The 115,343-nt window shown below is 65.1% G+C and carries 84 protein-coding genes and 2 pseudogenes (2 of these 86 running past the window's edge); 46 read left to right on the top strand and 40 right to left on the bottom strand.

Annotated elements, in window-relative coordinates:
* Positions 1 to 278: the 5' portion of a hypothetical protein gene (locus PDM29_RS17945; RefSeq protein WP_311191401.1), read on the bottom strand. The gene continues 13 nt to the left of window position 1, outside the view; the window shows 278 of its 291 coding nt (coding positions 1-278); the start codon lies at positions 276 to 278; the stop codon falls past the left edge of the window.
* Between the two features lie 119 nt (positions 279 to 397).
* The gene (locus PDM29_RS17950) at positions 398 to 1,081 is read right to left on the bottom strand and encodes a hypothetical protein (protein WP_311191402.1); all 684 of its coding nucleotides are present in this window, start codon (positions 1,079 to 1,081) and stop codon (positions 398 to 400) included.
* Positions 1,082 to 1,217: 136 nt separating this feature from the next.
* Here PDM29_RS17950 and PDM29_RS17955 point away from each other — a divergent pair.
* The 4 genes and pseudogenes from PDM29_RS17955 to PDM29_RS17970 all read left to right on the top strand — a co-directional run bounded on the left by PDM29_RS17955 (position 1,218) and on the right by PDM29_RS17970 (position 3,630).
* A pseudogene (locus tag PDM29_RS17955) lies at positions 1,218 to 1,570 on the top strand (YeeE/YedE family protein).
* Positions 1,567 to 1,989 (top strand): DUF6691 family protein, encoded by a 423-nt coding sequence (locus PDM29_RS17960; RefSeq protein ID WP_311191403.1) that lies wholly within the window; start codon positions 1,567 to 1,569, stop codon positions 1,987 to 1,989. The pseudogene PDM29_RS17955 and the gene PDM29_RS17960 overlap by 4 nt, the downstream one beginning before the upstream one ends.
* 328 nt (positions 1,990 to 2,317) lie before the next feature.
* Positions 2,318 to 3,082 carry a hypothetical protein gene (locus tag PDM29_RS17965; protein WP_311191404.1) on the top strand — a complete coding sequence of 255 codons (765 nt, stop codon included), beginning with the start codon at positions 2,318 to 2,320 and terminating at the stop codon, positions 3,080 to 3,082.
* A complete protein-coding gene (locus PDM29_RS17970; protein WP_311191405.1) occupies positions 3,079 to 3,630 on the top strand; it encodes a DUF2878 domain-containing protein in 552 nt (183 codons plus the stop codon). Before PDM29_RS17965 ends, PDM29_RS17970 begins: the two co-directional genes overlap by 4 nt.
* Before the next feature lie 11 nt (positions 3,631 to 3,641).
* Here the strand turns inward: PDM29_RS17970 and PDM29_RS17975 are convergent, their stop codons facing one another.
* Both PDM29_RS17975 and PDM29_RS17980 read right to left on the bottom strand, forming a co-directional pair.
* Positions 3,642 to 4,097: a DUF4275 family protein gene (locus tag PDM29_RS17975; protein ID WP_311191406.1), complete on the bottom strand. Its 456-nt coding sequence runs from the start codon at positions 4,095 to 4,097 to the stop codon at positions 3,642 to 3,644.
* A 42-nt stretch (positions 4,098 to 4,139) separates the two neighbouring features.
* Positions 4,140 to 4,529, bottom strand: coding sequence for a DUF4124 domain-containing protein (locus PDM29_RS17980; RefSeq protein ID WP_311191407.1), 390 nt, complete (start codon positions 4,527 to 4,529; stop codon positions 4,140 to 4,142).
* Between the two features lie 100 nt (positions 4,530 to 4,629).
* Here PDM29_RS17980 and PDM29_RS17985 point away from each other — a divergent pair, with 100 nt between their 5' ends.
* Complete coding sequence (locus PDM29_RS17985; protein WP_311191408.1) at positions 4,630 to 5,397, top strand: hypothetical protein; 768 nt, start codon at positions 4,630 to 4,632, stop codon at positions 5,395 to 5,397.
* Here the strand turns inward: PDM29_RS17985 and PDM29_RS17990 are convergent, their stop codons facing one another.
* Both PDM29_RS17990 and PDM29_RS17995 read right to left on the bottom strand, forming a co-directional pair.
* The gene (locus PDM29_RS17990) at positions 5,398 to 6,117 is read right to left on the bottom strand and encodes a CPBP family intramembrane glutamic endopeptidase (protein ID WP_311191409.1); all 720 of its coding nucleotides are present in this window, start codon (positions 6,115 to 6,117) and stop codon (positions 5,398 to 5,400) included. It abuts the gene before it with no gap.
* A 70-nt stretch (positions 6,118 to 6,187) separates the two neighbouring features.
* Complete coding sequence (locus tag PDM29_RS17995; protein ID WP_311191410.1) at positions 6,188 to 8,269, bottom strand: S9 family peptidase; 2,082 nt, start codon at positions 8,267 to 8,269, stop codon at positions 6,188 to 6,190.
* 208 nt (positions 8,270 to 8,477) lie between these two features.
* Here PDM29_RS17995 and PDM29_RS18000 point away from each other — a divergent pair, with 208 nt between their 5' ends.
* Positions 8,478 to 10,154: an ATP-binding protein gene (locus PDM29_RS18000; RefSeq protein ID WP_311191411.1), complete on the top strand. Its 1,677-nt coding sequence runs from the start codon at positions 8,478 to 8,480 to the stop codon at positions 10,152 to 10,154.
* Between the two features lie 51 nt (positions 10,155 to 10,205).
* Here PDM29_RS18000 and PDM29_RS18005 read toward each other — a convergent pair whose 3' ends face one another.
* Together PDM29_RS18005 and PDM29_RS18010 are read right to left on the bottom strand one after the other, a co-directional pair.
* Positions 10,206 to 10,496: a putative quinol monooxygenase gene (locus PDM29_RS18005; protein ID WP_311191412.1), complete on the bottom strand. Its 291-nt coding sequence runs from the start codon at positions 10,494 to 10,496 to the stop codon at positions 10,206 to 10,208.
* A gap of 61 nt (positions 10,497 to 10,557) precedes the next feature.
* Entirely contained in the window at positions 10,558 to 11,838 is a 1,281-nt protein-coding gene (locus tag PDM29_RS18010) for a S41 family peptidase (RefSeq protein ID WP_311191413.1), read from the bottom strand.
* Positions 11,839 to 12,103: 265 nt separating this feature from the next.
* Between PDM29_RS18010 and PDM29_RS18015 the strand changes: the two genes are divergently transcribed.
* The gene (locus PDM29_RS18015) at positions 12,104 to 15,481 is read left to right on the top strand and encodes an autotransporter family protein (protein ID WP_311191414.1); all 3,378 of its coding nucleotides are present in this window, start codon (positions 12,104 to 12,106) and stop codon (positions 15,479 to 15,481) included.
* Positions 15,482 to 15,546: 65 nt separating this feature from the next.
* On the opposite strand, the gene PDM29_RS18020 is transcribed toward PDM29_RS18015, so the two are convergent.
* The gene (locus PDM29_RS18020; protein ID WP_311191415.1) at positions 15,547 to 16,464 is read right to left on the bottom strand and encodes a LysR family transcriptional regulator; all 918 of its coding nucleotides are present in this window, start codon (positions 16,462 to 16,464) and stop codon (positions 15,547 to 15,549) included.
* A gap of 188 nt (positions 16,465 to 16,652) precedes the next feature.
* Here PDM29_RS18020 and PDM29_RS18025 point away from each other — a divergent pair, with 188 nt between their 5' ends.
* From PDM29_RS18025 to PDM29_RS18040, 4 genes are all read left to right on the top strand, one after another.
* Complete coding sequence (locus tag PDM29_RS18025; protein WP_311191416.1) at positions 16,653 to 17,378, top strand: gluconate 2-dehydrogenase subunit 3 family protein; 726 nt, start codon at positions 16,653 to 16,655, stop codon at positions 17,376 to 17,378.
* Between the two features lie 5 nt (positions 17,379 to 17,383).
* A complete protein-coding gene (locus PDM29_RS18030; protein WP_311191417.1) occupies positions 17,384 to 19,159 on the top strand; it encodes a GMC family oxidoreductase in 1,776 nt (591 codons plus the stop codon).
* Positions 19,160 to 19,169: 10 nt separating this feature from the next.
* Positions 19,170 to 20,552: a cytochrome c gene (locus PDM29_RS18035; RefSeq protein WP_311191418.1), complete on the top strand. Its 1,383-nt coding sequence runs from the start codon at positions 19,170 to 19,172 to the stop codon at positions 20,550 to 20,552.
* 119 nt (positions 20,553 to 20,671) lie between these two features.
* Positions 20,672 to 21,166, top strand: coding sequence for a hypothetical protein (locus PDM29_RS18040; RefSeq protein ID WP_311191419.1), 495 nt, complete (start codon positions 20,672 to 20,674; stop codon positions 21,164 to 21,166).
* Between the two features lie 186 nt (positions 21,167 to 21,352).
* On the opposite strand, the gene PDM29_RS18045 is transcribed toward PDM29_RS18040, so the two are convergent.
* From PDM29_RS18045 to PDM29_RS18055, 3 genes are all read right to left on the bottom strand, one after another.
* Positions 21,353 to 21,895, bottom strand: coding sequence for a TetR/AcrR family transcriptional regulator (locus PDM29_RS18045; protein ID WP_311191420.1), 543 nt, complete (start codon positions 21,893 to 21,895; stop codon positions 21,353 to 21,355).
* 4 nt (positions 21,896 to 21,899) lie between these two features.
* Positions 21,900 to 23,396, bottom strand: coding sequence for an MFS transporter (locus PDM29_RS18050; protein WP_425508689.1), 1,497 nt, complete (start codon positions 23,394 to 23,396; stop codon positions 21,900 to 21,902).
* A 131-nt stretch (positions 23,397 to 23,527) separates the two neighbouring features.
* Positions 23,528 to 24,835: a chloride channel protein gene (locus PDM29_RS18055; protein WP_311191422.1), complete on the bottom strand. Its 1,308-nt coding sequence runs from the start codon at positions 24,833 to 24,835 to the stop codon at positions 23,528 to 23,530.
* Between the two features lie 159 nt (positions 24,836 to 24,994).
* Here PDM29_RS18055 and PDM29_RS18060 point away from each other — a divergent pair, with 159 nt between their 5' ends.
* Both PDM29_RS18060 and PDM29_RS18065 read left to right on the top strand, forming a co-directional pair.
* Positions 24,995 to 26,098, top strand: a complete 1,104-nt coding sequence (locus PDM29_RS18060) for a hypothetical protein (RefSeq protein WP_311191423.1) — start codon at positions 24,995 to 24,997, stop codon at positions 26,096 to 26,098.
* Positions 26,099 to 26,145: 47 nt separating this feature from the next.
* Entirely contained in the window at positions 26,146 to 28,122 is a 1,977-nt protein-coding gene (locus PDM29_RS18065; protein WP_311191424.1) for a BCCT family transporter, read from the top strand.
* Between the two features lie 84 nt (positions 28,123 to 28,206).
* Here PDM29_RS18065 and PDM29_RS18070 read toward each other — a convergent pair whose 3' ends face one another.
* From PDM29_RS18070 to PDM29_RS18105, 8 genes are all read right to left on the bottom strand, one after another.
* Positions 28,207 to 30,054, bottom strand: coding sequence for an XVIPCD domain-containing protein (locus tag PDM29_RS18070; protein ID WP_311191425.1), 1,848 nt, complete (start codon positions 30,052 to 30,054; stop codon positions 28,207 to 28,209).
* A 177-nt stretch (positions 30,055 to 30,231) separates the two neighbouring features.
* Positions 30,232 to 31,479 carry an OprD family outer membrane porin gene (locus PDM29_RS18075; protein ID WP_311191426.1) on the bottom strand — a complete coding sequence of 416 codons (1,248 nt, stop codon included), beginning with the start codon at positions 31,477 to 31,479 and terminating at the stop codon, positions 30,232 to 30,234.
* Between the two features lie 11 nt (positions 31,480 to 31,490).
* Positions 31,491 to 32,831 carry a GntP family permease gene (locus PDM29_RS18080; protein ID WP_311191427.1) on the bottom strand — a complete coding sequence of 447 codons (1,341 nt, stop codon included), beginning with the start codon at positions 32,829 to 32,831 and terminating at the stop codon, positions 31,491 to 31,493.
* Positions 32,832 to 32,901: 70 nt separating this feature from the next.
* Positions 32,902 to 33,834 (bottom strand): hydroxymethylglutaryl-CoA lyase, encoded by a 933-nt coding sequence (locus PDM29_RS18085; RefSeq protein WP_311191428.1) that lies wholly within the window; start codon positions 33,832 to 33,834, stop codon positions 32,902 to 32,904.
* A 2-nt stretch (positions 33,835 to 33,836) separates the two neighbouring features.
* A complete protein-coding gene (locus PDM29_RS18090; protein WP_311191429.1) occupies positions 33,837 to 35,024 on the bottom strand; it encodes a CaiB/BaiF CoA transferase family protein in 1,188 nt (395 codons plus the stop codon).
* Between the two features lie 98 nt (positions 35,025 to 35,122).
* On the bottom strand, positions 35,123 to 36,031 hold the full coding sequence (locus PDM29_RS18095; protein ID WP_311191430.1) for a LysR family transcriptional regulator: 909 nt from the start codon (positions 36,029 to 36,031) through the stop codon (positions 35,123 to 35,125).
* A gap of 49 nt (positions 36,032 to 36,080) precedes the next feature.
* Positions 36,081 to 38,447 (bottom strand): arylsulfatase, encoded by a 2,367-nt coding sequence (locus PDM29_RS18100; protein ID WP_311191431.1) that lies wholly within the window; start codon positions 38,445 to 38,447, stop codon positions 36,081 to 36,083.
* Between the two features lie 99 nt (positions 38,448 to 38,546).
* Complete coding sequence (locus PDM29_RS18105; protein WP_311191432.1) at positions 38,547 to 38,933, bottom strand: hypothetical protein; 387 nt, start codon at positions 38,931 to 38,933, stop codon at positions 38,547 to 38,549.
* A 242-nt stretch (positions 38,934 to 39,175) separates the two neighbouring features.
* Between PDM29_RS18105 and PDM29_RS18110 the strand changes: the two genes are divergently transcribed.
* The 11 genes from PDM29_RS18110 to PDM29_RS18160 all read left to right on the top strand — a co-directional run bounded on the left by PDM29_RS18110 (position 39,176) and on the right by PDM29_RS18160 (position 50,595).
* Positions 39,176 to 39,454, top strand: a complete 279-nt coding sequence (locus PDM29_RS18110; protein ID WP_311191433.1) for a hypothetical protein — start codon at positions 39,176 to 39,178, stop codon at positions 39,452 to 39,454.
* A gap of 67 nt (positions 39,455 to 39,521) precedes the next feature.
* Positions 39,522 to 40,670 (top strand): SPFH domain-containing protein, encoded by a 1,149-nt coding sequence (locus tag PDM29_RS18115; protein WP_311191434.1) that lies wholly within the window; start codon positions 39,522 to 39,524, stop codon positions 40,668 to 40,670.
* A 15-nt stretch (positions 40,671 to 40,685) separates the two neighbouring features.
* Positions 40,686 to 42,026 (top strand): TFIIB-type zinc ribbon-containing protein, encoded by a 1,341-nt coding sequence (locus PDM29_RS18120; RefSeq protein ID WP_311191435.1) that lies wholly within the window; start codon positions 40,686 to 40,688, stop codon positions 42,024 to 42,026.
* On the top strand, positions 42,023 to 42,271 hold the full coding sequence (locus tag PDM29_RS18125) for a hypothetical protein (protein ID WP_311191436.1): 249 nt from the start codon (positions 42,023 to 42,025) through the stop codon (positions 42,269 to 42,271). The genes PDM29_RS18120 and PDM29_RS18125 overlap by 4 nt, the downstream gene beginning before the upstream one ends.
* A gap of 207 nt (positions 42,272 to 42,478) precedes the next feature.
* Positions 42,479 to 43,246 carry a type 1 glutamine amidotransferase domain-containing protein gene (locus PDM29_RS18130; protein ID WP_311191437.1) on the top strand — a complete coding sequence of 256 codons (768 nt, stop codon included), beginning with the start codon at positions 42,479 to 42,481 and terminating at the stop codon, positions 43,244 to 43,246.
* Positions 43,247 to 43,256: 10 nt separating this feature from the next.
* Positions 43,257 to 43,592, top strand: coding sequence for a hypothetical protein (locus PDM29_RS18135; protein WP_311191438.1), 336 nt, complete (start codon positions 43,257 to 43,259; stop codon positions 43,590 to 43,592).
* Between the two features lie 4 nt (positions 43,593 to 43,596).
* Positions 43,597 to 44,286, top strand: a complete 690-nt coding sequence (locus PDM29_RS18140) for a response regulator transcription factor (protein WP_425508690.1) — start codon at positions 43,597 to 43,599, stop codon at positions 44,284 to 44,286.
* Entirely contained in the window at positions 44,283 to 45,551 is a 1,269-nt protein-coding gene (locus tag PDM29_RS18145) for a sensor histidine kinase (protein ID WP_311191439.1), read from the top strand. Before PDM29_RS18140 ends, PDM29_RS18145 begins: the two co-directional genes overlap by 4 nt.
* A 125-nt stretch (positions 45,552 to 45,676) precedes the next feature.
* Positions 45,677 to 46,810 (top strand): two-component system sensor histidine kinase NtrB, encoded by a 1,134-nt coding sequence (locus tag PDM29_RS18150; protein ID WP_311191440.1) that lies wholly within the window; start codon positions 45,677 to 45,679, stop codon positions 46,808 to 46,810.
* A 72-nt stretch (positions 46,811 to 46,882) separates the two neighbouring features.
* A complete protein-coding gene (locus tag PDM29_RS18155) occupies positions 46,883 to 48,079 on the top strand; it encodes a molybdopterin molybdotransferase MoeA (RefSeq protein WP_311191441.1) in 1,197 nt (398 codons plus the stop codon).
* 113 nt (positions 48,080 to 48,192) lie between these two features.
* Positions 48,193 to 50,595, top strand: a complete 2,403-nt coding sequence (locus PDM29_RS18160) for a PAS domain-containing hybrid sensor histidine kinase/response regulator (protein WP_311191442.1) — start codon at positions 48,193 to 48,195, stop codon at positions 50,593 to 50,595.
* 144 nt (positions 50,596 to 50,739) lie between these two features.
* Here the strand turns inward: PDM29_RS18160 and PDM29_RS18165 are convergent, their stop codons facing one another.
* Together PDM29_RS18165 and PDM29_RS18170 are read right to left on the bottom strand one after the other, a co-directional pair.
* Positions 50,740 to 51,423, bottom strand: a complete 684-nt coding sequence (locus PDM29_RS18165; protein WP_311191443.1) for a ChrR family anti-sigma-E factor — start codon at positions 51,421 to 51,423, stop codon at positions 50,740 to 50,742.
* The gene (locus PDM29_RS18170; RefSeq protein WP_311191444.1) at positions 51,423 to 52,043 is read right to left on the bottom strand and encodes a sigma-70 family RNA polymerase sigma factor; all 621 of its coding nucleotides are present in this window, start codon (positions 52,041 to 52,043) and stop codon (positions 51,423 to 51,425) included. Before PDM29_RS18170 ends, PDM29_RS18165 begins: the two co-directional genes overlap by 1 nt.
* 138 nt (positions 52,044 to 52,181) lie before the next feature.
* Between PDM29_RS18170 and PDM29_RS18175 the strand changes: the two genes are divergently transcribed.
* Genes PDM29_RS18175 through PDM29_RS18205 form a run of 7 tightly spaced genes read left to right on the top strand, consistent with a single transcriptional unit; the run spans position 52,182 to position 58,829 of the window.
* Entirely contained in the window at positions 52,182 to 53,132 is a 951-nt protein-coding gene (locus PDM29_RS18175; RefSeq protein ID WP_311191445.1) for an acyl-CoA desaturase, read from the top strand.
* A 2-nt stretch (positions 53,133 to 53,134) separates the two neighbouring features.
* Positions 53,135 to 54,412, top strand: a complete 1,278-nt coding sequence (locus PDM29_RS18180; protein WP_311193830.1) for an NAD(P)/FAD-dependent oxidoreductase — start codon at positions 53,135 to 53,137, stop codon at positions 54,410 to 54,412.
* On the top strand, positions 54,409 to 55,176 hold the full coding sequence (locus PDM29_RS18185; RefSeq protein ID WP_311191446.1) for a DUF1365 domain-containing protein: 768 nt from the start codon (positions 54,409 to 54,411) through the stop codon (positions 55,174 to 55,176). Before PDM29_RS18180 ends, PDM29_RS18185 begins: the two co-directional genes overlap by 4 nt.
* Entirely contained in the window at positions 55,173 to 56,435 is a 1,263-nt protein-coding gene (locus tag PDM29_RS18190; protein WP_311191447.1) for a class I SAM-dependent methyltransferase, read from the top strand. Before PDM29_RS18185 ends, PDM29_RS18190 begins: the two co-directional genes overlap by 4 nt.
* The gene (locus tag PDM29_RS18195; RefSeq protein ID WP_311191448.1) at positions 56,432 to 57,217 is read left to right on the top strand and encodes a DUF1295 domain-containing protein; all 786 of its coding nucleotides are present in this window, start codon (positions 56,432 to 56,434) and stop codon (positions 57,215 to 57,217) included. Before PDM29_RS18190 ends, PDM29_RS18195 begins: the two co-directional genes overlap by 4 nt.
* The gene (locus tag PDM29_RS18200; protein WP_311191449.1) at positions 57,214 to 58,284 is read left to right on the top strand and encodes an SAM-dependent methyltransferase; all 1,071 of its coding nucleotides are present in this window, start codon (positions 57,214 to 57,216) and stop codon (positions 58,282 to 58,284) included. The genes PDM29_RS18195 and PDM29_RS18200 overlap by 4 nt, the downstream gene beginning before the upstream one ends.
* Positions 58,285 to 58,295: 11 nt before the next feature.
* Positions 58,296 to 58,829: a lipocalin family protein gene (locus PDM29_RS18205; protein WP_311191450.1), complete on the top strand. Its 534-nt coding sequence runs from the start codon at positions 58,296 to 58,298 to the stop codon at positions 58,827 to 58,829.
* A 287-nt stretch (positions 58,830 to 59,116) separates the two neighbouring features.
* Here the strand turns inward: PDM29_RS18205 and PDM29_RS18210 are convergent, their stop codons facing one another.
* The 3 genes from PDM29_RS18210 to PDM29_RS18220 all read right to left on the bottom strand — a co-directional run bounded on the left by PDM29_RS18210 (position 59,117) and on the right by PDM29_RS18220 (position 60,867).
* Entirely contained in the window at positions 59,117 to 59,359 is a 243-nt protein-coding gene (locus PDM29_RS18210; RefSeq protein ID WP_311191451.1) for a hypothetical protein, read from the bottom strand.
* Positions 59,360 to 59,372: 13 nt separating this feature from the next.
* Positions 59,373 to 59,702 carry a hypothetical protein gene (locus tag PDM29_RS18215; RefSeq protein WP_311191452.1) on the bottom strand — a complete coding sequence of 110 codons (330 nt, stop codon included), beginning with the start codon at positions 59,700 to 59,702 and terminating at the stop codon, positions 59,373 to 59,375.
* Between the two features lie 565 nt (positions 59,703 to 60,267).
* Complete coding sequence (locus tag PDM29_RS18220) at positions 60,268 to 60,867, bottom strand: hypothetical protein (RefSeq protein ID WP_311191453.1); 600 nt, start codon at positions 60,865 to 60,867, stop codon at positions 60,268 to 60,270.
* Between the two features lie 374 nt (positions 60,868 to 61,241).
* Between PDM29_RS18220 and PDM29_RS18225 the strand changes: the two genes are divergently transcribed.
* Complete coding sequence (locus PDM29_RS18225; RefSeq protein WP_311191454.1) at positions 61,242 to 63,569, top strand: arylsulfatase; 2,328 nt, start codon at positions 61,242 to 61,244, stop codon at positions 63,567 to 63,569.
* Between the two features lie 121 nt (positions 63,570 to 63,690).
* Positions 63,691 to 63,993, top strand: coding sequence for a hypothetical protein (locus tag PDM29_RS18230; RefSeq protein WP_311191455.1), 303 nt, complete (start codon positions 63,691 to 63,693; stop codon positions 63,991 to 63,993).
* Positions 63,994 to 64,083: 90 nt separating this feature from the next.
* On the opposite strand, the gene PDM29_RS18235 is transcribed toward PDM29_RS18230, so the two are convergent.
* Positions 64,084 to 65,115, bottom strand: coding sequence for an NAD(P)-dependent alcohol dehydrogenase (locus tag PDM29_RS18235; RefSeq protein ID WP_311191456.1), 1,032 nt, complete (start codon positions 65,113 to 65,115; stop codon positions 64,084 to 64,086).
* A 218-nt stretch (positions 65,116 to 65,333) separates the two neighbouring features.
* Between PDM29_RS18235 and PDM29_RS18240 the strand changes: the two genes are divergently transcribed.
* Positions 65,334 to 66,398, top strand: a complete 1,065-nt coding sequence (locus PDM29_RS18240) for a hypothetical protein (RefSeq protein ID WP_311191457.1) — start codon at positions 65,334 to 65,336, stop codon at positions 66,396 to 66,398.
* A gap of 59 nt (positions 66,399 to 66,457) precedes the next feature.
* Here the strand turns inward: PDM29_RS18240 and PDM29_RS18245 are convergent, their stop codons facing one another.
* From PDM29_RS18245 to PDM29_RS18275, 7 genes are all read right to left on the bottom strand, one after another.
* Positions 66,458 to 68,815: a winged helix-turn-helix domain-containing protein gene (locus PDM29_RS18245; RefSeq protein WP_311191458.1), complete on the bottom strand. Its 2,358-nt coding sequence runs from the start codon at positions 68,813 to 68,815 to the stop codon at positions 66,458 to 66,460.
* Between the two features lie 63 nt (positions 68,816 to 68,878).
* Positions 68,879 to 69,265 carry a hypothetical protein gene (locus PDM29_RS18250; protein ID WP_311191459.1) on the bottom strand — a complete coding sequence of 129 codons (387 nt, stop codon included), beginning with the start codon at positions 69,263 to 69,265 and terminating at the stop codon, positions 68,879 to 68,881.
* Positions 69,266 to 71,038: a S8 family peptidase gene (locus PDM29_RS18255; protein ID WP_311191460.1), complete on the bottom strand. Its 1,773-nt coding sequence runs from the start codon at positions 71,036 to 71,038 to the stop codon at positions 69,266 to 69,268.
* A gap of 77 nt (positions 71,039 to 71,115) precedes the next feature.
* Positions 71,116 to 74,229, bottom strand: a complete 3,114-nt coding sequence (locus PDM29_RS18260) for a YadA-like family protein (protein ID WP_311191461.1) — start codon at positions 74,227 to 74,229, stop codon at positions 71,116 to 71,118.
* Between the two features lie 338 nt (positions 74,230 to 74,567).
* The gene (locus PDM29_RS18265) at positions 74,568 to 75,314 is read right to left on the bottom strand and encodes a prealbumin-like fold domain-containing protein (protein WP_311191462.1); all 747 of its coding nucleotides are present in this window, start codon (positions 75,312 to 75,314) and stop codon (positions 74,568 to 74,570) included.
* A 9-nt stretch (positions 75,315 to 75,323) separates the two neighbouring features.
* A complete protein-coding gene (locus PDM29_RS18270; RefSeq protein WP_311191463.1) occupies positions 75,324 to 78,995 on the bottom strand; it encodes an LPS-assembly protein LptD in 3,672 nt (1,223 codons plus the stop codon).
* A complete protein-coding gene (locus tag PDM29_RS18275; RefSeq protein ID WP_311191464.1) occupies positions 78,992 to 90,235 on the bottom strand; it encodes a DUF7507 domain-containing protein in 11,244 nt (3,747 codons plus the stop codon). The genes PDM29_RS18270 and PDM29_RS18275 overlap by 4 nt, the downstream gene beginning before the upstream one ends.
* 320 nt (positions 90,236 to 90,555) lie before the next feature.
* Between PDM29_RS18275 and PDM29_RS18280 the strand changes: the two genes are divergently transcribed.
* From PDM29_RS18280 to PDM29_RS18295, 4 genes are all read left to right on the top strand, one after another.
* A complete protein-coding gene (locus tag PDM29_RS18280) occupies positions 90,556 to 90,999 on the top strand; it encodes a hypothetical protein (protein WP_311191465.1) in 444 nt (147 codons plus the stop codon).
* Positions 91,000 to 91,206: 207 nt separating this feature from the next.
* Positions 91,207 to 91,482 (top strand): DUF6229 family protein, encoded by a 276-nt coding sequence (locus PDM29_RS18285; RefSeq protein WP_311191466.1) that lies wholly within the window; start codon positions 91,207 to 91,209, stop codon positions 91,480 to 91,482.
* A 95-nt stretch (positions 91,483 to 91,577) separates the two neighbouring features.
* Positions 91,578 to 94,472, top strand: coding sequence for a type 2 lanthipeptide synthetase LanM family protein (locus PDM29_RS18290; protein ID WP_311191467.1), 2,895 nt, complete (start codon positions 91,578 to 91,580; stop codon positions 94,470 to 94,472).
* A 165-nt stretch (positions 94,473 to 94,637) separates the two neighbouring features.
* On the top strand, positions 94,638 to 95,357 hold the full coding sequence (locus tag PDM29_RS18295; RefSeq protein WP_311191468.1) for a GNAT family N-acetyltransferase: 720 nt from the start codon (positions 94,638 to 94,640) through the stop codon (positions 95,355 to 95,357).
* Between the two features lie 82 nt (positions 95,358 to 95,439).
* Here the strand turns inward: PDM29_RS18295 and PDM29_RS18300 are convergent.
* Positions 95,440 to 96,279, bottom strand: a pseudogene (locus PDM29_RS18300) (PQQ-dependent sugar dehydrogenase); the annotation flags it as partial.
* A gap of 141 nt (positions 96,280 to 96,420) precedes the next feature.
* Between PDM29_RS18300 and PDM29_RS18305 the strand changes: the two are divergent.
* The 5 genes from PDM29_RS18305 to PDM29_RS18325 all read left to right on the top strand — a co-directional run bounded on the left by PDM29_RS18305 (position 96,421) and on the right by PDM29_RS18325 (position 104,375).
* Complete coding sequence (locus PDM29_RS18305) at positions 96,421 to 96,951, top strand: hypothetical protein (RefSeq protein WP_311191469.1); 531 nt, start codon at positions 96,421 to 96,423, stop codon at positions 96,949 to 96,951.
* Between the two features lie 504 nt (positions 96,952 to 97,455).
* On the top strand, positions 97,456 to 100,338 hold the full coding sequence (locus tag PDM29_RS18310) for a wall associated protein (protein WP_311191470.1): 2,883 nt from the start codon (positions 97,456 to 97,458) through the stop codon (positions 100,336 to 100,338).
* An 11-nt stretch (positions 100,339 to 100,349) separates the two neighbouring features.
* Positions 100,350 to 103,427, top strand: coding sequence for an RHS repeat-associated core domain-containing protein (locus tag PDM29_RS18315; protein ID WP_311191471.1), 3,078 nt, complete (start codon positions 100,350 to 100,352; stop codon positions 103,425 to 103,427).
* An 8-nt stretch (positions 103,428 to 103,435) separates the two neighbouring features.
* Positions 103,436 to 103,864, top strand: coding sequence for a hypothetical protein (locus tag PDM29_RS18320; RefSeq protein ID WP_311191472.1), 429 nt, complete (start codon positions 103,436 to 103,438; stop codon positions 103,862 to 103,864).
* A gap of 151 nt (positions 103,865 to 104,015) precedes the next feature.
* The gene (locus PDM29_RS18325; protein WP_311191473.1) at positions 104,016 to 104,375 is read left to right on the top strand and encodes a hypothetical protein; all 360 of its coding nucleotides are present in this window, start codon (positions 104,016 to 104,018) and stop codon (positions 104,373 to 104,375) included.
* 515 nt (positions 104,376 to 104,890) lie between these two features.
* On the opposite strand, the gene PDM29_RS18330 is transcribed toward PDM29_RS18325, so the two are convergent.
* Positions 104,891 to 106,237: a PQQ-dependent sugar dehydrogenase gene (locus PDM29_RS18330; RefSeq protein ID WP_311191474.1), complete on the bottom strand. Its 1,347-nt coding sequence runs from the start codon at positions 106,235 to 106,237 to the stop codon at positions 104,891 to 104,893.
* The gene (locus tag PDM29_RS18335; RefSeq protein ID WP_311191475.1) at positions 106,234 to 106,653 is read right to left on the bottom strand and encodes a DUF2231 domain-containing protein; all 420 of its coding nucleotides are present in this window, start codon (positions 106,651 to 106,653) and stop codon (positions 106,234 to 106,236) included. The genes PDM29_RS18330 and PDM29_RS18335 overlap by 4 nt, the downstream gene beginning before the upstream one ends.
* A gap of 159 nt (positions 106,654 to 106,812) precedes the next feature.
* Here PDM29_RS18335 and PDM29_RS18340 point away from each other — a divergent pair, with 159 nt between their 5' ends.
* Positions 106,813 to 108,036 carry an MFS transporter gene (locus PDM29_RS18340; RefSeq protein ID WP_311191476.1) on the top strand — a complete coding sequence of 408 codons (1,224 nt, stop codon included), beginning with the start codon at positions 106,813 to 106,815 and terminating at the stop codon, positions 108,034 to 108,036.
* A gap of 191 nt (positions 108,037 to 108,227) precedes the next feature.
* Here the strand turns inward: PDM29_RS18340 and PDM29_RS18345 are convergent, their stop codons facing one another.
* The 4 genes from PDM29_RS18345 to PDM29_RS18360 form a co-directional block, all read right to left on the bottom strand.
* Positions 108,228 to 110,519, bottom strand: a complete 2,292-nt coding sequence (locus PDM29_RS18345) for a GH92 family glycosyl hydrolase (RefSeq protein ID WP_311191477.1) — start codon at positions 110,517 to 110,519, stop codon at positions 108,228 to 108,230.
* Positions 110,520 to 110,652: 133 nt separating this feature from the next.
* On the bottom strand, positions 110,653 to 112,140 hold the full coding sequence (proP, locus tag PDM29_RS18350) for a glycine betaine/L-proline transporter ProP (protein WP_311191478.1): 1,488 nt from the start codon (positions 112,138 to 112,140) through the stop codon (positions 110,653 to 110,655).
* A 257-nt stretch (positions 112,141 to 112,397) separates the two neighbouring features.
* On the bottom strand, positions 112,398 to 112,739 hold the full coding sequence (locus tag PDM29_RS18355) for a thioredoxin family protein (RefSeq protein ID WP_311191479.1): 342 nt from the start codon (positions 112,737 to 112,739) through the stop codon (positions 112,398 to 112,400).
* Between the two features lie 3 nt (positions 112,740 to 112,742).
* Complete coding sequence (locus PDM29_RS18360) at positions 112,743 to 113,156, bottom strand: host attachment family protein (protein ID WP_311191480.1); 414 nt, start codon at positions 113,154 to 113,156, stop codon at positions 112,743 to 112,745.
* A 675-nt stretch (positions 113,157 to 113,831) separates the two neighbouring features.
* On the opposite strand from PDM29_RS18360, the gene PDM29_RS18365 reads away from it, so the two are divergent.
* Both PDM29_RS18365 and PDM29_RS18370 read left to right on the top strand, forming a co-directional pair.
* Positions 113,832 to 114,512 (top strand): DUF3348 family protein, encoded by a 681-nt coding sequence (locus tag PDM29_RS18365; RefSeq protein WP_311193831.1) that lies wholly within the window; start codon positions 113,832 to 113,834, stop codon positions 114,510 to 114,512.
* 13 nt (positions 114,513 to 114,525) lie between these two features.
* Positions 114,526 to 115,343, top strand: partial view of a DUF802 domain-containing protein gene (locus tag PDM29_RS18370; protein WP_311191481.1) — the 5' end (the start) only. 1,432 nt of this gene lie beyond the right edge of the window; the window shows 818 of its 2,250 coding nt (coding positions 1-818); its start codon is at positions 114,526 to 114,528; the stop codon falls past the right edge of the window.

The following is a 115,343-nucleotide window of genomic DNA, read 5'->3' on the forward strand; positions in this document are numbered from 1 at the left end:
AGGCTGTGCGAAAGCATGTCCCGGAAACGAGGCATGCTGAATACCCACCCGTTTCTTACAACGTCGGCTGGATCGAGCTTCTGGTCAGGATGCAACGCAAAATAACGCTCGCTTGCCTGCATCAACGAAACTGACTCCCCAGGAAAGCGCGAGCGCAGTACCATTGCCGCCAATCGGAAGACGTTGGCTTCGCGCTGATCCTGCGCCGACGGAGCCAGCCCAGTGGCAACGGCGGAACAACGCGCGAGCATTGCTGACTCGAGATCTCTGGCAGTCATAACCCCGCCCTCCTGCGCACACGGGATATTCGGTTCCGAACTCTGACCAGTCTAACCCGAAACACTGCGGGTGCCTCCGCCCGTCCCCTTACCCACGGCGTGGGCGTCTCGACATACCGTCACGGCATTGCCAATTCGGGCGCAAGGGTATGGATGACCTTCCCTTGCGCATCCAGAAACTCAATCGCACCGTAGCCCTCTTCAGTGACCGTCAGCCGCAGCCGTGGCCTGTCCACCTTGTCATTCAAGGCAATCGCCGGCGTCCCATCCGCGCCCACCACCATCTGGATGCGGGTGGGTGCCTGCACCCCCGGTATCAACCGGTCACCCAGCTTGGGCTCGCGCACCAACGGCGGTGCCTGGTTGATCGAGAAGCGGGTCTCGCCATCCGGCGACACGCGCCAGCCGATGGCATCCATGGCCGGGTGGTCCAGCGCCAGCACCGCCATGCCGCCGTTGACGTCGGCCGTACCAAAGCCACCGCGCTCGCTGCCTTTGTCGTCGTAAAGCACCATCCCGGCCACGTTGAAGGCACGCTTGTACTGCAGGCCGTCGATGATCGGGGCCGGCGTCTGGCCTGAAAGCGTCATGCGGATCACGCCTTTTTCGTCGACGATGTCGATGCGTCGGGCAGTAATGCGTTCCTGGTCGGGCTTTTCCACGCGGGTCTGCGGCGAGTCGCTGACGATGAGCTTCTGCAACTGCTCAACCGAAGGTCGCTTTGGGCTGCCTGCTTCGGCAGCGTGGACGTTCCAGGCGCAGGCGGCAAGCAGGGCTAAGGCAACAGGGACGGCATGCTTCATTTGGCTTCCATGAGGTTGAAGTGGAGCCATGATGGCAGCGCACCCGACACCCGGCACGTCGCGGTGCAGCGCGCCAGGACTGGGTATCCTCTCCGCCGTACCCCGAGCACCGGGGCTGTCTGAACGGAGAATCCAGATGAGTCTCGCATCCTTGGTCTGGCCACTGGCCGGCGGTCTGTTGATCGGAATGGCCGCGGCCGTGTTCCTGCTCTGGGAAGGCCGCGTGGCCGGCGTGTCCGGCCTGGTGGCTGAGGCTTCGGGTATCAGCAAGGCGTCGGGGCGACGGTGGACAGGCCCTGGGCGCTGGTGATCGTGGCCGGGCTGCTGGTGGGGTATGGCACACGGCTGGGTTCGGGCTGTACCAGCGGACATGGCATTTGCGGGCTGGCCAGGTTGTCTCGTCGCTCGCTGGTGGCCACGCTGCTGTTCATGGCGACGGGCGCGCTGACGGTGTACCTGATGCGTCACGTCGTCGGAGTTTCCGCATGAAGCACCTGTCGCCACTGATTGCCGGCCTGCTTTTCGGTGCCGGCCTGGTCGTGTCCGGCATGACCGATCCCAATCGGGTGCTGGCCTTTCTTGATGTTGCAGGTGCCTGGGACCCTTCGCTTGCGCTGGTCATGCTGGGAGCCTTGTTGCCTGCTGGCGCGGCCTACCAGTGGATGCGCGGACGCAACCGGACCTTGACCGGGTTGCCCGTGCAGTTGCCCGTTCGTACCCAGATCGACCTCCCGCTGGCGGCTGGTGCAGTGCTGTTTGGTACGGGCTGGGGCCTGCTGGGGCTGTGCCCGGGGCCGGCGGTGGCGATGCTGAGCACCGGGCAACCCACGGTGCTGATGTTCCTGGCTGCCATGCTGCTCGGAATGGGGCTGTATCAGGCGCGGCCTCCACGACGCATCAGCCGGTGATGGCGCGCTGGCGCAAGCGCCAGCAGCCACGCCACCACAACGCCCAATAGCGGCAGCATCAACCATGCCCGCGACAGCGAAGGCCAAAGCGCCGGAACCAGGATGATGCAGGAGATGCAGAACAGGGCCAGGTAACGGCAGGCCCCCATCTTGCGCCGGTACTCCTTGTGCATTCAGATGTCACCTCGATAAGACAAGAACATCGTAGGCACCCTGCGCGCATCCGATCCATTTCCCCCAGGCGTCATGGCATAAATTCCGCGTATTGATGCATCCATTTCGGCGGGGCGAACGTAGGAAGGACAGTCGCCTTGTCGAGGAGTGCAACGTGCGCTGCCTGCTTCTGTGCTGCCTGCCGCTGACGGCAGTTGGAGCTCCCCTGCTCCGCTTCGAGGGCGTCGCGGCCACTGCGGACGGGGCGGTGGCCTACCGTGAGGTGCATTGGCAGCAGGGCTCCGGTGAAGGGGCGCAGCGCTTGGTGCAGTACCTTTGTCCTGATGGGCAGCCGTTTGCCCGCAAGGAGATGCCCGCTACCCCGCGGCCACTGGCGCGGGGCTACACCCTGCAGGACCGTCGCAGCGGGCAATTGGCGCAGGTGCGAGTCAGCAGTGACATGGTCGGCATCGACTGGAAGGAAGATGCGCAGGCCCGCGCTCAGCTTCATCGCATCGCCCTACCCGCCGATGCGGTCGTCGATGCCGGTTTCGATGCCGCTGTGCGGGCCCATTGGCAGAGCCTGCTGCAGGGCACGCCGCTGCGCCTGCCGTTTCTGGTGCCGGGACGCGGGCGGTTTTACCCGGTAACGGTGGTGCATCGGGGCCCGGTGCGCTGGCAGGGCCAAACGGCCCAGACGTTCGAAGTGCGCTTGGACACCTGGTACGGCGGACTGGCACCGCGTCTGTCGCTGGTGTACTCCGGCGCTGACCGCCGCTTGTTGGAGTTTCGAGGCACCAGCAACCTTCGGGATGCAGCAGGCAAATATTCGTCGGTAGTGGTGCGCTTCAATGAGCCGGCGCGGGCACAGCCCATGGAACGCTGGGATGCCGTGCTGAGGCAGCCGCTGGTGGCCAACTGTCCGGCGGACGCGCCGTGACCAAAGACGATCCAGCTCCGCATTGGCGCTTCTGGGTCAATCTGCTCGGCAACCAAGGGGTGTGGTTGTGCGCGGTGGCAGGCGCTGGCCAAGGGCTCCAATGGCCCGCACTGCTCTCCGCCAGCGTATACATTGCCAGCCAGTTGCTGATCTCGCGTAACCCACGCGGGGATGTTTGCCTGGTCCTGCTGGCGCTGGCATGTGCGTTCGGCGTTGATGGGAGCGCGGCCGCAAGTGGAACCGTTCTCTACTCGGCCGCGCCATGGGGGTGGATCCCGCCACCATGGATTCTGGCACTTTGGGCGTCATTCGCGATGACGCTGACGACATCAATGGCGTTTCTGCAACGGCATTGGCTGCTCCCCCTGGTGTTCGGCTTGCTGTTGGCACCCCTCGCCTACATCTCCGCATCTCGAGGGTTCTCGGCGGTGCAGTTTTCAGCACCTGCGTGGCATGGAATTACGCTTCTGGGCGCAACCTGGGCAACTGCACTGTCACTGCTATGCCGAGTAGCGCGACGAGCGCCGTTGCAGCCAGCAGGGCGCTGACCCTGATCCCATCAATCGCACCATCCGCTGTTTCGGGCCGTCTCCCGCTCGCGTAGCTTCCTCAGCTTGAGCTCATTGGCTTCATTGAGCCGAACGTAGTCCGGATGCCGGGCGAAGTACGGTCCCAGCCACCCATCTTCGTGGGTTAACGCCATGGTCCAGGCGAGGTTGGGCGGGAAGACGTAATAGTCCGACCAGTAGGCCTGCGCGTCGGGCAGACTGTCGGTCAACACAGCGCGCTTTCGGTCGTTGGAAAGAACAACCAACTCGACGCCGGACTGCCTTGCATAGGCCTCCATCGCCTGCACCCCACTCAGGCAGGGAAAGCGCTCAAAGCTGAAAACGTGCCACATGTAGCGCTTGATGTTCGCACCCTGGTGGTTGCGGCCAAATACAGACAGCCACGCATCTGCCCACTCGCGCGCTTCCGCCTCTGTGTACGTTTGCAGAACATGGAGCGCATCCAAATCGCCCCGCTCCGGATGGTTCCTCACCGTTTCCTCGCTTTCTTATTTGCAGGCATCGAACACCCGATCGTCCATCCGCCGGGTGAGTTCAAACGTTCTTCGCGACCCGGCGGCTTCGAACGCGGCGGCACGCTGGGCCTTGGCGGTCGCGCAGGCTTGCGGGTCACGGTACTGGCTGATGGCAGCACCCGATACGGTACTTTGCGGTGGTCGAACCCGCGCATCTGAACGCCTGCGCGAATCCAGTTCGCGCTGAATCGCGTCCAGCCGCGCCTGCCCTTGTGCATTCGGCGCGTCCGGCACCGCGTCCCATCGCTTCACCGCCTGTCCCGTTGTACATGGATCGGACTGGTAGACGGTACTTCCGCCGTCCACACACTTGTACACCTGCTGGGCTGCGGCCGGGCACGCCCAGCACAGCGCCAGCAGCACAAACGCTCTTACCTCCATGTTGCCCCCTGTTCGCCGCCTGACCCTGGCGGCAGCCGGCCTAGTCTATAGTGCGGACAACCCCTCCAAGAAGGCAGCACGGATGCGAACCCACCTCACCCGCACAGTACTGGCCGCCGCCCTGCTTTCTGGCGCGCTACCCGCCTTGGCGGAATCGACCCAGGTGGATGTCCGCGTGCTCGCACGTGGGGCCAAGTTCATCGGCGGCTACAGTGATTCGGCACGGGTGGTGCTGACCGATGCGGACACCGGCGAAGTGCTTGCGCGCGGCCTCACCCAAGGCACCACGGGGGATACCCAGCGCATCCTGGCGGGAGGTGTCGATGGAGACAAGCGCCTTTCGACGCCGGACTCGGCGGTGTACCGCGCCACCCTGGATCTGGCCAAACCGCGCCGCGTTACCGCAACTGTCACCGGTCCGCTCAGCCAGCCTCAGGCGGCGACCACGGTCACCAGTACCCAATGGCTGTTACCAGGGCGCAACGTGACCCAGGGCGATGGCTGGGTGCTGGAACTTCCGGGGCTGGTGGTGGACCTGGTTGAGCCGGCGGCATTCCAGCCCACCAAGGTGGGTACCGACCTGCCGCTGCAGGTCGCGGTGACCATGATGTGCGGTTGTGCGCTTTCGGAAGATGGCCCATGGAAGGCCGGGGCCGTCGAGGTGGACTACCAGGTCTCCGTAAATGGAAAGGCGCAGCCCCTGCAGCGGATGCGCTTCGAAGCTGCAACCAGCCGCTACAACGCAACGATCGTGCCGCGCGAAGCCGGCATCCATGAGATTGAAGTGCGCGCATGGGACGCGGCCGGCGGCAATGCGGGCGTGGCCCGCACCACCGTGTTCGTTCGCTGATCAGGCCGCCAGTCCACCGACCACGTGGAAGGCCAGATTGGCCAATCCATGGCCCAGCACCGGCACCAGCAGGCTGCCGGTGCGGAACCGCAGCCAGCCACCGGCCAGACTGCCGATGAAGGGAAACAGCCCGCTCATGGGATCGATGTTCCAGGTTCCCTTGCTGTATCCAAGGCTGTGCCACAAACCGAACGCAATGGCCGTTCCGATGATCACCGGCCAATAGCCGCGCTCAGGCAGTGCCCTGCCCCAGACCGCGCCCAACAACACTGTCGGCACGACACCGCGATACACCAGCTCTTCCGCCAGCCCGGGCATGGTGACCTGGAACGCGAGCGTTTCCGCATCCGCCGAGCCGGGCTGGAACACCCACCCCAACACGGAACCCCACACGATGAACCCCAGCACAGCGGCCACGGACAGCCACGGCGTGCGCTGCTTGAAGGTGAGTCCGACCGCGTGGCGGTCCAGCTTCAGCGCCAGAATGACCAGCACGGAGAGGACGAGACTGTAGACCTTGCCCGACCAGTTCCAGCCGCCACCGAACACCGCCAGCGCAGGAACGGTGGACGCCAGCCCGGTGACCAGATCATCCAGGCCCAGCAGCAGCGCGCCGAGCAGCGCCATGCTCACAGGGATGCGCTGATCGAACAGGCGAACCAGCAGGAACAGCGCTGCGCAAATCAATGTGAAGCTGACGGCGAAGATCACGGCGTCCATGTGGATACACTCCAGAAGTGAAATGAAGCGGGGCGCGACCTCACGATCGCGCCCCGTCAGCACGTGCTGCTTACTTCTTTACGTTCGCGGAGTGTCCCTTCAGCGCTTCCGCCAACCCGGGCACACCGTCCGCCCCAGTAGGCACGGTGATGCTGGAACCGGTGAAGTCCTTGCCAATGGGTTCGGCGCGGCCACCCAGGCACTGCGACAGGAAGCCCTCGGTGACCGCGTTGAATGCCTTGCTGTTCTCAGGCCGTGCGAAGCCATGGCCCTCATCCGGGAACAGCGCGTACGTCACCGGAATCCCCTTGGCCTGCATGGCCTTGACGATCTGGTCGCTTTCCGGCTGCTTCACGCGCGGGTCGTTGGCACCCTGCCCGATCAGCAGCGGCTTGCTGATCTTGTCGACGTGGCTCAGCGGAGAACGCTCTTCCAACAGCTTCTTGCCTTCCGGCGTACGCGGGTCGCCCACGCGTTTGGCGAACTGCTCGAAGAACGACGCCCAGTACGGCGGAATGGTGGACAGCAGCGTGTTGAGGTTCGACGGCCCGACCAGGTCCACGCCGCACTTGAAAGTGTCCGGGGTGAAGGTCAGGCCCACCAGTGTGGCGTAGCCGCCATAGCTGCCGCCGAAGATCGCCACCTGGTCCTTGGTGGTGACCTTGTTGTCGAACGCCCATTGCACTGCGTCCAGCAGGTCATCGTGCATCTTGCCGGCCCACTCGCCATTACCGGCGTTGGTGAACGTTTTGCCGAAGCCGGTGGAGCCGCGGTAGTTCACCTGCAGCACCGCATAGCCACGGTTGGCCAGCCACTGGCCGTACCCGCTGTAGCCGTAACTATCCCGCGCCCAAGGGCCACCATGCACCATCAGCACCAGCGGCACCGGCTTGTCGGCCTTGCCGTCGGCATCCGCATCGGCCACCTTGGGCAGGGTCAGGTAGCTCACCAAATTCAGGCCGTCGCGCGCCTTGATCTCCTGCGGCCACTGTTTCACCAGCGGCTTGCCGTCCAGCGCGGGGCGCGCGCCGAACAGTTTGGTCAGCTTGCCGCCATCGGCACGGTCATAGCGGTAGTACAGCACCGGCTGCTCGGCCGCTGAGTACGCCACGATCCAGGTCTTGTCGTCCAGCGTACGTGAGTTGACCGAGATGTCGCCCGGGCCGATTTCTTTCAGCTTCTTCAGGTCAGCGCCAATGGTGTCATCCAGTGGCTTCCACTCTTCCCGCAGGTAATCCACCGCCACCGCCTGCACCTTGCCGGTACTCGGGTCGGACAGGCTGTCGCTGATGTCGGCGCGGGCGTCTTCGGCCACCAGCGTGCGCTGGCCACTGGCGGTATCCATGGCAAACAGCGCGGAAGTGTCACGATTACGCGAGTCGAACAGATACAACGTGCTGCCGTCGGTGGTCATGCCCGCCGGCCCGGTGGTGAGACCGTCTTCAAACGGGATCTCATCGATCTTGCTCCAGCCGCCCTTGCCATCCGGCTTCAGGATATCGCTGCCGCCGTCATCGCGCGACCGCGTGGCGTAGCGCACCTGGTAGTTGGCATCGGCCACGTAGCTGGACAGGTCATGGGTGTTCTTCACCACTTCCGTGCGCTTGCCGGTGGCCAGGTCGACGCTGTAAAGGTCATGCCACTTCGGGTCGCGGTCGTTCATCGACACCAGCACCGCGTCTGGCTTGAGATGGCTCAAGCCCACTACCTCGGCGCGGGTCTTGGGGAACGGCGAAAGGTCTTTTTCCGCGCCGCTGTTCACGTCGACAGCGAAGGCGTGGAAGTCTTCATCACCGCCGGTATCGCGCAGATACACCAGGGTGCCGGGACGGTAGCTCCAGAAGTGATTGCGGATGCCGCGCGAGGCGTCCTTGGTCACCGCCTTGGCCGCGTTGATGTCGTTAGCCGGGGCAACCCACACATTCAGCACGCCGTTCACCGGCGCGATCCAGCTGATGTACTGGCCGTCCGGGCTGAGCTGCACCGAAACGCGCTCGGGGTTGCCGAACAGCGCGTCACGCGAAATGAGTTCGGGTTCGGCAACCGGAGCCGTACTGGCAGCGGGTGCCGATGCAGACGGGGCGGATTCGTTGGCGGGCTTGCAGCCTGCCAGGGCCAACAGTACGGCAGAAACCAACAACGTAGTGCGCATGACCTGCTCCTTTGGATGCGACGCTGGGGAGTTGAACTGCATGTGCCGGGGCGGCGCGACGGCCTGTGCGCACACCTGGGTTACGGATTGAGTCTGCGACGCCATGGGGGCGTGGAACAATATGCCCCAAGTCACGGACCGTAATGACCCGAAACCCCGACGCACATGAATTGGGCTAACCTGCGCACTCACAACCCGATGTCCCCGTATGCCCCGCACCACCCTGCCCGTATCCAATCCCGACCAGTTGGCCTATCGCCTGCTGATGGACAGCGACTGGGCCGAAGCGGGCGGCCTGGCAACAGCCCCCGCCGAGCTGCGCATCCTGTTGACCACGCTGTTCGATTCACCCGAGCCGCTATGGCTGGCCTGGGGCGCGCAGGACAAGCACTTCTTCTTCAATGACGCCTACCTGCCGCTGCTGGGCGGCAAGCTGCATGGGGCCATGGGGCGCGGCCTCCAAGAGGTGTGGAGCGACGTATGGACCGACGTGAGCGCGGCCATCGACGATGCATTCGCGGGTCGCCACCGCAGTTTCCGCAACCTGCCCCTGCAGATGGATCGCGACGGCTCCATGAAGGAAACCTTCTGGACCTTCTCCTACTCCCCGCTTCGTCTGTTGACCGGCGAGGTGGCTGGCATCTTCTGCGTGGTCAGCGAACAGACCGAACAGATCCAGCAGAAGAACCTGCACACCCGCCAGGTCGCCGCCATCACCGAACAGGCCCGCGACGCCCACCTGGAACTGGTGCGCGCCCGCGAGCAGCTGCGCCAGGCACAAAAGCTGGAAACCATGGGCCAGCTCACCGGCGGCGTCGCACATGACTTCAACAACCTGCTGCAGGTCATTGGCGGTTCGGTGGACATGCTGCAGCACACCCTGCCACCCGACGCCCCGCAGCTGCGCTACGTCTCCGCCATCGGCTCGGCTGTGGATCGTGCCGGCAAGCTGACCTCGCATCTGCTGGCATTTTCGCGCAGACAGAGCCTCACTCCCGAGGTGTTCGACATCCGCGAAAGCGTGCGGGCCCTTTCAGACATCGTGAGCACGGTACTGGGTGCCCGCATCCGCGTGGATGTGCTTCTGCCGGAAGCTCCTCTGCACGTACTGCTGGATCGCAATCAGCTTGATACCTCACTGATCAACATCGCAGTCAATGCGCGCGACGCCATCGTCGGCCAGGGGACCGTCACGATTTCCGTCTCCAAGGTCAGCACCATTCCCTCCGTACGCCAGTCCGCCCCGCTGCTGGGTGACTATGCCGCCATCAGCGTGAGCGACAGCGGACAGGGCATTGCGCCAGAGGTGCTGAGCCGTATCTTCGAACCGTTCTTCACCACCAAAGGCGTGGGGGCCGGCACCGGGCTCGGGCTGAGCCAGGTGTTCGGCTTCGTCAAACAATCGGAAGGCGAAGTCGACGTGCGAAGCACGGTTGGCGAAGGCACCACCTTTACCCTGTACCTGCCGATGACCCTGGCCGCCGCCAGCAACGCGGCCGTACCTTCACCTCACCGCCTGGCCAGTGGCACCGGACTCACCGTGCTGGTGGTGGAAGACAACGTGGACGTAGCCGCCTTCGCGACAAGCGCCCTGGCAGAGCTGGATTTCAACGTGGTACTCGCCCGCAATGCCACTGAAGCGCTGGCCGAACTGGAGCGCGACGCCGGTCGCTTCCAGGTCGTGTTCTCGGATGTGGTCATGCCCGGGGTCAACGGCCTGGAGCTGGCCCGGCGCATCCGTGCCACCTATCCGGGTTTGCCGGTCATTCTGACCAGCGGCTACAGCGAGCTGTTGGCCAGCGACCCGAACCACGGCTTCACGCTGCTGCGCAAACCCTATTCACTCAAGCAGCTGGCCAGCGCACTGGCACAGGCCACGCGATAACACCGGCCGACGATCTAGCGTAGAGCCGGGCTTGCCCGGCTGCCCTTCACGCTACACCCCAAAACCCCCAACCGGCTCCGTCTCAAACCGCTCACCAAACCCAGTGATGTGCGGCCTGGCCCGCGCAATCGCGTCCTGCACACCCGGCAACGCCAACGATGCCCGGTGCAGCTCCGCACTGTCCCACACCTCGGTAATCCAGACCGCATCGGGATCAGTCGGGTCACGCGCCACGACATAGCTGCGACACCCGGGCATGCCATCGGTCCCCTCCAGCAGAATCGCGATCACCGCGTCACGCTGGCCGGGCGCGGTCTTCATCTTGCCAATCAGTCCGTACATGGAATGCCTGCCTCAAGTGCGAAACCCGATGATGCGCCGCCGGGCGGTAGCGATCAATCCACTAGCGTTGCTGACGCAGCCACTCGATCGCGGATTGCCGGGTACGGTCACCCACGCCCAGCTCGCGCACGGTTTCATCCGGCACCAGTGGCTTGCCATCCCCGCTCCCGTTCCGGTCCACGAACAGCGCTCCAGTCAGCTGCAGCATCGTGCCATCGGCGAGCCGGTGACCGGCGTTGGCAGTAGCCACGCCGAAGGTCGGCGCACCAAAGCTGCGGGTGTTGGGCCGGCCCCGGAAGGCAACCACCATGGCCTCCCCCGAGCTGCCGGTGCGTCCCGACGTCAGCACTGCCACGGGTACCTTTCCGAGATCGGGCGCGCCCGCCGACGCCGCCGTCGTGTTGTTCGGCCATGCGTCGCGGCTACCGTCAGGACGCTGAAAGTAGCCCGGTGTCTGCCCGCGCAGCAGCGGCTCCAGGCCGGCAAGCATGGGCCACATGGTGCCGCCGCCGTTATCGCGCAGATCCACCACCCAGCCGCGCACGCCCTGCGCGCTGCCGGCCCGAAGTGCATCCAAGACCGCGTCACGGTAACGGACCCGTAGTGCATCATTTCCTGCGCGTGTGCCCGGTATCACGAGGTATCCGATGCCGGGCTCCAGTACCTCCGACTGTGGGGCCACGAAACTCGCCCGCGCAATGCGCGGCTCGTTTGCCTGGCGTGCGGGATCCATCAGAAAGCTGTGCCCATCGCCAAGCGCCTTCAGTACCCGTTTGATCGCGCTGCGCGCTTCGCCGGGTGTTGCATTCGCGGCCGGCCGCCAGTGCTCACGGAAGTCTGCCGGCAGTTCCCGCGCGTAGTAGGCATTGTCGGCGATGACCTGCATGGCCTCTTCATAGAGCGCGATACCGCTGACGCCCATATACGCCGAACTGGCGTGCGGTACTAGACGCACGCCCTCGATGGAGAACCGGGCACCTTGGTGGCCGCCGAAACTCAATTCGATTAAGCGCGCGGACGCCGGCACATCCAGTGGCAGCCTCAGGCCCGAAAGGTCTGCTGGGGCCTGGAAACGTCGCTGGTCCCGATCAAGCTTCCGTTGTCCGTCGTAGGCGATCACCGAAATCTGCATTTCACCGGCGTCAAGCGTGCCCTTCTCAACCTCAAGCGTGTAATGAGCAACGGTGCCGGCTTCGCGCTGCACGGCAAAGCGATACCCGCATCCCTTCGGGCGAGCGTCCACGGTGATCGTCGCGCCATGTGTCGTTACCGGCGAGGCGGCGAATGAGCGGGTGCAATCCCCCCCGATGTCCTGGATGCCCTCGCGCCAGGGCTTGTCCATGTTGACAACCATCCAGCCGGCAGCGCATGCCACGGCAACGACCACTCCACCGGCCGTCGAGATCAGTGCCGTCTTGAGGTACCCCTTCCACCCAACGCTCATTCGCACCATCGTCCATCCCTGGAGTTCATTGAAGCAGTCACTGCATTTGTGAAACAGGTATACCAGACTGGTAATTTTACTGCCTCGCGCCACGTAGAAGGACGGTTGTCGCGAGGGCATCTGCTGCGCACAGTCAAAGTACTGTCCCGTCAGGATGACCCCGATGAAGGCACGTATGCGGTTGCTTCCCGCAGCGCTGACTGTCGTACTGGCACAGCTCGCCGCTTCCCTTGCCGTGCACGCCCAGACGGTGGTTGGCCCAGGAACGTTGACCACCACTGTTACCGGCAGCAGCGGTGAGACCACGGTCGTAAGCAACACCACCATCAGCACAGGAACCGCCGATGCCGTGCGCGCCAACGGCGGCAACGTCACGCTGGACACGCGGCTACCTTCGCCGAATGGCCCCATCACCCTGCAGACCACCAGCGGAATGGCGCTGCACGCAACCAACGGCTCCCTGCTGGTTCCGGCAGGGATCGATATAGCGATCAATGGCCGGGGCCAGGCCGCCTTTGCCGATGGTGGAAACATCAATGTGACCGGGGGAAACATCTCCATACTCGGGATTGGCAAGCTTGCCGGTGCCACCGCGGGCACGATCACGCTTGCGAATACCCTGTACAACGCCCCGGAGCTGATCACCGGCGCGCAGGGCAACGGCATCGGGGTAGACCTGAATGGACAGGTTGTACTGGGCGCAGGTAACCGTCTTTACATCGGCAAGACGGGCAATTCATTCGGACTGGGTGCGCAGGGGCCCAATGCCGGCATCACGGTCAATGGTGCACTTCCGATCACCTTCGCCCAATCCGGTGCAATGGGCATCTACCTGTATGGCGGCGGTCAGCTTTCGAACAGTGCGCCCATTGCCCTGACGTTCAACGGTGCCAGTTCCATCGGCATCATCGTGGACAGCGGAAGCAACAACCAGACCCTGAACAACATCACTGCCACATTCAATGCCACCAGTGGTGTCGCCGGTACCGGCCTGGCGGCGCAACGGGGCGGTAACGTGTCATTGCAGAACTTCGTGGTCGAAGGCCCGGGTGCTGGCGTCGGCGTATGGGTGCGCGACACCTCGTCCGTGAACCTATCAGGCAGCAGCCGGATAACCGTTTCGGCGGACCGCAATGCGCAGCTCTACACGTTCGCGCCCAGCACGTCGATGGCCGGCGTGGACGCCATTTTCAGCAGTGCCACCGCCACCAGCACCCGCGCCGCCGGATTGGTGCAGGGGGGAACCCTGCGCAGCACCGGCACGGTCTGGTCCAACCCCACCGCCGGCGGGTACGGCATCTTTCTGGGCCAGAACGGGGTCAACAGCGTGGCCGACCTCACCGGCGATATCGTGACCACTACCGGCACCGGTTCGGCAACCGTCTCGACCTACGCCAGCGCCATCCTGACCGCACGCGGCTCGAGCCTGCGCAATGAAGGCGGTAACCAGGCCATCCAGCTGTGGAACTACAGCTCGCCGACCCAGACCACCGGTGCCAATGAGGTCCATCTGATCGACACCACGGTCAGTGCCAGTGGGGGTGCCGATGCGGTGTACTCACTGAATCAGGCACCCGGCACCGTCAATCTGCTCACCGTACAGGGTGGCAGCGTGCGCAGCGACACCACGGCGATCTACGCGTACGGCCCATTGACAGTACAGTTGAACAGCACCGATGTGGCCGGTACCGACGCCCTGCTGTGGGCCGGCAACATGAATGCCAACGGCGACCCTACGGTTCTCGACGTGGTGGCACGGGCAAGCACCCTGAGTGGGATGGCGGGCGCCGCCTCACCCGGCAGTGTAAGCACCAGCACCGCCAATCTTTCCCTGCTGCAACAATCGCACTGGACCGGGCTGGCCTGGAATCTGAGCAATGCCTGGGTGGACGCAAGCAGTCTGTGGACAGTCACCGGTGACTCCACCGTCTCGCAGCTCGTCAACAACGAAGGGCGCATTGCATTCACCCCGCCAGCGAACGACGTCTACAAGCAGCTTTACACAACCACCTACGCGGGCGGTGCAGCCAGCACCCTGGCGCTGAACACCTGGCTGGGGGATGACACCTCACCGTCGGACCAGCTGGTCATCACCGGTGGCAGCGCCAGTGGTCAGTCGCGCCTTGAGATCGCCAACAGCGGCGGTGCCGGTGCACTGACGCTGGGAGATGGCATCCGGGTGGTTGCCACATTGGACGGCGGCACCACCGCTGCGGACGCGTTCGTGCTTGCAGGTGCGGTGCTGGCCGGTCCTTATGCGTACCGATTGCACCGCGGTGGCTATGCCGACGGTGCCGGCGAGGAATGGTTCCTGCGTTCGTCGATCGATTGCGGCGCGCCAGGCTCCCCATCCCCACCCTGCCCGGAGGTGGTGCCTACGCCGCCGGAGCCACCCGAACCGCCGCCGCCGCCACCGGGACCAGAACCGCCTGGCCCGCCCTCGCCCGATCCGGACCCTGCCAGCCCACCCCTCGTACCCGAACCCGAGGACGCCTCGCCGACGCCCCCGGACCCGTTCGTGCCGAACCCGGAGCCCGTGCCCGACTATCGCGCCGAAGTATCGCTGTATACCGCGCTGCCAGCGATGGCGCTGCGCTACGGCTGGGCCACGCTGGGCAACCTGCATGAACGCGTCGGCGAACAGGAGCAACTGCGGCAGCGCAGCGATCTGCGCGAGGACCGCTACTTCAATGGAGCCTGGCTGCGGGTGATCGGCGAGAATGGTGATGTGAAAGGCAGCCGGCGTGGCATCTACACCGGCAGCCCGAAGTACGACTACGACATTCTGGCGGTGCAGATCGGCAGTGATGTTTACGCCGTCGAAGACGAAGACGGCGTGCGCGATCACGCCGGCTTCTACCTCGGGCGCGGCCATATCCAGACCGACGTGGTTCACCACGACGGCACGTTGGCGGGCCGCGACAAGGTCACCGCCACCTCGCTGGGCCTTTACTGGACACGGTACTGGGAACAGGGCCAATACCTGGACGCGGTATGGCAGGGCAGCTGGGGCAAAGGCAAAGCGCGCTCGGCCAACGCCGTGTTGCTGGAGCGCACCAGTTTCGGCTGGGCGGCGTCGCTGGAAGGGGGCTACCCGTTCTGGAACGACGCACATACCCGCGTTCTGGAACCGCAACTGCAGCTGATCTACCAGCGCATTCCCACCGACGATGACCAGGAACCGGCAGCGCGCATCCGCTTCAGCGACATGACCTCGCTGGCCGCCCGCCTCGGCCTGCGCTGGGCCGGCACCCGGGTGCTGGAACCCACCGATGCCGGCATCCGTCGCCTGCTGACCTCGTGGCTGCGGTTGAATGTGTGGCATGAGTTCCAGGGCCAGCCGGTCACGGAATTCTCCTCGGCCACGGGCTACATCCCCTTCGAGGCGGACCTGAAAGGCACGTGGTGGCAGCTCAATGCCGGTACCACCTGGCAGTTGGGTGCATCGACCAGTCTCTATGCGAACGTGGGCTACCAGAAGAGCTTCCATCGCGACTTTGATGCGTGGGACGCGAAGGCGGGTGTGCGCTGGAACTGGTAAAAAAGCCCAACGTGGTGCCGGTCTCTGTCCGGCCGAACCGGTATCGGTGCCGGGCAAGCCCGGCACTACGGAAGCGCGATGGCGTAGCGCCATGCCACCGATTCACGCAGCTGCTGCACCATGTGTTCAAGAAATACCCGCACGCGAGGGGCAAGCTGTTTCCCCGACCCATGCACCGCGCTGAGCGGTGACGTGGCCAGCGCGAAGTGCGGAAGCACCTCCACCAGCCGACCGGTGTGCAGGTCCTCGGCCACGTCCCAGATCGACTTGCGAGCGATCCCCGCGCCCTGCACCGCCAGCACCTGGGCGGCATCGCCGTCGTCACACAGGGTGGTGGCCTCCAGCGGAAACGCCACGGTGCCGCCGGGCCCGGCGAACAGCCACTGCGTCACCGGTGGGCTGCCGGAAGCGATCAGATCGTGATCGCGCAGATCCTCGATGCAGCGCGGCACGCCACGGCGACGCAGGTACTCCGGTGCCGCGCACAGAATGCGGCGGTTCGGTGCCAGTTCCCGCGCCACCAGCCGCGAATCATCCAGGGTGCCGTAGCGCAGGGCCAGCTCGACACCATCACCAATCAGGTCGACCAGCTCATCACGTAACGACAGGTGCACCCGCACCCCGGGGTGCGCACGCTGGAAGCTGCGCACTGCCGGCACCACATGGCGACGCCCGAACCCGTTCGGAGCGGTGAGTTTGAGCACGCCGGCCACCACGTCCTGGCGTTGCTCCAACGCAGCCTCTGCTGCATCCACCGCGGCCAGCACCCGGCAGCAATGTTCGTGGAACAGCAGGCCTTCGTCGGTCAACGAGGCCCTTCGCGTGCTGCGGTTGAGCAGGCGCACCTGCAGCCGCCGCTCCAGTGCGGTCAGCCGCTTGCTCACCACCGCCAGCGACACCCGCAGCTCGCGGGCGGCCGCAGAAAGACTGCCGCCACGCACGATGCGGTCGAAGGTGCGCAGCTCCCCCAGGTCTTCGATCACGCGGGCTGTTTCCTTTCAGGCAAGAGTACGTTTCCGATATTGCCATTCCGGAAACAGTCGCGCATCCACACAATGTGTCCATTCATGCCTGCCGGGGAGCGGTTGGCCGTACCGACGTGAATGCGCACGCGGCCGCGACAGGACTCGCGCCATGCTGTGCCCTAGCCACCCCCACAGGTAGCCAGACCATGACCGATGCATCCGGCAAGGGCGGACCCACGCTCAGCCGCCGCCGTTTTTTCCAGGGCCTGACCCTGATTCCCGTCGCCGCGGCCCTGCCCGGCTGCGGTCCCACGCCGACCACTGCAGAACCCGCACAGGCGGGCCCGGCCCCGGATTACACCCCGCAGTACTTCAGTGCCGCCGAGTGGACCTGCGTCTCCGCGATCTGCGACCGGCTGATCCCGGCCGATGAAACCGGCCCCGGTGCCGTGGAATCGGGCGTGCCCGAGTTCCTCGACCGGCACATGCAGACCCCTTATGCCGCCGGCGCGATCTGGTACATGCAGGGGCCGTTCCTGGAAGCGCCCAGCGAGTTCGGCTACCAGGGCAAGCTGGCCCTGCGCGAGATCATCAAGATCGGCCTGGGCGCATTTGACGCCCACTGCCGCAAAGCCTTCGACGGCAAACTGTTTGCCGACCTGGACCACGCCCAGCAGGAAACCCTGCTCAAGGCCGCCGAGGGCGGCAAGCTGGAACTGGAAGGCATCTCCAGCAAGCTGTTCTTCTCCAACCTGCTGGGTGAGGTGAAGAACGGTTACTTCGCTGATCCGAAGTACGGGGCCAACCGCAACATGGGGGCCTGGAAGATGATCGGCTACCCGGGCATGCGCGCGGATTATCTGGACTGGATCGGGGTGCGCGACAAGGCGTATCCGTTGGGACCGGTGGATCTGGCAGGGCGCAGGGGCTGAAACAAATGGCAAACACGAAACCGAAAGTCGACGCGGTCATCGTCGGCATGGGCTGGACCGGGGCTATCCTGGCCAAGGAACTCACCGACGCCGGCTTGAACGTGGTCGCGCTGGAACGCGGCGGCGACCGCGACACGCAACCGGACTTCGCCTACCCCAAGGTGGTGGATGAGCTGGAAGGTTCGGTGCATCGCCGTTACCTGCAGAGCCTGTCGCAGGAAACCGTCACCATCCGTCACAAACCGTCCGACACCGCAGTGCCGTACCGGCAGATGGGCTCGTTCAAGCCCGGCACGGGCGTAGGCGGTGCCGGCAGTCACTGGTCCGGCGCACACTTCCGCCCGCTGCCCGAGGACATGGTCCTGCGCAGCAATGTGGAGCAGCGCTACGGCAAGAACTTCATCCCGGCCGACATGACCATCCAGGACTTCCCGGTCACCTACGCCGAACTGGAACCGCACCTGCACATGTTCGAGCTGGTCTGCGGCACCTCGGGCAAGGCCGGCGTGATCAACGGCGTGGTCCAGGACGGCGGCAATCCGTTTGAAGGCTCGCGCTCTGCCGAGTACCCGCTGGGTCCGAACCCCAACTACCTGGGCGGCGAGCTGTTCTATAAGGCGGCCAAGGAAATGGGCTGGCACCCTTACCCGATTCCGGCTTCGAATGCCTCCGGCCCGTACGTGAACCCCTACGGCTGCCAGCTGGGTCCGTGCAATGCCTGCGGTTTCTGCAGCGACTACGGCTGTCTGAACTACTCCAAGGCCAGCCCGAATGCCTGCATCCTGCCGGTGCTGCGCCAGCGCCCGAAGTTCGAACTGCGCACGCATTCGCAGGTGCTCAAGGTCAATCTGGACAGCACCGGCAAGAAGGCCACCGGCGTGACCTATCTGGACGCGCAGGGCCGCGAAGTCGAACAGCCTGCCGACCTGGTGCTGCTGTGCGCGTTCCAGCTCTACAACGTGCATCTGATGCTGCTGTCGGGCATCGGCCAGCCCTACGACCCGGAATCCAACACCGGCACCGTCGGTCGCAATTACTCGTACCAGAACCTCAACCGCGTAGTGCTGTTCTTCGACAAGGACGTGCAGGCCAATGGCTTCATCGGGATTGGCGGTGCTGGCACCACCATGGATGACCTCAACGGCAACCAGCTCGACAACGCCAAGGCCGGTTTCGTCGGCGGCGGCCTGGTCTGGGCGCGCCAGCCCGGTGCCGGCCCGGTGCGCGGCATCAACGTGCCGAAGGGCACGCCGGCCTGGGGCGCGGAGTGGAAGAAAGCGGCGGCAGACAACTTCCGCCACAACTTCTACTACGAGGTCCAGGGTGCGTGCATGGCCTACCGCCAGCACTACCTGAGCCTGGACCCGACCTACAAGGACAGCTTCGGCCGCCCGCTGCTGCGTATGACCTTCGACTGGCACCCGAACGAGATCAAGGCCTCGCAGTTCTTCGTCGGCAAGGCGATGGAGATGAGCAAGGTGTTGAACCCGCTGTCGATGAGCGGCGACGCCAAGAAGGACGGTGAGCGCTACAACATCACCAAATACCAGAGCACGCACACCTGCGGCGGCGCAATCATGGGTGCGGACCCGAAAACGTCCGCACTGAACCGTTACCTGCAGAGCTGGGATGTCTCCAACGTGTTCGTAATCGGGGCCAATGCGTTCCCTCAGAACAACGGCTACAACCCGACTGGTCTGGTCGGCGGGCTGGCGTACTGGGCGGCTACCGCCATCCGTGAGAAGTACCTGCCCGATCCGGGCCCGCTGGTCCAGGCCTGAGGAGACGCCGATGAAAAAGCTGCTCCTCTGGATTGTGGTGCTCGCGGTACTGGTGCTGCTGGTAGCACTGGCCTACGCCTACATTCCCACCAAGACCCGCGTGCTGGCCGACGGCCCTGCGCCCGATGCCGCATTGATCGAGCGTGGTCGCTACCTGGCTGCCGCAGGCGACTGCACGGCATGCCACACGCGACCCGGCGGCAAGCCGTTCGCCGGCGGGCTGCCGGTGGCGTCGCCGCTGGGCAACATCTACAGCACCAACATCACCCCGGACAAAACCACCGGCATTGGTGCGTATTCGCTGGATGATTTCGACCGCGCGGTACGTCATGGCATCACGCCGGATGGGCGCACGCTGTACCCGGCCATGCCCTACCCGTCGTATGCACGCATCACCGACGACGACGTGCGCGCCCTGCACGCCTACTTCCTGCATGGCGACATTGCACCGGTCAACGAAGCCAATCGCGCTGCAGAGATTCCGTGGCCGTTGTCGATGCGCTGGCCGCTGGCGATCTGGCGCAAGACCTTCGCGCCGGAAGGCGATGCAGTGGCGTTTGATGCCAGCAAGTACGAAGACCCGTTGCTGGCCCGGGGTGCCTACCTGGTGCAAGGCCTGGGCCACTGCGGCAGCTGCCACACCCCGCGCGGCTTCGCGCTGCAGGAAAAGGCACTGGATGAGTCCAGCGAGGCATACCTGAGCGGTGGCCAGATCATCGACGGCTGGAACGCGGTGAACCTGCGTGGCAACGAAGCCGACGGCCTCGGTCGCTGGAGTGCACAGGACATTGTCGATACCCTGCAGACCGGTCGCAATGCCCACACTGCAGTGGTCGGCACGCCGATGGCCGACGTGGTCCGTCACAGCACCCAGCACCTCACCGAGGAAGACCTGCGCGCGATGGCGGCGTATCTGAAGCAGCTGCCGGCGGCGACGCATGATCCGTCGTCCTATGCCGCTAACGATGCCACCGCGAAGAAGCTGCAGGCCGGCATCAATGACAGCCGTGGTGCCGAGTTGTTCGTCGATAACTGCGCCGCCTGCCACCGTACCGATGCCACCGGCTACAAGGATGTGTTCCCCACCGTGGCCGGCAATCCGACCGTGCTGGCTGAGGATCCCACCTCGGTGATCCGCCTGCTGCTGCACGGCAGCGAGCTGCCCTCCACCACCAAGCGCCCGTCGAACCTCGGCATGCCCGGGTTTGCCGATCGCCTGAGTGATGAGGAGATTGCCCAGCTGGCCACGTATATCCGCCAGGAATTCGGTAACAAGGCAGGCCCGGTGACGGCAACGCAGTCGGCCGTGGTGCGGCGTCACCTTGAGGAAGAAGCCAAGGCCCGCAAGGACGCCCACGACCCGACCGCCGCAGAATCCGCGGACGCCCCGTAGGGACGCGCCATGCGCGTCCGCCGGCCAACCGCGTAGACTCAACGGTCCAACCCTGCATGGACCGTTGACCTCGCATGTTCAAGGACAGAACCCCGCGCATTCTGCTCACCTTGGCCCTGATGACGACCGCCGCTCCGGCGGTCGCTTCTGACTTCCGGGGCTTTTTCACTGTGTTCATGGCTACCCCACTGCTGATTTGGGTGGCACTGGCGATCGGCTCGATACTGCTGCGGCGCTGTACCGCGCAGCGTGCAGGAGCCATCCGCTTTCTACCTGTGCTGACGTCGATTGCCGCAATGCCGCCGCTGGCATGGCTGGGCGTCTTCGCCCAGGAGTATCTGTACATTCTGATGCCCACGCTGGGCGTGCTATGGCTCTTGGGCGCATGGCATTTCTGGTGCCATCCGAATGGCCGCGTTGCCGTGTACACCGCACGCGTGCTGCTGGTTGTGACCGGCCTCGTAAGCGCATTCATGGTGTTCGACATGTACAACGCTACTGATGACCTGGATGACCTGATGCGCTCACTGTGGGTGCTTGTTTGCCTGGCAAGTCTGGTCGCGCTGGCACTGTATGTGTGCATCCAGGTGAGCCGGCGGCCCGCTGAATCATAGGCTGGGGCCTGGTAGGGTCGCACGACAGTCGACCGCCGATAGCGGTGCATCGCCCGATGGGGCATGACCTCGATCGTAGGCGTCAGCCCGGCGGGGTCCATGCAGTAAAGCACCGATCAATGTTATCGGCAGGCGTCTTGCGACCGCCTCTACCAATGCCTCACACACCAATGCGGTGTGTATGGTTCACCCCTCTCCCAACATGGCCTGGATGCGGGCAACGACGCGATCACGCATCTCAGCATCCAGCTTCCCGCCATACATCGCCTCATAGATCCACAACCCATCCGCCGCCAGCCGCGCCACGAACGCATCCAGCGCTTCGGCGCTATTGTCCCCCGCCTCCGGCACTCCCGGTGCCCAGCGCGCCATCGCCTCCGACCACGGTGCACGCTCGGCATCGGGCGGCACCGATTCCAGCATGAACATCAGCTCGGCCCGGGTCGCACTCATCGCGGAAACCCGGATGAAAGCCTGGTGACGCTCGTGCTGGATAGTCTGGTCCGCCGGCTTACCCGCCAGCGCCTCCATCTGCGCTTCCCAGGTCTGCACCAGATGCGCATCAATGCCCTGCAACAACGCCTCACGCGAGGGAAAGTGATACAGCAACCCGCCGCGGGTCAGTCCGGATTCGGCGGATACCGATTCAAAGGTGACAGCACGCACGCCGTCGCGGTTGATCACACGGACGGCGGCTTCAAGAATACGGGTGCGGTTGCTGGCTCTCATGCGCTCAATGTACGGGATTCGCGCCAACGACGGGACGACCGGCGGGGCCGCGCAGCAGCCGGGTGGTGAGCACCGCTCCCATGGCCAGCACCGCCACGATCACCCACAGCCCCCACGTGTAACTGGTGTCATACGCGCTTCGCGCTGCATCCAGCCACGCGCCCTCGCCCACCGATTGCGCAAGGTGCAACGCAGCCCCCAGGCCCTCGCGTGCCGTCGCCGGAATTGAACCATCTACCGGAAGGCTCAGGCTGTAGAGAGCCGCGCTCAGACTGCCGAGCACCGCTACCGCGAACAGGCCGCCGAACTCGTACGCCACCTCTTCCACCGAAGAGGCCATGCCGACCCGGTGAGGCGGCACGTTGCTGATGATCGCCGTGGATGCCACAGAAATAGCGGCACCGGTGCCGACACCGGTCAGCGCCATGCCCGCGATCACCCAGGGCAGCCCATGCTGGAACCCTACCGCCACCAACGCAACGCCGGCAGCCGCGCAGGCCAGGCCGCCGCTGATCAGCGGCCGGTAACCCACCCGATGCAGGAAACCACCACCCAGCAGGGCGCTCGGCAGCGCGCCCAATGCGGCCACCGACACCAGCAGGCCAGCATTGAGCGGGGTAAAGCCAGCTACCAGCTGGAACCGCTGCGTCGTCAGCAGTTGCAGCCCCGCCAACGCAAACAGGGTGACGATGGCCGACAATGTGCCGGCCATGAAGGCCGGATTGCGGAAAATGGCGAAGTCCAGCAGCGGATACGGCAACTGCCGCTGACGTCGCACAAACGCCCATGCACCCAGTGCGGCAACTGCGAAGGCCACGCCGCCGGTGGCCAGCGACGCCGGCGTGGCGATCAGCGACTTGATCGCCAGCACCAGGCCGGACAGCGTCACCAGCGCGAGCAATGAGGAAATGAGGTCCCACGGGCGCGTGGTGTCGCGCTGACCCAGCGGAGCCAGCCAGAGCGTGGCTGGCAGTGTCAGCAACACTACCGGCACGTTGATCAGGAACACCGCGCCCCACCAGAAGTGCTGCAGCAGCAGGCCGCCGATGATCGGGCCCAGCGCGGCGCCGATCAGCGCCACGGATCCCCAGATCGCAATGGCGAAGTTGCGTTCGCGTGGGTCATGGAAGCTGAGGCCGTTCAGGGCCAGGGTGGCGGGCATCATCGCGGCTGCGCCGACTGCCAGGAAGGCGCGGGCTGCGATCAGCTGCTCGGGCGTTGACGAGAAGGCGGCGGCCAGCGACGCGACACCGAACAGCACCTGCCCGATCAGGAACATGCGGCGGTGACCGATGCGGTCACCCAGCGTGCCCGCGCCTAGCAGCAAGCCGGCCATGACCAGTGGGTAGGCGTTGATGATCCATAGCGACTGGCTTGGGCTGGCACCCAGGGCCTCGGTCAGCGTCGGCAAGGCTGTGTACAGCACGGAGTTGTCGAGGGTGACCAGGAGGAGGCCGCCGGCGACGGTGAGGAGGAGGAGCCAGCGGCGGGTTTTGCTCATGGGGTTCATGACAATAGTATACCGGATGTCCTGTATAGTTCGACGAGCGAAAAGCAGCCGGGCAAGCCCGGCTCTACGGGGTTCACGTACGTTGCGCAGTGGAGCGCGATCGGGCGGACCGCGTACGCGGTTCAGGTTCGCTGGGGGGCGGTGAGCTGGTCGGCGAGGCCGCGGTAGATCGGTACGCGACAGACCAGGCCGGAGACGCCGCGGGCGATCAGCACCGTAGCCAGGATCGGCAGCAGCAGATCGCCGCTGTCGGTCAGTTCCAGCGAGATCACAGCGGAGGTCAGTGGGGCCTGGGTGACGCCGGTGAGGTACGCGCACATGCCCAGCAGCACGAACGCGCGAGGGTCCACTGCGGGCATCAGCGCCGCGAGGTTGTGGCCGATGCCGGCACCCACTGCAAGTGCAGGCGAGAACAGGCCGCCAGGAATACCCGCTACATAGGACGCGAGGTTCGCCAGCAGCTTCATCAGGCCAAACTCATGGCCGACCATCGCCTGCCCCTGTACCAGGCTGCGTGCCTGCTCATAGCCGGTACCAAAGGCACCTTCACCAAAACCCAGCGCCAGCAGCACGACCACCAGCCCGCAACCGGCCGCAAGCAGCACGGGATGACGCTGCCGCAGTGCACCCAGCCAACGCGGACGACCGGCCACGGTCAACAGCACCGCCTTGGCAAACAGGCCGCCCAGCAGTCCTGCCACCACGCCGCATAACAGAATGGCCACCCAGCCCTGCCCCAGCGGCAGGCGCGCGGTCACATGTCCGAAATAGGTGTAGTTGCCCAACAGCCCGAGCGACACCACGCCGCCCACGATCACCGCCGTCAGCAAGGTGCCGGAGAAGCGGTGTTCAAAGCGACCACTCAGCTCCTCAATCGCGAACACAATACCGGCCAGGGGTGTGTTGAACGCCGCCGCAATACCGGCTGCACCGCCCGCCAGCAGGAAGTGCGAAAGCTCGCGCGGATCACGAAACCCGAACCAGCGTCCAAACAGGTACATCAGGCTGGCACCCACGTGCACGGTAGGCCCTTCACGCCCGACCGATGCACCGCCCAGCAACGATAGAGAGGTCAGCAGCAGCTTGCCTGCGGATACCGCCGGCGAAAGATTGACCTGGCGAAATTCCTCATCTGGTTTTTCGAGCGCGGCAATCACCTGGGGAATGCCGCTGCCGCGTGTGGGACGCAAGGCACCCGCCGTCAGCCACGCAAGCAGCGCGAATATCCCAGGTGTCAACAAAAGCGCCCAGTACGGTGAATGCGCAATGATGCGCTGGAACACATGAAACGCCGCATCACTGGCCTTGGCAAACACGATCGCCACCAGTGCGACCACCACGGCCCCACCCCACAACGCCGCGCGGCGCCGCCACGCTTCGCTGAAGACAAGTGCAGCCAGCCGCTGGCGCGCGCGATGCAGATCGATCATGCGTGAAAGTGTGACAGCTGAATGCGCAATGATGAGGTGAAAATATGGCGAATTCATGCGCAAAATCAGTCCAGACACTGTGCCGTATTTGGACTCATCACATGAATGAAGCTAGACTTGATCGCTTTCATTCGCAAAATGGAGGCAAGGGACGCAATCGTGCGAGCATTTCCCTTTCTTATCGTGGCGGCGATGGCAGGCGTTTCGCTTGCTGCAAAAGCCGCTGAAAATCCCTCAAATCACGGCTCCGAGCCCTACTTCCACGCCGGTGGCGCGGTCCGCTTCAACTATGGCTGGCTCGACTACGGTCCCACCAACCGGCTGCAACTGGAGCTGCTGCGTGCAGATGTGAAGGGCGGCAGTGGTCCGATGTTCTTCTCGGCACAGTATCGCTGGTATGACGGCTTTGATGCTGTTCATCACGCCTATGTTGGTGCGAAGTTCAACGAGAACAGCAACGTCAAAGTGGGCATCCAGCAGGTGCCATTCGGCCTGTTGCCGACGGTCTCGCAGAGCTTCTGGTTCGGTTCCGGCTACTACCTCGGCATCGAGGACGACTACGATCCGGGCGTGGTTCTCACCCATCAACAGGGCGATACCACCTGGCATGCCGGCTACTTCACCGGTGACGAATATGGCAGTGGTGCACGCTACGACCGTTACTCGTTCGACGTCGCCCAGACGGACGCCCTGCCCTATCGCGAACGTGGCCGTGTGCATGGCCGTGTCGAGCGGGCGCTGGACTGGAACGGCGGCGACCTGCTGATCGGCGCATCAGCATTCGCCGGCAAGGTGCAGAACACCCGCACCCGCCACCACCACGGTCACCAGGGTGCGGCCGTACATGCGCAGTGGAAACGGGACGGCTGGACGGCGCAGCTGCAGTGGGCCCGCTACCGCTACGACATTCCCGAACGGCGTATCGCGCTCTCCGCATTCGAAGCCCCGTTCGAGATCGCCGCGCAAGCTGACGTGCCCAGTGCCAACATCGCCTACTCCTTCGGCGAGAGCCGCTGGCTGGACGATGTCACCTGCTACAACAACCTGAGCATGACCCGCCCGGTCGGCCACAGCGACGGCGTGCGCGACTCGTGGCAGAACGTCACCGGCTGCAGCTTCGGCAAGGGCATCATGCTTACCTACGTTGACTGGATCGCCGGCAAGGACATGTGGTTCGCCGGCGGCGACGGCATCGGCATCGACAATGGCGGCCCCTCGCGTTGGCACTCACGTCTCAACGTCAACATCGGCTTCTACTTCTGACTGTCTGAAGGACGCTCACCACCCGACTCGTTTCCACGGAGGAACCCATGCAGAGCACCGCTCCGCACCATCCCCCCGTTCGCCAGCGCATTCTGCCGCAGGTGTTCATTCCCACCGCCGCCATCGTCATTGCATTGCTTGCACTGGCCGCACTAGCTCCAGAACTGGCTACATCCTGGTTTACCGCCGCCAAGACCTGGGCGGCCAATGATGCAGGCTGGTTCACCATCCTTTCGGTGGCTGGCTTTCTGGTCTTCGTGGTTGGCGTTGCGCTCAGCCGCTTTGGTCAGCTGAAGCTGGGCCCGGACCACAGCACGCCCGACTACAGCTACGGCAGCTGGTTTGCCATGCTGTTCGCCGCCGGCATGGGCATCGGACTGATGTTCTTCGGTGTCGCCGAACCCATCATGCATTTCGCCACGCCACCCGTAGGTGCGCCGGAAACCGCCGCGGCCGCCAAGCAGGCCATGCGCATCACCTTCTTCCACTGGGGCATCCACGCCTGGGCGATCTACGCCGTGGTAGCGCTGTCGCTGGCGTACTTTGCGTACCGGCACAACCTGCCGCTGCGGGTGCGCTCGGCGCTCTACCCGCTGATCGGCGAGCGCATCCACGGGCCGATCGGGCACACCGTGGATACTTTCGCTGCGCTGGGCACGATCTTTGGCCTGGCGACCTCGCTGGGCCTGGGCGTCATGCAGATCAATGCCGGCCTGAACTACCTGTTCGGTTGGGAGGTGAGCACGCTGGTCCAGGTAGGTCTCATCATCGCCATCACCCTGGTGGCCACCGGCTCCGTCGTGGCTGGGCTCGACAGCGGTGTGCGCAGGCTGTCGGAACTGAACATGATTCTGGCCGCGGCACTGCTGGCCTTTGTTCTGGTCTGCGGTCCCACCGCCCATCTGATGCAGGCCCTGGTGCAGAACACCGGCATGTATGTGTCGCAGCTGTTCTCGATGACCTTCAATCTGTATGCCTATGAACCCAACGGCTGGCTGGGTGGATGGACCCTGTTCTACTGGGGCTGGTGGATCGCATGGTCGCCCTTCGTCGGCATGTTCATCGCGCGTATCTCGCGCGGACGCACGGTGCGCGAATTCGTCATCGGCGTGCTGCTGGTGCCGCTGGGCTTCACCTTCCTGTGGATGACCATCTACGGCAACAGCGCCCTGCACATGGTCAGGGCCGATGGCATACAGCAACTGGTTACAGCCGTCTCCACCGACAGTTCCATGGCCCTGTTCGAGTTCCTCGAACACCTGCCGCTTACGATGCTGACGTCGTCGCTGGCGGTGGTACTGGTCGCGCTGTTCTTCGTCACCTCGGCGGACTCCGGCGCGCTGGTGATCGACATGCTCACGTCGAAGGGCGAAGAGGAGTCGCCACTGTGGCAGCGTATCTTCTGGGCGCTGCTCGTCGGCGCACTGGCCATCGCCCTGCTGATCGCGGGCGGACTGGAGTCATTGCAGGCGGCCACCATCGCCAGTGCCCTTCCCTTTACCGTGGTGATGATTCTGATGTGTTGGGGCCTGCTCAAGGCCATGCACCTGGATGCCACCAAGCGCTCGATTCTGCGCGACGCGCGCATCCTGCCTGGCACCAGCGACGACTGGAAGGCACGCCTGAAGCTGCTGGCGCACAATCCGCTGAAGATCGAGGTCACCGGCTTCATCCAGCAGAAGGTGATGCCCGCCCTGCAGGACGTGGCCGCGGAGCTGCGCAAGCAGGACCTGCCAGTGCAGGTCACCCATGGCGAGGACGGTCGCGCCTGGCTGCAGGTCGGCCACGGCGAGGAGATGGACTTCTTCTACTCGGTGCGCCCGCAGCCCTATGCCGCGCCGACCTTCGCCCTGCAGGACCCGCGCCGACCGGTGAAGGAAGGCACCCAGTACTACCGCGCCGAGGTCTACCTGCGTGAGGGTGGCCAGGACTACGACGTGATGGGCTGGACCCAGGTCCAGCTGATCCATGACGTGCTGGACCAGTACGAACGCCACCGCCAGTTCCTGGACCGCGTGCGCTGACCTGAAAACAGAAGGGGTCGCTCGCGCGACCCCATCTGCGTCACCACCGGTAGTGACGCGCCATGCGCGTCAGCCCGGAAGGCGTCAGCGACCCATTGACCGCGACACAGCCTGTTCCTGCACCTGCGCTTCCTGCTGCTGCGCCTGCGCATTCTCGCCAATTCGCTGATTCACGCTCTCCAGCGTCTCCAGCTGCTTCTCAACCGGCGTAGACACCGCCTGCGCCGTGTCAGTCCGCGCAACCTGCCGATCCGCCGCATGCGGCTGCCCCTGCACCGCGAACGCATAACGCGCGTCTTCGCTCAGCACGGCTTCGTCAATCCGGCACATGCCCTTGTCCTTCGCGGCTACCAGCAGCGCCATGCCCAGCCGCTCGGTGCTCTGGTCCGGTTGCCGGCCCATGGCGGCATCGAGTCGGGAAACGGCACCATGGCTCTGCAGCCACAGCGGATGATCGGCACTGCTGCTCTGGCGCGGATCGTTCACCGGCAGCAGCGGCGACGGCGGCGGTAGGTTGCGCAGATGCGCGCCGTCCACCGTGGCATCGATCTTCTCCACGCCTGCATCTTTGTCTGCCGTGGCCAGCCGGAACATCTGTTCGGCCATGCCGTACTCCGAGTTGCCCCGGTTGCGTGCCAGCGACGCCGCGTACGCATCCACGTCGGTCTGCAGCCCGCCGCGCCCGTCTTCAGCCAGCAGACGCCAACGCTCACCTGCCATCGGGTTGTCCTGCACCATCTGCTGGGTGCGTTCCATCATCGCGCGCATCTGGTCTTCGCTGAAGCTGACCGTATTGAGCTCACCCGCCTTGACCGGCCCTCGCTCACCGGTATCGCCGGTCAACGCGCTGTTGAGCAGGCCTGCCACCTGATCCCCCTGCGCATGCTGGCGCAGGTCGAAGGTGAACTCGTAGCGGCGCTGGTCGCGCAGCTCCTGACCATCGGCTCCATACTGGCTGAGACGGGTCACTGGAAGGTTGCCGCTGTACTGCACGTTGCGCAGTTCGGTATAGCTGCCATTGTCGCGGCGCACCTGGGTTACATCGCCGGTGTTGCGCTGGCCGGCCACGTCCACGCCGAACACGCTGCCCACGTCCACCTTCAGGCGCGTCTGCGAACTCATGCCCAGCCGCTCGACCGTGGCAACGTCCGCAACGCCCGGCATTTTCGAATCAAGCGATCCGTTGGCCACGAACTGCTGGTACGCGGCCTGCCCCTGCGCATCGGCGAGGTCAAACGTCGCCGTACGCACGCTGGATTGGCCCAGTGCGTCCTGGCGACCCGCGATCGCGGTCACGCCCTTGGCCGAAAAGCCGATTCCGTTGAAGGCTTCCACCGCTTGATTGGGGCCCGTGGTCACGCGCACGCCGCCATCCTCCAGCCGATCCACGCGCAGGCTTGCGCCTTCGGCTTCGGTCAGTTTGTGCTCGGCGGCGATGTTCCGGAACGTGCCGGCCATGGCGGTGCCACTGAACGATTGCGCATCCAGAGTGACGCTGCCACCTTTCGGAAGGGTTTGCGGATCGAACGGATTGATCAGCGTCGGATCGGTGCCTTCGCCCTCGGGCAGGCTGACCCGGTAACGACCACGCAGCCCTTCGGTATGCGTCGACTCAACGATCCCGCTCTTCTGGCGCTGACCCGCCACGGTCTCCAGCTCCAGCTGATACTGCACGCGGCCATCGCCGCTGCTTTCGCCCGCGCCCAGCGTGGTGGCCCGGAACGGTCCACCTGCCGGACCGCTGCCCTGCTGGCGCGCTTCCTGGGTGACCTTGAAGCCGCCGTCGTCCGGCGTGGCGCTGACCGAAGTGCGACCGGCCTTTCCGTGCACTTCAGAGTTGGAGGAGGTGTAGGTCGGATCGAAGGCTACGTTGGCGGCGTTGCGTGCGGCTGCGTCAACGGACGCGCCCTCCTTCCGTGTCGGGTCGTTCATGTCACTTCCATTTGCTACAGACGACCCGAGTATAAACCGCTGTCGCCACTCCATGTGTCAAATGATTGACACATACCTCGGGCGCGACCGTGTTGTAGAGCCGGGCTTGCCCGGCTGCTTTCGGCGGCATCGCGAAGAGCAGCGGGGCAAGCCCCGCTCTACGAAGGCGGCCTCACGTCAAGGAGAGGTGGAATACACCAGCATCAAACGGTTCTCCTCCGCATCACGCTGATAGTTCGAACGGAAGAAGCCGTTGCGCCAGCGAATCGAAAAGTCCTTCAGCGCCTCGCTTTGGAAGGTGTAGCCGATCTCGAAATCGCGCTGCCACTGGCGTCCTTCACCTGCAAAGGTGTTCGGGCGCGCATTGTCACCCTTCACATAGCGCACCAGGAACTTCAGACCCGGAATGCAGATGCGCTTGCCATCCAGCTGGTAGCGGGCCTGCCAGCTTCGCTCGTCACGCTCCATGAAGTCGTTGATGAAGGTCCAGTTGAACACGTTGCCGTCGGTGCCGCCCACGAATGGCATCGCGGTGTCGCCGCTCATGTCCTGATAGGCCAGTGCGAACTCCTGCCCGTTGACGTTCCATGTCACCAGCGCATTCACCGCACGGTTGTCGACCACCCCCGCCAGCGCTTGTCCGACATCATCGGACACGTAATAGCGCAGCTCGGTGTCCAGCCGGCCGACAGGCAGAGGCTGGCGATACGCCACAGAGGCCACCTGCTGGCGGTAGATGTCCTGCAGCTCGGCGTGCTCGATCCGCAGCTTCAACTGGTCGTTGACCTTCCAGCCAGCGGTGAACAGATCCAGGTGATCCGAATCCGGGGTTCCGCTGAAGCGACGATCCTTGTTGGTGATGGTCAGATGCACGCGATCGACACCGTCGCGATACCAGCTGCGGTCGAAGCGCTTGTAGCCCAGCTCCAGGCCATTCTTGAACGACGCACCCAGCGACGCACCTTCGAAAGTCTGCGGCAGCAGGCGGCTGGTGTTGGACTTCAAGGTCAGGTCGGACGTGATATGGCTGCCGACGCGCAGTTCCGCCGGGCCGGCCTTGGCCTTGCCGGTCACCGCCACGCGCCCGAAGGTCGTGCGCGCACCGTCTTCGTCGTACGGCAGGATGCCGGTGCCCACTTCGGCATCGCTGCCGTCCAGCTTCAGGTCGCCCAGCCCGAGCAGGTCCAGGCCGAAGCCCACCACGCCTGGGGTGTAACCGCTGCGGGCATCGATCATCAGGCCCTGCGCCCATTCCTCACGCTTGCCCTGACCACTACCGCTGCGGAAATCGCGGTTGTAGTAGAAATTGGTGGCGGTCAGATCCACTTCGGCTCCCTTGAAGAAGCCCTCGGTCGTTTCCTCGGCCATCGCCGAGCCACTGGCCAGGCACGCGGCCGCCAGAGCGGAAATCGAAAGGTTACGCATGTTGCAACTCCTTAGAAGATCGCGCTGGCGATGAGGATCAGAACCAGCGACACCACCGACGCCATCGACAACGGCAGGCTCAGTGTCTTCAATGTTCCACGCAGGGTCATGCCCATCGTGGTCTGCATCAGCCAGAACGTATTGCTGGTCACATGCACCAGGAACAGCGAGCCCGAACCCGCGGCCAATGCCACCAGCACTGGCGGCACGTCCAGCGAATGCAGGGCCGGTGCCAGCAGGCTGGCGGCGGTGATTGCCGAGGCGGACACCGAGCCGATCGCAATGTGCAGGATCGCCGCCACCAGCCACACCAGCAGCAGCGGTGCCGCCGTGTTCGCAGTGAAGTAGCCCGACAGGATGTCGCCCATGCCGGTGGTAGCCACCACCGCCGACAACGAGCCAGCCACGCCGGTCAGCAGCAGAATCTGGCCACTCTCCTTGAATGCGTCGGTCACCGCGCCGCTGCGGTCTTTCGCCGGGATGGTGAAACGGGCGATGAAGAACGCCAGCGCCAGGCCGCAGAACAACGCGAAGGTGGAGTTGCCAATGGCTTCCAGCACCGGCGCATCCCAGCCCATCACACGGTCCACCGCACCCAGCGCGATCATCAGCATCGGCACGATGATCGGCAGCAGCGACAGTTTCAGCGGCACCGCGTTGCCTTCGGTGGCTTCGTCAGCGGCGATCACCGCCGGCTGCTCGTCTTCCGGCAGCTCGTCGGTTTCCGGCTTCCAGAACCCGCGATGCAGCAGCCAGTGGAAGCCCCACAGGGTCAGGAACACGGTCGGAATGGCAATCGCCAGGCCTACCAGCAGCATGGTGCCCAGCTCCACGTCCAGCACCGCCGACAACGCCAGCGCTGCCACACCCGGCACCACCATGGTCAGCGCCATGTAGATGCCCACGCCCACGGCGGCGGCCATCTTCGGCAGCGCGTCGCCGCCCATGCGGCGCGCGGTCGCGCGAGCCAGCGGGGCCGACATCAGCAGCAGCACGTCCGTGTAGATCGGCGGGAAGATCGCCGTCAGGATGGTCGCAAACGCGTACGGCATCTGCCTCGGCTTGAAGGTTCTCACCAGCAGTCGCACCACCTGCTGGAATGCCCCCATGCGATGCAGGAATGCCCCGATCATCACCCCGAAGCCGATCAGCAGGCCGATCTTGCCCATCAGTTCGCCAAACCCTTCGTTGATGGCCTTGATGGTTTCGGCAAAGCCCAACCCGGAGCTGAGCCCCAGGTACAGCGGCCCGGCGACCAGCGCGATCATCGGGTTGACCTTGAAATAGATGATCAGCAGAACGATCAACAAAATAGCGAACATGGCGTTCGCCAGCACAAACCACTCGTGCATGATTCCCTCCCAGGAATACAAAGCTGGTTGAAACGCACACCGGCACAGCCTGCGCCGGCGTGCGGAATGATCAGGCGGCGCGCAGGCCCGGCGGTGCCGGATGCAGGTCGCCTACCCGGCCGGCCTTGGCGACCTGACCGGAGGTTTCGTGGCCGACCAGCGCCGGCAGCGTTTTTGAAAGTTCGATGAGCCTGAGCAGATCCAATCCGGTGGGGATGACCATCTCCTCGCACATCGCCACCAGATCTTCGGTGCAGATGTTGCCCGACGCCCCCGGCGCGAACGGACAGCCGCCCAGCCCACCCAGCGAGGCATCGAAGCGCTGCGCACCGGCGTCATACGCCGCCACCACATTGGCCAGCCCCAGCCCGCGGGTGTCATGGAAATGCAGAGTCAGCGCGGCGGCATCCACCAGCTGCAGCGCCTGCTCGACCAATCGTGCCACCTGGCGCGGGTTGGCCATGCCGGTGGTGTCGGCCAAGGTGATGCCGGTGCAGCCCAGGTCCAGGTAACGGCGCACGATGTCCAGCACCTTGGCCGGGGCCTGCACGCCTTCGAACGGGCAACCGAAAGCCGTCGCCACCGTACCATTGAGCAGCTTGCTGCCGTTGTTGAGCGTGGCGATCTGCGCAAAGCCGGCGAAACTCTGTTCGGCGGTCATGCGCATGTTGGCCAGATTGTGGGTTTCGCCCGCCGACATCACCAGGTTCAGTTCATCAGCACCGGCTGCCAATGCACGCTCTGCGCCTTTCAGGTTCGGCACCAGCGCCACATACACTGTGCCAGCGGCACGCTTCAGCCCAGCGAACACCTCGGCGGCATCGACCAACGCCGGCACGGCTCTCGGCGACACAAAACTGCTCACCTCGACACGCGCGAAGCCCAGCTCGCCGAAGGCGTTGCCCAGCCGGATCTTCTCTGCGGTCGGCACGAACACGGGTTCGATCTGCAGGCCATCGCGCAGGCAGACTTCCTGCACGACCAGGGGACGGGATGCGGTCATGTTCACTTCTCCTTCGCCGTGATCCGGGCAATGGCATCGGCACCCAGTCCCAGATCGGCAAGCACCTGTGCGGTGTGTTCGCCCAGCGCCGGACCGGTCCAGCGCATTTCGCCGGGCGTCTCCGAAAGCGTGGGCACGATGCCCGGCAGCGTGATCGGCTGCCCGTCCGGCAAGGTGGTGTTCAACAACATGCCGCGCGCCTGATAGTGCGGGTCGGCCACGATGTCGGCCGCCGAATAGATACGGCCGGCCGGCACGTCGGCCAGATCCAGCGCCTCCAACACCGCGTCGATGTTGCGGCCACTGGTCCAGTGGGTGATGGCCGCATCCAGCTCGGCATTTCGCGCCACGCGCCCCGGGTTGGTGGCCAGCGACGGATCGTCGGCCAGGTCCTCACGGCCGATCGCGCGCATCAGGCGCCGGTAGATCGGGTCGCTGTTGCCCGCAATGACCACGAACGCACCATCGGCGGTCGGGTAGGTATTAGACGGGCTGATGCCCGGCAATGCGCCGCCGGTGCGCTCACGCACCTCGCCGAACATCGCGTACTCGGGCACCAGGCTTTCCATCAGGTTGAACACGCTCTCGACCAGCGAGACGTCGACGACCTGTCCGCCGCCCTGCCCGGTCTTCACCCGCAGCAGCGCCATCAGCGCACCCATCACGCCGTGCAGCGAGGCCAGCGAATCGCCCAGGCTGACGCCCACGCGTGCCGGTGGCGTGCTCGGGTCGCCGGTGGTGTAACGGATGCCACCCATGGCCTCGCCAATGGCGCCGAAGCCGGGGCGGTCGCGATAGGGGCCGGTCTGGCCGTAACCCGAGATGCGCACCATGATCAGGTTCGGGTTCAGCGCCGACAGCGCGTCCCAGCCCAGCCCCAGCTTTTCCAGGCCACCGGGGCGGAAGTTCTCGATCACCACGTCGGCGCTGGCAGCCAGCTGGCGTGCCGCGTCGGCCCCGTCGGCGGACTTCAGGTCCAGCACCACGGACTTCTTGTTGCGCGCCTGCAGCGACCACCACAGCGAGGTGTCGCCATGAAGCTTGCGCCATTTGCGCAGCGGGTCGCCCCCTTCCGGCGACTCCACCTTGATCACTTCGGCTCCGAATTCGGCGAACAGGCGCGCGGCGAACGGCGCGGCAATCAGCGTCCCGAATTCAACAACACGAATGCCTTGCAACGGACCTGGCATCCTGACTCCCTCCTGCGACAATGCAGCGCAGGGTAGCCAGCCTTCACACGGTTGCGCCAGACCTTATTCGCGAAACGGCGTTCGCATTTGGCGAACGCCTAATCCTTTGGTCGAAGGTGGTCGAGCAGCTGCTGCGCGGCCGTGGAGAGCGTGCGGCCGTTGCGGTACACCAGTTTCAGCTCTCTTTCCGCCCAGGCATCAGTCAGCGGCTCGAAGTGCAGCTTCATTGAACGGCCGAATAATTCGAACACCGGTTCCGGCACCAGCCCGATGCCCAGCCCCGCCTGCACCGTGCGGCAGATGGCATCGAACCCCGGCACGTGGATGCGTCGCCGCAGCGACCGCCCGGCGTCGCGGGCGGCAATCTGCGAACGGGTGAAGATCGAGCTTTCCGCGTGCAGCGCCACCTGGTCGTACGGCAGCGTGTCAGCGAAGGCGATCGGCCCCTTCCCCGCCAGCGGATGGTCCGGGCGCATCAGCATCACCAGACGGTCGCGCCGGAACGGCAGCACGGCGAGGTCACCCAGTTCGCTGTCGCCGGAACAGACACCGATTTCCGCCCAGCCTTCCTGGATGCCGCGCACCACGCCGGGCGTGGGGCGTTCTTCCAGCTCGATGCGCAGGTCCGGATGTTCCAGAAAGAACGCCTCCAGCGCTTCCGGCAGGTAGGCCACGATGGCCGACAGATTGGCCAGCATGCGGATATGCCCACGGATGCCACGCCGGTACTCCAGCAGCTCACTGGATAACGCCGAGGCGGCCAGCAACATCCGGCGCGCGTGCTGAAGCAGGCTTTCGCCGGCCAGCGTGAGTTGCATGCCGCGGCTGTTGCGGGTGAACAGCACCACATCCAGGCCGCTTTCCAGGTCGTTCAGGCGCCGGCTGGCGGCAGAGGTGGCGATGGATTCGCGCTCGGCGGCCTTCGACAGCGAGCCTTCCTCGACCACGGCGACAAACAGCCGCAACGTGGTCAGGCTGATGCGATCCACGGGCATGGGTTGGGTCACAAAACGGCTCCAGCCGACACAGAACTGGAGCCGATGATAACGCGGCCGCTCAATCCAGCCGCGTGGCCTCCTTCAAACGCTCCATGCCGCTCGGTTGCCCATGCTTTCCGAACGTGAAGTTGACCGACTCGATGGTGCCGTTGTACGGGAACAGGCCCTTTTCATCGTAATCGGCGCACACGGGCGACACACAATCCATGCCCACGTCCATGCACTCGGTGCCGCAGCGCTGGGGAATCTGCTCATCGATATGGATGCTGTCCACCTTCTTGCCGTCGATGGACAGCACCACATCCGCCGGACCACCCGGCGTGGTCGTGGTCGGCGTGAACGTGACCTCGATCGTATGCTTGCCCGCATCCAGGGCTTTCGGCGCCACCGCATCGTAGCGCTTGATCGCAAAGAAGTTGTAATGGAAGCGCGGCTTGCCTTCCCAGAAGAACAGTGAGAAACCGGCCGCGTCGCCACCCAGTGCAAACAGCACGCCTTCGCCACCACCCTTCGGCACCTCTACCGGCACAGTCAAGGTGAACGGAACGCCGACCAGCTTCGGGCCGCTGCCTTCCGGCAACCGGGTCATGCCGGGATAGAAAGTGACTTCCTCGCGACCGAAGAAATAGCTGGGCCGCAGGGTGACATCCAGGCGCTCGGAGAAGCTGTCATCCAACGGGAACACGTTGTACTTCGCCGCTTCGGTCATGAACAGGTCCTGCAGCTGGCGCAGGCGTACCGGTTCCTTGTCTGCCAGATCGACCGCCTGACTGAAGTCCTTGTCGATGTGGTAGAGCTCCCATTGGTCGTCGTCGAAGCTGAACGAGCCTGATGTTTCCCAAGGCAGTCGCCCGTGGCGGCAGCAGGCCATCCAGCCGTTGGCATACATGGCCCGGTTGCCAAGCATCTCGAAGTACTGTTTCGTGCGCGTACTAGGTGCCTTCTGGGCCCCTTTTTCGAACGTGTAGGCGAAGCTGACACCCTCGATGGGCCGCTGCACGTAGCCGTTCACCACCTGCGGCTCGGCGATGCCGACCACCTCCATCAACGTCGGCATGAGGTCGATGCAGTGATGGAACTGGCTGCGCTGCTTGCCTTTGTCTTTGATTACTTTTGGCCACGAGACGAACATGGCGTTGCGCGTTCCCCCAAAGTGCGAAGCAACCTGCTTGGTCCACTGGAACGGGGTGTCACCCGCCCATGCCCAGCCCACCGCATAGTGCGGCGACGTGCCCGGCATGCCCCAGCGGTCCTTGAACGCAATGGATTCTTCCATGGACGGCTGTCGCCCGTTCAAGCTCATGATCTCGTTGGGCGTCCCCACCAGCGAGCCCTCACCACTGGAGCCGTTGTCCCCGATGATGTAAATGATGAGCGTGTTGTCCAGCTCGCCCAATGTTTCAATGGCATCGATCACCCGGCCGGCTTCGAAGTCTGCATGCTCGAGGAAGTCGGCATAATTCTCGGCCTGCCGCGCGAACAGGGCCTGGTGCTCCTTCGGCTGGCTGTCCCAGGACGGAATCTGTTCCGGGCGTTCGGTCAGCTGGGTTCCCTTGGGAATGACGCCGCGTTTGATCTGTTCGGCATGCACCTGCTCGCGGTAGGCGTCCCAGCCCATGTCGAAGCGGCCTTCGTTGCGTCCGCGCCAATCCAGCGGCGGCTGATGCGGGGCGTGCGCGGCACCGGTGGAGAAGTACGCCATGAACGGACGGTTCGGCGCGATGGACTTCTGGGTGCGGATCCAGCCAATGCACTGGTCGGCCAGGTCGCGAGTGAGCTGGTAGCCGTCCTCCGGTCGTGCCGGCGGCTCAATGGGATCGGTGTTCTTCAGCAGCGACGGGAAGAACTGATCGGTTTCGCCGCTGATGAAGCCGTAGAACAGGTCGAAACCCTGGTTGGTGGGCCAGTTGTCGAACGGTCCCGCTGCGCTGGTCAGGTTGTCCGGTACATTGTGATTCTTGCCAAACCAGCCGCAGGTGTACCCCGCCTGTTTCAGCAGTTCGGCGAACGTGGCGCAGCTCTTGGGAATGATGCCGCAGTAACCCGGATAGCCAGTGGCCATCTCGGCGATCACCCCGCTTGCTACCGAATGATGGTTGCGCCCGGTCAGCATGGCCGCGCGCGTGGGCGAACACAACGCGGTGGTGTGGAACTGGTTGTAGAACAACCCCTCTGCCGCCACCCGTTCGGCAGTGGGCATGCGCACCAGGCCGCCGCAGGCACTGGGCCAGCCGAAGCCGACGTCGTCCAGCAGCACCAGCAGGATGTTGGGAGCACCGGACGGTGCCTCCTTCAACGGCGGGAAGTCCGGTGTGGAATTCTTCGCATACAGGCCGATATCCGCGTTCGGGAACTTCCACTCCGGCTCAGGAAGGTGGTTCCGGTCAATATGAACGGGGAAGTCCGGGGTCTTCTTCGAGGCCATGATGCCGCTCCAGTCCGCGGGTGGGTATGCACCACAGACTGGCCTTGTCCTGCGCACCCTGCCTGCGCAGAACTACGGATTGCACTCCGGTACTTCTACTCAGCCGGTGCGACGCTGCGGCCAGCCGTTTAGAGCACCGGTCTTCCAGCGCCAGGCGGCATATGCGGTAAAGCCCAGAATCAATGTCAAAGAGATAACGTCAATGCGGCCGCTGCCACCGTAGATGTAGGCGTACTGCAGCAGGTAAGCCGCAAACAGCAGTACCGACAGCTTGCGCCCGAACGCCAGGAACACGCCCGCCAGTGCGAGCGTGAATGGCATGGCCAGCTTCTGCGCGATATCGACCAGCGACACTTCGCCCAGGCCGAACTCAGAGAGATAGCGCAGCATCAATGCCCAGATTCCCACGAACTGCAGGGCGCAGAACGCGGCGATGAGGATGGAGACGACCCGGTGCGCGATACGTGCCGCACGTGAGGTGTGCACGGGCATGGGTTGCAGCGCCGATTCGGGTCGGCCGTACGGATTTCTGTCCGGGTGGTCCATTGGTAGTCCTTGGCCTGTCGCTGCTGGAAGCGAACGTTAGCATGCCGCCACGGAACCTTAACGCGGGTTGCCTATGCTGATTGTTCCATCAGGAGCAGCCGGGCAAGCCCGGCAATCGCCGGGAAGAGCCCGGTTTTACATTGGGAATGGCCGGGCAGATCCCGGCAATACAAGGAGATTGCATGAAGAAGCTGCACGTTGCCCTGTTCGCCGCCTGTCTGCTGGGGGCCAGCCCGCTGGCCTTCGCTGAAGCCGTCAACCTGACCAACAGCGCCGAAGGGGCCAATCGTGACGCGGGTATTACCGCGGTAAAGAAGAAACTGCAGGACGCCTGCGCGGATCGCAAGGGTACCGCCGATGCCGAGTCGTTCGAGGTGGTGTTCGAAAAGACCAGCGAGAACCCGGACGTGCCGAAGCCGTATTACGTGGATGGCAAGATGAAGTGCAATCTGCCGGGTTGACCCCAGCCCGTTCGCCCCCTTTCCGCCTGCTATAGTCCCCACCATCCAGCAATCACAAGGAATGGTCATGGGTCTGATCCAGGCGGTAAAGGGTGCGGTAGGCGGTGTTCTGGCCGACCAGTGGAAGGACTTCTACACGGTGCCCAACGGGCTGCCGTCCACGGCTGCGCTGTTCGCCGCCGTCCCCCGCGGCACCAATGCCGGCCGCGGCTCCAACACCAGCGGCTCTTCGAACATCATCAGCAACGGTTCGAAGATCGTCGTGCCGGAAGGCTACGGCCTGCTGCTGATGCAGGACGGGGCCATCACCGCCTTTGTCGCCGAAGCCGGCGGCTATGAATGGCGCTCGGATGACCTCAATTCGCAGTCGGTCTTCGCCGGCGACGGCATCGTCACCCCGCTGATCAAGCAGAGCTGGGAACGCTTCAAGTTCGGCGGCCAGCCCGGTGCGCAGCAGGCGGCGTTCTTCGTTTCGCTGAAGGAACTGCCTGACAACCGCTTCGGCACCCAATCGGAAATCTACTGGGACGACGCCTTCCTCAACACCCAGGTTGGCGCGGTCACGCGTGGCTCGTACACGCTGAAGATTGAAGACCCCATCCTGTTCGTGAAGAACTTCGTGCCGGCGGCCTACCTGCAGCCGGGCAAGGTGTTCGACTTCACCGACATGGACAACGCGGCCGCCAACCAGTTGTTCAATGAAGTGGTCAGCTCGCTGGCACCGGCCTTCAGCCTGTACAGCAATGACCCGGCCAAGGGCAACCGCATCACCAAGCTGCAGCAGGACTCGCTGGGCTTCGCCCAGAGCCTGTCCGCAGCGGTGGAACAGGGCTACCAGTGGAAGTCCGACCGTGGCCTGGCCATCGTCAAGACCGCCATTGTCTCCATCGAGTACGACGCCAACACCCGCGAACTGCTCAAGACGGTGCAGCGCGCCGACGCCCTGGCCGGCAGCCGCGGCAATTCCAATCTGCAGGCCAGCGTCGCCCAGGGCATCCAGTCCGCCGGCGAGAACGGCGGCGCGGCCGGCCTGATGGGCATCGGCATGGCCAGCGGCATGATGGGCGTGGGCAATCTGCAGCAGCCGGCCACCCCGGCGGCCGCACCGGTCGACGACACCGTGGCCAAACTGAAGAAGGCGAAGGAAATGCTCGACCTCGGGTTGATCACCCAGGCCGATTACGACGCCGCCAAGGCCAAGGCGCTGGGCCTGTAAGACGCAAGGCCGGCCATGAACAACCCAGGAAACACCCCGCCACCGCTGCCGCCGGTGCCGCCGCCGTTGCCCAAGGCAACGCTGGACGGCCCCGGCTCGCCGCAGGATGTCCCGCCCCTGCCCGGCAGCTTCCCGCTCGACCCGGCCACCCTGCCCGACCCGATCCGGGCCGAGATCGAAGCGCCTGATCCCGAGGCGCTGGACACCGCGGCCGCCGAACTGAAGGACGGCGTCAACCGCTGCCCGAAGTGCGGCTCCAGCGACGTGCGCCTGAAGATCGGCACCGACGTGCTGGTCTGCCAGTACTGCCGTCACCAGTGGCATGGCGACCGCGTGGAAGAAGCCTTTGGCCTGGGCGACGGTCTGGACCAGCTGCGCGGCACGAACATCGCCAGCGGTGCCCGCAACATCGACGCGGGCACCGCGGCACTGATGAGCTTCAAGTGCACCGGCTGCGGTGCCGAGGTCACCATCAACACCGAGAGCAGCATGACGGCCCGCTGCCACTGGTGCCGTCACGTATTCGGCGTCAACGAGCAGGTCTCCAACGGGGCCGTGCCCGATGCGGTGTTGCCGTTCCGGATCAGCAAGGACGACGCGGTTGCCCGCATCCGTCAGTTCGTCGACAAGCGCCGGCTGTTCGCACTGAAGGCGTTCAAAGACCAGTTCACCCCGGAAAACGTGGTCGGCGTGTACATGCCGTACATGATCGTGGACAGCAATGTCAGCGCGGCGGTCAGCGGCAAAGGCGAGATCCAGACCCGCGAATACACTGTGGGCAGCGGCGACAAGAAGAAGACCTATTACGACGCGGATGTGTACCAGGTGGACCGCCAGGTCGACTTCACCGTGGACGACCTGCCGCTGGAGTCTTCCGCCCAGCGCGGCAACCTGGACATCAAGGTCAACACCAACAACATCATCAACACCATCCTGCCGTTCGACACCAAGAACGCGGTGAAGTGGAACGCGTCCTATCTGCTCGGCTTCTCATCGGAGAAGCGCGACCTGGACGTGGAAAAGATGATGCCGCGGCTGGAAGACCAGCTGCTGTCCATCGCCCGTTCGGAGGTGCACAGCTCGGTGCGCCGCTTCAACCGCGGCGTGCGCTGGGAGCAGGAGCAACTGGAAGTGCACGGCACCCGCTGGGTGTCCATGTACCTGCCAGTGTGGCTCTATTCGTACCACCAGCCAGGCCGCAACGGCGGCATGCTGCATTACATCGCGGTCAACGGCCGTACCGGTGAAACCATGGGCAGCGTGCCGGTGCAGCAGTGGAAGCTGCTGCTGGCCGCGCTGACCACCGGCACGATCGTGGAAGCCCTTGTCATCGCCCTACTGGTAGCCAGCGCATGAGTGACGATAGTGGTCTTTGGTTGTTGGCGGCCGGCCCTGCGGCCGCCACAGGGTTGTACTGGGCGCTGTACCGGTATTACCGCAACACCGACAAGTCGCATGCGTTTGAGCGTGAGACCTTGGTGGAGGCAAAGCCGGTGACCGGTGACGAGCGCAGGGTGGCGACCAATAACGGGACGCAGGAACGGCGAATCCGTGGCGACAATGTGGGCGAGTATCGGAAGCGGGTGGCGCGGACGCGGTGACGGGTTACGGGGTGACGCATGACGCGCATGGCGCGTCACTACGGATGCGGGGCGTTGGTAGAGTCGGTCGACAGACGACTGCCGATAACAATGATCGGCACGGTAACGCATGAAGTTCGCCTGGTTGGAGCCCATGCCGATGATGACTTGAAGGTTTCTTGAAGTCACCTCGGCATCCTCGGGTCAACCCAACCCAAGGAGCGTTCCATGTTACGCACAATTCTGGCGGCCATCCTGATGGCACTGCCCCTCTCCGCCTTGTCCGCCCCTGCCCCCGACACGGTCCTGATGATCGTCAGCGGCGAAGGCCGCGACGCCGGCAAGACCCGCCCTGGCTACGAATTCGACGAGGTGTCCCAGGCCTGGCTGATCTTCAAAGCCAACGGCTTGGCCGTGGAAGTAGCCAGCCCGCAAGGCGGTCCGGTCGAGGCCGACAAGTACAATCCGGAAGAACCCTTCAATACCCAGTTGCTGACTGACCAAGACGCCATGGGCAAGCTGGCCAACACCCGCAGGATTGCCGACCTGCAGGCATCCGACTACGCCGCGGTTTACGTCGTCGGCGGCAAGGGGGCCATGTTCGACCTGCCTCGCCACGCCCCTTTGCAGGCACTGATCACCGATGCGTGGCAACGCGGCGCGGTGGTCGCGGCGGTCTGCCACGGTCCGGCAGCGCTGGCACCGGTACGTCTGGCAGACGGCACCGCGCTGGTGGCCGGGCGCAAGGTGACCGGCTTCAGCAACGAGGAGGAAGCCCTGTTCGGCAAGAAGTGGGCAAAGGAGTTTCCGTGGCTGCTTGAGGACGCGCTTCGTGAACGTGGCGGGCAATGGAGCGAAGCCCCGCTGATGATGCCGCATGTGGTTACGGACGGCCGCCTGGTCACCGGACAGAACCCCTACTCGACACCTGGCGTGGCCGAGGCCATCGTGCGCGCTATGGGCCGGAGCCCCCTTGGCACGCCAGCCCGGACGTGACGAAAAGGCCATGGCAGTCGTCAATCAGCTGCGCAGCGGCGATATTGAAGGCGCGGCGGCCGCCATCAAGCGCGATCCCGCCGGGCACCATGTGGAGCTGATCGGCATGCTGGGCTACTACCAGGCCGAAGCGGCCAGCGACGACGCCACTGCGCTGCGCCCGGCGCTGCAGACGATGGAACTGGCCGCCCCGTACATGACCGAGCCTCAGCTCACCCTCGGCATCGCCGACGCCCATCTGCGTCTGGGCGACCGCGTAAAGGCCCGCGCACTGGTCCAAACGGTACTGGACGCCTCCCCGGGCATGGAACAGGCTGTGACCCTGCTGAAACGGATCGACGGTTGAGATGATGGCAAGCCCCGCCCTGCGTGTACTGGTGATCGAGGACAACCCGGTGCTGCGCGACAACCTGGCCCCGCTGCTGTCCACGCACGGAATGCAGGCGGACTTTGCCGCCGACGGTCTGAGTGGACTGCAGGTGGCACTGGCCAACCCGCCTGATGTGCTGGTGCTGGACATCGGGCTTCCGGGGCTGGACGGTCTGCGGGTGTGCGAACAGTTGCGCGCCCGCAGTGACCGCCACATTCCCGTACTGATGCTCACCGCACGGGATGCGCTGCAGGACACGCTGGCCGGGTTCCGCAGCGGTGCCGACGACTACCTGGTGAAGCCCTTTGCGGGGGCCGAACTGGTGGCCCGCTGTCTGGCACTGTCGCAGCGCCATCGGCTGGGCACTCCGCACGTGCTGCGTGTCGGCAGCCTCAGCATCGACCGACGTACACACGCAATCGAACGTGCGGGCACGCCTCTGGCATTGCCCCACACCGCCATGCAGCTGCTGCTGGTGCTGGCCGAGGCCTGGCCACGCACGTTGACCCGCAGTGAGCTGGTCGAGCGTCTATGGGGTGATGAGCCTCCAGAGTCCGACCCGCTGCGAACGCACCTGTACACCTTGCGCCAGGTGATGGACAAACCATTTGCCGTACCCCTGCTGAGGACGGTGCATGGGGTCGGGTTCCGGCTGGAAGCCGATCAATGAGCGCATCCCTTTCACCGCGTCGCCGCCTGCGCCACCGGTTGATGGCGGCCTTCGCTGGATTCGCGTTGCTGGTCGCGGCGCTGTACGGGTTCTACGCCGTGGTGTTCGTATATCTCGTCGAAGACCAGATGTTCAGCGGGCTGCTGCAGCAGGAAGCCCAAGCCCAGCAGACCCATCATGCCCAGACCGGGCAGTGGCGCACCCCGGCACTCGCCTTCATGCAGATGCATCAGGACGCTGCCACCCTGCCGGACGGCCTCGGCGCGCGGCTGGCCGCCGAGCCCTGGCGGCGCGAGTTCGCCGGTGAGGGCGGACGCCACTATCACCTGCTGCGCCTGGACGTGCCTGCACCGGCGTGGCTGGTCGCCGAGGTCAGCCAGCAGTTGGTCGTGCGGCCGATGCGCGGCGGCATCGCGCAATGGCTGGGGTGGTCCGGCCTGGCCGTCGTGGTGCTCGCCCTGCTGATCGGCGCGTGGCTGGCACGACGGATGACCGCACCCCTTACAGAACTGGCGACTTTGGTCGATCGCGCCACGCCAGCACAGCTGCCGCATGGCTTGGCAGAGCGCCTGCCCGATGACGAGGTGGGGGCGCTGGCGCGTACGCTGCAGCGCCTCATGACCCGCATTGAGGAATTCGTGGCACGGGAACGGGAGTTCACCCGCGACGCCAGCCACGAGCTGCGCACCCCGCTCGCGGTGATCCGCAGTGCGTGCGAGCGTATATCGCTACGCAGGGACATCGCTCCGGATGTGTACCAACAGGTGGCGTATATCCATCAATCGGCACAGCAGCTGGAGCGCACGGTCAGCACTTTGTTGATGCTGGCGCGTGAGGAGCATGAGCGGGAAATCGCTCGCGAGGTAGCCCTGCTGCCCCTGCTGGAGCGGGCTATTGTTGACCACGCGATGCTTCTCGAGGGACGCGGTATCGACGTTGACCTGCAGGTGCCTGCGACCGCGAAGGCGCTTGTGGCCCCAACAGCGCTTCAGATCGTGGTCTCCAATCTGGTCGGCAACGCCTTCGCACATGCACCCGCTGGAACGGTCTCAATCGTCGTCAGCGATGACAGCCTGCACATTGCCAATGTCGGCGCTGGAGTCAATGCCGCAGCGATGGAACCGTTCGTGCGCGGCGCAGACAGTGCCGGGTACGGACTGGGGTTGGCCATTGTGCGGCGGGTGTGCGAACGGCACGGGTTTGGGTTCGAAGCGGGCAGCGTTGATGGGCGCGTGGAGGTTTCGGTGCGTCTACCGACAACCTGAATACGCGCCTGTCACATAATCGATACGCGGATCCGGCAAATGTCCTGAATGGGTGGCAATTTTCGTGGACCTACCCCACCCCGGTGCACTACTGTCCGCATCAGGGGGTAAGGGAGGACGAGACCGTGCTGGAAGAACGCACCAACGACCTGCTGAACGACGAAGCGCGGCAGTTCTCACTGCTGCTGAACTCGGTCACGGATTACGCCATCTACATGCTGGATACCGAAGGGCTGATCCGCACCTGGAATCCGGGCGGCCGCCGCATCAAGGGTTACACCAACCGCGAGGTCGTCGGCACGAGCTTCACCCGCTTCTATCTGCCCGAAGACATCGAGGCCGGCGTACCTGAGCGCAATCTGCACACCGCCGCCACCGAGGGCCGCTACGTCGGCGAGGGCTGGCGCGTGCGCAAGGACGGCACCCGCTTCCGCGCCAGTGTGGTCATCGACCCTATCCGCGTGGACGGCGAGCTGATCGGCTACGCCAAGGTCACCCGCGACATCACCGAGCGACACGTAGCCCAGCAGCGCCTGCAGGAAGCCCAGGCCAACCTGCTGCAGGCGCAGAAGCTGGAAGCTATCGGCAAGTTCACCTTGGGCATGGCCCATGACTTCAACAATCTGCTGACCGTCATCATCAACTGCCAGGACCTGCTGGAGGCCAAGGTGCAGGACGAAGGGTCGGCCAAGCTGGTCGATACCACCCTGCGTGCTGCCGAGCGCGGTGCCCTGCTCACCCGGCAACTGCTCAGCTTCGCGCGCGGCCAGACGCTGGCACCGGAACGGCTCGATCTGAATGACGTCATGCGTGAATGCGAAGGCGTGCTGCGCCGTTCTGCCGGCGACGCCATTGCCCTGCAACTGGACCTGGCCGACGACCTGCCCACCTGCGCCGTCGACCGGACACAATTGGAAACTGCCGTACTGAACCTGGTCTGCAACTGCCGCGATGCAATGAACGAGGCCGGACGCATCTGCATCCACACCGCCTTGCAGTTCACCCAGGACCCGGCCCGGCCCGAGCAGCCCCCCACTGCCTTCGTACGGTTGTCAGTGCACGACAACGGCCCCGGCATTCCAAAAGAACAGCAGGCACGCGTGTTCGAGCCGTTCTTCACCACCAAGCCGGTCGGCAAAGGCAGCGGCCTGGGCCTAAGCCAAGTGTTCGGTTTCACCGCACAGTCGGGCGGCTTCACCCGCCTGATCAGTGAACCCGGTCACGGAACGTGCGTGGAGATGTATTTTCCTGCGGTGTGAAGATCGCTTCATCAACTCACACTCACATCGCACGCGGTATCACTGGCTCACACCAGATGACGGTGATCGGCGATGCAGTCACTGATCAGCGTGGATGAAGCCACCCACGCCGTACATGCGCAGTCCCGCACCCGCACCATCGAATCGATGGCGCTGGCCGATGCCGTCGGCCGGGTGCTGGCCGATGAGGTGATGGCCGAGCGCGCGCACCCGCCGTTCGACCGGGTCACCATGGACGGCATTGCCACCCGATGGCGGCCGGTGATGCCGGCGCTGCTGCGTGTGATCGGCGCGCAGACGGCAGGCGGTTACGGCCAGGCCCTCACCGACGCCGATACCTGCATCGAGGTCGCCAGCGGTGCGCTGTTGCCGGAAGGCTGTGACTGCGTCATTCCGATCGAGCAACTGGTGCGTTCTGCACAAGGCTACGCCCTGGCCTCCTCTGCCAGCCCCAGCCGTGGACAATTCATCCACCGACAGGGCGCGGATTGCCCGGCGGACGCGGTGGTGCTGGACGCCGGCATCCGCATCGGAGCCCCGCAGATGGCGGTGTTGGCCGCCAATGGCGTGGCCACGGTGAACGCGGTGCGCCTGCCGACGATTGCCATCGTGGCCACCGGTGAAGCCCTGCTGGACGTAGCCGCGCCCCTGCAGCCGGCCCGGATCCGGCGCTGCAGCGACCTGGCGATGATGGCCGCACTGCGTGCCGCAGGCTTCAGCGAGGTCACGGTGCAGCCGTTGTCCGAAGACCCGGATGTGCTGGGAGCCAATCTATCGCGATTGCTGCAGGGCCACGACGTACTGGTGCTTTCCGGCGGGGTCACGCTGGGCCAGCGTGACTACTTGCCCACCACACTGGAAAGCCTGGGCGTTCGCTGCATTTTCCAGGGCGTGGCCCAGCAGCCCGGCCGCGCCATGTGGTTCGGCATCGGTCCGGCGGGGCAGCGGGTGTTTGCCCTGCCCGGCAACCCGTTCTCGTCCCTGGTGTGCACGGCCCGCTATGTGCGGCCTGCGCTGCTGTCGAGCCTCGGTTTGGGCATTGTCGCGTGCGAACAGGTGCGCCTGGCGGCAGCGGTGCCTGCGCACACCCTGGCGCAGTTCGTTGCGGTCCGCCTGCGCCGCGATCCCAATGGCGACGTTCTCGCACAGCCGGTGCCACCACGCAGCAACGCCGACGTCACCACCCTGGCCGCCACCGACGGCTTCGTCGAAGTACCCGCCGGGCTGGCCTGCGAAGTGGGCCACGCGCTGCCCCTGTACCGCTGGTGACACACCCCCTTCACCCCATCACCACGACAATGCCGTAGTGACACGCCATGCGTGTCATCCATACACTGCAATCGCCACGCGGCCCCTACCGCCTGCCCCCTGCCGAGCTCCCTTTGACCGCGCCCCAAACGCCCGACCCCCGCAGCGAACGCGCCACCGAAAGCGTCAACATGGCGCTGGCCGCCGGTGCCATTGTCGGCACTTGGTTCTGGGACGTCGCCAATGACCGCCTCACCATTGACGAAGCCCTGGCCCGTGCCTTCGGTCTGGATCCGGACATCGCCCACAGCACGCTGCGCCTGGATGAGGTGCTGGGTGGCGTGCACCCGGACGATGTGGCCGGCCTGAGCACGGCCATCAACGCCGCCGTCCAGCACGGCGGTCGCTTCGCCCACCAGTACCGCACCCGCAGCGAAGACGGCGGCTACCACTGGCTGGAAGGCATCGGACGGGTGGACCTGGATGCCAACGGACGCCCGACCGGCTTCCCCGGTGTGATCATCGACATCAGCGAACGCCGCCGCTTCGAGCGCGAGCGCGATGATGCCCAGCAACTGCTGCGCTCCTTTGTCGAGGCCGCACCCGGCGTGGTGTACGCCAAGGACCGCCAGGGCCGGATTCTGATCGGCAACCGGGGCACCACCGAATTGATCGGCCTGCCGCCGGATCAGTACGTCGGCCGCACCGACGCCGAACTGTTGAACGACGCCGTGCAGGCCGCCACCGTCATGGCGACGGACGAGCGCATCATGTCCAGTGGTGAATCCGAACAGGTGGAAGAGGAAGTCAGCTTCCCTGACGGCCGCCGCGCCTACTGGCTCTCCACCAAATCACCGCTGCGCGATGCGGCCGGTGCCGTGGTCGGGCTGGTCGGCACCTCGCTGGACATCACCGATCGCAAGAATGCCCACGACGCCCATCGCGAGATCGAAGAGCGCTACCGCCTGGCCGCTCAGGCCACCAATGATGCGATCTGGGACTGGCGTATCAGCGATGGCCAGGTGATCTGGAACGAAGCGCTGGGCAGCCTGTTCGGCCACGAAACCAGCGAAACCACCGCGCAATGGTGGCTGGAGCACATTCACCCCGACGACCGCCAACGCATCGACCGCGACATCCATGCAGTGATTGAGGGCCATGGCAGCAGCTGGAGTGACGAGTACCGCTTCCGCCGCTTTGATGGCAGCTACGCCATTGTGTTTGATCGCGGCGCGGTGCTGCGCAATGCCGACGGCGAGCCGGTGCGCATGATCGGTGCCATGCTCGATCTTTCCGACCGCTATGCCACCGAAGCACGGCTGAAGGAATTGAACGAACAGCTGGAAACGCGCGTGCGCGAAGAAGTCGCCGAGCGCCTGCGGGTAGAGGAAGCGCTGCGCCAGAGTCAGAAGATGGAAGCGGTGGGTCACCTCACCGGCGGCATTGCCCACGACTTCAACAACATGCTGGCCACCGTCATCGGCCCGCTTGACCTGCTGGAAGCCCGCCTGGCCGGCAGCGACCCGCGTGCCGCCCGCTACATCGAGATGGCGATGGACAGCGCAACCCGCGCGGCCCAGCTGACCCAGCGCCTGCTGGCGTTCTCACGGCAGCAGCCGCTGCAGCCCACCGCGGTGGACACCAACAAGCTGGTGGCCGGCATGAGTGATCTGCTGGTGCGCTCGCTCGGCAGCAGCGTACAGCTGGAAACCGTGCTGGCCGGTGGTCTGTGGTGGACGCACGCCGACCCCAATCAGCTGGAGAACGTGATTCTCAATCTTGCGGTGAACGCACGCGATGCCATGCCCGGCGGTGGGCGGCTGAAGGTGGAAACCTGCAACTGTTCGGTGGCCTCCAGCTTCACCGAAGACCATCCCGGCGTCGCCCCTGGCGAGTACGTGCTGATCGCCGTCTCCGACACAGGCAGCGGGATGCCGCCGGAGGTGCTGGCCAAGGCGTTCGATCCGTTCTACACCACCAAGGACGTCGGCCAGGGCACCGGGCTGGGGCTGTCGCAGGTGTATGGCTTCGTGCAGCAGAGCGCGGGCCAGGTGAAGCTGTGCTCGGAAGTGGGCGTGGGCACCACGGTGAAGGTGTACCTGCCCAAGCTGCAGGCCGAGCGCGAGCCGGCACCACCGGTCGAGCCTCGCACGGCTCCTCTGCCGGGGGGCGGGAAGGAACTGGTGCTGGTGGTGGACGACGAACCGCTGGTGCGCCAGTTCTCGGTGGAGGCGCTGGCCGAGCTGGGGTACCAGGTATTGGCGGCAGATGGGGCGGCTGCGGCACTGGAATTGATGGACCGGAATCCCGGCATCGACCTGTTGTTTACCGATGTGGTGATGCCGGAAGTCAACGGGCGGCAACTGGCGGATCAGGCGCTGGCGCGCCGGCCGGGGTTGAAGGTGTTGTTTACCACCGGCAACAGCCGCAATGCGCTGGTAGATGAGGGGGTGCTGGATGAGAACGTGCACCTCATTGGAAAGCCGTTTACGGTTTCGGAATTGGCGACGCGTGTGCGGGCGGCGTTGAACGCGTGATGCGTTGACGCGCATGGCGCGTCACTACGCGCCCCCCCTGTAGTGACACGCCATGCGTGTCAAACGTAAACCTTCAGAAAGAATGGGCGGCACCGGCACCCGACATCCAGCCGGTGCCGCCTCTCCTCCGGCGTCTCCCCCGCCTTACAACTGTACGAATCGTTGCAGCTTGCGCGCGAGCCAACCGCTGAACACCAGCGGCGCATCCAGCGCGGACACACAGATACACGGAACGCCCGGTGCGGTCACCGGCTGATGCTCGACATCCGAATCCAGATCTGCCACATCGCCGGCCGCGAACAAGCCCAGCGCATCGTTGTAAGAACCCTGCAGCACCTGGGTGAGCTCGCTGCCCCCGTGGCTGTGCACCGGCAGACTCTTACCCGGTGCAATTTTGAGCATGATGAGCGAAGGCATGTCGCGAGCGCGTGTGCAATACATGCCGGGACCGATCCACTTCCAACGCACCGTGCTCAAGCGCTCACCAAAGTACGGCTGCAGCGCCGCCGGCATACGATCTGGATCAGTGCCATCGCGCAATGGCACAGTGTCCGCATACAACGCGGTCACCTTGCCCGCATCCACAGGCGCTTCACTCTCCAATCGCGCCAGCATCACATCGCGCAATGCGTCACGCTGTACGGATGCGATTTCCGGCTGGGTCTGCTCCAGCAACGCCGCTCCAATCGCCTCCGCCGCGCGCAGCCGCTGGCGACACTCCCCACAGCGCTCCAGATGCGCGCTGGCGACCACTGCCAGCGGGGCCGGCAATGCGCCGGCCGCCAGGCTCATCAAGGTCGCGTCGTCCAGGTGATGGTGCGGGCGCATCAGACGCCCCCCACTTTTGACTGCAACTGCAGGAACGCCCGCCGCAGGTGTGACTTCACCGTGCCCAGCGGCATGCCCAGGGCCAGGGAGATTTCGCCGTGGCTTTTGGCCTCGAAATACGACATACGCACCAACCTTGCCTGCACTGCCGGCAGCTCCTGGATGCGCTGGCGTAAGCGCGCATCATCAGCAAACTGCTCGGCGCTGGTGCGCTCCGGCACGTCCTGCTCGGCGGCCTGCTCCACCACAGCCTGTGCATGCGCCCAGCCGCGCTCGTGGCGCACCCGGTCAATGTGCAGATTGCGCGCGATCCGGAACAGCCACGTGCTCAGCGCGCTCTGCGCCGGGTCGAAGTGATCGGCGTGCAGCCACAACCGCAGCAGGCTCTCCTGCGCCAGTTCCTCGCCGATGCCATCCGGCGCGCCCAGGCCACGCAGGTACACGCACAGCCGCGGCATGAAATAGTCGTAGATGCGCATGAAACACTCGCGGTCGCGGAACTGCGCCACGCCGGCCATGTCGCCGGCCCAGTTGATGGGGTCGCTCGTCGGCTGCGGTGAAGCTGAGGCCATGCGGGCGGTCTCGAAGCAGGTCGTCGCGTTGTTGCGCTCAGAGTACATCGGCGGTGGGGGCGGTCAAGTGGCAGGACATGACCTTCCTACGCACCACAGCTGCAATTGGATGCAGACCAAAGTCGCATGCATCCAAACGCCGCCGCCCTGCGTAGAACAGTTACGCACTCCACAGGAAGCGCTTTCATGGCCGCTGCGGCACCCCCGCCTCGTCGTTCACGCCTGCACCAGACGGTGCGCCGCTGGTTTGACACCTCGGCAAGTGAACCCTGCGTGGATGCCGCGTCTGCACGGCGTGTGGACTGGCTGCGCGCCCTGCCCTTCGTGCTGCTGCATCTGGGCTGCCTGGGGGTGATCTGGGTAGGGATCTCCTGGACAGCCGTAGGCGTTGCGGTGGCACTGTATGCGGTGCGGATGTTCGCCATCACCGGCTTCTATCATCGCTATTTCTCTCATAAAACTTTCACTACCTCACGTCCGGTGCAGTTCGCATTTGCAGTCATCGGCGCAGCCAGCGTGCAGCGCGGCCCGCTCTGGTGGGCGGCGCACCATCGTCACCATCACCGCCACGCCGACCAGCCGCTGGACCCCCATTCACCTAACCACGGCGGGTTCTGGCGCAGCCATATGGGCTGGTTCCTCACCCGTGAGGCATTCGTCACAGATTTCAGCCGTATTCCCGACCTGGCGCGTTTTCCTGAACTCCGCTGGCTGGATAGATTCGATACTGTGGTACCGGTGTTGCTGGCCGTTGTGCTGTATGCGCTGGGTGAAGCATTGGCGCACTTTGCGCCGTCGCTGCACACCAGCGGCGCGCAGTTGCTTGTGTGGGGCTTCTTCATCTCCACCGTTGTACTGTTCCATGCAACGGTCACCATCAATTCGCTGGCACACCGTTTTGGCCGGCGCCGTTTTCCCACCCAGGACGACAGCCGCAACAACCTCTGGCTGGCCCTGCTCACCTTTGGCGAGGGCTGGCACAACAACCACCACTTCTTTCCGGGAACAGTTCGGCAGGGCTTCCGCTGGTGGGAAGTCGACATTACCTGGTACGGGCTGCGCGGCATGGCGGCACTGGGCCTGGTCAGTGGTCTGAAGCCGATCCCGGAATGGGTATTGACCAAGGCGAGGTACTGATCATGCGCATCGCGGTCATTGGTTCGGGCATTGCAGGGTTGGCCACCGCATACTGGCTGGATGGCGAACACGAAGTCACCCTGTTCGAAGGTGAGGATTATCTCGGCGGGCACACCCACACCCACGACGTGAAAGTCGCCGGCCAGAGCATGGCCGTAGACACTGGCTTCATCGTCTTCAATCCACAGCACTATCCGCTGCTCAGCGGTCTGCTCAACGAGTTGGGGGTGGCGTCCCAGCCCACCACCATGAGCTTCTCCGCGCATAGCGAGCGCACCGGCGTGGAGTACAACGCGACCTCGCTGGACGGCCTGTTCTGCCAGCGCCGGAATCTTCTGTCACCGCGCTTCTGGGGCATGTTGCGCGATCTGCGGCGTTTCTATCGGGAAGCACCGGCACTGCTGGATGAGCCCGAAGGCCCCACCCTCGGCCAGTACCTGCGCCGGCATCGCTATGGCTCCGCCTTCGTGCAGGAGCACCTGCTGCCGATGGCGTCGGCGCTCTGGTCTTCGCCGACGGCACAGATCCTCGATTTCCCTGCACGCTACCTCGTGCAGTTCATGGCCAACCACCAGATGCTGCAGATGACCGAGCGCCCCGAGTGGCGCGTGGTCAGCGGCGGTTCGGCGCGTTACATCGATGCACTGCGCAAGCGCTGGCACGTGCGCGAGCGCATTGGCTGCCCGGTGTACCGGGTCGAGCGCACGCAATGGGGCGCGCTGGTCTACACCCTCACCACGGTAGAAGGTTTCGACCACGTGGTGTTCGCCTGCCACAGTGACGAAGCGCTGGCGATCCTGAAAGATCCCGACCCGGTCGAACACGAGGTGCTGGGCGCGATCCAGTACCAGGCCAACCAGGCCGTGCTGCACACCGACGCCAGCCTGTTGCCGCGCAATCGCAAGGCCTGGGCGGCATGGAACGCGCACATCCCCAACGACACCCGCGCGCCCTGCACGGTCAGCTATTACATGAATGCCCTGCAGGGCCTGCCGGGTGACACCCCGCTGATCGTCACCCTCAACCGCACCGCCGACATCGACCCTTCGAAGATACTGAAACGCTGCTACTACGCCCACCCGGTTCACGACCACGCGGCCGTGCGGGCACAGGAACGCTGGGCCGAGGTGCAGGGCCGCCGCAATACCTGGTTTGCCGGCGCGTACTGGGGCTGGGGCTTCCATGAAGATGGCATCCGCAGCGCACGGCGTGTGGTGGATGCGCTGCGCGCTGCCACTGCAGGCCAGGAAGAGGTGCCGTGGGAGGTGGCCATCGCATGAGCGCCAGCGCGCTGTATGTCGGGCAGGTCACCCATCGCCGGCACCGGCCGCACGCGCATGCATTCACCTACCCGATCGCCCAGTTGTTGATCGACCTGGATGAACTTCCGACGCTGTTCAAGCGTCGCTGGCTATGGTCGGTAAACCGGCCCAACCTCGCGCAGTTCAAACGCAGCGACTTTCTCGGCGATCCACAGCAACCGTTGGCCGAAGCCGTGCGCGACCGTGCAGCCGCCATGCTCGGCTACCGCCCGGCCGGGCCGGTGCGCCTGCTGGCCCACCTGCGCTACGGCGGCCATGTGTTCAACCCGGTCAGCTACTACTACTGCTACCAGCCCGATGGCGAACAGCTGGACTGCGTGGTCGCCGAAATCACCAACACGCCGTGGAAAGAGCGGCATGCCTACGTGCTGCCGGTCGCCCAGGCCGAGCAGCACGGCCGTGCCCTGCGCTGGCAGTTCGACAAGGCCTTTCATGTGTCTCCGTTCATGCAGATGGACTGCCGCTACGACTGGCGCTTCACCGCGCCAGGTGACGACCTCAACGTGCACATGCAGGTCTGGCGCGATGGCGAGCGCCAGTTCGACGCCACCCAGCAGCTGCAGCGTCGTCCGCTGGACGGCCCCGGGCTGGCCAAGGTGCTGCTGCGCTACCCGTTGATGACCCTGCAGGTGGTCGCCGCCATCCACTGGCAGGCGCTGCGCCTGTGGCTGAAGCGCAACCCCGTGTACGACCATCCCGCGCTTTCTGGAAAACGCTCATGAATCACGTTTCACCCGACATCCCCGCTCCGCGTCTGACCGCGCTCGAGAGTTTCCTGCGCGGGCGGTTGCTGGCGCAGCTTGCGCCGCTGCAGCACGGTTTCCTGCAGGTGCGAGATGCGCGCGGGGAAGTGACGCTTGGCGATTCGACGGCCGGTGACGGCCCAACCGTCACGGTTTCGATCAGCGATCCCGCTTTTTACCGCAAGGTCGCCGCGCAGGGCAGCGTCGGTGCCGGCCAGTCCTACATCGACGGGGACTGGGAATGCGATGACCTGGTCGGGCTGATTCGCCTGCTGGTACGGAACCGGCACCTGCTGGACGGCATGGAACGTGGACCCGCGCGCCTGGGCGGAGCCCTGCTCAACCTGTGGAACCAGCTGCGCCGCAACACCCGTGCCGGTAGCCGCCGCAACATCGCCGCGCATTACGATCTGGGCAACGACTTCTTTTCGCTGTTCCTGTCGCCCGACCTGATGTACTCGTCGGCGCTGTTTGCCAGCGAGGATGAAACGCTGGAAGTGGCGTCCACCCGCAAGCTGGACCGCATCTGCCAGCAGCTGCGGCTGCAGCCGGGCGACCGCGTGGTCGAGATCGGCACCGGCTGGGGCGGCTTCGCCGTGCATGCCGCCGCGCACTACGGTTGCCACGTCACCACCACGACCATTTCCGCCGAACAGTACGCACTGGCCCGCCAACGGGTCAAAGCCGCTGGCCTGCAGGACCGGGTGACGGTACTGATGCGCGACTATCGCGACCTGGAAGGCCAGTACGACAAGCTGGTCTCCATCGAGATGATCGAGGCCATAGGCGCGCAGTACCTTGAGGTCTATTTCGCCACCCTGCAGCGGCTGCTCAAGCCCACCGGCCTCGCGCTGCTACAGGCCATCACCATTGAGGACCACCGCTACGAGCAGGCGCTGCGCAGCGTGGATTACATCAAGCGCTTCGTGTTCCCGGGCAGCTTCATTCCTTCGCTTGCAGCCATTGCGCAGGCCAAGACGAGCGCCAGCGACCTGCAGATGATCCAGCAGTTCGACTTCGGCCACTCCTACGCGCTCACCCTGCGCGCCTGGCGCAAGCGCTTCATGGGGCAGCGGCTGCTGGTGCGCGCGCAGGGTTTCGACGAGCGCTTCATCCGCCTGTGGGAGTTCTATCTGGCGTACTGCGAGGGCGGCTTCCTGGAACGCTCCATCGGCGTATCGCACCTACTGCTGGCACGGCCGGACTATCGTCCGCCGCTGGAAGGGCTGCCGTCATGAAACCGCTGTGGTGGGTGCTGATATACGCGGTGATCATCATGAGCTGGGGCTGGGCGTGGCAGCGCCGGCACCAGAACATCGGGGTGGTCGACGTGCTGTGGGCCAAGGGCGTGGCGGCCGGCGCACTGCTGCTGGCCTGGCTGGGTGACGGGGCGCACGCGCCGCGCATCGCGCTTGCGGTGCTGGGCGGGCTTTGGGGAAGCCGGCTCGCGTTGCACCTGTGGCAGCGCGTGCGCCACGAGTCCGAGGACGGCCGCTATCAGTACCTGCGTGCGCATTGGGGAGGCCACCAAGGGAAAATTTACGGGTTCTTCCTGGCCCAGGCACTGCTGGTGGTGCTGTTCGCCCTGCCCTTCGCCGCCGTGGCCGCCAATCCGCGCGAAGGTTTCACTGGCTGGGTCGCCGCCGCCGTGTTGGTGTGGCTGCTCAGCGTGGGCGGAGAAGTGCTGGCAGATCGACAGCTGGCGCGCTTCCGTGCTGACCCGGCCAACAAGGGGCGCACCTGCCGGGATGGGCTGTGGCGCTACAGCAGGCACCCCAACTACTTCTTCGAGTGGCTGCACTGGTTCACCTACGTGCTGCTGGCGGTGGGCTCGCCGCTGTGGTGGCTGGCGTGGAGCGGCCCGGTGGTGATGTATGTGTTCCTGCGCTACCTCAGCGGCGTGCCTTTTACCGAAAAACAGGCGCTGCGCAGCCGCGGAGACGACTACCGCCGCTATCAGCGCAGCACACCGATGTTCTTCCCCTGGTTCCCACATGACGCGCACGAGGACACCCCATGAACGCCACCGCCTCGTCACAGACGCCGCAGGACACCGAACTGGGACTCACCGGCTGGGCCGAACGCGGCTGGGTGCCCGACCGCGCCTTGCGCTGGGGCATCCGCCGGCTGTGCGGCCAGCGCCTGCAGGACGAACTGGCCGGCGGCGCGCATGCACAGCAGCAGCGCTTCGGGCGCATGCTGTCCGAACTGTCGGGCAGTCCGCTGGCGCTGCACGTCGACGAAGCCAACCGCCAGCACTATGAAGTGCCGGCCGACTTCTTCAAGGCCTGCCTGGGGCCGCGGCTGAAGTACAGCAGCTGCTTCTATCCCACCGGCAACGAGACCCTGGCCGAGGCCGAAGAGGCCATGCTCAGCCTGTATGGAGCCCGCGCCGGGCTCGCCGACGGCCAGGACGTGCTTGAGCTGGGCTGCGGCTGGGGCTCGCTGACCCTGTGGATGGCCGAGCGCTTCCCCAACATGCGCATCACCGCCGTATCCAACTCGCGCAGCCAGCGCAGCTACATCATGGAGCAGTGCATGCTGCGCGGCCTGCATAACGTGCAGGTGCTGACCCGCGACGTAAACCAGCTGGTGCTGCCCGCCGACTCGTTCGACCGCTGTGTGTCGGTTGAAATGTTCGAGCACATGCGCAATTACGAAACCCTGCTGGGGCGAATTGCCGGCTGGCTGCGGCCCGATGGCGCGTTGTTCGTGCACATCTTCGCGCATCGCACGCTGATGTATCCGTTCGAGACCGGCGGCGAGGACGACTGGATGGGGCGGCATTTCTTCACCGGCGGCCTGATGCCAGCAGCCGACACCCTGCTGCATTTCCAGAATGACCTGCAGCTGCAGGACCGCTGGCTGATTGACGGCACCCATTACGAAAAGACCGCCAACCACTGGCTGGCCAACCAGGACGCGGCCCGCGCCGAGCTGATGCCAATCCTCACGCAGACCTACGGTGATGCGGCGGTACTGTGGTGGCAACGCTGGCGCATGTTCTGGATGGCCTGCGCCGAGCTGTTCGGCTATGACAACGGCCAGCAATGGCTGGTGGCGCATTACCTGTTCCGCCCTCGTTGAAGGAGGCTGCCATGCGTCTGTTCACGATGATTCCGCTGCTCACCGTTGCGCTGCTCGGCGGTGCCTGCAGCGCCCGCGACCTGCCGCCGCTGCCGCGCATGGATGCGGTGGATGTGCCGCGCTTCATGGGCGACTGGTATGTGATCGCGCATATTCCCACCCGGCCTGAGCGCGAGGCGTTTGATGCGGTGGAGAGCTATGCGCTGCGTTCGGATGGACGCATCCAGACGACCTTTACCTACCGCAAGGGCAGTTTCCAGGCACCGAAGCGGACCATGAATCCGATTGGGCGCGTGGAGAAGGAAGGTAATGGCGCGGTGTGGGGCATGCAGTTTGTGTGGCCGATCCAGGCCGAGTACATTATTTCGTGGCTGGACCCGGGGTACACCCAGACCATTGTTGCCCGCAGCAAGCGCGACCATGTGTGGTACATGGCGCGCAAGCCGCAGGTGTCGGAGGCCGACTACCAGGCCGCGGTGGCGCGGATCAAGGCGTTGGGGTATGACACCAGCAAGTTGAGGCGGGTGCCGCAGTCGCGGCGGTGACCCGGCGATGGTGTTGGATTGATGCTGTGTTTGTGGCTTTGGTAGAGGCGGTCGCAAGACGCCTGCCGATAACGGTGATCGGCGCTTTAACGCATGGCCCCTGCCGGGCTAACGCCTCCGTTCCACGTTCATGCCCTACCGAACGATGCACCGTTATCGGCAGTCGACTGTCGTGCGACTCTACCAATCCCCGTCATGCCCGGTACGGCTCGGGCCCATCGCGTACAGCGCGCCCGTTCAACACGTTAATGCCCGCACCCCACCCCGTAATCCCCTCGGCCGGCGCATCACCGCTTGACCCCGGTTTCCAACGCCAACCGAACCGCCTGTGCGGTATCCCGGCGCAATACGGTCGCGGCCGCACAATGTGCCACCCCGATGCGCCTCAGATACCCATTCTCGGTGGCGTAGGACTGCATCCTTACATACGCCTCCAGCAGGTCCTCCAGAACGCACATCGCATCCTCGCGCTCATCCCACGCGGCGCACTGGAAATCCTCGAACAACCGCAGGTCGATATTCAGTTCCATCGCAGCCTCCTGTTCAACGAATGTGGTCGGCGTGGATGTCGATGAAGAACACCCGCCGCTTCACATTGCTCTGGTCCAACGCCAGCACATGCTTGGCCGGCGACACCAGCGTCAACGTCATCTTGCCGGCGTCGGCTTCCACCATCAGCGTGCCGCCGCCGCGCCAGCCGATCTCGTTCAACCAGTAGCCGTACAGCACCACCATCGACGGGGGCTCGTCCTGCGGTTCGCCCTTGCAGGACACGTTGATCGGTGCGGCCACGCTGAAGCGCATCAGCGAGGTGTCGAATGTCTCGGGATCGTTGATATCTGGTTCGGGCGCGTCGGCCCAGTGATTCTGCATGACAGTCTCCCTGTAAGAAGCGCCCCTCGCCGGAGTGGCGAGGGGGTAAGTCGGGAGGTTCGAACCCGTCCAAAGCAAACGGCGTGGCTGTTCCCCTGTTGAGGGTGTTGTATTAACCACCCTCCCGACGCAGGGACATCAAATACTACCGCTTTGGCAGGAGGTTCGAAGCTCCTGCGCCAACCTTGGACCAGGTGTACGGCGAAGCAAACCATTATTTTTCGCGCCGCATCGCACAAAATTGAACATGCTCCTACGTACGTCGTAATCGACGCGAAATCGTGAGACGGAAGTCTCGTTTTTCCGCGAAATTCGAAGGGTTGCGACAGCGCGATGTCGTAATCGGGCCAAAGGACGAGAATCGATCACGTAGCGCACAGGGGAACGACGCATGTCGCTGCTGCCCCATTCGCCGCACGAAGCACGGGTAGAGTCGCACGACAGTCGACGGCCGATAGTGGTGCATCGCCCGGTGGGGCATGAACACGGGACGGAGGCGTTAGAGTGCACAAGCACTGCCAATGTTGACCTTCATTTCATGGGCTGGCAGCCGCGTCAGATGCCTTTATCTGCATACTGCAGGCTTCTGTCCTTGCCAAACGGGTGAGGATGAGATCAGATTTTCAACTGCTGTGCCTAGGCGACTTTGCTGACCATCAAGATAGGTCGCGCGAACAACGCTCCCTTTCCTCTGCAGTGCAATGGAGTCCGACTCTCCGACCGCCAGGACGATAAGGTCGCCTCGGCTCTTGATCTTCATGAGCACTGGAGCAACGGGCCCTCCCTCGTATCTCTGCACGAGTACATAGCCGCCTTCCGCCTCACTGACGAATGACAGTTCAATTCCCAGCAGGTCTCCCGTATCGGGGTGTATGCACAGGTTTGAATAGGTACCCCTCAGTGCTTGGCTCTCACCGCCAAATGCAATCCCAGGTAGCGCCGGCAGACCCAGCAAAAGAACGATGGGCATAAGCAACTTGACCGCAAGGATTTGTGCGCTCTTTACGCGCTTCTCATACTCTTGGTAATTGAACAGGCCGTCCTGTGCGAGGGCCTGCAACCCGGTAGCCACAAGCACAAAGCCCGGAAGGGCGCTTCGGCAATCACGGGTCTTACTATCAATGCGGGATGCCTTGCCCACCCGCCCATCCCTGGCTGAGATCATGTCCGCTAAATCCTTGTGTGAAGGTAGCAATAGACAGCGATAGCTGTGGCGACTCTTGCATGCCCTCTCCCCACCCTGTCAAGCCCCATCCATTCACGTCATCCAAGTGAGATACGCTGGCCGGGACGTATCTCATTCATGCCTCACGGAAGTGCGAGTGAGACGCTGCGAGGCCATCGGCCGATGGGACATGATCGGCAGCGGACACGTTCTCCTGGAAAGCTCCATGCGTCAAAGCGCCGATCACCGTTATCGGCAGGCGTCTTGCGACCGCCTCTACCGAATCTACTGACGCCGACTCAGTAGGTTTACAGAGGCCGGCACCGTCCCCGGATGTTGAACTGCAACTCTCTCCCGCGCAGGAAGACCCGGCCATGGCCAAGCCCCCGTTCAAAGGTGTGATCAAGCTCGACATCCGCGATTCCAAAGCTGACTGGGCCCCCTTCCTGCCCCCGACCGCGCCGAAAGACGCGCCCAACATTCTGATCGTGCTGTACGACGACACCGGTCAGGCCGCATGGGAACCCTATGGCGGCGCAATCAACATGCCCACGCTGCAGAAACTGGCCGACAACGGGCTGACCTACACCCAATGGCACACCACCGCGCTGTGCTCCCCCACCCGCTCGTGCTTCCTGACCGGGCGCAATCATCACCTGAATGGGATGTCCGCGATCACCGAAGCCGCCAACGGCTTCCCGGGCTGGTCCGGGCGCGTACCCGAAGAGTGCATGTCGGTGGGCCAGGTGCTGCAGGACAACGGCTACAGCACGTTCTGGATCGGCAAGGACCACAACGTGCCCGAGCAGGACATCTGTGCCGGCGGGCCGAAGTCGGAGTGGCCGCTGCAGAAGGGCTTCGACCGTTATTACGGGTTCCTCGGCGGCGAAACCAACCAGTGGTACCCCGACCTCACCCAGGACAACGTATTCATCGACCAGCCGTACGGCCCGGAAGACGGCTATCACCTGTCGCGCGACCTGACCGACCAGGCGCTGCAGATGATCCGCGACCAGAAGGCGTCCAATCCCTCCAAGCCTTGGTTCCTGTGGTTCTGCCCCGGTGCGAATCACGCCCCGCATCACGCCCCAAAAGAGTACATCGACAAGTACAAGGGCAAGTTCGATGAAGGCTATGACGCCTACCGCAAGTGGGTGGTGCCGCGCATGATCGAAAAAGGCATGCTGCCCGCCGGCACCTCGGTGCCGGACTTCAACCCGATGCCCGATGACCAGGCCAATGCGGGCGACTACGTGAAGCCGTGGGACAGCCTGAGCGCCGACGAGAAGCGTCTGTTCGCGCGCATGGCCGAGGTCTATGCCGGCTTCTCCGAGTACACCGACGCACAGGTGGGACGCATCATCGACTACCTGGAGAAGAGCGGTCAGCTCGACAACACCATCGTGTTCTACTGCTCCGATAACGGCGCGTCCGGCGAAGGCAGCCCGACCGGGTCGGTGAACGAGAACAAGTTCTTCAACAACTACCCGGATTCGCTGGAAGAAAACCTGAAGTACATCGATGTGCTCGGCGGGCCGGAAACCTACAACCACTACCCCACCGGCTGGGCGGCGGCGTTCTCGGCCCCGTACAAGATGTTCAAGCGCTACGCCGAGTATGCCGGCGGCACCTGCTGCCCGATGGTGATCCACTGGCCGAAAGGCATCAAGGCCAAGGGCGAAGTGCGCAACCAGTACCACCACGCGGTGGACATCGTGCCTACCATTCTGGAGTCGATCGGCCTGTCGATGCCCGACACCTATCGCGGCGTGAAGCAGCACCCGTTGTCCGGGGTGTCGATGAAGTACAGCTTCGAGAAGGACGGCCCCACGCAGAAGAAGCGCCAGTACTACGCAATGCTGGGCACGCGCGGCATCTGGGAGGACGGCTGGAAGGCCGCTGCGGTGCACGCACCGCTGACCAGCAAGGGCCATTTCGACCAGGACCGCTGGGAGCTCTACCACGTGGACGAGGACCGCTCCGAGTCGAAAGACCTGGCCAAGGAGCATCCGGACAAACTGAAAGCGCTGGTGGATGTCTGGTTTGCCGAGGCCGACGCCAACAACGTGCTGCCGCTGGATGACCGTACCGCCGCGGAGGTGCTCGGCATTGAACGCCCCAGTACCGAGGCGGTGCGCGAACGGTACGTATACTACCCGGGCACTTCGCCAGTTCCCGAAGGCGTCGCGGTGAATGTGCGCGGCCGCTCTTACAAGATCATTGCCGAGGTCGAGATCAAGGACGCCGACGCGTCCGGTGTGATCTTCGCGCATGGGTCGCGGTTTGGCGGGCACAGCCTGTTCATCAAGAAGCGCAAGCTCTACTACGTGTACAACTTCCTGGGTATCAAGCCCGAGCAGACCTTCGTGTCCACCACTGAACTGAAGCCGGGCACCTGGACGCTGGGCATGGAGTTCGAGCGCACCGGCCAGGGTGAGCATGGCGAGTCGCTGGGCAGGACCAAATTGTACGTAAACGACAAGGTCGAGGCCGAGGGCGACATGAAGACCCAGCTGGGCAAGTTCACCCTGTCCGGTGATGGGTTATGCATTGGCCGCGACAGTGGTGATGCGGTGAGCGGCGAATACACCACGCCCGGCGAATTCAAGGGGGGTGAGATCCTGGCCGTTGGCGTCACCGTGGAGAAGGCACAGTACCTGGATCTGGAGAAGCTGGCGGCGGCCGCATTCGCGGTGGATTGACCAGGCTTCACGCGCATGACGCGCATGGCGCGTCACTACAGGACCGCGCCTGTAGTGACACGCCATGTGTGTCATCGCGGACTGTGTAAACTCCGCGCATCACCGGCACGGAACAGTACACATGCTCCCAGGCAGACGCGTCGCCCAGGTCATCGTCGGTCTCTACGCCCTCGCCTGCGCCGGCGGCCTTGCCGTATTGCTGGTCGGCACCAAAGGCCTGTTCGGCGTCCCCGCCGACGGCCTGGCCGCGGTGGTGGCGCTGATGCTGGCGATGCCATGGTCACTGACCTTCATGGCACTGGGCGTGGATACCCCGGCCGCATTCGTCGCCTTGATCGTGCTGGCGATGGTGTTGAACGGCGTGATCCTGTGGGGCGTCATCTGGCTGCTGCGCAAGGCGGTAGCATCTTTGCTCGGCCGATAACCCAGCGGAGACGCACCGGCAGAGTCGCACGACAGTCGACTGCCGATAGCGGCTCCGCGCCCGGTGGGGCATGACCCTTGGACGAATCCGTTACGGCACCAACACGGCCCTGCCCTGGATACGCCCTTCGCGCAGCCGCTGATACACCTCCACCGCCTGATCAAGCTTGAACGTCTCCACATCCGCGCGGATCCGCCCGGCTGCTGCCAACGCAATCACCTCCATCAGCTCCGTGCGCGAACCCCAATAGGGCACGGTCACCTGACAACCGTATGGCGGGTTGTTGGCGGCGTAGTGCACCGTTCCCCCTCCCAGCCCGACCACGGTGAGCCTGCTGTTGCGACCCACGACCTGGGCGCACAAATCCACCGTAGGCTGCGCACCCACAAAATCCAGCGCCACTGCCACGCCACGCGGGCCGGCCAGGTCACGAATCTCTTCAGCTGCGCGCTTGCCGTCACGGGTGTTGACGGTGTGCTTCACGCCCAGCTCGCGCGCGTGGGCCCGCTTGCCGTCATCAATGTCGGCCGCAATCAGCTGCGCCGGGGTCAACGCCTGCAGAATCTGCACCGCCATGTGCCCGAGCCCGCCAATCCCCACCACCAGCACCGTGGCCTCGGGCGTCATCAACGGCAGCGCCGCCTTGATCGCGTGATACGGCGTCAACGCGGCATCTGACAACGGAGCTGCGTGCACCGGCTCCAGGCCCTGCAGCGGCACCAGCAGGCGCGGCGACGGTACGATCATGTATTCAGCCATGCCGCCATCAGAACCCAGGCCGCCACCAAACGTGGGAATGGACGCGTGGTTCTCGCAGTAGTTTTCCGCCGAGGTCTGGCAGGTGCGGCAACGGCCACAGCCCCACGGGCCGTACACCGCGACGGGGTCACCTTCATTCCAGCCTTCAACGCCGTCGCCGACGCCTGCGATCCAGCCTGCGTTTTCGTGGCCGAGGGTGAAGGGACCTTTCATGCCCAGGTCTTCATCGAGCACGTGCAGGTCGGAGTGACACACGCCTGCGCCTGCGATTTTCAGCAGGATCTGTCCAGCCTGTGGTGTGGGGGTGGGCAGATCGACAATCTCGGGCGGGCGTCCGGTTTCCACGAAGCGTACGGCTTTCATAGCGTGCGGCCTTGGGGGAAGGAACCCGCAGGATGCGCGCCAAGGCGCGAACATCATGTAGAGCCGGGCTTGCCCGGCTGAAGATATCCGTGTGATCAGGCAAGCCGGGCAAGCCCGGCTCTACGTAAAACTACCCACGGGCGCTACAGCACAAATGCCGTTGTGCGGCAGGGCGTCGGGTGAGAGCGTGGTTCCCTGGCCTCCTGCGGTGCTCCGGCATGCTCAAGCGTCCCTCCAGCGTTTACCCGGCGCTGCTTGCCACCGCTCTGCTCTGCAGCTGCACCACCCTCGGCCCGCAGAGCATCCAGCGCGACCGCCAGGACTACTCCAGCGCGATCAGCGAATCGTGGAAGGAACAGACCCTGCTCAATATCGTGCGCCTGCGCTATGCCGACGCGCCGATGTTTCTCGATGTATCTTCCATCGTGGCCTCGTATTCGGCCGAAGCACAGCTTGACGCCTCGGTCACGTTCCCACCACACGATTCGGCCACGCCTACACTGGGCGGCTACGGGCGCTACATCAGCAAGCCGACCATTTCCTATGCGCCGTTGACCGGCGACAAATTCACCCAGAGCCTGCTGCGACCGATTGCACCGGCGTCGGTGTTCCAGATGATCCAGGCGGGATACCCGGCCGATTTCATCCTGGGCGCGACCACCCGCGCGATCAACGGGCGCTACAACCGCTCGACCGGCGCGACCACGCGCGCCGCCGATGCGGAGTTCGTGCAGCTCACCGAAGTGCTGCGCCGCATCCAGCGTGCCGAAGGCCTGGGCATGCGCATCGAGCGTCGCGAGAACGGCGAAGCCACGGTACTGTTCTTCCGTGGCGAAGCCAGCGCGCAACTGGAGGCCGACGTCGCCCAGGCCCGCAGTCTGCTCGGCATCCAGCCCTCGCCTGAGTTCAATCTGGTGTATGGGGCCACCGCGCGCGGTGACGCCGAGATCGCCTTGCTGACCCGCTCGATGCTGGAGATCCTGCTGGATTTCTCCAACTGCATCGATGTGCCGGCATCACATGTGCAGGAGGGCCGCACGCATGCCGGCTATGCGGAGGATCCCGGCGCGGAATCCGGCCTGCACCGGCTGGCTACCATCCACAGCGGTCCACGTGCACCGGCCGATGCCTACGCGGCGGTGCGTTACCGCGACAGCTGGTACTGGGTGGACGACCGCGACCTGGCGTCGAAGCGCGCGTTCGCGTTCATGATGATGTTCTTCTCGCTGGCCGAAACCGGCACCTCCGCACCGGCTCCGGTGCTGACCATCGGCACGAACTAGTAGAGCCGGGCTTGCCCGGCTGGTGGATGTCCGGATGCGTCAGCCGGGCAAGCCCGGCTCTACAACAGCGGTACAACCGCCAGCGCGCGCTCGCCGGCCAGCGTGCGGGCCTGCCGTTCCGCACTGCTGGCCTGTTCCGTCTCACCGCGCCGCGTATAAAGGGTCCAGCCGAACCACGCGACGCGGTAGTCCACCGCGGCATACGCGTCCAGCTCGCCCAGAACCGCGATGGCATCGTCCAGACGCCCCGCGTCCATCAACACCCGCGCACGCAGCAGATTGGCGCGAACCCGGTCGTTGGGGCTGCCGTCACGATTGGCAATCGCCAGCGCTGCGTCCGCGTCCTGCAACGCAGCCGAACCATTGCCAAAACGCAACTGCGTCAGGGCGCGCGCCCAGGCAAGCTCGGGCTGCCGTTCGCGTTGGTCCGGCGGTTGCTGCGCCTCGAACCGGGTGATCCAGCCCTGCGCCGCTGCGCGGTTACCCGCCGCCTGTGCCGCCACGAGCAGGGTCGCCGGCTCCACGGTTTCGGCCAGATCCGGCAAGCGGGCAGCCCGTTTCGCCGCCGCGGCAGTGTCGCCACGCGCAACGGCATCCGCCATCCGCAAGCGCGCGTCGGTCTGACCCGACAGGGACGATGCCGGCAACGCCTTCAGCAGCAGATCCGCTTCCGCCAGCTGACCGTTCGCCAGCGCCACCTCCACCTGCGTGGTGTGGACCACGGCCAGCAGCCGGGCATCTTCCAGGCCGGGCAGCAATCGTCCCGTTCGCGCAAGGGTAAGCGCGGCGGCGGCCGGCTGCACCACGGCCAGTTCGGCGCTGGCTTTGGCCGTCAGCGTGGCCGCCAGATAGTCGTTGACCTGGTAGCGCCGGAACACCTCGATCGCACTGTCGAATTCCTGCAGCGCCTGCGGCCAGTGGTTGCGCTTGCCCTCCAGACGTCCCAGATTCGAGCCAACCATGGCCGCCGACACGGCGTCGCCGGTTCGACGCATGGCCATGCGCGCATGCCCCAGGTCACTGACTGCTGCATTCAGCTGACCCAGTTGTGCATGCGCCGCTCCCCGTCCGTTGTACGCGTTGCCGGAAAGGCCGACGTCACCGGCGGACTCTGCTGCCGCCGCCACCTCGAGCGCCCGGCTGTAATGGTGTTGTGCCTGTTCAAACTGGCCTTCGCGCAGCGCCACCGCGCCCAGCCCCATCAATCCTTTGGCGCGCACCGCCGGGGCATCGCCACCGGTCTTCGCTAGTGCCTGCTCGAACAGTCGGGTCGCCGCGCTCATGTGGCCGGCGCGGTATTCCAGCTGACCCTCGCGGACCTGCAGGATCGGGCTGCCCCGCAGCGCTGCGGGGGCGCTTTGAATCTGCTCGCGCGCCGCATCCAGCTGACCGGCGTCCAACTCTGCATCGATCCGGCGCAGGCGCTCCTGCAGCGCGGTGGGCGCGGCTTGCGCGGGTACCTGTCGGCCGCTGCGCTCCAGCCAGCTGTCGGTGGCCACCGCCATCGCCTGCAACGGGGTATCGCCGCTCGCCTCCACCGTCAACTCGTCACTGCGCCCCACCGCATGCAGCTGCACCCGCCATTGGGTGCCTGCACGGCGCGCGGTGGGCACGATCAACCAGCGCGCATCGCTGCGCACCAGCACGTCGCGCAGCGCCACAAGGTTGGAGTCACTGCCGCTGCTGTCGCGCAGCAGCACCGCTTCAAGATGCAACGCCTGCTCGGTCGGAGTGACCTGCAGCCGCGCCGCGCGCAGCCGCTCGGCCGCGTATTCCATCGCCCCCAGACGTACCCAGCTCAGCTCCGCGCTGGCTCCCTGCACCGTAACCGGCAGCATCGTGACGCGGGTGCCGTTGGCTTCAATCTCCGCCGTGGTCCGCCTGTCCTGCAGATGACGCGTGCCGATGATCGCAGCCGTGACCAGCAGCAGTCCAACGAAAACAGCCACCGCCCAGCGCAGGTATCGCGCACGCGGAGGTGCCGCTGCAGCGTCGGCTGCAGGTGCGTCCACCCCCACAGATTCAGGCCCGGAAGCAGGCTCAGGTTCGAGTACAGACGCATCGTCCGGATCGGTGGGCGGGTCAGGGGACGCCGCTTCCAGCGTCTCCACCTCGGCCACCCAGCGGTAACCGAACCCGGCCACGGTGCGGATCATGACCTGGCGGTCGCCCGCGTCGTCCAGCGCCTTGCGGGCCCGGCGCAGGGTCTGGCTGATCACCGTGTCGCTGACATCCACCCGCCCCCACACCGCTGACACCAGCTCGTCACGCCCCACGGCGCGATGGCGCTGCTCCACCAGGTACACCACGCAATCCAGTGATTTCAGCGGCAGTGCCACGCGCTCGCCATGGCGACTGAGTTCACGTGCCGCCGGGTCCAGAACGAAATCGCCGAATCGGTAGCGGATCAACTGCATCAACCGGACCTGCCGCACGTACGCAAGGGGAGGATCATCCTACGACAGGCGCAGCCACCACGCTCAGCGGATCAGGACATGAAATACCACCGGGCGACGCGGTGATGTGGCCAGTTCCTGCCCGCACTCAAACGCCAGCTGGCCCTCGCCTGCCGCCACCGCCGCGAATCGCCAATCCTGTACCAGGCCATCCCGCCCGGGCGCGGCAAGCACGGTCAACAGAGGCTCGGTGGCATCGCGCAGCCAGCACCGGTAGCCACTGGCTGAATGCGCCGGCAGCCGCACGGCCAGCTGCCCGCCGCGTGGCACGCGCACCACGCGCCCACTATCTGCAGCATCCACCGTCGTGATCGGAACCACTGCCCGCACCGGCGGGGGCGCGCCGGCCAGGCCGACCCACGCGCCCCCGCCCACCGCGGCCATCAACAAGGTTGATGCCGCACGCCGCACTCAGTTCACCTTCACCAGCAGGCGTGCGCCGGTGGTGTCCTGGGTGGCCGACACCGCCAGGTAGTAACGACCCTGCGCCGGACTGGTCACCGTGATCGCCTGATTGACCCCGGGCCGCACCGAGCTGCCGGCATTCTGGTTCGGCAGCGGGTCCATCTCATAGCCCAGCAGAAGCTGCATCTCACCGCGTCCACCGTAGGTGGTGATGTCGATGCGGGTCTTGCCGGCCGGTACGTCGATCACATACAGCGCGCGGTCGCCGCTGGCCATCGCCGGCAGCAGCATGGCGGTGCCGGGGCTGGTGGGAATGCCATCAATCGGCTGGCCGAAGGTACGAGCGCGTTCCACGGCGGCGGCCGCATCCAGCAGCCCGGCTCCGTTCGGCTGGCTCTGCTTGACCGGGAACGCCCGCGCGGTGGCCTTCAGCAGACCCTCCACCTGCGACGGCGTCAGCGGCTGCGGGGCCACGCTCTGCATCAGTGCAACCACGCCGACCACGTGCGGGGTGGCCATCGAGGTGCCGGTGTAGCCGGCCATGATGTCATTGCCGGGCACGGTGGCGCCGTCGTTGAGGGTGGACCAGATATAGCCGTTGGGATTGCCTTCGGTCCCCGCGCCGCCCGGTGCCGCCAGGTCGATACCCGCACCGTAGTTGGAATAGCTGGCGCGCTGGCCCGAATAGCCGGTGGCTCCAACCGTGACCACGTTGGCGCAGCTGGCCGGTGCATGCCCGGCCACCGGCGCGTTGTCGTTGCCGGCTGCCACCACCACCACGGTGCCCAGCCCGACCGCGGTGTTGATCGCGGCCTGGGTGTCGGACTCGCAGTCATGCGCGCCGCCCAGGCTCATGTTGATCACCTCGGCCGGATTGGGGTTGTCCGGTACGCCTTCCACATGCCCGCCGGCCGCCCACACGATGGCATCGTTGATGTCGGAGGTGTAGCCACCACAGCGGCCCAGCACGCGCACCGGGACCACCTTGGCGTTGTAGGCGATGCCGGCCCCGCCGGCATTGTTGTTGGTGACCTCGGCGATGGTGCCGCTCACATGGGTGCCGTGCCAGCTGCTGTTGCTGGCCGGCGCGCCACTGCCGCACTCATTGGCGGCGCTGTAGTCGCCGATGTCCCAGCCGCCCGGCACGCGCTCGTCGGTGGCGCGGTGCGAGACGAAGGCGTCGGAGATGAAGTCATAGCCCGGCAGCAGGTTCGCTTCCAGGTCGGCATGATGGGTGGCCCCGGTGTCGATGACGGCCACCACCACTCCGGTCCCGGATGCGCCGGCCCCCCAAGCGCTGGTGATGCGCGCGCCACCGGCACCGGTGCCGTAGTGCCACATCTGGTGCGTGGACAGCACCGGGTCATTGGGCAGCGCGGCCACATGCATCAAGCGGTCCACGCGCACGGATTCAACATTCGGCTCGGCGGCAATCGCGCGCATCAGGGTTTCGGCCTGGCTTCGGTCCAGTCGCTGCGAGGCGCGCACCACGTGGTGGCCACCGACGGTGCCGCGCAGGGTCTTGACCTGCAGCGCTGCAGCCCCCTGTGCCGCAGACAGGCGTGCGCCCAGCTGCGGCCGTGCGCGGCTCGCGGCGGCGTCGAGCGAACGTTGACGCGCCGCAGGCTGGGTGCGCTCGGCGGTGCCGGCCTTGTAGGTGACGATGAAGCGCGGCGACAGGGTGGCGTCATCCAGCGCGGTGAGGTCCACGCTGCCGGCAAAGGCCGGGGCGCAGGCGGCGGCAACCAACAGGCTGAGGGCGGTACGACGGAAGATCATGAAAGGATTCCTGGCAGGCATGGAGAGCGTGGCCACCGCTGCGGCGGCCACGCGGAAGGACACGCGGGAAACTACGGTCAGAGGTCGATACCAAAGCCCACGCCGGCAGAGCGGTCGTCGCTGCTGAACGCTCCGCCGATGCTCATCGACACGCGCTCGCCAATGGCCTTGGAGTAGCCCACCGACAGCGCGCTTTCGCCGTTCTGCCAGCCCACGCCGGCAGCCACACGGCCGCGCGGGCTGCGTGAGTTGGCCGCATTGATGGCCATGTTCATCATCGCGCTGCCCATCGCGCCCTGGCGATCCAGGCGCTTGTCCTGGGCGTTGAGGCGGGCATTGACGTCGTCGCGCAGCAGGTCGAAGCGGTCGTTCAGGCCTTGCAGCTGGGCATCGGCATAGGCGTTGGCGCGGCTGAGGGTCTGGGTGGCGGTGGTGTCGGTATAGCTGTTGGCCGAGGCCAGCGTGGTGGCGTTGCCGTCCTGCATCTGGCCGACGGTGGCGGCGTCGGTGGCGGCGGTACCGTCGGCCACCTGGGTGATCCGGCGCTGTTGGGTGGCATTGCCTACCGACACGGTGTTGGCTTCATCGGCCACCGCACCCTGCCCCAACGCGACCGAACCGCTGGCCGTCGCGTGGCTGTCGGCCCCCAGCGCCACCGCGTTGTCGGCACTCGCATCCACCAGCGCGTTGCTGCCCACGGCGGTGCTGTTGGCCGCATTGACGTTGGCTCCGCTGCCCACCGCAGTGTCGTTGCGGTCGTGCGCATTCGAGCCGCTGCCCAGCGCCAGGCCATCACCGCTGCCGGTGGCTGCGCCGCTGCCATCGCCGGCCGGCGGTGCGCTGGCTGCGGTTTCCAGCGCGCTCACGCGCCCGGTGAGTGCGGTGAACGCCGCATCGATGGCGCTGAAGGTGCCGCCCACGCTGGCGAAGCTGCTGCCCTGGAAACCGAAGCTGGGCGCGCTGATGCCGCTGCTGGTCACGGCCGCGCCGCCGCCCAGGGCGGTGGCCACGCTGTCCAGTTGCGCCCCGACCGTGCCGCCCACGTCGGCGACCACCGCATCCAGCTGACCCTTGTTGACCGCGTCGGTGGCGTTGATGCCGTTGCCTACGTTGACCAGCCTGCGCTCTGCTCCGACATCGCCGAACGACACCACGTCGGCTTCGTCAGCGCGGGCGTTGGCACCGATCGCAACGCTGTTGGCCGCGCTCACCCAGGCCCCCGTGCCCAGCGCCACCCCCGCCGTGGATTCGACCACGGCGTAGCTGCCCAGGGCCATGCCGTCATCCGCACCGGCGTAGCTGTTGTAGCCGCTGGCGATGCTGTTCATGCCGGTGGCGAACGCGTTGGTGCCGCTGGCCAGCGCCGATTCGCCGGCCGCATAGGCATAGGTGCCCAGCGCGGTGGCCGAGGCGGCCGTGGCCTGGCTGCCGGTGCCCACGGCCGTGCTGCCGTCAGCCTGCGCCTGCGCGCTGCTGCCAACGGCGGTGGAGGCGGCACCGTTGGCGACCGCCGTGTCCCCCATCGCCATCGCCGACGTCTCGGTGGCCTGCGCGCCGGTACCGAACGCAATGGCGTTGCTGGTCTCGCCGCCCACGCCGGGCGCGGTCATCGCGTCCTGGCCGAAGGCGATGTTGCCGGTGCCGGTGTAGCCGTCGGCAAACGCGTTCTCACCGATGGCGATATTGCGGTGCCAGGTGGCGGTGGCCTGGTCGCCCAGGGCGATGCTGGCCACGCCGTAGGCCACCGACTGGGTGCCGATGGCAATGGCGTCCGCATCGGCGGCGCTGGATTCGCGGCCCAGCGCGATGCTGGAGCGGCCGGCCGCCTGGGCAAAGAAGCCACCGGCGAACGAACCGGACACCACGGTCGGATCGGTGCTGTCGTAATTGCGGATCACGCTGGTCGGTCCCGGGTTTTCGGTATCGCGGTCACCGGTGGCCGCCGCCGGACCGATGGCCGTTCCGTAGTTGCCGAATGCATAGGTGCCGCTGCCGAACGCGGCCGAACCGAGACTGGTGGCGAAGGCCTTGCCATACGCGTTGGAGATGCTGCCAGGACCACGCGGAGTACCGCCGAACACCTGCGCCCAGTCCAGCCAGCCACCGACCGCGACCGAGCCCGTGCCCAGCGCGTAGGACATGTAGCCCATGGCCGTGGAGTACGGGTTGTAGGCGACGGAGGTGTAACCGAACACCGTGCCCGGGCCCCGGATCGTCTGCGCCCCGGCACCGACCACGGTGGAGTTCTGGTCGGCCTGCCAGTTGGGGCTGAACAAGGAATAGAAGTAATCCCCGCCGGTGCCCGCGCCGGCCCCGATGACCACGTTGTTGTTGCCCTGCGACCTGGCTCCGTTGCCGATGGCGATGGAGTTGACGGCCGCTTCGGTGGTGCGCACGCCGCTGAAATCCGTCCAGCTGCCGTCAAAGGTCGCCACGCCCTTGTTGCCATCGACGATCGCGCCGTTGCCCAGGGCGATGGAGCCGTTGCCGTTGACGCTGGCCCCGGTACCGATCGCCAGCGAATTCTGCGCTGGCCCCTCGGTCACGGTTTCCACCTTGGTGATGGCCGCATTGGCGTCTTCTGCAAAGCTGATGGTGCCGTTGATGGAACGGACCTTGGCACCGGTGCCCAGGGCGATGACGTTGGTGCCGTTGGCGCTGGCCCCGGTGCCGATGGCCACCGCATTCATGCTGCTGCCGGCAGGCGTGGTGGTCTGCGTGCTGGCCGTGGTCTGCTGGTTGGAAGGCGGCGTGTAGGTGGTGGTGCGGGTGGTGACCGACCCCGCATGCACCGCCCCGGCCTGGTTGCCGATGGCGACGCTGCCATCGGTGGCGGTCACGGCACGCACGCCGATGGCGGTGCTGTTGTTGCCGCGTGCCTGGGCGGCCGCACCCAGTGCGGTGCTGTTGGCCCCTTGGCCCCAGGTGATCTCGTCGGGGTCGACCAGGCCGTCGCCGTCCAGGTCCAGCCAACTGCCCACGGCCACCGCATGGTCACCTTCGGCCGACGCATGCGACCCGCAGGCCAGTGCCTGCTCACCCGCTGCGGTGCTGTCCACGGTCAGCGGCGTACCCGCGTCGTCGACCAGCTGGCATTTTGCGCCAGCAGCGGCGTAGGCAGGCAGGGTCAGTACGGAAAGAAGCGCGGCAGTGAGGGCTTTGCGACGCAGGGTGTGCGGGATCGGAAGCATGGTCGGGCTCGGCTTGGGAAGCCCCTAGAACGCCGCAACCGCCCGGGTGATGCATGACCAGATAATGACATTGACGTCATTGGCGGTGTCAAACGGGTGACATGGGTGACATTGCGGTGAAATCCGGCCATGTAGAGCCGGGCTTGCCCGGCTGACGGGATGTCTGAACATCCGTAGGGTCGCACGACAGTCGACCGCCCATGACGGTGCATCGCGCGGTGGGGCATGACCCTGGAACGTAGGCGTCCACCCGGTGGGGTCCATGCGTTAAAGACCTGATCACCGTTATCGGCAGGCGTCTTGCGACCGCCTCTACCAACGCTGTTATCCCGGTTACGTCAGGGCGGCAACCCCGTCGCGGTGACCGTGCAGGCGAAGGTGACCTCCACCGCGCTGCCCACCGGCAATGACGGGACGGTCAAGCCGGTACCCAGCTGATCCCCCGCGGGAATACTGCCCGGGCACACCGCCCCGCCACTGGCCGCGCAGCTGCCCGGTGTGGTGCAGCTCAACCCGGCCCCGACGCTGTCGGTCAACACCGCATCGGTAACATCGGTGCTGCCTACATTGCTGGCGGTCAAGGTGTAGGTCACGGTCCCGCCACTGGCTACCACGGTGGGGCTGGCGGTCTTGCTGATGGCCAAGTCCGGGTCAACCACCGCCTGCGCATTGGTGAAGGTGCACACCACCGTCGAGGCCAACTGCAGCGTGTTGCCCGGAATCAGGATGGCCGAGCCGCCGCCGGGCCCGCCGATGGGGCCGGGAACGGTGCCGCTGGTATCCACGCATTCCGCGCCAATCAGCTGGAACCCCACGGCAGGCGTCTCGTCGATGGTGATGTCCACCGCGATGCTGGTCACCGTGTGCACGTTCGGCGACAGGGTCGGGCTGCCATCCACCGTGGTGGTGATGCTGTCACTGGCACTGCTGAGGTTGGTCAGGGTGAAGTCGTAGGTGCCGGTGCCGCCCTGGGTGGTCTTGGCCAGCTGCACGGTCTGCGCGCCGGCCGGCTGGCAATACAGCGCTGCCAGGGCCAGCAGCAGCCCGGACCACGTTGACGCACGGTAGTGGCGTTGCGCTCGCATCACATTCCCTCAGTAAGTGCCGACCATGTTCAGGAACCAGCCCTTGTGGTCGTAGTCAAAGTCAGTGAGGTCGTCACTGAACTCGGTGAAGTTGTAGCCCACGCCCAGGCGGAAGTTCTGTCCGATGTCGCGGTCCACACCGACCAGGAAGCCAGACTGGCTGCCGCCCTCCTTCACATCCAGCCAGCGGTACTCGCCCAGCGCGTACAACTTCTGCCGCAACTGGTATCGCGCCTGCAGCACGCTCAGGGTGGTGGCGGAATCAAACCACGGGCCACTGCCGCGCCCCAGTCGCACCTCACCGTCGCGACGGGCCAGCTTGGTCGCGAACTCCCAGTGGGTGTCCATCTTGTACACTCCCTCGAAGGCGATGATCTGGGTCTTCTGGTCCTGGTCGGCCCCACCCAGCTGCGCTTCGGTGGCCAGGTCGTACAGGTAGGTGTAGCGACCGAACAGCGCCCAGCGCTGGCTGTTCCACGGCCGGTAGGCAAAGCCCACATTGGCTTCCCAGAAGCGCGCCCCGGCCAGGGCGTTCAGCTCGTCGGTGGTGCGCGAGTAATTCAACCGCGCGGCGATGCGCCAGCTGTCGTTGAACTTGTGGGTCAGGCGGTTGGTGGTCACCCACTGGGTGCGCCGCTCGCTGCCGCTGTCCTTGCGCCATTCGATCTTGCTGCGCCAGTCGGTGTCGACCGAGGTGCGCCCGCCGCTGATGCTGACCGCGTCGCGGTCGACATGGCCGCCGTCCACGGTGTCCAGCTCACCGGACTGCAGGGTGAAGCCCAGGTTCCAGCCCTGCGCCGGGTAGAAGTCCATGCCGAAGGTGTGCGCCAGCCCGGACTGGTCCGGTTCCTTCAGGAACTGGCTTTCGTTGTACAGGTTGGTGCGGTTGCTCAGCCGCCAGCGCTGCCCCAGCGTCCAGCCGTTCTGCCGGGTCGGGTTGAACAGCGACTCGTACTCGGTGGTGTCGGTGGAATACGTGTACGCCCCGTACAGCGAGTGGTCGCGGTCCAGCTTGTACTCGGCATCCACCGTGGCCGAGTCGCCGCGGTCGCCGGTGCTGACCTCGCCACCGACACTGGCGCGGTCGCCCAGCAGGTACTCGCCGCCCACTGCCACCGCGTTGTTGTCTGCATAACGGCCGCCGTCGTCATCCAGGGTGGCCTGCACCAGTCCATACAGCTCCAGCGTGTTGCCGAACTGGTGGCTGTACTTCACCGCGCCCAGCAGGCCGGCGGCCGGGTCATCGGTGCTGCCCTCTTCCACCCGGCGCAGCTCGGCGCTGAGCGTGTTCCAGTCGTCCGGCCGCCACTCAAGGCTGGCCTGGGCCTGGGTGAACTGCTCAGGACCGCTTTCAGCTTTGCTGTAGCGCGCATACATGCCCAGCTGTTGGGTGATGCGGCCCAGTACCTCGGCACCGTATTCGGTGACCTCGAAGCCGGTGTCGTGCCGGGCGATGGAGTAGCCCGGGTCGGTATTGCGCCACCAGGCACCGCCGCTCCAGTCGCGCTTGGTCCAGCCCAGCTCGCGCAGGTTGATCCGTCCTTCCAGTGCCTGCGCATCGCCCTTGCGGTCCGGCTGCGTGCTGTTGGCCTGGATGAAGGTGAAGCCGCCGTTATCGGAGAAGAACGACGGCACCCCGAACGATTCGGTGTGCGCGTACTCGGCCTTCAGGTAGGTACCCTTGCCGGCCTGCAGCGTCAGGTCACCCGCAGCCAGGGTGTAGTCCTGCCCGTCGCGATTCTCATCCACGTAGGTCACCCCGACCCCGACGTGGTCACCGAACCACTGCTTGCCCCGCACGCCCGCGGTGAGCTCGCCGTCGTCGAAGCCGGACGGCAGCCATTCGTAATCCACCAGCAGGCGCTGCTCGTAGCCGTCCAGCGGCGTGTCGCGGGTCAACGTCGGTACGTTCTCGCGGGTCACCTGGGACAGCGGCCGGGTCAGCAGCAGCCGACCCTGCATCTCGTCGATCTCATAGTCGGTGCCACGCTGCAGGGTGATGCGGTTCTCGACGCGGCCGGTGGTGCGGTCACGTATCTCCAGTACCACCTGATCCGAACCGGGCAGGATGTCGGTGTTGCGCAGGTAGTACAGGCTGCCGCCGGTGCCGATGAATTCGTTGTGCCCGGGCGCGGTCTGTTCCTGCGCACCAAACAGACGCAAGGTGCTGCGCGGGTCACCCCACGGGTTGATCGCCTGCGAGCGCCAGCTCAGCGCCGCGCCGTACAAGGAGCGCACGTATTGCGCATACTCGGTACCGGTCATGCCGGTGGCGAAGTTGCCCCACAGCGCCTGGTTCTTGTCCCAGTCCACGCGCAGGTAGAAGCGGCCCATGCTGTCCACGTCGCGATAGGTGGTGGAGTCGTCGCCGTAGGTCGGGTAATACAGGTCCGGGTCCAGGCGGCGGAAGATGTCCTGCGGCCAGGCCTCGGTGAAGCCGTCGAACAGATGCTCCAGGTCCTGCTCGGTGGTGTCGGCCTGGGCGGTGACCAGGTACTTGCCGTGCACCTTGCCCTTGCCATAGAACGCCAGCCGACCGTCACTGATCACATCATCCGCATACCGTTCTTCCACCGCGAAGGGAGCCACCGAGCCGCTGACGCTGTTCTGGGCAATGGTCACATCGGCCAGGCCGACGCCGAAGAAGTACTTGCCGATGACGTTGATATCCAGCGCGTGCTGCTGCTCCAGTCCGTCGCGGCCGCCACGCACGGCGATGTCGAAACGATGCTGACCCACCGACACCAGGTATTCGGCGACGAACTTGCGCTCCATGTCGACCGGATAGCTGTCGCCATTGATGGTCAGGCTGGTGCCGTCAGGCAGGTCCCGGCCGGTGATGCGGATGCGCGAGCCATAGATGGGAATGTTCTGCAGGCGCAGGCCGTTCTCGGCGAAGGCGGTGTCGATCAGGCTCTGCTGCAGCGCCTGCTCCAGCCCCAGTGCGGTCCCCTGGCTGCGCTCCACTCGCGTACGCAGGCCACTGAGCTGGCTGTCGGCTTCAATCGGCCGCACCAGTTGCAGGGTGTGCGGCACGGTTTCGTCATAGATGCCGTTGGCCCCGTGCGCGCGCACGATGTAGACCAGCTGGTCGCCGTTGCGGAACGGTTCGTCATCGGGCAGCACGCCGTCCCATTCCAGCTGGCTGACCGCCGCGACCTCCACCGGCACCGTGACCAGCGGTGCGATGCGGTCAACGTCGGTATTGCGGAAAATCAGGATCTCCATCCGCTCGATGAAGTCGCTGTAGTTGCCGCGCACGTAGAACGGCACCGGCTTGACGATGCGCCCGCCCTCGAAGGCCACCAGCGACGGCGCGGAGACCGACAGTTCCGGCTGCCCCAGATTCGGGTCTTCGGTGGCCCAGATCACGCCCCCGCTGGGCAGGCGCAGGCTGAAGCGACCGGTGGCGACGGCGCGGCCCGGCGGCGGCTGCGACACGGTGACCCGGCGGTCGGGCTGCAGCGCCTGCTCACCCGAGCGCGCGCTGGTGCCTTCGGTCACCGGTTGTCGCTCGCCCTTGCTGCGGATGCGCAGCAGCACGCCCTCGCCTTCGCGGCACTCCTGTTCGGTGCAGCGTACCGGTGGCGGTTCGGCGGGCTCGGCCTGCTGTGCGCGCAGGGGCGCGCTGGCCCCGGCCAGCAGGGCGGCAAGCGCCGCATGCAGCAGCGATGGTTTCATCGCCCCTCCCCGCGCGTCGGACGCGCATCCAAGGGTGCGGCGGGGTCGGCGCTGGCATCCACCCGCACCTTGTCGCGCACCGCCGGGCTGAGCTGTTCGCGCAGCGCGGCGTAGACCGCTTCGGCACGACGCATGCCCAGCGCCTGGTTGTAAGGCACCGCGCCGCGCACATCGGCATGCCCGACGATGACCAGCCTTCCACCACCACGCTGTTCCAGGTCCTGCGCGATGCGCGCCAGCAGCGGCTGCATGGCCGGGCGGATCACCGCGCTGTCGGTGTCGAACAGCACGGTGCCCACCAGCGACCCGCCCTGGTTCACGCCGACCAGCAGCGAGGCCGGGTCATCCACATCGGCGCGCGCGACCACGCTTACCTGGGCCGCGCCGCCGTCCAGCGCTTTCAGCAACGCCTCACGCACCGCATTGGCACGTTCGTAGGCAATCACTTCGCTGCCACCGTTGGCCGACACGATGACCTCGCCCTCGCCGTGCTGGCGCACCTGCGCGGCCATCTGCTCGATCACCGGGCGGTAGCGCTCAGCGATCTGCGCGCTGTCCGGGGCGAAGAACACTTCGCCCAGCACCATCTCGACCTCGCGCTTCTCTTCCAGCACGGTGGCCGGCAGCTGCACGGCGAAGTCGAAACGGGTCGGCACGCCCGGGGTCACCCGGCGCAGCTGCGGGTTGCGGGTGATGAAGGTGCTGCCTTCGGGCAGCGTGGCCGCGTCCACCTTCAGCACATAGTTGCGCCCGCGCGCCTGGCCGCCGCCGCTCACGCCGACCACGTGGTAGCGGCCGAACTGGTCGGTCTCCATCAGCAGGCCTTCCACCGAGCCGATGCGCACGCCGGGAATGCCGGCTTCGTCGATGCCGTCATTGGCGATCACGTAGTCCACCACGTAGCCGCCCTCGCCCGGGCTGACCGTGCGCTGCACGCGCGGTGCGGCGGCGGTGAGGCCCTTGGCCGCATCACCGCTGCGCTCGATGCGGGTGCCGCCCTGCGCATCCAGATGCACGCGCACGCCCTGACGGTTGTCGAGCACGAAGTCGTCGGTGAAGCGCGGTTCGCGCAGGCGCTGGCGGATGACGATCTGCGGCGGCGGCTCGGCCTCGCTGCGACGGCCGGACAGTGTACCCAGCGCCAGACCATGCAACAGCGGTGCGCTGGCGTCGGCGACCGGTTGCGGGCCGTTGCCGCGGTCCACCTGGGTCGAACCCGGCACATAGGCGTCGGCGGCGAAGCCGCCCTGTACCCGCAGGCCGGTCAGTTCTGCAGGGTCCTGCCAGCTGTCGCCATCTCGGTCATCGAACACCGTGCCGGCAATCAGGCTGTCATCCAGCAGCGGATCATTGCCCAGCACCACTTCAGCGGTTGCCACGTTGGACGCTGGCAGGTCGGTGGGGGCGTACGTCTGCGCGCGGTTGATCTGGGTGCCCGGGCGCACGCCAGCGCCCACCCGCATCAAGTAGGAAATGCGCGCGGTGTTGCCGGCGGCAATGTCCAGGTCGTTGATGCGCAGCGGCGAAATTCCGCTGGCAGTGACGTGGTGGTCATCATCGTCGCCCTGCAGCGAGCCCTCCACATAAGTGAAGCCAGCCGGCGGGGTGTCGATCAGGTAGCCGTCCACCAGGTCGATATCACCCACGTTTTCAGCGGTGAGGGTGTAGCGCACCAGATCGCCTATCTTCACTTCGCGCGCACCGGCCACCTTGGTCAGACGGATGCTGGCCGGCTCGTTCTCCACTTCCACCACCGCCGCTGCGGTGGCCGTGGCGCTGGCCAGCCCGGCACCGGTGGGCTGGGCGGTGGCGAGCACGCGGTTGGTCAGGGTGCCACCGTCCACCCCGGCTTCGGCCTCGGTGATGGTGTGGTCGTACGGCGCACAGGTTGCGCTCTGCGCCGGTGCCAGCTGGGTCGGGGCGCAGTCCAGCGTGGTGGTGGCACCGCCCTGGAAGGTGTCGGTCACCACCAGCTGGTCGAGGGTGACGTTGCCGGTGTTTGTGACGCCAACGGCATAGGTGATCACATCGTCGATGTTGCCCTTGCCCGGCGTGCCGCGATCCACGCTCAACGTGGCGGTCTTGGTGGTTGCCAGGGTCGGCCGCCGCGCGATGGGCAGATTCAGCACCGGGTGGCAGCGCGCATCGGCCGAGCCGGCCGGGCACACCGCCGGCGGCAGCGGCGCGCCGCCAGCTGACGGTTCGGCGGTGATGTCGGCGGTATTGTCCACGGTGCCGGCATCGGTGTCGGCCTGGGTGACCACGTATGTGCCGGTCAGTTCGCAGCTGCCGCCCGGGGCGACGCTGGCGCAGACCGCGCGGCCTGGGGTGATCAGCGCATCGTCGATGGTCAGGTTCACCAGGGTGGTGTTGCCGGTGTTGGTGGCGCGCACGGTGTAGGTCAGCGTGGCCCCGGTGGTGACCTCGCCGCTGGCGTTGCTGTTGGCACTGAGCACCTTGGTGGTTTCCAGTGCCGGCTGCTCGACGATGTGCTCGGTGCTGCAGGACACGCAGGTGGGATCGGGGTCGCCGCCCGGCAGGTTGCCGGCGGTGATCACATTGCGCTGCGTCCCGTTGGCATCGGCCGCCACGGTCACCTGGTACACCAGCGGATAGGTGCCCGGCAGCGTTCCCGCAGGCAGCACGCACAGCAGATTGGCACTGCAGCTGTAAGCGCCTGCGGTTACCACCGTGGCCTGGCCGAGACCGGCATCCAGGGTGTCGCTGAGCAGCAGCGGCTGGGTGGTCACCGAACCGGCAATCACCGTGGTCACGGTGTAGGTGATGGTCTGGCCGCGCTGCACGAAGCTGCCGCTGACCGGGTCGGCCGCCTTGGTCACCGTCGCGGTGGACGGCACCACCGGGTGTTCGGTGCTGCAGCTCTGGCACACCGGGTCCGGATCGACGCCGGCCGGCTTGGTCGGCACCACCGCATTGCGCAGCGTGCCGGTGGCGTCGGCGTCGACGCTGGCGGTGTACACCAGCGGGTAGCTGCCCGGTGCGGTGCCCACCGGCAGCGTGCACACCAGCGGGTTCGCTGTGTTGCAGGTGTACGCACCGGCGTTGGTCACCGCCACCAGGGTGTAGCCATCGCTCAGGGTGTCGGTGAGGGTCACCACCTCGTGCGTCTCGTTGTTGGCCACGGTGGTGGTGACGGTGAACTGCACCACGTCGCCCGGTGCCACCTGGGTGGTGGTGACCGGCGCGGACACCTTGTTGACCGTGATCGCGGCCGGCGTCAGCGCGGTCGGCGTGGTCACCGAATCGGTGGCGGTCGCATCGGGCGCGGTGCCGGGCGCATTACCGGTGGCTGTCGCCGTGTTGTTGACCGTGGTGGCGGTTTCATCGGCGAAGGTGATGACGTAGGTATTGTTGCTGGCGGTGCAGCTGGCGGTGGCACCCGGCGGCAGCGCGAGCACGGTGCAGGTCAGCCCCGGCAGCAGCGGATCGGACACGGTCACCGGAGCCAGCAGCACGTTGCCGGTGTTGGTCACGCTGAAGGCATAGGTGATCACATCGCCCGCATCGCCGGTGATGCCATCGCTGTTGCTGTCGGCGACGCTGGCGGTCTTGTCCAGCGTGATCGCAGGCAGTTGGGTGGCGTTGATGGTCACGCTGTCCTGCGGCGAGGTGCTGGTGCCGTCGGTTGCGGTGGCGATGTTGGTGACGCTGCCCTGGTTGAGGTCGGCCTGGGTGACCACATAGCTGCCGGTGCAGGTCAACTGGCCGTTCGGCGCCAGTCCGCCGGGCGGCAATGCCGGGCAGCTCACTGTGTTCGGCGCGGTGATGCGGTCGTCGGTGACGGTGATCGGTGCGGTGATGGTGACCGTGCCGCTGTTGGTCACCAGGTAGCTGTAGGCCAGCAGGTCGCCCACGGCGGTGTAGGTGGCGGTGCTGCTGCTCTTGTCCAGGGTGAGGCCACGGGTCTGCTGCACCGGCACGATCACGGGGTTCGACGGAACCGGATCGGTGCTGTCGCTGTCGCCGCTGCCGATGTTCTCCACCTGCCCGGCATCCACGTCGGGCTGGGTCACCGTGTAGATGCCGGTGAGCACGCAGGTTCCACCCGGGGCCACGCTGGCACAGGTGGTGCTGTTGGGCGTCAGCTTGGGATCACTGATCACCACGTTGCCCAGCGTGGTGTTACCCGTGTTGGTGCCGGTGACGTCATAGGTGATCACGCTGCCCAGCACTGTTGGCGTGGGCACGTTGGTGGCGGCCTTGGCCATGCTCAACGCCGGATTCTGCACGCCGGTCACCGTCACCGAATCCGGGCCCGAGGTGGTGGTGCCCGACTGCGCGGTGGCGGTGTTGGTCACGCTGCCGGCGTCGAGGTCAGCCTGGGTGATGGTGTAGGTGGCCGTGCAGGTCAGCTGCCCACCAGGTGCCAGCCCACCCGCCGGCAACGCCGGGCACACCACCGTGTTCGGCGCGGTGATGCGGTCGTCAGTGACGGTAACCGGCGCGGTCAGGGTCACGTTGCCGGTGTTGGTGACCAGGTAGCTGTAGGCCAGGATGTCGCCCACAGCATCGTAGCTGGCAGTGCTGGTGGTCTTGTCCAGCGACAAGCCGGGGGCCTGCACTGCGTTGATGGTAACTGTGTCGGTGGGCGACAACAGCGTACCGGCGCGCGCGACGGCGATGTTGGTGACGCTGCCTGCGTCCAGATCGGCCTGGGTGACAATGTAGGTAGCAGTACACACAATGTCAGCGCCCGGGGCCAACCCACCTGGGGGCAGCGCAGGGCAATTCACTACATTCGGGGCCAGTATCTTGTCGTCCACGATGCTGACCTGGTCGGTCAACGTCACGTTGCCGGTGTTGGTGACCTGGTACCCGTATATGAGCGGATCACCGACGGCGCTGTAACTGGGGGTCGATGTGGTCTTCAGCAACGGAATCGACCGGGTCTGAATGCCGTCGATGGTCGCCTGGGCTGTCACAGGCGCCAACGTCCCCTGTGCAGGCGTGGCCGTGGCAGTCGCGGTGTTGGTCACGCTGCCGGCATCCAGGTCCGCCTGCGTGATCAGATAGGTGGCCGTGCAGGTGGTGCTTGCCCCAGGTGCCAGCAAGGTGGCGGGGCAGCTGACGCTGGCAATTCGATCATCAGTGAGCGTGAGTGCGGAAAGCGAAACGTTGCCCGTATTGGTGACCAGATAGCTGTAGCTGATCTGCTGGCCGACAATGAAATATTCGGTCGGGCTGGCGGTCTTGAGCATCGTCATTGCCGGCGAAGCCGCCAACGGCGTGGTGGTGCTGTCGTCTCCGGTAGCGTCCGGGCCGGACGGCGGCGTGCCCTGCCCCGTTGCGGTGTTCACGACCTGGCCGGCATCCAGGTCGGCCTGGGTGATGGTGTAGACCACGGTGGAACAGGTGGTGCTGGCTCCCGGAGCCAGCTGCCCGGGCGGACAGGTGATCGGCGGCATTCCGGGCAGCGGGTCGCCCACGGTGATGTTGTTGAGGGTGACGTTGCCGTTGTTGGTGACCACGAAGCTGTAGGAAATGGTGTCACCGGCGTCGGTGAGGCCGGGCAGCGCGCCGCCGCTTACGGTGGGCGCAGCTGCGCTCTTGTCCAGCACCAGCACCGGCAATGCCTGCAGGTTCACCACCGCTGAATCCGGCGAGGAACTGACCCGCGCGCTGCCCGGTGGCGTGCCTTCGGCGGTGGCGGTGTTGGTCACCGTGCCGTTGTCCATGTCGGCCTGGGTGATCGTGTACACGCCGGTACAGGTCGCTACCGAATCGGGCCCGGTGGCGGTCAGCGTGGTCCGGTCGCAGGTGGCGGCAGCATCCAGGTGGGTGTCGATCACCGCCAGCGCCGACAGACTCTGGTTGCCGGTGTTGGTGACGGTGAAGGTGTAGGTCACGGTGTCGCCGGCGTCGGTCACCGCCGGGTCACGCCCCAGCGCCACGGTCGGGGTGCCCGCGACCTTGTCGATCGACAGCGACTGGTTCGGCAGCGGCAGGCCGACCCGCGCGCTGGCGGTGTTGCTGGCGGTATCGCTGCTGGCGGTGGCGGTGTTGTCGATGGCCTGGTCGCCGCCACCGTTGGTGTCGAAGTCGGCCTGGGTGGTGATGTAGGTCCCTTCGCAGCGGATGTCTTCGCCGGGGGCCAGTGCGGCCACCGGCAGGGTCGGCGTGCAGGTCAGCGCCGGCAGCATCGGGTCGCTCACGGTGACGTTGGTGAGCGTGCTGTTGCCGCTGTTGCTCGCCACCAGGGTGTAGAGGATGGCGTCGCCGGGGGCATTCACCTGTGCCACGTCGGCGGTTTTCGACAGCGACAGTGCCGGGCTGCGCACCACCGGGATATCCAGTGCGCCGGTCCGGCTGATCGCCCCCGCGACCTGCGACGTGCCATTGGCGTTGGCCACGTTGCTGATGACATTGAAGGTGTCGACCTCGGCCTGGGTCACCGTGCGCGCGGTGCCCGTGCAGACCACGCCTGCACCGGTGCCGGCCCCGCCAAACACCAGCACCTGGCCAGGTGCCATGTCCACGCTCGGGCACGACAGCCCCAGCGCGGGATCGGTCACGGTGACATCTTCAAGGGTGACGTTGCCGGTGTTGCTGACCGTGAACTGGTAGTTGATCGTGCCCGGCGCGGTGATGGTCGCCACGTCCGCGCTCTTGACGAGGGTCATCTGCGGGCCGCGCACCGGCAGGTTGACCTGGTGTTCAGCGGTGTCGGTCACCGTCGCCCCGGCCACCGGCGTGTCGGCCACCACGGTGGCGACGTTGTCGATCTGGCCATTGCCCGGCAGGCTGTCGCTGCTGCCGCTGTCGATGTCGGCCTGGGTGACGGTGTAGACGTTGCCGGTGCAGCCGCTGAACACCACGGTGTCGCCCGGCCCCAGGCTGGACAGCGGCAGGCACACCAAGCCCGGCAGCAGGGGATCGGTGACGGTGACATTGAACAGGGTGACATTGCCCGTGTTCTGCGCGCTGAAGCTGTAGGTGATCGGCTGACCGGGGCCGCTCACCGATGCCACGTCGGAGCTCTTGCTGAAGAAGATCGCCGGTGTCCGTTGCGGCAGCGAGACGTCGGCGCTGGCCGTGGCGGTGACCGTCACCACCGGGTTGGTGCCGATCTGGTACTCGGCCTGGCCGGTGACGTCGTTGTGGATCACCCGGCTGTCGTTGACCGGGTTGCCCTGGTTGTCGATGTCCGACTGCTGCACGGTGTAGGTGTCGCCGGTGCACGAGAAATTCACGCTGCTGTTCGGCGGCAGCGTGGGAATCACATCGCACGACAGACCGCTGCCCAGCAGCGTGTCATCGATGATCTGCAGGTTCTGCAGGGTCACCGTGGAGGGGTTGTCGACCCGGAACGAATAGGTGATCACCTCACCCGTGGCGGTGACCGCGATGCGGTCGGCGGTTTTGACGAATTCCGGCTGCACGGTGCCATGATTGATGATCACCGTGGCCCCGTCGCTGTCATCCACCGGTGTGCCGTCATAGTCACCGGCCGCGTTGGCGACATTGACCACCGCGTTGCTGCCGTCGATGTCGGCCTGGGTGACCGTGTAGGTGGCGGTGCAGCTGGCACTGCCGCCCGGAGCCAGGCTGAAGGGCGCTGCCGGCAGGCAGGTGATCGCGCTCAGACCGGCCTTCGGGTCGGTGACGCTGATGTTGTCGATGGTGACATTGCCCGGATTGGTCACCAGGAACGTGTAGGTGATCACATCACCGGCGGCACTGACCTGGGTCGGGCTGGCGCTCTTGTCCATCGCCAGCTGCGGAGCCGGCGGATCCACCGGTACGCTGGCGGTGGCGTCGCCGGTGGTACTACCGCCGCCCGGCGCAACCGCGGTGCCGGTGGCGGTGTTGTCGATGTCGCCGTCACCGCCGCCGCGGTCGTCAATATCGGCCTGGGTGATGGTGTAGGTGTTGCCGGTGCAGGCGATGTCTGCCGGTGGCGAGGTGCCGAAGCTGAGCGACTCGCCCGGAGCCAGCGGCCCGCCTGGCGGGCAGCTCAACCCGGGCAGCATCGGGTCGGCAATGGTCACGCTCTGGATCGTAGTGTTGCCGGCATTGGTGACGGTGAAGTTGTAACTGATCACCTCGCCCACGCTGCCGGTGCCATTACCGTTGCTGTCGGCCAGGCTGGGGTCTTTGGTGAATTCGGCCACGTAATTGCGCGGCGGCAGCGTGGTGTCGGTGCTGGCGTTGTCGACCACCGTGTTGCCGTCGGGGTCGGTGCCGCCGGCGTTGACGGTGTTGGTGATGACGTCATCGTCGCTGCCATCGCCGCTGCCGACCCGGTCGATGTCGGCCTGGGTCACCGTGTAGCTGCCGGTACAGGAGATGCTGCCCCCCACCGCCAGCGTAGCCACCGGAATCGCCGGCGTGCACACCATGTTGCCGGCGATCAGCGGGTCGGCGACCGTCACGTTGGTCAGCGGCACGTTGCCGGTATTGTTGACGGTGATGGTGTACGGAATGTTCTGACCCGCCGTGGTGACGCTCTGCACCGGGGTGATCTTGCTCACGTCCAGCGACGAACGCGGCACGAAGGTGTTGCTGTAGGTGCAGGTGATGGTGGTGTCGGCGTCTGCCACGGCAATGAGCAGTCCGTCGGCCGGGTTGGTATCGGTGCCGTCGCAGCTCAGCGAACTGCTGTAGTCACCGCCGTTGCCACCGGGGAAGCTTTCCGCGCCCAGGTTGCCATTCTCGAAGGCATATACCGTGACCGGCCCGACCTGGTCCGGGCCGGGCGAGGTGGAGGTGAATCCGGGCGTATTGTTGGTGAAGCCGGTACTGGGTGGAATCGACACGGTGGTCGGCGGGCCGCCGCTCCACACCTTGCGCACCACCAGTTGCGCGCTGCGCCGGTCGTTCACATAGGTACAGGTCATCGGCCCGTCAGTGGGTCCCACCGTCAACGTGCCGGTGGTGGGATCGTTGATGACCAGGCCGCTGGTGTTGGTGCACGACAAAGTGGTGGCATACAGGTTGGAGGTGACCGAGCGGAACGACTCGGTCAGGCTGATCACATCGCCGGCATACACCGTCTGTGCGGGACCGGTGTCGGTCTGGCTGGCCGAGCCGTTGGCCACCGAATCCAGCGAAGCCAGCCCGGTGGCGACGATGGTCACTTCGTCGTTGGCAAAGCCGTTGAGCCAGGTCTTCTGCAGGGTCAGCGTGGTGCTGCTGCGGGTGTTGGTGTAGGTGCAGACGATGGGGTTGCCGGCGTCGGCCGGGGTGATGTCCAGCGTGTTCGCCGCCTTGCCGTCGCTGCCACCCAGGCTGCCCGCGTTGCAGGTCAGCGCCACACTGTAGTTGGCCAGCGCGCTGCCGCTCATGGTTTCGGCGGGCAGCAGCGCCTGTTCGCCGATGAACACCGGCACCGTGGTGCTGTTGGCCTGGACCGAAGCGGTGGAGGTGAACGCGTTGGTGTTGTTCTGCAGGCCGCTGGTGCCGGCCAGTTGCGCCACGTCGCCGTTGCGGCTGTTGGCGGCCCACACCTTGACCAGCTGCAGCGTGGCCTGCGGGCGGGTGTTGGTATAGGTGCAGACAATGTCGGTGTCGCCCTGCCCGACCAGCAGCGTGCTGCCGGTCAGGCCGGCGGTGCCGGTACAGGCCAGGGTGCTGTTGTAGTTGGCCGCATTCCCCGGCACCGCGAAAGTCTCGGCCAGGGTCAGGTTCTCGCCGGCATACACCTGCACCGGCGTGCCGGTGTCGGTTTCGCTGGCGCTGTCGGCCACTGAGGTCAGCGCGATCGGGCTGGTGGTGCTGCCGGTGGCGCTGACCTGCACGGTTTCGCCAATCGCGGCATCCACCCAGGTCTTGCGCAGGGTCAGGTTGACCGCGCGGCGGGTATTGGTCTGCGTGCAGCTGATGGCAGCGTCGCCGGTCGCGACCGTGAGCTGGTTGCCGGCCAGCGGCGTGCTGTTGCCCGTACACGCCAGCGTGCTGTCGTAGTTGCCAGGGTTGCTGAGCGTCTCGGAGATCGTGCCGGTTTCACCGGCATACACCGTCACCGGGCTGCCGGTGGTGGTGTTGCTGCCGGTGGAGGTCGAAAGGCCGCTGCTGGCGGTGTTCTCGAATCCGCTGCTGCTGACGGTGGCGGTGTCGCCGGGTAGACCGTCGACCCAGGTCTTGCTCAGCACCAGCGTCGCCTGTTGGCGGGTGTTGGTCTGCGTGCAGACGATGGCGGTGTCGCCCGCCGTCACCGTCAGCGTGTTGCCGGACAGCGGCGTCGTATTGCCGGTGCAGGCCAGCGTGGCGGTGTAGTTGCCTGCATTGCTCAGCACTTCACTGAGCGTGCCACTGTCGCCGGCATACACGGTCACGGCGGTGCCGGTGGTGCTGTTGTTGCCAGTGGAGGTGGACAGCCCGGTCGTGGCCTCATTGGTGAAACCGGTGCTGGTGACGGTTGCCGTTTCACCGGCCAACGCATTGACCCAGGTCTTCACCAATTGCAGCGTTGCTGCCTGCCGGGTATTGGTGAAGCTGCAGTTCACTCCGGTGTTGGTGGGCATGCTGAGCGTGCCGCCCGGAGCGGGCACCGCTGCGCCATTGTCCGCCCGCGCACAGGCAAGCACGGTGCTGTAGTTGCCCGCGGTGCCGCTGGTGAAGGTCTCCGCAACGCTGACCGCCGCACCCGGCGCAACCGCCGCACGACCGGCCACCGAGGCCCCACCCACGGTGGAGTTGCCGGTCTGCAGCACGATCACCTCATCGGCGCTGCCGCTGATGTCCAGGTCCACGGAGTTGCCGTCCTGGCCATTGACCCACAGCTTGGTCAACAGCAGGCTGAAGTACACCGGGTGGGTAACGGTGCAGGTGGCAGCCGGGGTGCAGCCCTGCCCGCCGGTAACCGTATTGCTGACCGTGCCGCTGGCATCTGCATCCACCGTGGCCTGATACGACCAGCTGTATGTCCCGGGTGCGCTTCCGACGGGCAACGTGCACTGCGTGGTCTGCCCGGCCCCGCTGCATCCGGCCGGCAGCGAACCGCCGACCAGGGTGAGCCCGCTGCTGAGCGTATCGGTGAATACGGTGGGTTCGGTGGTCGTCGCGCCGCTGACGGTGACCGTCAGCGTGAAGCCCAGCGTGTCGCCGGGGGCGACCGGTTCCCCATCGGCGGGGCTACCGGTCTTGCCGACCGTGGCCGCGTACACCTGCACGGTCACCGCGTCGGTGTTGTCGCCGGGGTTGACGTCGGTCTGGCCGGCCGGCGGCTGGATGCTGGCGCTGTTCTGCACCGAGGTCTGGGCGACGGCGTCAATGGTCACCAGCAGGGGCAGTGCGACCAGCAGCCAGCGACAGCACCTTGAGCGGATGTGCTTCGCTGCTGTGCTGGCCCCTGCTTCGCCGCTGCTCCGCACCCTTTCACCCCGCCGCCGGATTCAATCGCATCGTGTCCCTGACTGCGGAAACGTCCGCAATCAGTGTCCACGTGCGTTGCATCAGCGCCTTCCGGGGAAACACTGCTCCTGGCTAAGTAAATCTACTGGGGCTGCGTAGAACTACCCAGCGCCGGCCAGCACAAGTTCCGATGCGCGCGGGCGCGCGCACTGACAGCGTGGAGGCACCTCCACCGCCGGGAACGAGCATGAAGATCATTACCCTACGCGCCGCCACCGCTGTGCTGCTGGTGCTGCTGAGCCTGCTGGTGGTTCCGCTGGTGCGTGCCCAGCAGGCCCCGTTGCCGTCCAGCGATGCCGCGGACATCGCCGAGCGTCCGCACGCCTCCAACAAGTGGCGAATCGCGTTCGACGAGCGTGCGAAGTCGGACGGCACCATCAGCTTCCGCATCTGGCCAGCGCAGGCGGATCCGATCCTGATCGAGGTGCCGATCAAGGATGGCGTGTCAGAAAACCACATTGCCGCGGCAGTGCGTGATGCGATTGGCACGCGCCTGGGCAAGGGGTATCACGTGGAAACTGACGACGGCGAGGACGTGCTGGTGAAGGCGCGCCATGGCACCGCCGATTTCGGACTCGACCTCGTGAGCAACACCGTCCGCGACGTGGATATCAAACTGCACCGGGAGTAGAGCCGGGCTTGCCCGGCTGCTTTTCCAGATCGCGCCAACGGCAGCCGGGCAAGCCCGGCTCTACATATCCCATCGCGCCAGCAGGTCCGCCGCGCACCCATTCTGTGAAGCACTTCCCAGTTTGACTCGCGACAAAAATGGGCGCACCGTTAAAACGCGGCCAGACCTTTGTTGTTCGGTATCGCAGTTGCTTCTTGATGCCAGGGAATGGCCGTAACGAAAGGACGTTCATCATCGAACGCCCTCATCGCAACAACACAAGGAGAAAGCGGAATGCAACTGAATGACGACGTCGTTTCAGGCTGGCTCAACGGTGCCGACAGCGTAGATGGCTGCGACAATCCGGCCGGTTCCCTTTTCATCTATGGCCAGCAGGCAACCGACGCTGCATTGACCCACGCTGCCCCGATGCTCGCCACCGGCGGTGCTGCCACCCTGTGCACCACCACCGCTTCTGTGGTGAACAACTGCCTTTGTTGCTGATCTGAGCTGTACCGGCGCGCAGTGGCCTCAGGCCGCTGCGCGCCGTCGCGCGGGCCATCGCCTGCGCCCTACCACCACAGACTGCAGGGGATGCAATGACCGTCGCAACTGCCGCCGAAACCTTTTCGCGCATCGTGCACCATCGGCTTTCCGCGCACCGCACCCAATTACAGACCGGATTGCAGCAGCTCTCCCCTGGGCTCGCGTCAGAAGAAGTTGAACGCCTGTTCGAACAGGCCTATGCCGCCCTGCATGCCAATGCGCAGCTGAAGCTCAATCGCGTGCTGCTGCTGGAACTGCACGCCGGCGTGCGCAGCGGCCAGATTACCGCGACCAGCACGTCGGAGCAACTGCAGCAGTTCGAAGCCTGGGCCGCGACACCCTCCTTCGCCGCCCACGTGGCGCATCGCTATCCCCCACTGGATGCGCGCCTGGACGGAGTTGCGGATGCGTACACCCGCGCCGTGATTGAACTGGCCACGCATATCGCTGACGACCGCGAGGCGCTGCGCACACTGCTGCAGGTGCCCGCCGGCAAGCTCCTTAAAGTGGCCTTCGGTTCCGGCGACACCCACGGCGGCGGGCGCGCTGTGGCAGCGGTGACGTTCGAAGGCGGCACCGTCATGTACAAGCCGCGCTCCCTGCGCATCGATGTGGTGCTTGATGCGTTCCTGGAAGCCGTCTTCCCGAATGATCCATTACGGGTCCGGATTCCACGCGTGCTCGACCGGGGTGCCCACGGTTGGGCTGCCTTTGCCGCGCATCGCTACTGCAACGACGATGCCCAGCTTGCTCGTTACTACCAGGGCCTGGGGCACTGGCTGGCGGTGCTGCGCCTGATCGGCGGCACCGACATCCATCTTGAGAATCTGATTGCGGTGGGCGCGACCCCGGTAGTGATCGACGCCGAAAGCGTGTTCTGCCTGCCGATCGAAATGGCAGCCTCCGGCTACGGCCATGCGCATGATCTGGCCGCCATGCTGATGCGCAACTCGGTGTTACGTACCGGCATTGTGCCGTTCCGCACGTCCGGGCTGGGCATGGACGGCGTGGATCTCTCCGCCGCAGGTGCGCTGCCTGGCGAACAACCCAAGGTGCGGGTGCCGGTGCTCATGGAAGACGCGAACACGCCACCCCGTCTGGGCATGATGGAAACCGACTTCGCTCCGGCGCAGAATCATCCGTCTCCCCGCCCGGACGTCTCCCGGTTCTGGGACGAGATCAGCAGCGGCTTCATGGCCGCCAGTAGCCGCCTTCGCGAGCTCGATCACAGCGGCCGCCTGGACGATCTACTGGCTCCCTTCGCAGGCTGCGAAGTGCGCGAGATCAAGCGCCCCACCATGGCGTATGCCGAGATTGGCCGCATGCTGTGGCATCCGGCGTCGCTGCACAACGAACCGGCAGCGGTCGAGCGCGCGCTCGACCTGCTGGTCCGCAACGCCGCCATCTCACCGGCCGCTTCGGCAGAGCCGGCGGAAGTACTGCAGGAGATCGATGACATGCGCTTCGGTGACATTCCCTTGTTCAGCGCCGTGCTGGATGCGGGACGCATTGCCACAGTGGTCGACAACTGGCGTGCGATGCGCATCGACCTGGAGGAAGTGACCATCCGCAGCACGCTGGTGGCGACCGACCTCAATGAACATGCCATGGTCCGCGCGGAAGCGCGCGATGGCTTTTCCTATGCGGCGAAAGCACCGCATGGCGATGCGCTGGAGGCCCGTCGGCGTCGGCAGGCGGCTGAAGCGGTCAACAATCTGATCCGGCTCTCGGTGCGCGGCAACGACGGTACGATGACCTGGATTACCCCTGAGATCACCCAGACCGGCTGGACCGTGCGGCCGGTGCAGCCCGACGTGTATTTCGGGCTGGGCGGCATTGCCTTCAGTCTGGCGGCGTACCATCAGGAGGTGCAGCAGGGCCGTGCTGACGCCGCGCCCGGTGTGGAGGCCGCGATGAACGGTGCCATCGCCCTCTACCTGCGCATGTGCGCGCTTGATCTGCCCGATGTCGGCGGCGGCCTGGTCGGTGCCGGCTCGCGGGTCTGGACGCTGCTGGCCCTGCATGACCTGCTGGGACGTGCGGATCTGCTGGATGCGGCACGTTCGGCTGCGGCGACGTTGGAGCGCACGGATTTCGCCGAGGTTCCAAAGTACGAAATGCTCGACGGCGTATCCGGTGCGATCGTGCCGCTCATCGGGCTGGCCGAGGCGACTGGCGAGGTGCGCTGGCTGTCGATTGCCGCAACCGCCGCGCGTCGTCTGCAGGCCACCGCCATCGTTGACGCCGGCGGCGCGCGTTGGCCGTCGCCGCAGTTTGATGAACCCATTGGCGGTTTCGGTCACGGTGCGCTGGGCATTGGTTGGGCGCTGGCCCGACTGGCGTTGACCGAGGCCGGGACCGTCGAGGACCGCGCCGCATGGCAAACGCTTGCCGAGGGCGCGTTCGCGTTCCAGGACGCATTGTTTGAACCAGAAACCGGTCGCTGGCACGACCTGCACCTGAAGGACGGCCAGAAGACCTTCCCGACCTGGTGCCATGGCAGCGTCGGTATGGGACTGGCCGCCGCCGACCTCTACGCACGAACCGGGGATCCCGCCTATCTGCGCGATCTACGTCGCGCGGTTGCCGACGCCAACGGCCGTTGGGGCTTCAGCCACACGCTGTGCCATGGCGATCTTTCCACCCGCGAACTGCTGGTCAAGGCGGCGCAACTGGATCCCCAGGGCTGCCCCTACCCGGTGGATACCGCTGCCATGGAGGTGATCTCATCCATCGAGGAGCACCGGGGGATGGTCGGTGGCCTGACCCGTGCCGCGTTTACCCCGGGATTGATGATCGGGCTCGCCGGCGCAGTGTATGGGTTCTGTCGTATGCACCCGGACTGCAACCTGCCTTCGCCGCTGCTTCTGGAACGTGCCGCTTCGGCAAGCACTCTACCTTCCACCGAACGGCTGAAGGCATCCGGGACGGAGCCAGTCCCCGCGTAGAGCCGGGCTTGCCCGGCTGAGGCACGCATTGCCCCGTAGAGCCGGGCTTGCCCGGCTGCTCTTCGCATGTGCGCCAAAGGCAGCCGGGCACCCCCGGCTCTACCGGAGCTGTCAGCGGCATGATAGAAAGGCGACCGCCCCCATCGTCCTTTCTGCCGAGGCACCATGTCTCCTGCGTGGACCAACCCGTACGGCCAGCCGATCGGCATGCCCCTGCCCGGCTGGCGCGCGCGCCAGCGCCCGAATGCAATCTCGCTGCAGGGGCGCTTCTGCCGGCTGGAGCCGCTGGACCCGGCCGTACATGGCCAAGCCCTGGCCGAAGCCTACGCACTCGCCGCCGAACCGCGCGACTGGACCTACATGGCGAACGGCCCATTCGACTCTGACGCCGCCTTCTTCCAGTATCTGTCCACAGCCGCACGCAGCGACGACCCACGCCACTACGCCGTGGTCGATGCCCGCAGCGGACGCGCCACCGGCACGCTGGCGCTGATGCGACAGGATCCGGCCAATGGCGTCATCGAAGTCGGCCATGTGATGTTCTCGCCGTTGCTGCAGCGCACGCCGGCCGCAACCGAAGCGCAACACCTGCTGATGCACTACGTATTCGACGTGCTGGGTTATCGCCGTTACGAATGGAAGTGCGACAGCCTCAATGCCGGCTCGCGCAAGGCGGCCGAGCGGCTGGGCTTCCAGTTTGAAGGCATTTTCCGCCAGGCGCTGGTGTACAAAGGCCGCAATCGGGATACCGCGTGGTTCTCGGTAATCGACAGCGAGTGGCCGAAGCTGGATGAAGCGTTTACTACGTGGTTGGCTGCCGACAACTTCAGTACCGAGGGCACACAGGTGCGGTCACTTGCCGCCTGCCGTGGTGCCGCGTCGTAGAGCCGGGATCCACCGGCCCCGGCGAGTGCCGGCCTTTCCGGGGTCCATTGACCCCGGAAAGCGGCAGCATTCCCGCGGCGTGTCAGCCTCCGGCCGGTACAGGCGTTTCAGTTGCCGGCGCAGCCTGCGGCACCACATCCGGCGTAATCCGCCACACGGTATTAGCCAGATCATCGGCGACGATCAGCGCGCCCTTCGGGTCCAGCGTCACGCCCACCGGACGCCCACGGGTCTTGCCATCTTCACCGCGGAAGCCGGTCGCGAAGACCACCGGCTCACCGCTCGGCTTGCCGTTGCTGAAGGGCACGAACACCACCTTGTAGCCCACCGGCGGATTGCGGTTCCAGCTGCCGTGTTCGCCAACGAACACGCCATCGGCAAACGCGCCCCCCATCACCGGCGAGGAGAAGGTCACGCCCAGCGCAGCCACATGCGAGCCCAGCGCGTAATCCGGGGTCAGCGCAGTCTCCACCAGCTCCGGCTTCTGCGGCATCACCCGGGTATCCACGTGCTTGCCCCAGTAGCTGTACGGCCAGCCGTAGAAGCCGCCTTCTTTCACCGAGGTCAGGTAATCGGGCACCAGATTCGGACCGATCTCGTCGCGTTCGTTGACCACCGCGTACAGCGTGCCGGTGCCTGGCTGCACGGCCAGTGCGGTCGGGTTGCGGATGCCGCTGGCGTAGGTACGGTGCGCGCCGGTCTGGGCGTCGATCTCCCACACCACGGCACGGTCCACTTCCACGTCCATGCCGCGCTCGCTGACGTTGCTGTTGGAGCCGATGCCCACGTACAGATGGCGGCCATCGGCGCTGGCGGCCAGCGATTTGGTCCAGTGGTGGTTGATCGCCGACGGCAGGTCCGTCACCTTCACCGGCGCGGCGCTGGCCTTGGTCTCGCCTTCGGTGTAGTCGAACCGCACCAGGACACCTGGGACACCCGCGCGGCGCGCTGCTACCTGTGGAACCAACGCTACCCGCGTTCATCCACCGCACAACTTGCATGTGCCCAGCTTGTGGACAATTTTGCATGGTCATTGCGCGGAACAAGCGGGTACGCAATCGAAGTGAAACAGGACAGCTGGCCGAAGTTCAAAGCCCAAAGCCGGTTTGCCGCGCAGTACCTGCTCAAGATGGACAAACGGGCCCGGAAGGATCCGCACTGGTATGTACTGGCATTGAATGTCGCCCGCTACGAGGGCGTGGACGTCCAGAGTTTCATGAACCTCTACGATGAGGGCATTCGCAGACATCCCCGCCTTTACGGCATCCATTTCAGTGCCGTCGAGTACTTCGTGCCGAAGTGGGGTGGGAATGCGGACGCGATCGATGCCCTCGTCCAGCGCGCCCAGAAACGGCTTCCGCGCAAGGAACACGATGCGCTGTACGCGCGCATGTACCGGCTTGCTGCGCAGAGCCAGTTCCGCACCTCGCTCTTCGCCTGGTCCAAGGGGGATGGCCCACCATGCGAAGCGGTTTCCAGGACATCCTTGAACACTACCCCTCGGAATGGAACCTTCAGTCCTTCGCCTACTTCGCCTACTTCGCCTGCGAGGCAGGCGACATGGAGACCGCACGCACGCTGGTGTCGAAGATGACGCAGATTCCGGATCGCGAAGCCTGGCTGGGAAAGGACAGCTATGCACGCTGTCAGTCGAAGGCCGCAGCCGCGATACCGCCTGGTACTCAGTCATCGACCGCGAATGGCCCCGATTACACGACGCATTCGTAAAATGGCTGGCACCCGACAACTTCGACGCAAACGGCAAGCAGCGCGCCACGCCGTCAGCACTCCGGTAGCGCCGGCCGTTGGCTGGCCCAGGCGGTGCGCGGCACAACCGACCAGCCAGCAATCGTCCGCACGCCACTACACGGCCCTGCACTCCGCCGACACCCTGCCATTAGTCACCCCCATAAAGTCCGTTCAGTCTTGATATAGTCATCTTCAACCTCCCGGGGTGTCGACACAAGCTGTCGAGGAGGGGGATTTCATTATGTTGAAAGAAGGGCTGAGCGAATGACCGCTACTGACCACGGCGAGTCCGTGCCTGATTCTTCGTGACGGCCATTGAAAGATCACATCTGGACTGACGGAACAGCACATGCAGGGATCCAGCGGAAAGCAGTCGATGAGTAAGAAAACGTCGGGTCGCATTGCCTTGATGGGCGCAGCGCTGGCCTCCCTGTCGAGCTTCACCGTCGCGGCACAGACCTCAACCTCCAACTTCGAGTGGGAGGAATTCTCTGACCGCCTTGCAAAGACGGAGAGGATCAGCCCGTTGGGGCCGGACCTGTTTGGCGACAAAGTGCGGCTGGCGAATGGCGAACTCGGGTTCGAGTTGACCGACATCGCCCTGCCCGGAAACAACAGCCTTGAGGTCAAACTGACGCGCTCCTATCAGGTGATGAGTCGCAAGACCTATGTGCCGGACGCCATGTTGGCAGACTGGCAGATCAATGTTCCGAACATCAGCGGTAGCTTCGCACCAGACTGGGGCGTGGGCAGCGACGTCGCCAACGCAACACGCTGCACAAACGGCTGGCCGCCCGACGTACCCTTCCGATTCGAAACGCGCGAGTTCTGGACCGGATTGAGGGTGGAAATCCCCGACGGCGGCGGAGAGCTGCTACGCACAGCGGCACGAACCTCGCAGCCACAAGACGGTGCCTCGTACCCGTGGACCACGACTGGCCAGATCTTCTTTACCTGTCTTCCTTCCATCAAGAATGCCGGCGGCGAAGGCTTCCTGGCCATCACGCCAGATGGAACGCGCTACTGGTTCGACTGGTTGGCCCAGCGGATTGAACCAACACTCAAGAAGTACGAGCTCGTCGAGGACGACGGCACCGCGCCCACTCCGCAACCATGGCACTTCCTGCAGCGCCGCAGGAACATGTTGCTTGCGACCAAGGTGCAGGACCGTTTCGGCAACACCGTTCAGTACACCTATGCGAATGCGTGGAATGCATCACCTCGCCTGACCGCTATCACCGCCAGTGATGGCCGGCAGCTTACCCTGACGTACAGCGGCGACAATGTGAGCGCTGTCAGCGACGGAGCGCGCCAGTGGCAGTATCGCTACAACGACAGCGCGTCACGTCGCAGCCTGGCGGCCGTTGCACTTCCAGACGGTAGCCAATGGACGATCGACTTCAACGACTTCACCCGTGCCGTACTCAAGTACGCTGAAGTGGTTTCGCCCGAGCCCGGCGAGTTGTTCCGCACCTGCTTCCAAAACGAGATTCCGCTGCCCTATCCGTCGGCATTGATCACCGGAACGATGGTGCATCCCTCGGGAGCGGTGGGTCGCTTCGCCGTCGCTGCGCTGGAACATGGGCGTAGCCATGTACCACTCAATTGCCAGAACGTGGAATACAACGCCGGCTTTGGCAACAATCAGAACGACGATATCAATACCTATGCGATCTCTGGTTACAGCCTTACCTTGACCGCAAAATCCATCAGCGGGCCGGGATTGCCCAATCTGCAGTGGCAGTACGCCTATACACCCAACATCAGCTACGACACCTACCCCGGCCAAGATCCACTGAATCCGGTTTGCCAGTATGGCAGCTCCACCGCCTGCGAAGCACCTCTCTGCACGAGCGAGGACTGCGCACAGTCCAACACCACGACGGTCACTGGTCCCGGCGGGGAGTGGATCCGCTACAGCCATGGCAATTCTTACCGTTACAACGAGGGGAAACTTCTGAAGGTTGAGGTCGGCACCGGCCCGAACGACATCCAGCGCACCACGTCCTATCGCTATGACCTCGGATTCGCCGGCCAGAATTACCCGGCCAGATATGGTGTAAGTACGCAGTTCTTTGGAGAGGGCTGGGCCAGCGAGTACCACCGCCCGCAGCTTGAAATGCACACGAGCCAGCAGGGAATCGTTTTCTCGTCTGTGTCCAGCGAGCTGGACTACTTCGCCCGTCCGCATCGCGTCGCAAGGTATAGCACGCTGGGGTTTGCGCGTACCGACGGTCACACCTATTACGACGACACGGCGCGCTGGGTCGTAGGCCAGCGTCAGAGCACTACCTGCCTTGCACCTGCCAGTTGTGCAGGGCAGGTCATGGCCAGCGTGGTGTTTGACCCGGAGACTGCGCAACCCGTGCATTTCAGCGCTTTCGGCGCGCTGCAGCAGACGTTGACCTACCATCCCACTGGCAGCATCGCAACCGTCTCCGACGCGCGCGACGGCGCTGGTGTGGATACCACCATGACCTTGCTTGACTGGAAACGGGGCATCCCACAATCGGTCTACTACGGAGACGGTGCCATGGAGCTGGCGACAGTGAATGATCAGGGTTGGATCACGCAGTACGCCGATGCCAATGGCTTCCCGCGCAGCTTCGCCTATGACGCCATGGGCCGGCTGGCACGCAAGGACCTGCCGCAGGGCGACACAGTGGCATGGAACCCGACCCTGTCCGCCTTCGAGGCGGTGCCGTATGAAGAGTACGGGTTACCGGCTGGTCACTGGCGCGGCAGCAGCCGGACGGGCAACTGGCGCAAACAGGTGTACTACGACGCGCTCTGGCGCCCGGTCGTGACCGTCGAGGAGGACCTCGCCAACCCACAGGCCACGCAGCGGTGGGTCGCAACCCGCTACGACGACATGGGTCGAGTATCCTTCACCTCCTATCCTCGAAACCTCCATCAGGAAGGATCTGCCAACTACACCGATGCGGGCCTTCAAGGCATTTACACCGTCTCCGATCTGTTCGGGCGGCCGCTCACCGTCCAGCAGGACTCCGAACTTGGCCTATTGACGACCCGGAACGAGTACCTGACCGGCTTCCAGACCCGTACAACCTCACCAAAGGGGCAGAAGACCACCATTCGGTACATGGCCTTTGACAAGCCCGACACCGGATTGCCCGTCTTCATCGACGAACCCGGTGGCGTCATCACCACCATCGAGCGGGACGCCTACGGAAAGCCGCTGGAGATTTCGCGCAGCGGGGGTGTGCAATGAGGGCTCAGCAGGTGTTGCAGCGCTCGTGGGGCGAAAGACTCTTTGCCAAAGCCTTGCTCTTGGCTTCGCTGATGCTGGCTGTCAGCGACGTCATGGCCCAGGCGTCGTTGGAGCTGACTGCACCCGGCGGGACGACGTTCACAAGCCCGTCCGGCTTCGATCTCATGCTCGTCGCCAACGATGGATCCACAGGCAACACATTCGAGCAGGTGGAGTTCTACTGGTTGACCCGAAACGGGGATCGCATCGACTTCGACCAGGTAATGCCGTCGCGCATTTATCACGAATCAGGGCTTCCGTCCGGCGTGTATCAATACTCGCTGGAAGGTCGTGCCATGTACCGCGATGCCCGCGGGAATGAACGCTACAAATCGATCCTCCCGATTCCAAGACTGACCGTTACTGTTCTTGCGGGCTATGGCGGAATCACCGCCTCGGCCTCGTCCTGCACCATTCCCTGGGGCCAGTCGAGCTGCCCCGTCACCATCAACTGGACGTCGAACGCGCCTGCCGCCCAGGTCTTCATGTCCGCGTTGGACAACAGCAACATGCAACTCGTGGGCCAGGGCCAGTCCGGCGCAATCACCGCTTCCGTCACCCCGGCCGGTCAGCGCTTCCATCTGCGCAATGGCGCAGCCACATTTGCCACGACGGAAGCGCGTGGTATCGCCACGGTCAATCAGGCACCGACAATCAGCATTGCGACACCGACAGCCGGTGCCATGTTCCCGGCGGGTGCAAGCGTGCCCATCAGCGCCTCCGCCGCTGACAGCGACGATGGTGTCGGACGTGTGGACCTCAAGGTTGACGGGACCACCGTTGCTAGCCTCACGTCACCGCCCTACTCCACCCGGCTGACGACGCTTGCCCCAGGAACGCATACGGTCACCGCCACTGCGATAGACACGCGCGGGACGTCCACCACCTCAGCGCCAGTCAGCATCAGCGTGTCCACGATACCCGGCACAACTCTGACGCGACGCTACGTCTACGACTCGCATCAACGTCTCTGCAAGTCCATTGAGCCCGAGACAGGCTCGACGGTGATGGGCTATGACGCAGCAGGCAATCTCGCGTGGAGTGCTGCCGGTCTCGATCTGCCCAGCACCACCAGCTGCGACCTGGCGGCGGCCGAAGCCAGCGGCCGCGCGGTACGTCGGACCTATGATGCGCGCAACCGCATTGCAACGCTGCGCTTCCCTGACCGCAACGGGGATGTGGACTATCAATATACCCCCGACGGGCTCGTGCAGCAGACTACGGCCTACAACGATAGTGGGACCACAACCGCGACGAGCAGCTACCAGTACAACAAGCTCAGGCTGCTGTCGGGAGAATCGCTTGCCCAGACGGGGGCCACTACCCGTAGCATTGGCTACGGCTACAGCCCGAACGGCCATCTTGCCGGCCAGACCTACCCCAGCGGCCGCTACATTGACTACGCCCCGAATGCCATGGGTCAGGCGACCCGGGCTGGCGACTATGCATCTGGCGTGAGCTACTACCCTAACGGTGGGATCAAGCAGTTCACGTATGGAAACGGGGTGGTTCACACCACGACGCAAAACGCGAGGCGACTGCCGTGGCGGAGTGTAGACAGCAACATCATTGGCTTCGAGACTACGCTTGATGCCAATGGAAACGTGATCGCCATCGCAGACCTGCAGTTGGGTGCGACCTATGGCAGGCAGATGCAGTACGATGATCGAAATCGGCTAATTGCAGCCGGAAGTGCGATGTTTGGTGGTGATGGCTGGCATCGATTTTCTTATGATGCGCTCGACAACATTCGTAGTTGGTCTCTTGGCGGAGTGAAGGCTGACCAGTACTGGTTCGACGCGAAGAACAGGCTAACCAATGTCCGGAACGAGTATGGGGCAACGACTGCTGGCCTTTCCTACGATCTTCAAGGAAACCTTCACACCAAGAATGGCCGGGAATACTCTTTCGATTACGGAAACCGTCTCAGGGCAGTAGTTGGAAGTGCAAGCTACCGATACAACGCCGCAGGGCTACGCGTGCTGTCCACTGATTCCAACGGTGCAAAGGAGGAATCGTTTTACAGCACCGCAGGGCAACTACTCAGCGAGATTGACGAGCTTGGCGGGTCTTTCACGGAGACGATCTACCTCTCCGGCAGCGCCATCGTCCAGCTTCAGGGAAGCACGGTTGGAACTGCGGTGGTGTACCAACACACGGACCCACAGGGCAGCCCAACAGCAAGCTCCGGACCATCTGGACAGCTGCTGCAGCGCACCCACTACGAGCCGTACGGAAAGCCCATCAATCGAGTTGTAGACGGCATCGGCTACGCCGGCCACAAAATGGACGCGGACATCGATCTGTCGTACATGCAGCAACGGTACTACGATCCTAATCTGGCGAGGTTTCTAAGCGCAGATCCAGAATCGGTAGACCTCGGCAGTGGCCGCAACTTCAATAGATTCAAGTATGGAAACAACAGCCCCTACACGTTCGTAGATCCGGACGGACGTGCCGAGTCGCCGTACTTGATGCGCCTGATAATACCGGGTCAAGTCACCTGGGATAACGGGGTTACCGCTGCCGAGCAGGGCGACTATCCAATGGCCATCGCTCTTGGGGCGACGGCAATTGCTGAGGCGGGAATGGCCGTCGTCACGCTGGGCCAAGGAAGCGCGATCATGAACTCCAGTCGCGCGGTGGCTCAAGAGATTGCAGCCGTAAGCGCAGCACGCAATGCGGCTCAAGCAGCAAGGAATGCAAAGGCAGAAGGGGGCGCAGTGGCCGGACTTGTGACTGAGGCCGGCGAAGTTTTCACTGGTGCAAGCACAAAAGCAGGCGGCCCCGGAATTGCCACAAACAGGACGGTTTCAGACGCGGCCGAACAGCTGGCCCAAAGTGAGAGAAGCGCTGTCCATGGTTGCTGCGCTGAGATAAATGCAATGAGTAACGCCGCAAATGCTGGCGCTAAACTCAAGGGCTCTAGATTGGCGACTGTGCGCGTGAGTGGCGGAGGCAAGAACAAGTTGATGACCCCTTGTGCCACCTGCCAAGCCGTAGCTGATAAGTTGGGCGTTGTCACAGTGTCCCCACCCCTCAAGCCATAGGTTTCCCGATGAACCAAGAATCACCCTCTTCAATTGGTCTCGAAGAGCTGCGCAGGCAGCTAGACGCCGCACTCGAGGATGGTGCTTTAGATCAGGACGTACGAGCCGCCGCTCTAACAGCGCTTGAGTTCTGCGAACTACTTAGCGACCAGCTAGACGAAGATCAGCGAAATGCATGCCATGCAGCCCAGCAGTTCTGGATGGAAGGAAGTACTGATGCACGCATTCACTGGCTTAGCATTTATTCGAAGAGGCTTGATGCCGCGGGAAAGCTGTCTGATCTAGACAGGCTCATTTGGTGTTCCTTGAACTCCAATACAGGCATGTCCGACCACATGGCTGAGTTCCTGGTACTTCTGGGAAGAGACGTTGGCCTGGAACCAGCAGAAATGAAATCTGTTTTCTCCAAGCACATTCCCAACCTCGATGGCTATTGAGCTAGATACATGACCAGCGACACGAGCGCATTCGTTCTATACACCTGAACCTTTCGATAGTCTTTCGCTGCGCGGTGCTACTTCTGGAAGGAGCGCTACCGGCGGTCATCCACCCACTGAAAGGCACTCCGGACTAACGCAGAGCATGCTCATGAAGCGATTTTTTACAGTGACAGTCTTGATGCTGTCTGCCTGCGCCGGCACGAGCCCAACGAAGGCCGATGCAGTAAGTAACGCTCTGGAGTCGACGCTCGTCGATGCAGTCATTATCACCCGGTCCGCCACCCCTCCGTTCACCGGCGTCGTGAAGACATGGATAGCCTTGACGGCACGAGTGGATGGTCGCTCTGTTGAGGTTCTCATTCCATACTTCAGCGAAACACAGGACATTCCTCAGGTCGGAGAAGTGTGCAGCATTGGTGTCGTGAAAGAGGAAGCCAATGGCATTGCGGGCAACAGGATGATCAACGGAGTGTTTAGCATAGTCACCAAAGCCGGGTGTGATAATTGACCGTCCATTTGCGCGAGTTCACGCAGAGAAACTTTCCTCATATTCGTTCAGAGTATCCCTAACTGCGGATCAGCGAAGTGCTCGACGTTGGCGGCTGGCTGACCCGTGCGGCGTTTACTCCCGGCCTGATGATCGGGCTCGCTGGCGCAGTGTATGGGTTCCGTCGCAAGTACCCCGGATCCAATCTGCCCTCGCCGTTTCTGCTGGAGGGTGTGGGTTTGGTTGGCACCGTACCCGGCACGGAACGACTGGCGACCGCAGCCGCGAAGGAACCTATGCCCGCGTAACGCCGGGCTCGCCCAGGTGCTCTCGGCATGTGGCGTAGAGCCGGGCTTGCCCGGCTGAAGCTTTCGCGTGATCTGACAGACAGCCGGGCAAGCCCGGCTCTACGCATTCCCGTGTCAGTCAGCCCCCAGTACGTCCCAAGCATTCCGTGTCAGTCAGCCCCGATCACGCGCCGAGCATTTCGGGCGTCTGCCAGGCCCCGGCAAGTGCCGGGGCCTTTCCGGGCTGTGTCAGCCCCCCGTCGGTACCGGCGTTTCCGCAACCGGCACCGCCTGCGGCACCGCATCCGGCGTGATCCGCCACACCGTATTGGCCAGATCATCTGCCACGATCAACGCGCCCTTGGGATCAACCGTCACACCCACCGGACGCCCACGGGTCTTGCCATCTTCACCGCGGAAGCCGGTCGCGAAGTCCACCGGCTCACCGCTCGGCTTGCCGTTGCTGAAGGGCACGAACACCACCTTGTAGCCCACCGGCGGATTGCGGTTCCAACTGCCGTGCTCACCGACGAACACGCCATCGGCAAACGCACTGCCCATCACCGGCGAAGAGAAGCTCACGCCCAGCGCGGCCACGTGCGAGCCCAGCGCGTAATCCGGTGTCAGCGCGGTGGCGACCAGCTCCGGCTTCTGCGGCATCACCCGGGTATCCACGTGCTTGCCCCAGTAACTGTACGGCCAGCCGTAGAAGCCGCCCTCCTTCACCGAGGTCAGGTAATCGGGCACCAGGTTCGGGCCGATCTCATCACGTTCGTTGACCACCGCGTAAAGCGTGCCGGTGCCTGGCTGCACGGCCAGTGCGGTCGGGTTGCGGATGCCGCTGGCATAAGTACGGTGCGCGCCGGTCTGCGCATCGATCTCCCACACCACAGCCCGGTCCACTTCCACGTCCATGCCGCGTTCGCTGACATTGCTGTTTGAGCCGATGCCCACGTACAGATGACTGCCATCCGCACTGGCGGCCAGCGATTTGGTCCAGTGATGGTTGATCGCCGACGGCAGGTCCGTGACCTTCACAGGCGCGGCGCTGGCCTTGGTGTCGCCCTCGGTGTAGTCGAAGCGCACCAGGGCATCCTGGTTGGCCACGTAGATGGCATTGCCGATCATCGCCAGCCCATAAGGCGCATTGAGCTTGTCGGCGAACACGGTCTTCAGTTCGTACACGCCATCGCCATCGGCGTCACGCAGCAGCGTCAGACGATTGCCGCTCTTGACCTGGGTGTTGCCCTTGGCCTTGATCTTGCTGGCAATCACATCCTTGGGCTTGAGCGGCTTGGCGCTGCCGCCGCGTCCCTCGGCGATCAGAATGTCGCCGTTGGGCAGCACCAGGGTTTGGCGCGGAATGGCCAGATCAGTGGCGATGGCACGAACGGAATAGCCCTTCGGCACGGTCGGCACCTGGTCGCCCCAGGCCGTGGGCTGGGCGATGGTCATGTCCGGCATCACGCCGCGGTGCGGCTTCGGCAGCTCCGGCGCGTTGCCGTATTGGGCCATGTCCGGGGCCTTCTGCCCGCTGCACGCGGCCAGAGCCACGCTCAACGCGGACAGGCTGATGATCCTGAAGGCGCGGCTCATCGCACACCTCCTGCGTTGCGTAGGCAGCACAGGCCAAGCACCGTGGCGACCAGCGCCAACAGGGCCAGAATGACCGACATCACCAGTCCACCAGGCATCACCGCCCAGGCGTCGCGGGCGTGGTGCAGCGAGTTGACGAAACCCAGCACCCAGGTGATGGCCAGCACGATGACGTAGGCGAAGCGGCGGCTGCCTCGAACCAGGCCGACCACCCCGCTCAGCAGGGCCAGGGTGGTCAGCACCATCGCACCGACCAGCAGCCAGGCCGCAAAGTTGGCCCACTGGATCTGGTAGGTGGTCCAGTACGCGTAATCGGCCAGCAGCGTGGCCAGATAGAACGGGAACACCCCGCCAAGGAAGGCCGCGTGTAGTGGATGGATGACCCAGGGGCGGGTCACGACGACAGTTGAAGCCATGGAGGTCTCCTGCAGTGGACAGAGCGCTGGAAGCAGCGGGGGGGAGCCCGTTCATCCTGCCAGAGCCGGCGTGACGGTGGGATTGACCTTAGGTTTGATTGTGCAAAGCCTTGGCGTGTGCCGCGTGGCACCATGTGCGGGTTACCACGAAGTGCTGTCATGTCCACCGAATCCACGCCCCCGGCCGCCGCGAAGCTGCCCGAAACGACCCCGCCCGCCGCTTCCGGCTTCGCCATCCGCATTGTCGGTGCAGCCGCCGTCGCGCACCTGCTCAACGACATGATCCAGGCGGTGCTGCCGGCGGTGTATCCGCTGTTCAAAGCCGAGTTCGCGCTGAGCTTCGGCCAGATCGGCCTGCTCGGGCTGGTCTATCAGATCACCGCCTCGCTGCTGCAGCCGTGGATCGGCATGTACACCGACAAGCATCCGCTGCCCTATCTGTTGCCGGCCGGCATGGTCGCGACCTTCGTCGGCATCGCGATGATGGCGATGGCGGGCAGTTACGAAATGCTGCTGGTGTCGGCCGCGGTGATCGGGATCGGCTCGGCCACCTTCCATCCCGAAGCCTCGCGCGTGGCGCGGATGGCCTCCGGCGGGCGTTTCGGCACCGCGCAGTCCACCTTCCAGGTCGGAGGCAACACCGGTTCGGCGATTGGCCCGCTGCTGGCGGCCGCTGTGGTGATCCCGCACGGGCAGCGCGCCATCGGCTGGTTCCTGCTGATTGCCTCGGTGGGGATCGCTGTTCTGTTCCGGCTTGGACGCTGGTCTGCACACCACCGTACTGCGACGTTGAACAGTCTATCGCGTTCGCAGGGCGTGGGCCTGAGCCGCAACAAAGTGATCCAGGCCATCGGCGTGATTGCGGTGCTGATGTTCGCCAAGTTCGTCTACATCGCCTCGATCACCAATTACTTCACGTTCTATCTGATCGAGCGCTTCCAGCTCAGCGTGCAGCAGAGCCAGATCTATCTCTTCATCTTCCTGGCCTCGGTGGCGCTGGGCACCTTCATGGGCGGCCCGGTCGGCGACCGCATTGGCCGCAAGGCGGTGATCTGGATCTCGTTCCTGGGCGTGGCCCCGTTCGCGCTTGCCCTGCCCTACGCCAATCTGTTCTGGACCGCGGTGCTGGCGGTGGCGATCGGGCTGGTGATGTCGTCCGCCTTTGCCGCGCTGGTGGTGTATGCGCAGGAGGCCGTGCCGGGCCGTGTCGGGTTGGTGTCAGGGCTGATGTTTGGCCTGATGTTCGGCATTGGTGGCATGGGCGCGGCCGGGCTGGGTCAGCTGGCCGACGCCCATGGCATCGTGTGGGTGTACCACTTCACCTCGTTCCTGCCGCTGCTGGGGTTGGCGACGGCGTTGTTGCCGAAGACCGCGATGCGGTAGTCGAACGGTTCGATATGGCGTGGACACGCATGGCGTGCGCGCGTCTTCGTTCGGCATGGCGTTGACACGCATGGCGTGTCACTACGCTACGTTGGTCGAATGATGTTGGGGTCGAACGATGACGCATGTAGGGACACGCCATGCGTGTCTGCGGGGTGCGGGACACTTTCGTGCCCGCACCGATCGTCGGGCTACTTCGACATCGAATACGGCTGTTCCGCGCCCTGACCCGGCCATGCCTTGTTCGGCTCGGCCTGCAGGGCAAAGTGCAGCTCGCCGCCGGCCAGAATCTCCGAATGGCGCAGGAAGGTGCGGTTCAGCGGCTTGCCGTTGAGCGTGACCGAGCCGACATAGTCATGCCCCTTGCCCACGCCGTCGGCAGTCACGGTAAAGGTCTTGCCGTTGGGCAGGTTGAGCGAGGCCTTGGGCAGGAACGGACGACCGATGATGTACTCGGCGCTGCCCGGTGCCACCGGGTAGAAGCCCAGCGCGGTGAACACGTACCACGCCGACATCTGGCCCAGGTCGTCATTGCCGGCCAGGCCATCCGGACGGTCGGCGTACTGCGAATCCATGATCTGCTTCAACCGCGCCTGGGTCCGCCACGGCTGGCCGCTGTAGGCATACAGGTAGGCCACGTGGTGGCTGGGCTCGTTGCCGTGCGCATACCAGCCGATCAGGCCGGTGATGTCTTCCATGTGCTCGAAGATGGACGGATCCACCTTGGCCTCGAAGACTTCGTCCAGCCGCGCCAACAACTTGTCCGCGCCGCCGTGCGAGGCGGTCAGGCCAGCCACGTCATGCGGCACATACCACGAGTACTGCCAGGCATTGCCTTCGGTGTAGTCAGTGCCGTAACCGCTGGCACTGGGATCGAACGGGGTGCGGAAGCTGCCGTCACGCTTGCGTGCGCGCATGAAGCCGGTGTCCGGATCGAACGCGTTGCGCCAGTTGCCGGCGCGCTTGTCGAAGGTGGCGGCGACATCGGTGCGACCCATCGCCTGCGCCATGCGCGCGATGGTCCAGTCGTCGTAGGCGTACTCCAGGGTCTTGCTGGCCGCCTCGCCTTCTTCGTCAATCGGCACCCAGCCCAGTTCGCGGTACTGCGCGATGCCGTCATACGGACCGTAGTTGGCGGTGGCGACCATGGCATCCAGCGCCTTGTTCGCGTCGAAACCGCGGATGCCCTTCACGTAGGCATCGGCGATCACCGGCACCGCGTGGTAGCCGATCATGCACCAGGTTTCCTGGCCGTGGAACGACCACACCGGCAGCATGCCGTAGGCGCTGTGCTGCTGATGCGCCAGCAGCGAGTTGATGAAATCGCTGCTGCGCTGTTCCGGCTGCACCAGGGTCAGCAGCGGATGCAGTGCGCGGTAGGTATCCCACAGCGAGAACGTGGAGTAATTCGTGTAGCCCTCGGCACGGTGCACGGCATTGTCCGAGCCGCGGTACTGGCCGTCGGCATCCATGAACAGCGTCGGGCCGAGCAGGCTGTGGTACAGCGCGGTGTACAGGCTGCGGCGGTCGTGTTCCGGACCCTGCGCATCCAGCACCGACAGCGCCTGCTGCCACTGGCTGCGGGCCTGCGCGCGCACGCGGTCGAAGTTCTGGTCTTTGGCTTCGGCGTCGAGGTTGGCGATGGCACCCGCCTCGCTGACCGACGAGATCGCCACGCTGACCACCAGCGGCGCATCCAGCTTGCCGAAGTCGAAGGTGCCGACCAGCTGGCGGCCCTCGATCTGCGGCCGCTGCGACGGGTTGTTGTGGCCCGGCGGCGGGAAGCCCTTGTAGGCGATGTCGGTTTCGGTGTTGTGCAGCTCATGCGCCTGCAGGGGGCGCGAGAAGCGCATCGCGAAATACAGTTGACGACCCGGAGCCCAGCCGCGGGTTTCGCGGAAACCGGTCACGGTGCCGTCCTCGCGGATGCGCACGCGTGACCACAGGATCTTGCCCGGGTAGTCGTACAGGCTGGTGCGCAGGTCCAGCAGCACCTTGGCATCCTCGCCCTTCGGGTAGGTGTAGCGGTGCACACCGGTGCGCGGGCTGGCGGTCAGCTCGGCGCGCACCTTGTAGTCATCCAGGGTGACCGCGTAGTAGCCGGGCTCGGCCACTTCGCGGTCATGGTGGAAGCGCGAGGCATAGCCACTGCGCGGATTGTCCGGGTCGCCGCGCTCCAGCCCCGGGGTGCCGGTGTACGGCATGACCAGCACGTCGCCCAGGTCGGAATGGCCGCTGCCGGAGAAGTGGGTGTGCGAGAAACCGACAATGCTGCTGTCGTCGTAGCGATAGCCGGCGGCCCAGTCATAGGCCTTCTCGCGCGGCTGGATGCGGGTGTCCGGGCTGAGCTGGACCATGCCGAACGGCACCGTCGCACCGGGGTAGGTGTGCCCTTCCCCGCCCGTGCCGATGAAGGGGTCCACCGCCGCATAGGCGCGTTCCCCGACCGTGGCCGGAGCCGCGCCTGCCGTTCCTGCCAGCATCGCTGCTACCGCCAGCCCCACCCACCGTACCGCCCCCGCTTTAGCCATGGCGTGATTTAGATCGATTCAAGGAAATCCGATCGTAGCATTGGTCCGCGCGGGGTGCATGTTGCGGTGCGTGGGGCCCGTCCAATCACGCCGGACGGGGTTCCTCCGGCAGCAACTGCGGCGGCAGCATCGGGCGCGACGCATCCACCGTGACCGGCTCATCGCCCTTCAGCAACTCGTGCGCCTCTTCCTCACTGCCCACCGCCGGCGGCGAGCCGCGCAGCGGCAGGTTCGCGGTTTCGTTGACGAACAGCATGGTGATCAAGCCAATCACCGCTGCACCCATCAGATAGTACGCCGGCACCAGCGGATCGCCGGTACGCTCCACCAGCCACGCGGTCACCAGCGGCGTGGTGCCACCGAACAGCGACACGGAAATGTTGAACGCAATCGAGAGCGCGCTGTAGCGCACCGGCGTGTAGAACAGCGCCGGCAGGGTGGACGGCATGGAACTGGTGAAGCACACCAGCGCGATGCCCAGCAGCATCAGGCCGAGGAAGATGAGCCCGTCATGCTCGCTGCCGACCAGCAGCAGGCACGGCACCGCCAGCGCGAACAGCGCAATGCAGGCCCCGATGATCATCGGCCGACGGCCGAGGCGATCACTGAACAGGCCACCCACAATATTGAGCGGCATCATCACCAGCATCACCAGGATGATCAGCAGCAGGCCCTTGCTTTCGGCATAGCCCATGGTGACGCTGAGATAGCTGGGCATATAGGTCAGCAGCATGTAGTCGGTGACGTTGAACACCAGCACCAGACCCACGCACTTCAGCAGCTGCGGCCAGTGCACGCGCAGCAGTTCGCCCAGGCCCGGGCGTTCATGGTCACGCTTGTCTGCCTCTTCCGCGTAGGCCTTGAACGCCGGGGTTTCCTCCAGTTTCATGCGCATGTAAAGACCGAGCAGACCCAGCGGACCGGCCACCAGGAACGGCACGCGCCAGCCCCAGTCGAGCATCTGCTCGCTGCTCAGCGCCATGTGCAGCGCGGTAACCGTAGCGGCACCGGCGATGTAGCCGCCGAGCGTGCCGAACTCCAGCCAGCTGCCCATCAGGCCACGATTGCGGTCGGTGGAGTACTCGGCAATGAAGGTCGCGGCACCGCCGTACTCACCTCCGGTGGAGAAGCCTTGCACCAGGCGCGCCAGCAACAACAGCGCGGGTGCCCACAGGCCAATGCGTTCGTACGACGGAATCAGGCCGATGCTGAAAGTGCCCAGGGCCATCAGGATCATGGTGAAGGCCAGCACTTTCTGTCGGCCATAGCGATCGCCGAGCGGGCCGAACACCATGCCGCCGAGCGGACGCACCAGGAAGGCAACGGTGAACGTTGCGAAGGTGGCGATCAGCTGCGCGGTGGGATTGCTGGAGGGGAAGAACACGTGGCCCAGGGTGACCGCGAGATAGCCATACACACCGAAATCGAACCATTCCATGGCATTGCCCAATGCTGCGGCACCGACTGCGCGCTTCAGCATTGGGCGATCCACCACGGTGACCTCGTCCACTTTCAGTTGTCGGCGGCGTTTGAACCAGCCGAAATGGGCATGTGCCGCATGCAGATCCTGCATCTGTTTCTCCTCGGAGCGTGGCCACCACGCGTCCGAGGTTCCGCGCACGGCACGGAAAGCCACCACCTCATGAAGTGCGGCGAAATGCGCAGGAGGGGTTCAACAGACGGTCCCGGACGGCCGCGTGGACACAGCGGCGCTGCAGGAAGGGCGACCGTGACGGGCAACGGCCCGGGTCAATGGTCAAACGACACATGATACAACAGATGCAACACTGAGACCCTCCCGGATCACAGTGTTGCATTAAGCATCCGCATTCATGCCACGGAAGATTTTGTCATCACGGCATCAAATGCAGCGAAATCATCAAGAGAATGCGGCCTCACCACGCGCGCCCGTTCTTCGCCATCGCACAGCAGAATCAGCGTGGGCCACAGCTTCACCGTAAACGAGCGGCCCAGTGGCCGCCCTTTGCCGTCTTCGACTTTGTGGTGGGTGACGGCATGCTGCTCCACCCACGCTTTCACCGAGGGTTGCGCGCCCTGGCAGTGCCCGCACCAGTCAGTGCCGAATTCAATGACATGCCAGCCGCGCAGCGCATCGACCGCACTGCGCAGCGGCTCAGGTTCACCGTTTTCAAAGCGGCTCACGTAACCCATGACTTACGCAGCCAGTGCGCGCTGGATGTCTTCCAGTGGCGCGTTGGTGTAATCCTTGGCCAGATCGAACAGCAGCCGCGATTCCACCTCTTTGTGCAGCTGCGGACGAATGCGCCCCAGCGTCTGCGGGTCAGCCACCAGAATCAGATGCGAGTAGCGGTTGTTGAGCGCTTCGGAGTTCAACTGCTCCGCCAGCTGCTTTGCAAATGTCGCTTCATTGAGCTGGGAGATGCTCATGTCTTTCGGCACGGCACCCGACGGCCCCTGCCCGGACACCCCTTGTTCGCTCACATCCTGCACCTGCAGCTGATCATCCTGGCGCAGCTGCAGCGTACGGCCGTCACCCACATTGGTGAATACACGTGCCGAACCGCCATCAGCCACAACGATGAGGGTACCTTCGGGAATCTTCTGCATGGGGGTCTCCTGTTTCGTGAGCGTATCGAATGTTGCGCCTGCAGGTTAGGTGAGGCGATGTAAGCACCGTGCATACGGATGTGTGCAGGTTGTATGCGGCACGGCGCTGCGGCGCTGCGATTACATGCACCGCGCTCGCCTGATTGCATACAATCCGTAGAGCCACGCCATGCGTGGCTGCTGTTGGATTCGGGCGAACAGCCCTCGGTTCACGGCATCCCTGGTCTGGCGGCTCGGGGCGGGCGTTCCGGGGGACGCTGCAAGTACGTCCATGTAAGCTCGATCGCCGCATCCATGCGGCTCACGCCCCCTCCAGCCCACCCCGAGCCACCATCGACAGAGTGTCGGTGGCCAACGAACGTCAAAATCAACGGCAGCCCCGATCCATTGTCATGCGTTACCGGGTGTTGGACGTTTCACGGTCGTCGTCTGTCGACCGACGCTAGCGGCCGCGTCGCGCGATCTGTCGGGGCGGCCGTCGGGTAGCCCCCGGAGGGACACTCCACGGCATGGATGCCGTGGAGTAGCCTACATGGACGTACTTGCGGCGTGTCCCGGAGCGGGGCTGCCCGATGGCCGCCCCAGCACGTATGAATCGAGACGCTGCTCTTCGCGACAAGCATGAACGAAGCGCTGAACCCGTTAAATCGTCATTCCAGTGTAAAATTCACGGTTTTGACCGGAACCATGGCGAAGAAGCCTCAACCGCCTGTCCCCGGCCCGCCCTTCATCCGATTGCTGGCGGCGCTGGCCGACCGCAATGCCCCGCGTACCAGCCCTGATCTGGCCGATCGGCTCAGCCAGTGGATCGACTGGACCCGTGCCGTGGCCCTGTCGCGTGCCTTGGACGGCCGCCTGCCGGCTGCCGCTGAAGCTGAACCCGGCCCGGTTGAACCCCTGCTTGCCGAATGCCAGCGGGTGCGTGACAGCCTGGGCCAGGCCATCCAGAAGCCCCCCGTGCCCGGCAAACCCGAACCACGCGAGACCATGGCCTGGCGGACCCGCTGCCTGAACCACCAGCGCGCCATGCTCAGTGCCAGCGGCCGCCTGCGTGGCCTGCTGCGTGACCGGCTCAGCGCCCTGCCCGACGACCGCGCCCGCCTCGCCGAGGTCGATGCCGTCATGGAACAGGCCCTCAGCCCCCGCGAGCACAGCCTGCTCGCCGCCGTGCCCGCCCTGCTCGGCACCCACTTTGAACGCCTGCGCGACGCCGCCAGCGCCGATGACACCGACGACGGTGCCGATCCCGCCTGGCTGCAGTTGTTCAGGACCGACATGCAGAACGTGCTCCTGGCCGAACTGGATGTCCGTTTCCACCCCATCGACGGCCTGCTTGCAGCCCTGCGCGCCCACTGAATCCGTAGCCCCTATGTCCAGAACCGCTCTTCATCTTGTTGTCTTCCTCGCCGGCCTGCTGGCCGTGTGCTGGATCGGGGCCGGCTACATCGGCCATAACGCCGTTGGCGTTGGCGTCGCCCTGGTGATCGCCGCTGGCTACGTCGCCGGTGCGCTCGAACTGCGTCGCTACCGCGCCGACACCGCCGCCCTGGAGCAGGCCGTCGCCGCTGCCGAGACTGCCCCGGTCAACCTCGCCGAGTGGCTGCAGCAGGTGCCCGCCACCCTGCGCAACGCGGTCCGCCTGCGCGTCGAAGGCGAGCGCACCGCCCTGCCCGCGCCCACCCTCACCCCCTATCTGGTCGGGCTGCTGGTTCTGCTGGGCATGCTCGGCACTCTGCTCGGCATGATGGCCACCCTGCGCGGCACCGGCCTGGCGCTGGAAAGCGCCACCGACCTGCAGGCCATCCGTGGCTCGCTTGGCGCACCGGTCGAGGGCCTGGCCGTCGCCTTCGGCACCTCCATCGCCGGTGTTGCCACCTCGGCCATGCTCGGCCTGCTGTCGGCACTGAGCCGCCGCGAGCGCCTGGGCGTGGTGCAGCAGCTCGACACCCGCATTGCCACCACCCTGCACGTGCATTCGCAGAGCTGGCAGCGCGCTGAAACTTTCCGCCTGCTGCAGGCCCAGGCCGGACTGCTGCCGGCCCTGGTGGAGCGGCTGGAAGCAGTGAGCACCGCGATCAAGCAGCACAGCGGCAGCACCGGCGAGCGCCTGCTCAGCAGCCAGCAGTCGTTCCATCAGTCGGCCGAGCGGAGCCAGCAGCAACTGGCCAGCGCCCTGCAGCAGACCCT

The sequence above is a fragment of the Stenotrophomonas oahuensis genome (genome assembly GCF_031834595.1).
GTDB lineage: Bacteria > Pseudomonadota > Gammaproteobacteria > Xanthomonadales > Xanthomonadaceae > Stenotrophomonas > Stenotrophomonas oahuensis.

What these genes read in the sequence shown, in the direction of transcription:
- PDM29_RS18320 (WP_311191472.1), top strand. Translation starts at nt 103,436, where the DNA reads ATGAACCAAGAATCACCCTCTTCAATTGGTCTCGAAGAGCTGCGCAGG.
- PDM29_RS18310 (WP_311191470.1), top strand. Translation starts at nt 97,456, where the DNA reads ATGCAGGGATCCAGCGGAAAGCAGTCGATGAGTAAGAAAACGTCGGGT.
- PDM29_RS18155 (WP_311191441.1), top strand. Translation starts at nt 46,883, where the DNA reads ATGCAGTCACTGATCAGCGTGGATGAAGCCACCCACGCCGTACATGCG.
- PDM29_RS18045 (WP_311191420.1), bottom strand. Translation starts at nt 21,895, where the DNA reads ATGAGAGCCAGCAACCGCACCCGTATTCTTGAAGCCGCCGTCCGTGTG.
- PDM29_RS18090 (WP_311191429.1), bottom strand. Translation starts at nt 35,024, where the DNA reads ATGCCAGGTCCGTTGCAAGGCATTCGTGTTGTTGAATTCGGGACGCTG.
- PDM29_RS18025 (WP_311191416.1), top strand. Translation starts at nt 16,653, where the DNA reads ATGACCGATGCATCCGGCAAGGGCGGACCCACGCTCAGCCGCCGCCGT.
- PDM29_RS18065 (WP_311191424.1), top strand. Translation starts at nt 26,146, where the DNA reads ATGCAGAGCACCGCTCCGCACCATCCCCCCGTTCGCCAGCGCATTCTG.
- PDM29_RS18035 (WP_311191418.1), top strand. Translation starts at nt 19,170, where the DNA reads ATGAAAAAGCTGCTCCTCTGGATTGTGGTGCTCGCGGTACTGGTGCTG.
- proP (WP_311191478.1), bottom strand. Translation starts at nt 112,140, where the DNA reads ATGCAGGATCTGCATGCGGCACATGCCCATTTCGGCTGGTTCAAACGC.
- PDM29_RS18245 (WP_311191458.1), bottom strand. Translation starts at nt 68,815, where the DNA reads ATGCAGTTGATCCGCTACCGATTCGGCGATTTCGTTCTGGACCCGGCG.
- PDM29_RS18010 (WP_311191413.1), bottom strand. Translation starts at nt 11,838, where the DNA reads ATGGACAAGCCCTGGCGCGAGGGCATCCAGGACATCGGGGGGGATTGC.
- PDM29_RS18125 (WP_311191436.1), top strand. Translation starts at nt 42,023, where the DNA reads ATGAGTGACGATAGTGGTCTTTGGTTGTTGGCGGCCGGCCCTGCGGCC.
- PDM29_RS18085 (WP_311191428.1), bottom strand. Translation starts at nt 33,834, where the DNA reads ATGACCGCATCCCGTCCCCTGGTCGTGCAGGAAGTCTGCCTGCGCGAT.
- PDM29_RS18285 (WP_311191466.1), top strand. Translation starts at nt 91,207, where the DNA reads ATGGCCGTAACGAAAGGACGTTCATCATCGAACGCCCTCATCGCAACA.
- PDM29_RS18335 (WP_311191475.1), bottom strand. Translation starts at nt 106,653, where the DNA reads ATGGCTTCAACTGTCGTCGTGACCCGCCCCTGGGTCATCCATCCACTA.
- PDM29_RS18175 (WP_311191445.1), top strand. Translation starts at nt 52,182, where the DNA reads ATGGCCGCTGCGGCACCCCCGCCTCGTCGTTCACGCCTGCACCAGACG.
- PDM29_RS18180 (WP_311193830.1), top strand. Translation starts at nt 53,135, where the DNA reads ATGCGCATCGCGGTCATTGGTTCGGGCATTGCAGGGTTGGCCACCGCA.
- PDM29_RS18015 (WP_311191414.1), top strand. Translation starts at nt 12,104, where the DNA reads ATGAAGGCACGTATGCGGTTGCTTCCCGCAGCGCTGACTGTCGTACTG.
- PDM29_RS17960 (WP_311191403.1), top strand. Translation starts at nt 1,567, where the DNA reads ATGAAGCACCTGTCGCCACTGATTGCCGGCCTGCTTTTCGGTGCCGGC.
- PDM29_RS18005 (WP_311191412.1), bottom strand. Translation starts at nt 10,496, where the DNA reads ATGTACGGACTGATTGGCAAGATGAAGACCGCGCCCGGCCAGCGTGAC.
- PDM29_RS18270 (WP_311191463.1), bottom strand. Translation starts at nt 78,995, where the DNA reads ATGAAACCATCGCTGCTGCATGCGGCGCTTGCCGCCCTGCTGGCCGGG.
- PDM29_RS18225 (WP_311191454.1), top strand. Translation starts at nt 61,242, where the DNA reads ATGGCCAAGCCCCCGTTCAAAGGTGTGATCAAGCTCGACATCCGCGAT.
- PDM29_RS18255 (WP_311191460.1), bottom strand. Translation starts at nt 71,038, where the DNA reads ATGATCTTCCGTCGTACCGCCCTCAGCCTGTTGGTTGCCGCCGCCTGC.
- PDM29_RS18345 (WP_311191477.1), bottom strand. Translation starts at nt 110,519, where the DNA reads ATGCTGGCAGGAACGGCAGGCGCGGCTCCGGCCACGGTCGGGGAACGC.
- PDM29_RS17985 (WP_311191408.1), top strand. Translation starts at nt 4,630, where the DNA reads ATGCGAACCCACCTCACCCGCACAGTACTGGCCGCCGCCCTGCTTTCT.
- PDM29_RS18340 (WP_311191476.1), top strand. Translation starts at nt 106,813, where the DNA reads ATGTCCACCGAATCCACGCCCCCGGCCGCCGCGAAGCTGCCCGAAACG.
- PDM29_RS18185 (WP_311191446.1), top strand. Translation starts at nt 54,409, where the DNA reads ATGAGCGCCAGCGCGCTGTATGTCGGGCAGGTCACCCATCGCCGGCAC.
- PDM29_RS18355 (WP_311191479.1), bottom strand. Translation starts at nt 112,739, where the DNA reads ATGGGTTACGTGAGCCGCTTTGAAAACGGTGAACCTGAGCCGCTGCGC.
- PDM29_RS18110 (WP_311191433.1), top strand. Translation starts at nt 39,176, where the DNA reads ATGAAGAAGCTGCACGTTGCCCTGTTCGCCGCCTGTCTGCTGGGGGCC.
- PDM29_RS18195 (WP_311191448.1), top strand. Translation starts at nt 56,432, where the DNA reads ATGAAACCGCTGTGGTGGGTGCTGATATACGCGGTGATCATCATGAGC.
- PDM29_RS18070 (WP_311191425.1), bottom strand. Translation starts at nt 30,054, where the DNA reads ATGAACGACCCGACACGGAAGGAGGGCGCGTCCGTTGACGCAGCCGCA.
- PDM29_RS18165 (WP_311191443.1), bottom strand. Translation starts at nt 51,423, where the DNA reads ATGCGCCCGCACCATCACCTGGACGACGCGACCTTGATGAGCCTGGCG.
- PDM29_RS18325 (WP_311191473.1), top strand. Translation starts at nt 104,016, where the DNA reads ATGAAGCGATTTTTTACAGTGACAGTCTTGATGCTGTCTGCCTGCGCC.
- PDM29_RS18170 (WP_311191444.1), bottom strand. Translation starts at nt 52,043, where the DNA reads ATGTACTCTGAGCGCAACAACGCGACGACCTGCTTCGAGACCGCCCGC.
- PDM29_RS18280 (WP_311191465.1), top strand. Translation starts at nt 90,556, where the DNA reads ATGAAGATCATTACCCTACGCGCCGCCACCGCTGTGCTGCTGGTGCTG.
- PDM29_RS18115 (WP_311191434.1), top strand. Translation starts at nt 39,522, where the DNA reads ATGGGTCTGATCCAGGCGGTAAAGGGTGCGGTAGGCGGTGTTCTGGCC.
- PDM29_RS18295 (WP_311191468.1), top strand. Translation starts at nt 94,638, where the DNA reads ATGTCTCCTGCGTGGACCAACCCGTACGGCCAGCCGATCGGCATGCCC.
- PDM29_RS18075 (WP_311191426.1), bottom strand. Translation starts at nt 31,479, where the DNA reads ATGCGTAACCTTTCGATTTCCGCTCTGGCGGCCGCGTGCCTGGCCAGT.
- PDM29_RS18290 (WP_311191467.1), top strand. Translation starts at nt 91,578, where the DNA reads ATGACCGTCGCAACTGCCGCCGAAACCTTTTCGCGCATCGTGCACCAT.
- PDM29_RS18040 (WP_311191419.1), top strand. Translation starts at nt 20,672, where the DNA reads ATGACGACCGCCGCTCCGGCGGTCGCTTCTGACTTCCGGGGCTTTTTC.
- PDM29_RS18330 (WP_311191474.1), bottom strand. Translation starts at nt 106,237, where the DNA reads ATGAGCCGCGCCTTCAGGATCATCAGCCTGTCCGCGTTGAGCGTGGCT.
- PDM29_RS18050 (WP_425508689.1), bottom strand. Translation starts at nt 23,396, where the DNA reads ATGAGCAAAACCCGCCGCTGGCTCCTCCTCCTCACCGTCGCCGGCGGC.
- PDM29_RS18205 (WP_311191450.1), top strand. Translation starts at nt 58,296, where the DNA reads ATGCGTCTGTTCACGATGATTCCGCTGCTCACCGTTGCGCTGCTCGGC.
- PDM29_RS18265 (WP_311191462.1), bottom strand. Translation starts at nt 75,314, where the DNA reads ATGCGAGCGCAACGCCACTACCGTGCGTCAACGTGGTCCGGGCTGCTG.
- PDM29_RS17950 (WP_311191402.1), bottom strand. Translation starts at nt 1,081, where the DNA reads ATGAAGCATGCCGTCCCTGTTGCCTTAGCCCTGCTTGCCGCCTGCGCC.
- PDM29_RS17995 (WP_311191410.1), bottom strand. Translation starts at nt 8,269, where the DNA reads ATGCGCACTACGTTGTTGGTTTCTGCCGTACTGTTGGCCCTGGCAGGC.
- PDM29_RS18240 (WP_311191457.1), top strand. Translation starts at nt 65,334, where the DNA reads ATGCTCAAGCGTCCCTCCAGCGTTTACCCGGCGCTGCTTGCCACCGCT.
- PDM29_RS18100 (WP_311191431.1), bottom strand. Translation starts at nt 38,447, where the DNA reads ATGGCCTCGAAGAAGACCCCGGACTTCCCCGTTCATATTGACCGGAAC.
- PDM29_RS18120 (WP_311191435.1), top strand. Translation starts at nt 40,686, where the DNA reads ATGAACAACCCAGGAAACACCCCGCCACCGCTGCCGCCGGTGCCGCCG.
- PDM29_RS18080 (WP_311191427.1), bottom strand. Translation starts at nt 32,831, where the DNA reads ATGCACGAGTGGTTTGTGCTGGCGAACGCCATGTTCGCTATTTTGTTG.
- PDM29_RS18360 (WP_311191480.1), bottom strand. Translation starts at nt 113,156, where the DNA reads ATGCAGAAGATTCCCGAAGGTACCCTCATCGTTGTGGCTGATGGCGGT.
- PDM29_RS18130 (WP_311191437.1), top strand. Translation starts at nt 42,479, where the DNA reads ATGTTACGCACAATTCTGGCGGCCATCCTGATGGCACTGCCCCTCTCC.
- PDM29_RS18190 (WP_311191447.1), top strand. Translation starts at nt 55,173, where the DNA reads ATGAATCACGTTTCACCCGACATCCCCGCTCCGCGTCTGACCGCGCTC.
- PDM29_RS18000 (WP_311191411.1), top strand. Translation starts at nt 8,478, where the DNA reads ATGCCCCGCACCACCCTGCCCGTATCCAATCCCGACCAGTTGGCCTAT.
- PDM29_RS18140 (WP_425508690.1), top strand. Translation starts at nt 43,597, where the DNA reads ATGGCAAGCCCCGCCCTGCGTGTACTGGTGATCGAGGACAACCCGGTG.
- PDM29_RS18230 (WP_311191455.1), top strand. Translation starts at nt 63,691, where the DNA reads ATGCTCCCAGGCAGACGCGTCGCCCAGGTCATCGTCGGTCTCTACGCC.
- PDM29_RS18210 (WP_311191451.1), bottom strand. Translation starts at nt 59,359, where the DNA reads ATGGAACTGAATATCGACCTGCGGTTGTTCGAGGATTTCCAGTGCGCC.
- PDM29_RS17990 (WP_311191409.1), bottom strand. Translation starts at nt 6,117, where the DNA reads ATGGACGCCGTGATCTTCGCCGTCAGCTTCACATTGATTTGCGCAGCG.
- PDM29_RS18055 (WP_311191422.1), bottom strand. Translation starts at nt 24,835, where the DNA reads ATGATCGATCTGCATCGCGCGCGCCAGCGGCTGGCTGCACTTGTCTTC.
- PDM29_RS18235 (WP_311191456.1), bottom strand. Translation starts at nt 65,115, where the DNA reads ATGAAAGCCGTACGCTTCGTGGAAACCGGACGCCCGCCCGAGATTGTC.
- PDM29_RS18135 (WP_311191438.1), top strand. Translation starts at nt 43,257, where the DNA reads ATGGCAGTCGTCAATCAGCTGCGCAGCGGCGATATTGAAGGCGCGGCG.
- PDM29_RS18030 (WP_311191417.1), top strand. Translation starts at nt 17,384, where the DNA reads ATGGCAAACACGAAACCGAAAGTCGACGCGGTCATCGTCGGCATGGGC.
- PDM29_RS18145 (WP_311191439.1), top strand. Translation starts at nt 44,283, where the DNA reads ATGAGCGCATCCCTTTCACCGCGTCGCCGCCTGCGCCACCGGTTGATG.
- PDM29_RS18220 (WP_311191453.1), bottom strand. Translation starts at nt 60,867, where the DNA reads ATGATCTCAGCCAGGGATGGGCGGGTGGGCAAGGCATCCCGCATTGAT.
- PDM29_RS18215 (WP_311191452.1), bottom strand. Translation starts at nt 59,702, where the DNA reads ATGCAGAATCACTGGGCCGACGCGCCCGAACCAGATATCAACGATCCC.
- PDM29_RS18260 (WP_311191461.1), bottom strand. Translation starts at nt 74,229, where the DNA reads ATGCTTCCGATCCCGCACACCCTGCGTCGCAAAGCCCTCACTGCCGCG.
- PDM29_RS18200 (WP_311191449.1), top strand. Translation starts at nt 57,214, where the DNA reads ATGAACGCCACCGCCTCGTCACAGACGCCGCAGGACACCGAACTGGGA.